Source organism: Pseudobutyrivibrio ruminis CF1b (genome assembly GCF_000424005.1).
GTDB lineage: Bacteria > Bacillota > Clostridia > Lachnospirales > Lachnospiraceae > Pseudobutyrivibrio > Pseudobutyrivibrio ruminis_C.
The window spans coordinates 1-92,055 of sequence record NZ_AUJB01000003.1; the positions used below are offsets into that span (position 1 = coordinate 1).

76 protein-coding genes, 2 tRNA genes, 1 rRNA gene and 1 riboswitch are annotated in these 92,055 nt (G+C 39.5%); of the genes, 6 read left to right on the forward strand and 73 right to left on the reverse strand.

Going from position 1 to position 92,055, the window contains the following annotated elements; genetic code table 11:
• Positions 1-462 precede the first annotated feature (462 nt).
• The 8 genes from G592_RS0101030 to G592_RS0101065 form a co-directional block, all read right to left on the reverse strand.
• Positions 463-2,730 carry a DGQHR domain-containing protein gene (locus G592_RS0101030; RefSeq protein ID WP_028246177.1) on the reverse strand — a complete coding sequence of 756 codons (2,268 nt, stop codon included), beginning with the start codon at positions 2,728-2,730 and terminating at the stop codon, positions 463-465.
• 80 nt (positions 2,731-2,810) lie between these two features.
• Complete coding sequence (locus tag G592_RS0101035; protein ID WP_028246178.1) at positions 2,811-3,683, reverse strand: type II restriction endonuclease; 873 nt, start codon at positions 3,681-3,683, stop codon at positions 2,811-2,813.
• Positions 3,676-4,452, reverse strand: coding sequence for a DNA-methyltransferase (locus tag G592_RS0101040; RefSeq protein WP_028246179.1), 777 nt, complete (start codon positions 4,450-4,452; stop codon positions 3,676-3,678). The genes G592_RS0101035 and G592_RS0101040 overlap by 8 nt, the downstream gene beginning before the upstream one ends.
• Positions 4,442-5,266, reverse strand: coding sequence for a DNA adenine methylase (locus G592_RS0101045; RefSeq protein ID WP_028246180.1), 825 nt, complete (start codon positions 5,264-5,266; stop codon positions 4,442-4,444). The genes G592_RS0101040 and G592_RS0101045 overlap by 11 nt, the downstream gene beginning before the upstream one ends.
• Before the next feature lie 190 nt (positions 5,267-5,456).
• Entirely contained in the window at positions 5,457-6,407 is a 951-nt protein-coding gene (locus G592_RS0101050; RefSeq protein ID WP_028246181.1) for a DpnII family type II restriction endonuclease, read from the reverse strand.
• Positions 6,408-6,450: 43 nt separating this feature from the next.
• On the reverse strand, positions 6,451-6,627 hold the full coding sequence (locus G592_RS17450; RefSeq protein WP_155942131.1) for a hypothetical protein: 177 nt from the start codon (positions 6,625-6,627) through the stop codon (positions 6,451-6,453).
• Between the two features lie 86 nt (positions 6,628-6,713).
• A complete protein-coding gene (locus G592_RS0101060) occupies positions 6,714-7,046 on the reverse strand; it encodes a hypothetical protein (protein ID WP_028246182.1) in 333 nt (110 codons plus the stop codon).
• A 94-nt stretch (positions 7,047-7,140) separates the two neighbouring features.
• The gene (locus G592_RS0101065) at positions 7,141-7,917 is read right to left on the reverse strand and encodes a helix-turn-helix domain-containing protein (protein ID WP_028246183.1); all 777 of its coding nucleotides are present in this window, start codon (positions 7,915-7,917) and stop codon (positions 7,141-7,143) included.
• 393 nt (positions 7,918-8,310) lie between these two features.
• Between G592_RS0101065 and G592_RS0101070 the strand changes: the two genes are divergently transcribed.
• Together G592_RS0101070 and G592_RS0101075 are read left to right on the forward strand one after the other, a co-directional pair.
• Positions 8,311-8,523 (forward strand): helix-turn-helix transcriptional regulator, encoded by a 213-nt coding sequence (locus G592_RS0101070; RefSeq protein ID WP_028246184.1) that lies wholly within the window; start codon positions 8,311-8,313, stop codon positions 8,521-8,523.
• A 42-nt stretch (positions 8,524-8,565) separates the two neighbouring features.
• Positions 8,566-8,838: a hypothetical protein gene (locus G592_RS0101075; RefSeq protein ID WP_028246185.1), complete on the forward strand. Its 273-nt coding sequence runs from the start codon at positions 8,566-8,568 to the stop codon at positions 8,836-8,838.
• Positions 8,839-8,978: 140 nt separating this feature from the next.
• On the opposite strand, the gene G592_RS0101080 is transcribed toward G592_RS0101075, so the two are convergent.
• The 8 genes from G592_RS0101080 to G592_RS0101115 all read right to left on the reverse strand — a co-directional run bounded on the left by G592_RS0101080 (position 8,979) and on the right by G592_RS0101115 (position 14,273).
• Positions 8,979-9,323 (reverse strand): hypothetical protein, encoded by a 345-nt coding sequence (locus tag G592_RS0101080; RefSeq protein WP_155942132.1) that lies wholly within the window; start codon positions 9,321-9,323, stop codon positions 8,979-8,981.
• A 125-nt stretch (positions 9,324-9,448) separates the two neighbouring features.
• Positions 9,449-10,612 carry an HNH endonuclease domain-containing protein gene (locus G592_RS17265; protein WP_028246187.1) on the reverse strand — a complete coding sequence of 388 codons (1,164 nt, stop codon included), beginning with the start codon at positions 10,610-10,612 and terminating at the stop codon, positions 9,449-9,451.
• A gap of 12 nt (positions 10,613-10,624) precedes the next feature.
• On the reverse strand, positions 10,625-10,927 hold the full coding sequence (locus G592_RS0101090) for a nucleoside triphosphate pyrophosphohydrolase (protein ID WP_028246188.1): 303 nt from the start codon (positions 10,925-10,927) through the stop codon (positions 10,625-10,627).
• A gap of 128 nt (positions 10,928-11,055) precedes the next feature.
• Positions 11,056-11,985 (reverse strand): NERD domain-containing protein, encoded by a 930-nt coding sequence (locus tag G592_RS15235; protein WP_051194692.1) that lies wholly within the window; start codon positions 11,983-11,985, stop codon positions 11,056-11,058.
• 176 nt (positions 11,986-12,161) lie between these two features.
• Entirely contained in the window at positions 12,162-12,941 is a 780-nt protein-coding gene (locus G592_RS16800; RefSeq protein WP_051194693.1) for a GIY-YIG nuclease family protein, read from the reverse strand.
• A 258-nt stretch (positions 12,942-13,199) separates the two neighbouring features.
• The gene (locus G592_RS0101105; RefSeq protein WP_028246189.1) at positions 13,200-13,436 is read right to left on the reverse strand and encodes a hypothetical protein; all 237 of its coding nucleotides are present in this window, start codon (positions 13,434-13,436) and stop codon (positions 13,200-13,202) included.
• Between the two features lie 214 nt (positions 13,437-13,650).
• Entirely contained in the window at positions 13,651-13,929 is a 279-nt protein-coding gene (locus G592_RS0101110; RefSeq protein ID WP_028246190.1) for a hypothetical protein, read from the reverse strand.
• An 11-nt stretch (positions 13,930-13,940) separates the two neighbouring features.
• Positions 13,941-14,273: a PepSY domain-containing protein gene (locus G592_RS0101115; protein ID WP_028246191.1), complete on the reverse strand. Its 333-nt coding sequence runs from the start codon at positions 14,271-14,273 to the stop codon at positions 13,941-13,943.
• Between the two features lie 128 nt (positions 14,274-14,401).
• Here G592_RS0101115 and G592_RS15245 point away from each other — a divergent pair, with 128 nt between their 5' ends.
• Both G592_RS15245 and G592_RS16805 read left to right on the forward strand, forming a co-directional pair.
• Positions 14,402-15,133, forward strand: a complete 732-nt coding sequence (locus tag G592_RS15245; RefSeq protein WP_036951431.1) for a hypothetical protein — start codon at positions 14,402-14,404, stop codon at positions 15,131-15,133.
• Between the two features lie 98 nt (positions 15,134-15,231).
• Positions 15,232-15,744: a SprT-like domain-containing protein gene (locus tag G592_RS16805; RefSeq protein WP_081660274.1), complete on the forward strand. Its 513-nt coding sequence runs from the start codon at positions 15,232-15,234 to the stop codon at positions 15,742-15,744.
• A gap of 5 nt (positions 15,745-15,749) precedes the next feature.
• On the opposite strand, the gene G592_RS0101130 is transcribed toward G592_RS16805, so the two are convergent.
• Both G592_RS0101130 and G592_RS0101135 read right to left on the reverse strand, forming a co-directional pair.
• Positions 15,750-16,424 (reverse strand): formate/nitrite transporter family protein, encoded by a 675-nt coding sequence (locus G592_RS0101130; RefSeq protein WP_330365366.1) that lies wholly within the window; start codon positions 16,422-16,424, stop codon positions 15,750-15,752.
• 159 nt (positions 16,425-16,583) lie between these two features.
• Positions 16,584-17,060 (reverse strand): nucleotidyltransferase domain-containing protein, encoded by a 477-nt coding sequence (locus G592_RS0101135; protein ID WP_028246194.1) that lies wholly within the window; start codon positions 17,058-17,060, stop codon positions 16,584-16,586.
• Positions 17,061-17,292: 232 nt separating this feature from the next.
• Between G592_RS0101135 and G592_RS0101140 the strand changes: the two genes are divergently transcribed.
• Complete coding sequence (locus tag G592_RS0101140) at positions 17,293-17,679, forward strand: PBECR2 nuclease fold domain-containing protein (protein ID WP_028246195.1); 387 nt, start codon at positions 17,293-17,295, stop codon at positions 17,677-17,679.
• 179 nt (positions 17,680-17,858) lie between these two features.
• On the opposite strand, the gene G592_RS0101145 is transcribed toward G592_RS0101140, so the two are convergent.
• The 19 genes from G592_RS0101145 to G592_RS0101235 all read right to left on the reverse strand — a co-directional run bounded on the left by G592_RS0101145 (position 17,859) and on the right by G592_RS0101235 (position 44,969).
• Complete coding sequence (locus G592_RS0101145) at positions 17,859-18,290, reverse strand: helix-turn-helix domain-containing protein (protein ID WP_028246196.1); 432 nt, start codon at positions 18,288-18,290, stop codon at positions 17,859-17,861.
• A 2-nt stretch (positions 18,291-18,292) separates the two neighbouring features.
• Positions 18,293-19,390 (reverse strand): acyltransferase family protein, encoded by a 1,098-nt coding sequence (locus tag G592_RS0101150; RefSeq protein ID WP_036951433.1) that lies wholly within the window; start codon positions 19,388-19,390, stop codon positions 18,293-18,295.
• 161 nt (positions 19,391-19,551) lie between these two features.
• Positions 19,552-20,622 carry an alpha/beta hydrolase gene (locus G592_RS0101155; RefSeq protein ID WP_242830131.1) on the reverse strand — a complete coding sequence of 357 codons (1,071 nt, stop codon included), beginning with the start codon at positions 20,620-20,622 and terminating at the stop codon, positions 19,552-19,554.
• Between the two features lie 71 nt (positions 20,623-20,693).
• Positions 20,694-23,135 carry a homocysteine S-methyltransferase family protein gene (locus tag G592_RS0101160; protein WP_028246199.1) on the reverse strand — a complete coding sequence of 814 codons (2,442 nt, stop codon included), beginning with the start codon at positions 23,133-23,135 and terminating at the stop codon, positions 20,694-20,696.
• Between the two features lie 5 nt (positions 23,136-23,140).
• A complete protein-coding gene (locus tag G592_RS0101165) occupies positions 23,141-24,043 on the reverse strand; it encodes a LysR family transcriptional regulator (protein WP_028246200.1) in 903 nt (300 codons plus the stop codon).
• 278 nt (positions 24,044-24,321) lie between these two features.
• Positions 24,322-29,361 (reverse strand): fibronectin type III domain-containing protein, encoded by a 5,040-nt coding sequence (locus G592_RS0101170; protein WP_028246201.1) that lies wholly within the window; start codon positions 29,359-29,361, stop codon positions 24,322-24,324.
• A gap of 277 nt (positions 29,362-29,638) precedes the next feature.
• Positions 29,639-30,562, reverse strand: coding sequence for a hypothetical protein (locus G592_RS0101175; protein ID WP_028246202.1), 924 nt, complete (start codon positions 30,560-30,562; stop codon positions 29,639-29,641).
• A 166-nt stretch (positions 30,563-30,728) separates the two neighbouring features.
• The gene (locus tag G592_RS16810) at positions 30,729-31,412 is read right to left on the reverse strand and encodes a response regulator (protein WP_051194694.1); all 684 of its coding nucleotides are present in this window, start codon (positions 31,410-31,412) and stop codon (positions 30,729-30,731) included.
• Positions 31,413-31,436: 24 nt separating this feature from the next.
• The gene (locus tag G592_RS0101185; protein WP_028246203.1) at positions 31,437-32,066 is read right to left on the reverse strand and encodes an Hpt domain-containing protein; all 630 of its coding nucleotides are present in this window, start codon (positions 32,064-32,066) and stop codon (positions 31,437-31,439) included.
• Positions 32,067-32,141: 75 nt separating this feature from the next.
• Positions 32,142-34,511, reverse strand: coding sequence for an HD-GYP domain-containing protein (locus G592_RS0101190; protein WP_028246204.1), 2,370 nt, complete (start codon positions 34,509-34,511; stop codon positions 32,142-32,144).
• A 15-nt stretch (positions 34,512-34,526) separates the two neighbouring features.
• Positions 34,527-36,497, reverse strand: a complete 1,971-nt coding sequence (locus tag G592_RS15260) for a response regulator (RefSeq protein ID WP_051194695.1) — start codon at positions 36,495-36,497, stop codon at positions 34,527-34,529.
• 36 nt (positions 36,498-36,533) lie between these two features.
• On the reverse strand, positions 36,534-38,705 hold the full coding sequence (locus G592_RS0101200) for an HD-GYP domain-containing protein (protein WP_028246205.1): 2,172 nt from the start codon (positions 38,703-38,705) through the stop codon (positions 36,534-36,536).
• Between the two features lie 61 nt (positions 38,706-38,766).
• Positions 38,767-40,347, reverse strand: a complete 1,581-nt coding sequence (locus G592_RS16815) for a SpoIIE family protein phosphatase (RefSeq protein WP_051194696.1) — start codon at positions 40,345-40,347, stop codon at positions 38,767-38,769.
• Positions 40,348-40,364: 17 nt separating this feature from the next.
• On the reverse strand, positions 40,365-40,802 hold the full coding sequence (locus tag G592_RS0101210) for an ATP-binding protein (protein WP_028246206.1): 438 nt from the start codon (positions 40,800-40,802) through the stop codon (positions 40,365-40,367).
• A gap of 174 nt (positions 40,803-40,976) precedes the next feature.
• Positions 40,977-41,798 (reverse strand): response regulator, encoded by an 822-nt coding sequence (locus G592_RS15270; protein WP_051194697.1) that lies wholly within the window; start codon positions 41,796-41,798, stop codon positions 40,977-40,979.
• Positions 41,799-41,811: 13 nt separating this feature from the next.
• Positions 41,812-42,303: a hypothetical protein gene (locus G592_RS0101220; protein WP_028246207.1), complete on the reverse strand. Its 492-nt coding sequence runs from the start codon at positions 42,301-42,303 to the stop codon at positions 41,812-41,814.
• Between the two features lie 59 nt (positions 42,304-42,362).
• Positions 42,363-42,662, reverse strand: a complete 300-nt coding sequence (locus G592_RS0101225; protein ID WP_028246208.1) for an STAS domain-containing protein — start codon at positions 42,660-42,662, stop codon at positions 42,363-42,365.
• Positions 42,663-42,820: 158 nt separating this feature from the next.
• Complete coding sequence (locus tag G592_RS0101230) at positions 42,821-43,492, reverse strand: hypothetical protein (RefSeq protein ID WP_028246209.1); 672 nt, start codon at positions 43,490-43,492, stop codon at positions 42,821-42,823.
• A gap of 124 nt (positions 43,493-43,616) precedes the next feature.
• On the reverse strand, positions 43,617-44,969 hold the full coding sequence (locus G592_RS0101235; protein ID WP_028246210.1) for an MATE family efflux transporter: 1,353 nt from the start codon (positions 44,967-44,969) through the stop codon (positions 43,617-43,619).
• A 147-nt stretch (positions 44,970-45,116) separates the two neighbouring features.
• Here G592_RS0101235 and G592_RS0101240 point away from each other — a divergent pair, with 147 nt between their 5' ends.
• The gene (locus tag G592_RS0101240; protein ID WP_028246211.1) at positions 45,117-46,241 is read left to right on the forward strand and encodes a DUF362 domain-containing protein; all 1,125 of its coding nucleotides are present in this window, start codon (positions 45,117-45,119) and stop codon (positions 46,239-46,241) included.
• Between the two features lie 172 nt (positions 46,242-46,413).
• Here the strand turns inward: G592_RS0101240 and G592_RS0101245 are convergent, their stop codons facing one another.
• From G592_RS0101245 to G592_RS0101420, 36 genes are all read right to left on the reverse strand, one after another.
• On the reverse strand, positions 46,414-46,986 hold the full coding sequence (locus G592_RS0101245) for a DUF3793 family protein (RefSeq protein ID WP_028246212.1): 573 nt from the start codon (positions 46,984-46,986) through the stop codon (positions 46,414-46,416).
• A 163-nt stretch (positions 46,987-47,149) separates the two neighbouring features.
• Positions 47,150-48,214 carry a tRNA 2-thiouridine(34) synthase MnmA gene (mnmA, locus tag G592_RS0101250; RefSeq protein WP_242830132.1) on the reverse strand — a complete coding sequence of 355 codons (1,065 nt, stop codon included), beginning with the start codon at positions 48,212-48,214 and terminating at the stop codon, positions 47,150-47,152.
• A gap of 44 nt (positions 48,215-48,258) precedes the next feature.
• Entirely contained in the window at positions 48,259-49,545 is a 1,287-nt protein-coding gene (locus G592_RS15275) for a bifunctional folylpolyglutamate synthase/dihydrofolate synthase (RefSeq protein WP_036951439.1), read from the reverse strand.
• 1 nt (position 49,546) lies between these two features.
• Positions 49,547-50,062, reverse strand: coding sequence for a folate family ECF transporter S component (locus tag G592_RS0101260; protein WP_028246214.1), 516 nt, complete (start codon positions 50,060-50,062; stop codon positions 49,547-49,549).
• A 68-nt stretch (positions 50,063-50,130) separates the two neighbouring features.
• A riboswitch (THF riboswitch) is annotated at positions 50,131-50,227 on the reverse strand.
• 45 nt (positions 50,228-50,272) lie between these two features.
• Positions 50,273-51,949, reverse strand: coding sequence for a bifunctional metallophosphatase/5'-nucleotidase (locus G592_RS0101265; RefSeq protein WP_028246215.1), 1,677 nt, complete (start codon positions 51,947-51,949; stop codon positions 50,273-50,275).
• A gap of 88 nt (positions 51,950-52,037) precedes the next feature.
• On the reverse strand, positions 52,038-52,565 hold the full coding sequence (locus tag G592_RS0101270) for a Crp/Fnr family transcriptional regulator (RefSeq protein ID WP_028246216.1): 528 nt from the start codon (positions 52,563-52,565) through the stop codon (positions 52,038-52,040).
• A 95-nt stretch (positions 52,566-52,660) separates the two neighbouring features.
• Positions 52,661-56,449, reverse strand: coding sequence for an endo-1,4-beta-xylanase (locus G592_RS15280; protein WP_196801813.1), 3,789 nt, complete (start codon positions 56,447-56,449; stop codon positions 52,661-52,663).
• Between the two features lie 240 nt (positions 56,450-56,689).
• On the reverse strand, positions 56,690-59,581 hold the full coding sequence (locus G592_RS0101280; protein WP_028246218.1) for a glycosyl hydrolase 115 family protein: 2,892 nt from the start codon (positions 59,579-59,581) through the stop codon (positions 56,690-56,692).
• A gap of 159 nt (positions 59,582-59,740) precedes the next feature.
• Positions 59,741-61,780, reverse strand: coding sequence for a methyl-accepting chemotaxis protein (locus G592_RS0101285; protein WP_028246219.1), 2,040 nt, complete (start codon positions 61,778-61,780; stop codon positions 59,741-59,743).
• A gap of 123 nt (positions 61,781-61,903) precedes the next feature.
• Positions 61,904-63,124: an OFA family MFS transporter gene (locus tag G592_RS0101290; RefSeq protein ID WP_028246220.1), complete on the reverse strand. Its 1,221-nt coding sequence runs from the start codon at positions 63,122-63,124 to the stop codon at positions 61,904-61,906.
• A 198-nt stretch (positions 63,125-63,322) separates the two neighbouring features.
• Positions 63,323-65,266 carry an FAD-dependent oxidoreductase gene (locus G592_RS0101295; RefSeq protein ID WP_028246221.1) on the reverse strand — a complete coding sequence of 648 codons (1,944 nt, stop codon included), beginning with the start codon at positions 65,264-65,266 and terminating at the stop codon, positions 63,323-63,325.
• A gap of 139 nt (positions 65,267-65,405) precedes the next feature.
• On the reverse strand, positions 65,406-66,272 hold the full coding sequence (locus tag G592_RS0101300) for a LysR family transcriptional regulator (protein WP_028246222.1): 867 nt from the start codon (positions 66,270-66,272) through the stop codon (positions 65,406-65,408).
• Positions 66,273-66,284: 12 nt separating this feature from the next.
• Complete coding sequence (locus tag G592_RS0101305; RefSeq protein ID WP_028246223.1) at positions 66,285-68,744, reverse strand: adenosine deaminase; 2,460 nt, start codon at positions 68,742-68,744, stop codon at positions 66,285-66,287.
• Positions 68,745-68,761: 17 nt separating this feature from the next.
• Positions 68,762-69,577, reverse strand: a complete 816-nt coding sequence (locus tag G592_RS0101310; protein ID WP_028246224.1) for a TrmH family RNA methyltransferase — start codon at positions 69,575-69,577, stop codon at positions 68,762-68,764.
• Between the two features lie 11 nt (positions 69,578-69,588).
• On the reverse strand, positions 69,589-70,344 hold the full coding sequence (locus tag G592_RS0101315) for a nucleoside/nucleotide kinase family protein (protein ID WP_036951443.1): 756 nt from the start codon (positions 70,342-70,344) through the stop codon (positions 69,589-69,591).
• Position 70,345: 1 nt separating this feature from the next.
• Positions 70,346-71,635 carry a glycoside hydrolase family 27 protein gene (locus G592_RS0101320; RefSeq protein ID WP_028246226.1) on the reverse strand — a complete coding sequence of 430 codons (1,290 nt, stop codon included), beginning with the start codon at positions 71,633-71,635 and terminating at the stop codon, positions 70,346-70,348.
• Positions 71,636-71,692: 57 nt separating this feature from the next.
• On the reverse strand, positions 71,693-71,920 hold the full coding sequence (locus tag G592_RS0101325) for a hypothetical protein (protein WP_028246227.1): 228 nt from the start codon (positions 71,918-71,920) through the stop codon (positions 71,693-71,695).
• 15 nt (positions 71,921-71,935) lie between these two features.
• Entirely contained in the window at positions 71,936-72,718 is a 783-nt protein-coding gene (locus G592_RS0101330) for a histidine phosphatase family protein (protein ID WP_028246228.1), read from the reverse strand.
• Positions 72,719-72,740: 22 nt separating this feature from the next.
• Positions 72,741-73,217, reverse strand: coding sequence for a GNAT family N-acetyltransferase (locus tag G592_RS0101335; RefSeq protein ID WP_028246229.1), 477 nt, complete (start codon positions 73,215-73,217; stop codon positions 72,741-72,743).
• A 27-nt stretch (positions 73,218-73,244) separates the two neighbouring features.
• On the reverse strand, positions 73,245-73,937 hold the full coding sequence (locus G592_RS0101340; RefSeq protein ID WP_028246230.1) for an LrgB family protein: 693 nt from the start codon (positions 73,935-73,937) through the stop codon (positions 73,245-73,247).
• Positions 73,937-74,296, reverse strand: a complete 360-nt coding sequence (locus tag G592_RS0101345; RefSeq protein WP_028246231.1) for a CidA/LrgA family protein — start codon at positions 74,294-74,296, stop codon at positions 73,937-73,939. Before G592_RS0101345 ends, G592_RS0101340 begins: the two co-directional genes overlap by 1 nt.
• Before the next feature lie 66 nt (positions 74,297-74,362).
• The gene (locus G592_RS15285) at positions 74,363-74,854 is read right to left on the reverse strand and encodes a hypothetical protein (protein ID WP_036951446.1); all 492 of its coding nucleotides are present in this window, start codon (positions 74,852-74,854) and stop codon (positions 74,363-74,365) included.
• A gap of 2 nt (positions 74,855-74,856) precedes the next feature.
• Positions 74,857-75,555 carry a precorrin-2 C(20)-methyltransferase gene (gene cobI / locus G592_RS0101355; RefSeq protein ID WP_028246232.1) on the reverse strand — a complete coding sequence of 233 codons (699 nt, stop codon included), beginning with the start codon at positions 75,553-75,555 and terminating at the stop codon, positions 74,857-74,859.
• Positions 75,556-75,580: 25 nt separating this feature from the next.
• Positions 75,581-75,892, reverse strand: coding sequence for a heavy metal-binding domain-containing protein (locus tag G592_RS0101360; protein WP_028246233.1), 312 nt, complete (start codon positions 75,890-75,892; stop codon positions 75,581-75,583).
• Entirely contained in the window at positions 75,873-76,517 is a 645-nt protein-coding gene (locus G592_RS0101365) for a MerR family transcriptional regulator (RefSeq protein ID WP_028246234.1), read from the reverse strand. The genes G592_RS0101360 and G592_RS0101365 overlap by 20 nt, the downstream gene beginning before the upstream one ends.
• Before the next feature lie 21 nt (positions 76,518-76,538).
• Complete coding sequence (locus G592_RS0101370; protein ID WP_051194698.1) at positions 76,539-77,336, reverse strand: YhfC family intramembrane metalloprotease; 798 nt, start codon at positions 77,334-77,336, stop codon at positions 76,539-76,541.
• Between the two features lie 316 nt (positions 77,337-77,652).
• Positions 77,653-78,468 (reverse strand): peptidoglycan editing factor PgeF, encoded by an 816-nt coding sequence (gene pgeF / locus G592_RS0101375; protein ID WP_036951449.1) that lies wholly within the window; start codon positions 78,466-78,468, stop codon positions 77,653-77,655.
• 64 nt (positions 78,469-78,532) lie between these two features.
• Positions 78,533-81,733, reverse strand: coding sequence for a carbamoyl-phosphate synthase large subunit (gene carB / locus G592_RS0101380; protein ID WP_028246237.1), 3,201 nt, complete (start codon positions 81,731-81,733; stop codon positions 78,533-78,535).
• Positions 81,734-82,804 carry a carbamoyl phosphate synthase small subunit gene (locus G592_RS0101385; RefSeq protein ID WP_028246238.1) on the reverse strand — a complete coding sequence of 357 codons (1,071 nt, stop codon included), beginning with the start codon at positions 82,802-82,804 and terminating at the stop codon, positions 81,734-81,736. It lies immediately after the preceding gene.
• 68 nt (positions 82,805-82,872) lie between these two features.
• A complete protein-coding gene (locus tag G592_RS0101390; protein ID WP_028246239.1) occupies positions 82,873-86,673 on the reverse strand; it encodes a phosphoribosylformylglycinamidine synthase in 3,801 nt (1,266 codons plus the stop codon).
• A 145-nt stretch (positions 86,674-86,818) separates the two neighbouring features.
• Positions 86,819-89,224 carry an ATP-dependent DNA helicase gene (locus G592_RS0101395; protein WP_028246240.1) on the reverse strand — a complete coding sequence of 802 codons (2,406 nt, stop codon included), beginning with the start codon at positions 89,222-89,224 and terminating at the stop codon, positions 86,819-86,821.
• 98 nt (positions 89,225-89,322) lie between these two features.
• Positions 89,323-89,547, reverse strand: a complete 225-nt coding sequence (locus G592_RS0101400; protein WP_028246241.1) for an HPr family phosphocarrier protein — start codon at positions 89,545-89,547, stop codon at positions 89,323-89,325.
• A gap of 373 nt (positions 89,548-89,920) precedes the next feature.
• Complete coding sequence (locus G592_RS0101405) at positions 89,921-91,144, reverse strand: EAL and HDOD domain-containing protein (protein WP_028246242.1); 1,224 nt, start codon at positions 91,142-91,144, stop codon at positions 89,921-89,923.
• Positions 91,145-91,313: 169 nt separating this feature from the next.
• Positions 91,314-91,384, reverse strand: a tRNA-Trp gene (locus tag G592_RS0101410).
• A 168-nt stretch (positions 91,385-91,552) separates the two neighbouring features.
• A tRNA-Ala gene (locus tag G592_RS0101415) sits at positions 91,553-91,625 on the reverse strand.
• 117 nt (positions 91,626-91,742) lie between these two features.
• Positions 91,743-92,055: ribosomal RNA gene (locus tag G592_RS0101420) — 23S ribosomal RNA — on the reverse strand; the annotation flags it as partial.

The window sequence follows — 92,055 nt, forward strand, 5'->3', positions numbered from 1 at the left end:
AATGATTTTTATTAACCGGCAAGTTAACAATCATTATTCTATGAGAGGCACTCATTTTTTACAAACCTGATATTTTTACCCTAACAGGAATGCTCTATTCGCCCTTAATTATGCATTCTAGGCATTCTAGGTAGCCATGAATAGAATTTTAAGTCAAGCCGGCGTCCATATATATGGACACCCATTCATGGGTGTCCACCTTCGATGATGACTTTTGACCCGATGACTTTTGACCGATGACTTTTGACTTGACTTTTGATATGAAAATGGGGTCTGGCAAAAGCCAGACCCTCATGTTATACAATCAAGTTTGCATCTAAAATCAGCGCCTCACGAAGCCCCCTCAACAAGTAACGGCTTAATACTAGTAGCCCCTTTGAAAGACCATCAACAACTTTGGCAAACCATCAGGAACTTAAATTATCCACTTTAACAAACCCACAAATAGTTTGATTATTCTTTTTAATTTGGTGCTTTGCATAATGCGCTATAGTATTTATCAATATACATATAATCCAATTTAGTTATTTTTCCTTTAGCCTCAGCCTTTCTTTTTAAATCACCAATATGCTTTAACCAATCGACCGTTTTTTTCTTATTAGTTTTATCATCCTCTACCTTAAATTCTTCCTGAAACATTGTGGACCAATTACTTCCATAAGATATTATTTCACTTACCTCTTTATAAGAAATAAAATCCCACTCAGACACACTTTTAACATCTACACCAAGAACACTATTATTGTTTTTTGCTATCGCTGTATTTGCTATGATTGCATTCTTTGTCGCTTCTGGCACATATAAATTTAACCAATTAGATTCATTTGAAAATTTCTGTTTTAATATTTCAATAATTCTTGATTCTAACTTTTGAGCTTCATATAAAACTTCTTCACTATAATCATCTAAATGGTTTTCAATATATTCTTCTAAGTCAGGTGTGGTATATTGGGGATATCTGTTGTGGAATTCTACTTGCAATTTTCTACGAGAAATATTTTCAGCAGCAGCACCTTTTGCTGTTTTAATCTCTTGGATTGCTTCATCGCTTAAATTGTTAAGAGTATCCCCTAAACAAATCAATAATGGCTCACATTCTTTATGGAAATTCTTATCATTAACTATTTCCATATTTTTTTCTGCTAATGTAATATTAACAATATCATCTATAATTCTAATAATAGCAGACATACAATTGTTAATCGCTATATATCCCTGATTACCTTTATCCCATTCCTCTAAACAGTTTTCTTCAATTGTCCTAAGCGATTTCATTAAAAACGGAAGTAATAAATTTATGGTTTTATTATTATCCAACTTATCAAATGTTCCATACTTCACCACATCGTTATTTGCTTTACTCTTATATTTATTAAAGAAACTTGTTTTTTCAAGTGCCAATCTTAAAGATTCAGATGTTATGCACCGCCTATTCGTACTACTGTTAGTTCCTGTTACTATTCTGTCATAAAGTGGAGAATTATGATTTTCACCCAATCTTTCACATACCGCAAGCATAACTGCCTTTGTTCTCTCTAAATATGATTCTGAATTCCAAAAAATACTTATGTTAAGGCTGTTCCTTAAAGTCTTATTCACAGCTTTTTGATTTTCATTAATATCCATAAACATTTTTAATTGCTCATGTTTATCCATGTCAACAAAAGCAACCACTGGTATAGCACTATTTTCACCATGTGTTGAATCCGAATATCCGTATAATCTATGTTGACCATCAATTATGAATGCAGAACAATATGTTTTTGGTAAATGTATGATTCCAGCACGCGAAAACTTATTTAGGTTCTCATCAGTCAAAGGATCGAATTTAAAATCATCTCCTTTATTATCTATTGAAATGATAATAGAATTGGGGAAATACCCTCCGTTATCAATAAATTGTTTAACTTTTGTCAATCTATCCTTTGTTATTAATCTTTGATACGTTGGCATTAAATTTTCATTCGCATTATCCCTATGTAAAATATATGCTAATTTGAGTAATCTTTCTGGTTCTATGGAAAATGAATAATATTTTAATCCTTCCCCCATTATTCCTTCAATAGCAGGAACCATATTTTCCATATTTTCTATAATCTTTCCAGCAAATATATTTCCTAATAACTGGTATTTAGCAGCAGGACCTATATAATTAACCAATTTATCATAATAATCAACAACATCCATTTCAAAATTAGATATATCAAATTCTTCCATTCGTATCCTATCAGCTTTTCCAATAGAATAATTTTTAGTTGCAAATATATATTTAAATTTTCTACCAGGATATTTAGAAGATATTTCTTTTATTATTCCATCCCTTATGGTTGGTATTTCTTTTAAATCTTTATCAAATATATGGTTCTTATCATATGTATCACTACACTTACATTCTATAAGCAAGCACACTTCATCATCTATTGCTACAATGTCAACTTGTTTACTCTGCCTCTTTGAGAATTGAACTTTAAATTCGTTTGTTGAATTAAGTGTTGTAAAACCCATTTTATAAAAAATAGTCCAGACTTCATCTTCAAACAAATCTCCTATAGGTTTGCTTTTTTCTATTAAAACGCCGCCCCTCTTATATTCTCTAGTTATATACCAGCCTTCTTGTAAATAATTATCAACTGAATCTCTATCAACCTTTTTTTTAACAGTTTTGTTTTTTCTTTCTTTTGCAGCTTTTTTAAGTTCATCTCCAGAAACCAAATTCTCCCAATTTGTCATAATAACCTCCATTTTATAGATATAATGCACTATTATAAGCAGAATAATTATATCTATTAATCATAATATAAATGTATTATTTAAAGATCGAACAAACCGCTTTTTCCATAAGCAAATAGTCTATTTAATGTTCCCTCTTCCATATCTTGTATATTAAATAAAGTATCAAGAACATCAAAAGTTTCTGACAGATTTTTTTTAGCAGATTTCCATCCTCCACCATCTGTTACCCAGATAAACTCCACCCCATTTACCTCTTTCATCTTAGATGCAATTAATTCGTAACTTCTTGATGTTTCATTTAGCTTTGAACCACCTCCACCATAAAAATTTGTTTCAATAACATATATATTATCTTGAGCCTTTACGACAAAATCCCATCGCTTTGTACTTTTCCCTTCTGCAGAAATCGGTGAAAGATCGACACCCCACTTTTCCTCGATTTCTGTTAAATACATCTCTTTATAGTATTCAACGCCGGCCTCCACAAGGTATTTTTCCACCAAATCTTCCATTTGATGTCCACCACGATTTTTTCTACCGTTACTATCAAGGCCTACTTCTATTCCTAAGCAATAGTCAACAAGGTTATTAATTAGATGGTTTGCTATAAGATCTAACAATCCTGTTTTCCCCATAAATACAATATACTGGTCAACACTATAATTCATTTCCTTAAAATTATAGTTAAAGGCACCTTCCGCGTCCTGTGCATATATCTCTGTCTGTCGAACCGCTAATAAAGTTGGTATGCACCTTATAACCTCTGGATAACGCTCTATAAGCTTCTTAATATCTTCTTCTATATTTTTAGAGCCAATTAGGCTATTCATAATATTGAGTTCAACTTTCATTGCCTCAACATTCTCGTATACTTTGTTAAAGTCAACATAATAATCATATTGATTTATACTTGGTCTCATGGTTTTTAACCATTCATCAAAATTACGCATTTTCAATTCTCCTTTTTGATAGATTTATATATTCTTCATTATTATCTATGCCAATATAGAAACGATTCAATTCTTTGGCAACAACACCTGTTGTTGAACTGCCACAAAATGGGTCTAATACTATATCACCCTCATTTGTCGATGCTAGTATGATTCGTTCCAATAAATACTTTGGCTTTTGTGTAGGATGCTTTCCATATTCTTTTTCTTTTTTAGAAGTTAATGCCCCAGTCCAAACATCCTTCATTTGCTTACCACCATTTAGTTCTTTCATTAATTGGTAGTTAAACAGCTGTCTTGCCTTATTTTCATCTTTTCTAGCCCATAGTATTGTTTCTGTACTATGGGTAAAACACTTACACGCAAGATTAGGAGGTGGATTGGTTTTTTGCCATATAATATTATTAAGAATCTTAAAACCTTCCTGCTCTAAAGCAGTACCTATAGAATAAATATTATGAAGCGTTCCGCTTATCCATATGGTTCCATTTGGTTTTAATACTCTTTTACAAGCACGTATCCATTTTCTGTTAAATTTGTGTTTATCCTCAAAGCTATACGCTTTATCCCATGCACCTTTATTCACTGAAACCATTTTGCCTGCTTGACAAGTTATACCATCATTAGATAAGAAATATGGCGGATCTGCAAAAATCATATCTATAGATTCTTTTTTGCATTTTGAAAGAAGCTCAAACGTATCTCCCAGATACAATTGAGTTTGGTCAGTTTCATAGTAAGGCTTTGTTCGTGTGATTTTAAAATTCATAATTTGTAATAATAACTTCTTTTCCCCGTCTTTTTTTAGCGTTACTATTAATATTACGTTTTACATCTGTTGATTCGATTCTAAAACCATCATACAACTCATAGACTAAGTCGACATCATGATTTGAGAGCATACATTTTACTCCCTTATCAGAGAGGCTCTTATATAACTTAGATAATCTAACATGGTCATCATATGTAAAGCCGTCTTTTGTATAATCGGTAAATGATGCGGTCTCGCTTACTGGAATATAAGGAGAATCAAAATATACAAAATCATTTTCCTTTATTTCTCTGCAAATCTCTTCAAAATCTTTACAGTGGATTTTTACATCAGCCTCTTGCAAATAATATCCAATATTCATTAGATTGGCTTCATCCATAGATTTTCCTAGCTGCTTATTATTATATGGAACATTGAATAATCCTTTATTGTTTACACGATAAAGACCATTAAAACAATGTTTATTAATCCATATCATGTAAGCTGCACATTCTGCATCAAGCTCTCGATTTTGAATCTTATTGTTGTATTCAACTCTTCTAGCCAAATAATATTCCTTATCACATGGTCCTTTATCTAATCTATTTACTGCACGTATTACAGCTCTAGGATCTTCTTTTAGCTGTCTATATACATTGATTAACTGTTCGTTTGTATCATTTATAACTGCCTTCTGTGGTTTTAAATGAAATAAAACGGCGCCTCCACCTATAAATGGTTCATAATATGTATCATACTTGTTGGGAGTTCTTTCCCATATTTTATCAATGAGCTGTCTTTTTCCTCCAGCCCACTTTACAAAAGGTTCCATCTATAATTTCTCCTGCTTATATTTTTCAAATTTCCATATTAAGTATATCATAGGCAGTTTAATTTTAAGAATCACATTTTTTAATAATAAAATATTTCTGCCACTAAAATTTTAGATTAAAATCAAAAAAGTTGCATGAGGAATTCCTCTTGCAACTTTCAGATATAATCTCTGCACTTTTTGGAAAATATTAGGCGATGTCTCTGCATGGAATTTCATCAAATTCCTTTGCTATCATCTCTTCTATCATTCCTTCTTTCGCAAGCTTAAAATTCATTAGATATTCCAAATGACTAAATCCTTTATTTAACTGATTTGTTGTTCCTTTCCAGCACTTGCCGTCTGTTATCAAACCAAATTTGATACCTACTTTATCAAGATCAGCTTGTCTATTAATGTACGAATCGATAATTTCTTCTGGCTTAGAGCCTTTATTATTGAAGAAATTCACTTCAATATTCATGCATTTTGTATATGTCCTATTAACAATGATAAAGTCAGCCTTTCTGTTAGCTATATCACTACTTATTGACATACCATATTTCGCTAAAACCTTAAATTGCTTTTGAGTTAAAAGTAATAAATCATATTTATCACATACTTCCCTAATTATAGATTCACAAATTATTTCGAATATCTTACCTCCACGATTTTTTCTTCCGTTAGAATCCAATCCAACTAAAACGCCTACAATATAGTCTCTTACACTTTTCTCAATAAGATTCTGGAATAAGTATTTTAGTCCCGTATTTACAAAAAATTCATAATAATTCTTAATTGATTCTTCGCTTAATTCATTTTTGAATTTTGAACCATTAAAATTATATCTTTTGTAACTACTATATGTTTCATCACAGGCTATCACCAGGTTCTTATCCTTTGTTATTTTCTTTCTGTCTTCTTTAGAAATAGCAATTAGTAAAGGAAATAATTCAACAACATCAGGTACTTTCTTTAGTAATCTAAAAAACTCATCTCTAAATTTAGACTCATCTTGACGAATAAGTACGTCCATTGCATGTATTTCAATATTGTATTCATCCAATCCTGTTATATTGTTCCAATCCACAAAAAAACTATATCCTCGATTGGTCTCCATTAAGCCTTCCTCAAACTCTGTTACTAATTCTTTTCTGTTCATCTTTGTAGTCTCCTAGTAATTTATAATTTATTTGAATTCTGTGTTACCACCTAATATGAACCATACCAGTCGTATCTTCTATCTCCAATATTCTTGGATAGCCATCTCTATCTAGAACAAATGCAATTTCTCCATCAATCTCCAAGGTACATCCTTGTTCATTAGCAAATTCTTTCTCAAAAAATTCCATAAACTTTCTATCTCTAGTAGTATTTTTCATAATTTTAATTTCCTTCCAAAATAAATATCAAGTGCATCAATACTCCTGCTGATTAAGTGCGCTCTGACTCTAGAATACCCAATAGGTTATTCTTTTACCAAACGGGCGGTACAGTTTATCAATTTAATATACTGACCTTCTGCTATAACTATCTCTCTATCACTATTAATATAATGGCAATCAACTATATTGTTTAATCCCCCTACATATGAAGAATATATTTCATAATCAGCAAACTTTCCTTCTTCAATAACAGTAACGGTGTACTTTCCAGGTCGCACACCATAATCTTCTTTTACTGGATAAAAATCCGCTTCGTGTTCCATTCTATAATTAAAGGGTTTTGGTACTGGAGCAAACCCCCACATAAGCGCTATAGTAAATATAAATATGAATCTAAATACATGTTTCTTCTTCACAATCAGTCTCCTCTAAGTTATTATTTAGCATTAATATAGACATCCATCTCATAATATGGATGTCTATTCTACTCTAAAAGCTACGTTAGTATGGTTATACTAGAGTTGGCATTTTTATAACCTCACCATTATCACTGTAGCTCGAACCTATTGTTTCATATGTAACCTCATTCTTCTTAAGGTCCATTAGTATTAATGAAACATTTGCCTTCAAAGCTAACCCTTGTTGCATAACACCGTCTAACGCTATGAATGCATCCGGATTATTGATAATAATTGATACTTTGTGCTTGCTATCAGGTGACATACACGCTATCAGGCCGAGTATGCACATAAATCTTGAAAAATAATCTTCTTCTAACGATTTGATATATAAATGTTTAAAATACCATCTATCTACATTATTCAGTTTGAAAACAAAGTCTGGTTTAAAACCACGTTCTTCGCTATCCCATTCACGTTCATTCACTTCTCTAGTGGCGATACCTTTGTTAAAAAAAGTATCGTCGATTATCTTCCACGCTTTAGAAACGAACTCTCTAGTCTCTATTTGTATTTTTTGCTTGCGTACAGCTAAATCCGAAATATATTTACCTTCATTTGGTGATATAATCCTGGCTGCAATCATAAAATCCTCTAAACTAATGCCGTTTTGTGGGTCTGATTCTGGCGCCGTTAGCTTCTTCATAATATCGATACCTGGAATGTGTTCCCCTCGTTTTAGTCTGGATAAGTAAGACTTATGAATTTCTGTTTTCTCGGCCACCTGACTCAATGTACGATTACCAATTACTAAGGAAGTAAGCCTTTTTATTTCCTGTTTTGCATCATACTCATCTTCACTAATTTCTTGCAGATTTCTGTTCTCCAATAATGTATCCTCCTTAATAAACACTTTATGTCGTACAACCTTAGCTGATGTAATGTATGTTACCACAAAAGTTGCACGTTTGCAACATTAAAGAAACCACGTTTGAAACTTTTTTATCTTGTCAATTTTAATGTTTATAAAAAAACATCACATATCCCTATAAACACGCACTTCTACGTGTTGCGTACCCATAATGTAGCCACCTTGCAATATGATATATTTTTATCTTTTTCTACTTGACCATTATATATTCATGTGATAATTTTTTATCACAAGTTAAAAATATATCACATAAACGGATGTGTATTATGATTGGTTGTTAATGTTCTTTGCCATACAAGAATTACTAGCTGGTCGTTATTTCAATATAATGGAAAGAACAGGTGACGAATAGTGCCAACGATAAAAACAAAAATCAAAGAATTACGAGTTGCGGCTAATATGCAGCAAATAGAGCTCGCAGAAAAAGTAGGTGTCCGTAGGGAAACAATAGGAAATCTTAAAAACGGTAGGTATAACCCATCTCTGAAACTAGCTATGGATATTGCAAAAGTTTTTGGCAAGACCGTGGAAGAAATATTTGAATTTCCTGATGATGACATGTAATAATTAATATTGAATTGAAATAAACTATGAGGGGGATTAATCATGAATTTATTTGACGAAGTATTCGATTCAGACGCTAATATCTACGGTGTCATCCTAAGTCATAAAGAATACAAAAACAACACTTTCTATGTTCTTTGGAAAAATGAACACATCGGCTTTATCGATTCTGACGAGGCTGCAATAAAACCTACTGGTAGAAATTTTGCTGATATTCCACTAAAGGATTTAGCTGATTCAATTTCTGAGAATAATCATCCCGTGATATCTAATGGAATTGATTGGGGTGAACCCAAGGGCAAGGAAATCTGGTAATATTACTTTGTTGCGGCACTATAGGACTCAAGCATTACAATATAATACTCTACTAGCACTGTCTCTTATAATGAAAAGCATGGAGGGGCATCAAGCTAACTTGATGTCCCCTCCATTTTGTAGGAAAACCTTTAAGGTTATTATAATTCTTGACTTCTTTTTTCTTCCTCAGCCAAAAGTTTCTCAAAATCTAAATCAAATCTTCTTTCCAATAATTCAAGTATCCGAAAAAGTCCTTCCCCAACAAATAATTGATTTGTTCCAAATTTATAATTCATTTCACTTACTCTATCTAAATCAATATCATAAAAATAATATTTAGCCTTATACTCACTACCATCTTTGCATATATAATGAACCGGGTATCTATAAGTCAACCCTTGTATTTGCGTCCAGCCGTTGTAAGAATTCTTATTATGACAACAGCTTCCTAACGTTCTTTCAAGCTCTGTAACTAACAGGGCAGTCTTTTCATTTCTTTCCAATATAACAAACTCCTCTACAAAAAAATCGCAATCAAAAAGATGCCTGCTCATTATAATACAGAGATCCCCTTTTGAATACTCCGAAATTTTATTTTTTCAATATAATCATAATGCTTTTCTTTCTATTACCACACCTGATAACCTTGCCTTCTGGCACTGTCATATACTGGTTGCATATTCTTCTGCAAAATATTGTAAAACTCTGTCTCCGTATTTCCTTTTCGATATAGCTCCTGATTAGCCCAAATGGAATGCAAATTATCCTTAAAACATTTCTCGTATTTCTGCCTAATTACTGGCTTGCTCACATCATGAATCATTCCGTATAGAATAAATTGGTTTCTTGCAAAAGCTGGGAAATAATTGTCCCACTTTGGAAGCCTATTGTTCTTTGATGAATTAAGAGATGAATCCATTGGCATAAGATTCCATAGTTCATCATTCATCACAAATGACCATGGAATGAAATGATCGATGTCATAATTTCCCTGTTCTATTGGCTCATTCTTAAACACATCAATAATCTGCTTTTCATGAAGTATGCATTCCCACAAATCTCTTACATACTTCAGCTTGCGCATCTTCTCATCCATAGGTGCAAGCTTATAAACAAGGCTTGGTACTTCAGGATTATTATTTTGTAGCCATTTAACCTTTTCAAACTGAATCCAGCCAAGTATAGAGACCATATTGTCGTTGATTAGTCTTATCCAGTTTTCATTGAATCGAACTTCTCGTTTTAATCCTGCGGAATGACCAAGACAATATGGCAATGGTCTGGTTTTATTTAGAACCTCGGAATAATCAATCAACACATTTATTCTATTCCAGTTGATTATCGCATTTGCGTTATCAAAAAAACCTGCCAGCGCTCTGTATGGAACATTTTTAGTCAGCTGATCTTTGTAAACTTTTAATTCATTATCGTATTTACGGATTTCATTTTTGATTTCCACCTTACTGGCATTAGCTGGTAAATCACTTAATTGGGACAGCAAAAGAACGGCTCTCTCCAAGCCATCTCTTACTTCACCCTCCATCATACCACTCAGATGAACATGAAATTCAAGCACGGTATACCATGCATTGCAAATCATCTCATCGATAATGTCATTAAATGTAGTTGATTTCACATCTTGGGATATAAGCTGGACTATAGCCTCCAGCCAATAGAATTTATAACAGTAAGAAGGGTCTTTCATCATCAATGAAAAACCCTCGATATCAAGATTATTATAATACTCCTTATTAATATTCAAGATTGACTGATTATCAAAATAATCACTCATGAAATCCCCCCATTAATTATTGCCTTCCCAGAAAATCTTGTTTTTAAATCCACCTCGTTTATCTTGTTTCGCTTGCTTTACTTCCATCAGTTCTTCGATGGAATGTCCCCTCGCTTTACATATAGCAAACAAAACCTCTAGTACATCAGCCATTTCCTCAATGGATTTATCTGCCTGATATTCAGCTACTTCTTCGTTTAGCTTTTTATCTAATTCTGCCAGATATTCATCATCAGTAAGTACCCTTGTAATAGGATTTTTACCATCAGCCTTGATAATATCTGGAATCTTATCTCTCACAAGTTTTCCTGACATATTCTCCCCCTACATACATATAGACAGTATATCACAAGATTCCATGAATAATCATAATATATATGCTTTAAAATAAGTTTTTCTTGAAAAAGTAGAGCTGGAAATAATTCCAACTCTACAAATCTTTCTCACTGAATATTCATAATAAATCTACACTTAGGAAAATTACTGCAACCATAGAACTGATTACCAGCATTATCACCTTTCTTGGCAGTTCTAAGAACAAGTTCTCCACCACATTTTGGACATATCAGTTTTTGCTCGGTCTGTGTTTTGTTCTCTTCACTTGTTGTAGGTTTCTGTGTTTTTGTTGCTTCTACTATATCTTCATATTTCTTTAAATAATCTGTTCGCTGTTCTACATTAAGAGTTAATATTGACTCTCCTAACTGGACCATTTCTTTTTTACTGTAGGAAAGAGTCCCTGTTAAATTTCTCAAATAATTAATTAGTTGATCGCAACGAATTACTTTTTCCTTTACTTCTTTTTTAGCCCATTTATCATTTACTACCGTTTTTTCATTTGCCAGAACAATTACTGTTCTATAGAAATTGTCGAAGGACTTCCCCACAAATAACTGAGCTATTTTACTAGTACATTCCTTCCAGCATTCCTTGTAAACTGCCAAATGTCTCTCATTTTGTGTAATAGGACTATAGATTCCTTCTTTGTATTTACGTCCTTTGTAATCGAAAGATCTAATGAAATCGCCCTTATTATTTATCTCAATATTACCAAACAAATTCTTGCACTCGATAATAACAGCCGCATGTTTTGATACTACAAAGTAATCAATCTGCGCACTTCTCCCATCATTAGTTTCTATATACAGATCTCTTAATACTACAAGATCCATATCGCTGTTTTTCAGTTCATAAAGGACATTTTCTTCCCCCTTTATACCAGCGTTTACAATAACTATTTCTTTGTCTATTTTCTCAGCAGCCTCGCTATCATCAGGTACTGTTTTTCGAAGTTCCTGTAACTTACTCAAGTATTCTTTTGAATCACAAGAATCTTTTAGAATAACAACTTCCGGTTTACTAAAAAGTCCCATATTTATCACCCCGTCACATACACTCTTAAAAACTTTTGTATACTGAATCTTATCATTTGAGTGTGATTATTCCGTTACTAAAAATAAATAATTATAGCAAAAGCACCAACCCTCCGGTTGGTGCCTCCATCGGCGAAGCCGATCTCCAATCCTTCCTTTATTAAGACGAATACTATCTAGTTTGCATTCAAGCCAAATTGTCTTGTCATAAATCTTTCTTTGTATCTAGACTCAGCCTCTATGATTTCTTTATCAGAAACTTTCATTGGAAAGATATGGAGAATAATATACTTAAACTGCTTAAAATATTCTTCACCATGTTTTTTATACAACTCCCTAAGCTTTTTATTACCACCATGATAAGTTTCAGAATATGTTCTCCAACGTGCCCATAAAGATTCATTATTTTCATAAGCACTACCTATGTATTGTTTTCCAGTATTACCGTCAATAATCATATACACTGCTTTAACACAGATAAAATGCTCATAATAATCTGAGTATTGGTTAGAAATAACCTCTTGAAGCTGGTCAAAAGTAAAGTCAACAGAATCATAATCTCTAAACTTCTCTATTGTTCTATTTCCTTCTGAAGGCCAAATTTCATCAACGACAAACTCTTTTCCCGTACTATTGTAGAATGAGAATTTATAGTTATGCTTAAAAACCAATCTTCCAGCATATAAATCTATGTTTAATGGTACCCTTTCCCATGTATAGAGATTTTCACCTACTTGTTCAACCAATTTAATTGCAAATCTATATCTGCATTTTGTTCCTGTGATTCCAGCAAGAACCAAGTAAATCCTACCTTTTAAGTTTACTCCCCTCTTCAAGTCAATGACATCTTTCGTAAGACCCTCATCATTCATATAGTCTTGGTATATATCTTTTCCATACCACCAAACATTATAATTATCTATACCTTCAAGCAGCATTAAATCATGAAGCGTCATCTTGAATTTCCTCCTAAGTATCATTAATTTCTTTCTCATTTTATTCTACATAATATATAGATATTGTAATGGTTTGGTTAGCTAAATTCAAAATGAAAGCACCAACCCTCCGGTTGGTGCCCCCATCGGCGAAGCCGATTTCCAATCCTTCCTTACTCGCGTAGCGAGTGGTCTGTGGAGTTCGGGCAGACCTGGGCCTGGAAGGCCCTGCTAGGGATGGTCCCCAAATAAAAAATCCGGTCTGCCAGAACCAAATAATTATTCATCCATTTTTCTTCCACACATAGGACAATACTTTATTGGAACATTTATGGTAGTATCTCCAATGCCATATGAGTTCACTACATTAAACTCTAATAATGATTTGTTTGGAAAAACTACCGCTCCAACAGTGCATCCTTTCAGTTTACCTTCTTCTTTAATAACTTCATCAAAAAGCCATTCTCCCAATGAAGTTATAGGTTCATTAGCTGTACAATATTTACATCCAGACATATGCAATACCTCCATTAAAAATTACAAAGTAAACATAAGTTAAACATTATCTTTTCACATACAGTTGTTAGTATTACTTAAATGGAATAAATAAGTAGACATTATGTCTATGACAAAGGCTCCAGCTCACCTCCTATTGTTCACTGGAGCCTTTTTCCTGCGTAAAAACAGCATCTGGCCTATCAAAACCAAATGCTGTATTCCATGACTATATTTAATATGATATATTTTCCAACAATTGGCGAAACTCTTCAAAGCTTTTCGATTTACTTTCGCTCATCATTTTTGCAGTGTCTTCAGCAATAGCTTCAGCCATTATCTCAGTCAGTTCCCCTGCCTTTTTAGAAAGTTTCTTTTCTTCATATGTCATGAAGTCTTCAAAATCTTCCCTTTCAAGCTGGCCCCTTAAAAGCATATTTCTAAGGCTTATATACTTATGAAAATATACAGTTGCAGCCTTTAAATCCTCTATAGTGCATTCGATATTTCCCATAGGCTTACCTCCTAATTCAGATCTACCTCTTCACCCATCAGGTTCTCTCCCAGCAATGTGTCAGGGTCGATGGTGTACCAGTCATAGGTGGCAGTATGATCTTCCAAATTCTCGTACAGATGAATCACAAGTTTTCCGTCATCTGTAGTGGAATCCACCTCTGCACATGGAGCGCCAGACAGTTTCTTTGCCCTCTCAAGGATTTCCTCCTGGGAAATCTTTGTGGAGTCATTTGTGCCAGGATTGCCACCTGTCTTTTCCTTGCCGCAGGCCACCAGCAGGCAGCAGGCCATAAGAATCATTATCAAGCCTCTGCTAAATCTAAACCATTTTTTATTCCCCATTTCTATTACCTCCTCACTTACCAATACAGAATACAACTAAATTGTGATTTTTTTCTTAAGATTTAGTAAACATCTCACCAGAACATCTATCGAACACTTATAGGGATATAATTAAAAAAGCTGTTATTATGAACAATGGTCAGTCATTTTATGTTATACTAGGCATAGAAAATCAAAACGACATTCATTATGCTATGCCTGTTAGAAATATGCTATATGATGCACTTGCTTATTCGCAGCAGGTGGATGAAATAGCTACCACTAACAGAAATAATTCAGAATCAACACCAGCGAATTATCTATCAGGTATTTCAAAGGATGATAAGCTAGACCCAGTTATCACTGCCACCCTATATTGGGGCTCGCAGCCTTGGGATGGCCCTGTTTCATTAAAACAGATGCTACGTGATGTGGATACCAGATTGGCACCATTTATTAATGATTACAACCTTAATCTATTCTCCATCATTGACCGAGAAGATTTTCCTGAATACAAGACCGAACTTGGTGCCCTGTTTTTATTATTAAACTGTCGCAATGATGAGGAGAAAATGCAGCATTTAGTCCAAACTAATGCTACTCTCAAACATATATCGAGACCAACAGCCGAGTTGATGCGAGACTATGCCTCATTGAAAAGGCTGCCTCGTAAGAGTAAGGAAGGTGATTATAATATGTGCAAAGCAATTGAAGATATGAAACGTAAAGGCATGGAAGAAGGCATTGCAAAAGGTGTAGAACTCCACACACTTGAATCCATCAAAACAATAATGAAAAAATTAAATTACACAGCCGAACAGGCAATGGATTTCTTTGATATTCCTAAAAAAGATTTCAAAAAATACATGTCCATGCTTTAAATAACCACACCCAAGAGATTTCTCTTGGGTGTTTTTTATCCCTTTAAAGCTATAATAAACATCAATACATCTTTCAAATCTTATGTTATTATACCCCTATGAAAAACTTTGAGAAACTTATAACTGAATCCATGAACGAGGTGACACGCATCGGGATCAAGCCTGGTGTCATCCGGTCATGGTCTATTAATAAAAGAGCGAAAACCAGATGGGGGCTTTGCAAGCAAAACCCAGATAAGACTTTTGAAATCCAGATTGCCGAGAAGCTCCTGACAGATGACAGGATTTCTGAGCAGGCCTGCAAGGAGACCATCATCCATGAAATTCTTCACACCTGCAAGGGGTGCATGAAGCACACCGGTCAGTGGAAATACTATGCTGAGGTCATGAACCAGGTCTATGGTTACCACATCAAGAGGGTCACCACAGGCACAGAAAAAGGAGTCGAGGACTACAAGGCCTCAGGCTCCCTGGCTGTCAAATATGTATTTACCTGCGGCAACTGCGGGGCCACCATTTATCGCAAGCGGGATAGTCGCTTCACAAAGCATTATAGGCATTATGGGTGTGCCAGATGCGGGGCTGTGGCTTGGCAGAAAGAGGTGGTTTAGGCCTTTTAGGCTGTTGTGGCTTTTTCTCTGTGGCTGAAGAAATTGGCCAGTATTCCGCCCGCTGCATTGCCCAGGGTGATGACTAATAATCTTAAGAATATGTCCACCGAATAGCTTCCGGCCATGTTGTAATAGAACATGTCTGCCACGCAGTGCTCTGAGCCTATCAGGATAAAGCCCATCACTGCAAGGATTATGGCCAGATACTTTCCACACACGTGCTCATTATTCCTGTACTCATCCACACCTATGAAAATGAAGATGTTGCAGAGGACGCCCAGGAAAAACAGGCTCACAAAGGTGTCAGCATTCTTTATTTCGCACAGTGCATTAGCTTTTTCTGTAAGGGCGGCCCACTGGCGGGTGTTTCTGATGATGAAGGCCAGTATAAATGAGCCTATGAAGTTTCCGATCCATATGATGAGAATGTTTAAAAGATTCTGGCTGACTTTGCCATTTAGCACATAGCAAATCTTACCGGTGAACAGACTGAAGCCCATGGTCAGCACCAGGAACAGTCCTATGCTAAAGAGCGCCGAGCCCACGATTTTATTATCTACTGAAAGATAGATCATGCCGCCCAGGCCGATGGAAAACCCGGCAAGAACAGAAGTTAAAAGAGTCTTTTTTGCATCCATAACATATCTCCCTTCACTAATCTCCCAACAAGATAGGTATATTCTATCTTATAGTTGTGTATTTTCTATAGTCTTGATTTAGATGCTTTAGCTAACTATCGTTAGCCTTTTCTAACTTCAAATAGTATATATATTGCCCTATGGTATTGTCAATAAAAAAACAGCTATTCATTATGAATAGCTGCTTTAACTAGCATTCCTTTAACCATATATTTTAATACCATCCTTTAATATTTCGCTTAGTAGTTCTGGATTGTTTAGTAGCTGATCAGCATCAAGTAAGTCAACATTTTTTCTAAGTGACTTTGAGACTTTTTCTACCAAACCATAGAATTTCAATCCCTTTACAGTAGATGAAATAAGTAAGTCTACATCACTATCATCTTTAGCTTTTCCTTTTGAATATGAGCCAAACAAATAACAAAAATCGATATTATACTCTTTAAATATCTCACTACATTTATTCTTTATTTGATCTATTGTTAAGACCCCATGTATCTCATCAATGACATTAAGTGACTCCAATTTATCTACCATATAGCTATACTTTACTGAGTTCACTTTACTTGGCTCATTCTCATAGGATTTATAAGACCTGATAGATACATTTAAAAATTCAGCAGCCTGACTCTGGGTCATCCCAATTTCTTTTCTAATCTCTTTTAAGGATTCTGTCATCTCTCATTCCTCCTTAATTAAATTATATATTCACTTTGCACTTTTGCAAATCAAAAAAGTGCAATATTTGCACTTTTTATCATTTTAAGGTGCAGATATATATAATACTAGTACTGTTTCTGATGTTCGAGAATCAGAACATTTCTCGAACACTTTTCGCTTGTGTGTTCGATTTTTGTATGCTATAGTATATGGGTAGCTTACCTATGAAGCTACTAGAAAGATCAGTTCTATGAATATTATAGCTAAGATACACAAGGATATATATAGATGTGTCACAGCGGATATTATAACAGATGACGTAATATTAACAAATGAGCGTTTACAACACATAAAACAACGCCACCCTAATGACTATGAGCTTTATCTAGAATACATTAAATCGACTGTTGAAGATCCAGACTATATAATTGAAGCAAACAAACCTAATAGTGCTGTTGCTTTAAAAGATATTATAATTGAAAATAATATCCACTTGAAAGTAATAGTTCGTCTTGTTACATCTAATGATAATCCTGAATATAAAAACTCTGTGATTACTTTCCAAACTATACGTGATAAAGAATGGAAAAGACTATTAAAAAACAAGACTATTCTTTACAATAAAAATGAGCCATGATATCATTATGTTAACAAATACAAGGATTTTGGAGGTAGAAGAATTCGTCCACGTCTACACGCCGATGGTTTGACAGGAGGAAACTCCGAGAGATGCGGGAGCTATTGGACGCCCGCCCAAAATCCTTGTTGAATGTTATAAAAAAATCACGCCCAAGAGATTTTCTCTTGGGCGTTTTTCTATCCATTATCCCTAGGCAGCTTGCTTACCATGTTTGCCATATTTAAAAAGTAATCTGATTTCATGAGTGCCATGCCCTGGTCCTCATCACCAAGTACCACAAGGCTGTCGCCCGGTGAGATATTGAAAATCTTACGAGCCTTGGCTGGGATTACAATCTGTCCCTTATCTCCCACAGTAACCATTCCAAAGAGATACTTTCCCTTTGGTGCCAGGCCTAACCCCAGATTATCTTCAGGCTCGTGATTGGCCAGCTCATCAAGAGATACTCCAAGCACCTCCGCAAGGAGCTTGCTCTTCTCAAGATCAGGAAGAGAATCTCCCGCCTCCCACTTGGCTATAGACTGTCTGGTGACACCCACCTTCTCAGCCAATTCCTCCTGAGTCATTGATAAAAACTTACGCATCTGGACAAGATTTTTACTAAACATACTTATGCCCTCTTATCTTTCTTGATTCCAAGTACCGCCCATCTGAAAAATGGTAGTCGTGAAATGATTTCATATAAAATATAGCTTCCTGCAAAAGCTGCTACAAAACTAAGTAAATATACAGGCAAAGCTGAAAGCAATCCTGGTCTTGCCACATAAACAGCCACCACTGAAATGCACAGATAGTGGAACACATACAGGCCCCAGCTATGCTTACTCATCCATGAAGTAAATCCATTTTTGAAATCGAAAAATCTGGCGCCACAACCGATAATGGCAAGACATGCAAACCATGCATATGCTGTAAAGCTGATAGTTCTGTTTACTGGTGCATCTGCATAACCAGCGCCAAAGTATCTCACACAGAAATTAATTCCCAAAGCTACTGCTATAACAGCTGTAAGGAACAACCACTTTTTCACTACCTCTATCACTTCCTCATGTGAAAATACAAAATATCCAAGTAGAAATCCCAGCAAATAAAGCCCGAATCTATATACACAGATAATTGGTGTGTTAAGTACCTGTGCGGCCAGATGAACTACCACGGTCATAAGCAGTAGCACTACTATATTCGTCTTTCTTCCTAAGTTCCAAATACGGTCCTTCTCTATCTTTCTTATAAGAACCAAAAGCATCGAAAACAGCCAAAGCATCTGGATGTACCATAACACTCCTATGCCTGAAGCCAGCATAATAAGATAGACTACAAACTTTGGAACATCACCCATGGTGTCAAATGCACCACCCAGGCTCATGTTCAAATATCCCTGCAAAAACTGGAAAACCACAAGACCTATTGTGCCAGGCACCAGCAGCTTTGTAGTCTTACTTTTGATAAATTCATTATCTGTGTGAGTATCAAGATATAATCTGGAACTGATTCCCGACACTATAAACAGCACCAGCATAAACCATGGATACACTGCATACTGAAACACATCGTAGTACTGCACTTCAAGATTAGTAATCTTCCCCTGTACCCCAAGGATTCCTTCCCCGTTATACATATATAACACGTGGTAGATTACAACCAAAACCACCGTGAACCATCTGATGTTATCAAGATAATGCTTTCTGGTATAATTCCGATTATTCATAAATCTTCCACCTTTCTTTAATATACCACTTTTGCAACTTTTGTTAACATCATTCTATTTCCCTTTTCTCCCCCAGTCCACCAACTAAAGCTTACATATTTGAGCTTTTTATGTAAATTTTAGTTGCAAAAAAAGCGAGGTCCTAAAACCTCGCTCTGATTTTACTGTATTGCAGCATCATAGAAATCTACAAACTTATCCATTAATTCTTTATCAAGACGGTCTGCCCACTTTGCTCTGTCCAATTTAGAATTAATGTATTCAGTCTTGTCTTTCTCAAATTTTATCTGATACTTTCCAGCATAATGATTATAAGGAAGATTATCTGCCCACTCATTTAACTCAGTGTTAAATTCTTCCTCATAGTGATTTTCTGGATCATAATATAATCCGTTATGTCCTCTGTGCTCAAATTTTACAAATTCGAAGCGTGAATCATCCTTATAGTTTTCATAGAATATATCATATCCATAATTTGGAGTGATTACATCATCATCTGCACTGTGAACCACCATAACATGAGCTTTTGAAGCCTCGAAAGCATCTAGAGCTGAGTTGGTAGCATATTCTCCATAGTGAACCAGTTCATGGAACTTTACAAATGGCATCAGTGCATCTACCACATCTCCATTATTGTGCTTTGCAAATGACTCAAACATATCAGATGATCTGTTGAATCCTGCACACTCCACCACTGCTTTCACTTCGGGATGATAAGTTAAAACATTACATGCACTGTAGGCACCCCAGCTGTGACCGAATAAAACTATTGGTAAATCAGGAATATTTTTATTTGATTCCACAAATGAAATCGCATAATTCAAATCCACTACTCCCTGAGGAGCTGCTCCTACGCCCTTACCCTCGCTGTCATCGCAGCCAGTAGCGTCATACGCAAATACGTAGTAGCCATTCTGAGCAAAATAATTAGCACAGTCCATGTAGGAATTCTGGCCACCACCATAACCGTGGGCGAGGACTACTATTCCACGCTGGTCTTCACCTGCACTATACAAATACCCAGCCAACTTCTGTCCCTTGTTAGATGGGAATGAATATTCTGTGCATTCGAGTCCCTCGAAATCAGACACTCTGAACATCTTTGGCTCATAACTCTGACAGCGGACATTAATATTGCTATCGTAGATATACACACTAAAAATCCACCATCCGATGAGCAAAATAATAGGAATTACTAAGGCAATAATCAGTAATACTCGTTTTTTTGTCATATGCATCCTCTCCCCGATAAAAATTTTACGAAATCTATTTTACCTTTTCTTTGGTGAAAATGCTACCTTCTCTATCCCACCAGCTCACGAACCAGCTTTACGCAGCCTGCGGCGTCCTCAGAATAGCCATCTGCACCAATTTCATCCTTAAAGGATTCTGTGATGCAGGCACCACCGATGATAATCTTAGATTCACAGCCTCTGTTCTTAGCCTCGATAACCACGTCGGCCATCTTCATCATAGTGGTAGTCATAAGCGCAGAAAGACCTATGATTTCTGCGTTTAGCTCCATTGCCTTATCTACAATGTCAGCAGCAGGAATGTCCTTGCCCATATCGATTACATTATAACCGTAGTTCTTAAGCATAAGAGCGCAGAGATTCTTTCCGATATCGTGAATATCACCCTCTACAGTAGCAATAACCACGGTAGCCTTAGGCTCGCCAGATGTGCTGGCAAGAAGTGGCTCTATAAGCTTCATGCCTGTCTCCATGGCGTTGGCTCCTGCAATAAGCTGTGGCAGGAAATATTTCTTCTTATCATAAAGCTCACCTACCACATTGATCCCCTTGATAAGGTGCTCCTCGATAATTACCTGAGGCTCCATGCCATCAGCAATGGCCTTGTTCACCTCTTCCACTATCTGCTCTTTCTTTCCCTTTACCACGCACTGGGCGATGACAGAAAGTCCCTCGCAGGCAGATGCCACAGTAAGTCCGCCACCGGCACCAGCAGCACTTACGCCACCAGCAGGAGCAGCCGCTGCAGCCTTTGCCTCCACTACAGGAAGTGCCGAATACTTCTCCAGAGCTCCCGGCTTATTCATAAGTGTATCTGCTGCCGCTGCACAGTACATCAGCATCTCCTGGTTCGGATTTGCGATAGCCATTGTAAGACCACGGCTCACAGCGATAGTAAGATAAGTCGTATTTACGAATTGACGATTAGGCATACCAAAGGAAATGTTCGAAAGACCACATACTGTTGGAAGTCCTAATTCGTATTTACAATAATCAATAGTCTCAAAACACTGAAGACCTGCTGTTCCTTCTGCACCTACAGTCTGCACAAGCACGTCCACCACAGCATCTTCCTTCTTAAGTCCCAGCTCCACAGCTTTATTAAGTACTGTGTTGATATGCTGTTTCTTCTCATCCATATCCTTAGGAAGACCAGCTCCAGAAAGAGGAAGTGTAATAAACATTGCACCATACTTCTTGGCAAGCTTCAGCATTGGCTCCATCTTCTCTTCCTCTGCAGAGATGGAATTGATAAGGGCACGGCCAGGATAAATACGAAGGGCTGCCTCCATAACATCCACATGGCTGGTATCAATACATAAAGGTAAATCCACTGATGATGTAACCTCGTAAATACTGTCTACCATCATCTGCTTCTCATCGATGCCGTTCATACCCATATTTACATCAAGGATATTTGCACCTCGCTCCTCCTGCTCTCTGGCAAAATCCACTACCATTGAAAGAGACCCGTTGCGAAGTGTCTCCTGAAATTTCTTCTTTCCAGTAGGATTGATTCTCTCGCCAATTACCATAAATGGGCCGTCTAAATCAATCCATGTATTCATACGCTCTGATGTGACCACGCGAAGTGGCTTGTCCTCTATCTTATGAGGCTTTTTATCCTTAAGGCGTGACACCAGCTCACGAATGTGATCAGGTGTAGAACCACAGCAGCCACCGAAAAGTGATGCTCCTGCCTCGTACAATTTCTCGCAGGCATCTGTAAATTCTGCTGGTCCCATCTTATAAACAGTCTTTCCATTTTCAAGCTCAGGAAGACCTGCATTTGGCTTACACATAATAGGCACTGTAGCCACCGGCGCGATCTGCTCCACCAGCTCAAGCATGGCGTCAGGGCCAGTACTACAGTTCATTCCGATACAGTCGATGCCCATTGACTGAAGCACGATTGTGGCTGTGTCAGGGCTTGTTCCATAAAGTGTCTTTCCATCAGGGTTATATGTAAGTGAAACGATAATAGGCAAATCGCATGTCTCTTTAATAGCAAGAACTGCGGCACGACACTCCTGTAGACTCATCATGGTCTCCACTACAAACAAATCCACGCCCTCTTCCAAGATAGCTCGCACCTGCTCCTTGTAGCAGTCCACCAGTTCTTCAAACATCAAATCTCCAAGTGGATACAGCTGCTTACCTGTCATGGATATATCAGCTGCCACATATTTTCCCTCTGGGCAAATCTCTCTGGTAAGTCTCACAAGAGTACGGTTGATGTTCACAAGATCATCTGCCAGGCCATACTCATCAAGCTTGATTCTTGTACCTGTAAATGTAGGTGCAAGTACGATATCTGACCCCGCCTCATAATATGCCTTCTGCACCTCCTGAATAGCCCATGAATTTTCAATAATCCATTTTTCAGGACATACACCTGCTGCCATTCCTCGCTTCTGAAGCTCAGTACCTGTGGCTCCATCAATAAACACTGTTCTAGTTTCAAGTAACTGTCTAAATTCGTTTCTGGTCATTAACATTACTCCTCAATTGCATGTCTTACATAATCCAAAAATTCCACGGCCACTGGGCCTGGTGTGTATTCCTTATTAATCAAATATCCAAACTCTATTTGCCCGCCCTCATTGAACAGCTCTATGCCTGGTATATACTCACTCTCATAATTGTTGAAGGATTCTGCACTAAGATTTGCCAGATGATTCTTCTCAAGCATGTTGTGCATGACATAATCACTATTCGTAATTACGGATATGTCCTTACTAATGTCGATGTAATCTCCATCTGCTGTCTGCCATTTGCCGTAGCGCAAATATGCGTCATTCTCAGACTGGATAAACTTCAGCCCGCTTAAAACCTTTACATGCTTCTTTTTAGAATAGGCTTTGTCCTCTGGCTCAAAATAAACCATGCCATTCATGGTCTTTAAGGTGACGAATCTCAGATTATACTTCTTTATCAGGTATTCCACCTGAGACTTTGAATCCGGAAATACGTAGATAAAACTCAGCTCATCATCGGAAAGACGTACACGCTCGATGAGTGATGGTGTGCTGTCTGCATGTACATAAAAGCACAAGTCATCCTTCTTATGCTGCTCATAAAACTCAGAAAAGCAGTTTGAAAGCCACGAACTGTGATTCATTCCAATGCGAACCACGTTCTTCTGGGCGTTGGTGCTTTCTGTCTCCAGTCTGTCAAAATCCATTACCAGATGGCTGGCCTTCTGATAAAATGCACGTCCTTTTTCAGTAAGAGCTATGCCCTTGCTGACGCGCTTGAACAAAGGATATTCCAGTTCCTTCTCCAAAGAAAGAATAACCTTGCTGACACTTGATTGCGTTGTAAACAATATCTTTGCTGCTTCGCTAAATGAGCCTACATCAGCGGATACCACAAAGTATTTCAGCTGTTTTATTTCCATTATTTATCCCCTCACATTATCAGTGTGTATTCTCTATTGGAATACCTATCACTTTACTATGCTAAAGAGTATACCATAAGAAAAGGAGCAGTCCAATAAGAACTGCTCCAAAACATTCAAATTTACTCTATTTAACTACAACTGGTAACTTTCCTCTAAAGAGTAAAAAAGCACCGCCCTCCATTTCTGGAGGGCGGCACTTATAGGGTATTAAAAAGTTGAAAGTGTATGGTTTTTATGAGCTTTTTCCTCAAGTAGCCCACAAGAAGTCATATTATTTACTCTTCATCCTTTCTTCTTCTCTTTGCAAATACAATGAGAACAATTGCTGTTGCTGATAAAACAAATCCCCAAACAACATTTCTTGCTACAACAAATGCTGCATTGTCTGTTGAAGTAAAGTTAGCTTGTGTTGCAACTACTGGAGTTTCTGGATCATCATACATCAAAGCGTATGTTGAGAACTGACCTGTTGAAATTGTAATTGTCTCAGTGTCATTATCCTTGTCATCAAGTAATGTGCTGACACCTTCATGTGCTCTCATAATGTAATATGTATCTGACAATCCTTTATAATTATCAGGAATATCAACAACGATATCAATTGGATCTGTATCTGTAATCTGGTTCCAATCTTCGTCATCAATTCTCATGAACATGCTGATATCGATGTAATCTGCCATTGCAAGAGCTGGCTTTTCTGCTGCTAGTGAAGCAACACCATCTGTTATTACCTGCTTATCAAGTTCTGGAATTGTATCTTCTTCAAGTGGAAGTACCTCTACCTTTATTTCAAGAATGCTTCCTGCTGCAACCATTGCGTACTGCTCTTCTGTAAGAATAGACTTTGCAACTGCCTTTGCATCTGCAAGGCCTGCAGTATTTCTTGAATTTTCAGGTACCTCAAGCTTAACAACCACTGCGCCTTCGCCCATAACAAGTGCTATTGGTGTCTCCTTTACAGGAATCTTATTTATTTCTTCGTTATCCTTGCTATTTCCAAGGGCATCTTCAGCCTTAATTTCAGCCATTGCTGTAGACATATCTAATGTAGGATCTGCGACTCTTACAATCTCGCCTCCTGTTTCGCTAAGCTTATCCAAAAGCTTTGACTTTGTATCTTCAGTCATATCGCCCCAGATATCGCCCTTGTCAATGATATTTCCTTTGCCAAGTGCATCATCAAGAACCTCTGCTGCAACATTGAGAAGCTTCTCAACAACTGGTGTTTTTTCTTCTACTACAGGCTCAGTCACTGGCTCTACTACTGGTGTTTCAGGAATTTCCTGAACTACTGGCTTTGGAGCTGCTGGAGCTGGCTCCGAAGATTCTTTTACTGGTGCAGGTGCTGGCTTGTTGATTTTTACAGTATAGGTACCATATGCTGGCTCATGACCTGGTTTCTCCAACTTATAGTAAACCACATACTCTCCATCATCCTTGAATTTTGGTACAGTATTTGTGTATACTCCATCAGGTGCATCGCTATATGTTATAACTGCATCTGGATCATTGTTAATAAGTGGGAATTCATTTTCCTGACCATTGTATGTGATTACTGGTGTTTCTACTGTAGGAGCAGGGTAAATTGTAACCGCATAACTTCCTGTTTTAGGACTTCTTCCCTCCCTTTCAATTGTATAATAAACTCTATGTGTACCTACCTCTGAAAATGTAGGAACAGTTGTTGAAAACTCGCCATAAGCTGATGTGCTATATTTAATAAGTGCGTTTTCATCATCTGTTGTAATTCCAGTAGAATGTGGTTGTCCATCATATACTACTGTTGCCTCTCCATTATTTGGAGTGTTTATTGTCAATGAACGAGCAATTTCTACAGGAATTGTAATTGTGTAATCCTCTGTATTTGTGCCGCTTACTGTAAGATATAAATATCCATCTGTTCCACCAAACCTATCATCAATTGCATAAGTTAAATTTCCACCTGAGATGGATACATTACCAAAGCTAGCAATATTATTTGGTGTCATCTGTCTATTTACAGATATTACAGCGCCAGGTTCTATATTCTTTAGGTATTCCTCAAGTGATACAGTTGTATAATAATTTGTATCTTCATCTGAACCAAGTGATAATGATTCTGTTGCTACAACTGGTTCTACTGTCTGCTTATTAATTGTTACATTATAACTTCCATATGTTGTACGATATCCATCTAATACAGCCTTGTAATAAATTGTATAAGTACCTGCATTTGTCAACTCAGGAAGTGGGCCATATTCCTGATTTACATCAAGACTATACGTAATAATTGCACCTGTATTTTCTGAAGTTGCTCCAAATGTCTTTGGTGTTCCATCATAAACTATAGTCTTGTTTTCTGGTAATGTTACTGATACTGTTCCCTTAGTTGTAACAGTCACACCATCACTTTCCACTGATGCTGGAGCTGAACTTGTAGCTTTTTTTCTAGCTTTAATAACATATGATGTGTTTTCCGACAAACCTGTAAATGTGTAAACTCCATTAGTTAATGCTGGTGTTACCCATTCACCAACTTCATTTGTAGAATAAAGAATATACTCTGTATTAGGATCATTTGATTTAATTGTTATTGAGTTTGATGAACTGACAATCTGTTCTCTACCAATATCTGCCGGCTTTGCAGCATTGCCATCATCATATGTACCTGCGCCATCTATAGATGGTTTAGCCTGTCTGTCAGCTACAGTGAGTGTCTTGCCCCTTGCCTCACCATTTTTCTCATTAATTGTAATTGTTTTTCCAATGAAATTATGCTGTGTTTCGCCTCCATCATCAGGACCTACCATCTTTATACAGCCATTAGAATCTGCAGTAACAGTATGATGAGCATCAGAACCTGATACTGTAATATCATAAGTTGTTCCTGGCACAAGACCTTCAATTTGTTCTAAGGTGTAATTAACATTTCCTGCAACAGCGCCTGTAGCTGAAACTGTACCAACACCAAATTTAAACTGTACAAGTTTTAAATCTGATCCGCTCCAAGAAACGCTCATAGCTGAATCTTCGCCATTAATTTTTGTAACTACGAGTTTGTCGCCACTTTCCTTTGTTTTTTCTGATGTAAGTGGATTATCATCATCATAACCATAAATCGTTTCTGTATTAAACTGAGAATGTTGCCAGTATTGTCTATAAGCTCCTATCCAGTACTTTAATCCAGTACGAGTAATTGGAGTAATTACAAAAGCTGGGTCGTCTGGGTCACTATTTACTGAACTTTCTGCCCCTATCATAGCAATCTGCTTGAGAGAGTTATCACTGTTTAATGTTGACTCTAATGCAGCGTTATCAGCATATGTAAAATCGTCTCCCTCTCCTAACATTGTGTCAGTCCCAAAAGAAAAATTATCACCACTTAAATATGCATTAATAAAAACTGCAGCTAAATCTGTTTTGTCAAACTTAAAACATAAATCACTAACAGAACCTGAGACATTCCATGCGCTAGAGTTGTAAGAGGTGTTTAGCATATATGTAGTACTATTTCTTGTATATTCCCCTCTAATATCAAATCCACTGCCATTTACACTATATGCCATCAGGCCATTAGAAACATACCAAGAATATCCGCCTGATTTTGGCCATGTTCTTCCATCACGTCCACATCCTATTATCTGAACTGCTTCACTATAATGTCCGTTTACAATACATGCAAACCATGTTCCACTTGAAAGATTTTCACCTGTAATGTTAAGTTCTCTAGATGTAGCATCATTTGTAATTGGAGTCCAATCTACTTTGTTATTACTCTTAACCCACTGGTAGCTAGCTGTTTTTCCATCGGCAATTTTCATTGCAAGTTTAACAGAACTATTTCCTTGGCTCTTGAGATATGGGTAACCATCATTTTCCATAACATCTTCTGCAGATGTCATGTTTACACCATAAATTGAAAAACTATCTGTCTCTGCTTTTACTGTATCACCTACAACATCTACATCCAGCTTTTCAGCCTCTGTAGCTCCATTTTCCGAATCTGGGATATGATAAACATTAACATTCAAATCATCATTTGCTATTTTTTCTGATTCAAATGAAACGTATACCTGTCCTTTTGTTGTATCAGGCTGAATCTCTTCGCCTGCTGCATTTAAAACCTTAATATCAAATACATATGAATCTACTACAGGAATTTCTTCTTCAATTTCCTCTACTGCTGTATCAAATACTTCTTTCTCTTCTGCTGTAGCTGTTCTAGCTGATAATGTTGCATCTGCTGGGAACACGCCTTCATCTGCCTTTACTGTGATAGTAACGCCATCCACTACCACACTCTTATTGAATGGAGCTTCCTCTTCTTCACCAATGATAACTGTAATTGTTGGAAGTGATGCATTTAACTGATATGAAGTAGATACACTTGCTACATATACAAATGTTGCACCTTCTACACTTGAATCAAATGCTTCTGCTGAACTTCTAGCTACGTCCAATGTCCAAGTTACTCCACCAAGAGTAACTGCTGAAGATGTTGTAACATACTCTACTGTACGTGTAATATTTCCAGCTGCTTCTGTCTGCTCCACTACTGGCTGCTCTACAGGTGTTTCTAAAACAGGCTCCTCTGCTGGCTCTGAAGACTCTTCTGGTTCTGACTGCTCTTCTGGAGCTGAACCTTCTTCCTCTGCTGCCTTTACAACCATAGCTGGGAACAATCTATCTACAATATATGCTACAGGAGATATTCCATTTAATGCTGTATCATCTGATGTAGGTATTGAATCAGATGCTGGCTCAGATGCTGGCTCAGATGCTGGTTCAGATACTGGCTCAGATGCTGGCTCAGATGCTGCTGGTTCTGAATCAGTTGAAGCTGTGGCTGGTGTATCAGCCTCGGATGTTGTTTCACCAATAACAACATCATCTGTAGACTCTGGCTGTTCATTACCCTCATTCTCCTCTTCTGTAACCTCAGGAATCTCTGTTGTAGACTCTGACGCTTCTGGCTCAGTTGGAGGTTCTATTTCTAAATTCTCTGGATTCTCACCTAGAGTCTCTGAAGGAATAACTCCACCTTCAAATACAGCTGCACCAGCTACAGCAGTATCACTTACCACTTCTCTTGTTGTTTCAACTGTAGCAGTAAATGAATCTGGGAAAACAATATCACTTTCCTGGGCACCAACTGGAAGATGCTGTACTGCGACATCCGTGTCAAGACCATCGATAGAAGTAATGATATCACTTCCCTCAATGACTTCAGCTCTTGATACTGGCACATTAAATCCCATGGTAAATGTCATTGCAAATGCCATGATAAATGCCAGTGCACGATTAAAAACTTTAAATCCTTTTTGTTCTTTCATCATGCTTCCACCTCCTATAAAACTCCTTAACACCCCTATATATAAAAAAGTTTATCTGAAATGATGTTCCGCAACGTTATATTTAACTATATATATTGCTTAACTGCCGTTTATTGTAATGTCAACTTGTGTCTAAATTATGTATTGTCAGAAAACTAATTGTGAATTACAAGTAACCTATGTAGTTTATTCCTCAACATGTCCAAAAAAAAGCTACCGACCTGTAACAAACGGTCGGTAGCCTTTAATAATTCGATAATATTTAAAACCTTATATTCTTTTAATACTGAACAAATTCAATTGAATCAATGATTGCTGCAAGTGCATCTGATACTGGGATATCGATTGCATCATCACCACTGTTGTGTACTGTAAACTCGAATGTCACTGATCCATCCATGATGTCTCTGCCAAGTGCTGACATGTGAAGTCCAGAACCTGTATCCTCAGTGACTGGCATCATTGCATTGTAGCAAGTTACATCCTCTGTTCCTGGGAAAGTGCTCTCTGAATACTCTGTATCGCTTCCCCATGAATCGCCAATTGCCTTAATAGCAGTCTTCGCATCATCAAGATTGTAAGTAGCTGTAATCATGCATGTTCCTGCACAGTCACCTGTGTATACGAATGTTGTAACAGGGCCTGACTGATTTACCTCGATTACATCTGGGTTATATCTAACTTTCCAGTTGTAAGGAGACTCATATACTAAATCTTCGCCATTCATAGCGTGTACGTAGTTCTCACCACTAAATCCGTTTGGATCAACACCATCCAACTTTTCGAATACTACATCAACGCCGTCCTCAAATGAACCTGTTACCTTGTTGTCATCGAAAGACTTAACTGTAAATACCTGGTCTACTGGATCCATGCTTCCTACATGGAATGTTAACTCATTCTCACCAACCTCACATGTAAAGAAATCAGCGCTTCCTGTGATGCCATCCTCGATGCTTCCTGAACCATCACCGAAGAATACATAGAAATATGTCTTCTCTGGGTTAACTGCATCTGCAGCATAGTTTGCGTAAACACCCTTTGTGAAATAAGTGATTGCTGACATAGCCACTGCTTCGTCTTCAATCTGTGCTGTCTCACTGTCAACTGATGCTGACTTTCCACAGCCAACCATGCCCATTACCATTGTAAGAGCAAGTCCAAGTGCAAATGCCTTTTTCATTACTGAATTAATCTTTGTCATTGTTTCTCTTCTCCTTTAAAAAATTATTTATTGTGTTTGTCTTGTCCTCTTGTTTACATGCAAATAATATCACCCTTAATATCACACAAGTGTCACACGAAAGATCACAAATAAAAAAAGAGAGAATACGCCCCTTGGCCGCATTCTCCCTTTATTATCAAATTTGTTATTCTGCTTCCTCCATAAAGAAAACTTTTATTTTATTTAAAAACTCATCCTTAGGCATGGTCTTTAAAAAATACCCCTGATGATTCAGATGCTCTACAGAACGAATACTTTCCTGGCTGTCATTTCCAGATAAGAAAATGACTGGTAATTCCTTCATCTCATCATCAGCCCGCAGTGTCTCTAAAACCTCAAGACCTGATGTGACTGGCATCTCATAGTCAAGTAAAACCAAATCCGCCTTGTTACTTCCAAGCCATTTGATTGCTCTGGCTCCTGATGTGACCATGGACACTTTATAATCATTCACCATCCATTCTCTCACCAGACTCATATAATTTGGATCATCATCCACTATAAGTATTTTTTTCTTATCTCCAGCTGAATCCTGACTATCATCAGAATTAATGCTCGCTATATAAGCCTTGTAATCTATTGGCTTCTGTAAGGGAATGATTCTTCTGTTCCCCAGATTATTTTCAACAAAAGCTTTTACCTCCCCAGGTAAATCTTTGCCATCTTCCTCACAAAACGTAATTACGGATATCTCATCCCAAAGTTCTTTTATTTTCCCCTCATCATAAGTAGAAAATACAGACTCAATACCTGAGTCCCCAAGCTTCTTAACAAGAATCTTTATGATAAAAGATTCCTTCTCCCCCAGAATTAAAACCTTATGTCCCAATATTAAATCGCCCCCATTACATTCCTATACTACCTGTATTCCAAGTAGCTCTTCTAGTCCGTCCCAATCACATTGACGAAGCATATTCTCCACCTTATCCACTATGGCCTGCTTATCCTGTGGCAGCTCATACAGACTCAGTTCTTCCAGAATCATTTCCACTCCGTCAGTATCCAGGGTAGGTACCACTTCTTTCAGTGCATCAAAAGCATCTTCCAGTTCATCGTCCGATATAGGCTTTTTATTCTCCAGGCGCTTTTGCTTTTCCTGCATATAAGGAAGAAGTCTCTCCTTGTAACTTCTGTAGAGCTCCAGCAAATGATCCAGATTCTCATCTATTACAGAAAGCTCATTCTTCTTTCCAGCCATCTCCAGCGAATAGGCCAGCTCGCACATTTCAGTAGCACCAATCATTCTTGAGGCAGTTTTCAAAGCATGTACCTTTACAGTAAAATACGAGATATCTCCTTCCTTAAAAGACTTTTCCAACTCAGCAATCTTTTCATCTATATCCAGATAGAAGGATTTAAGATATTTATCGAAATCTCTTACACTGCCGCAATAGCACAATCCATCTGAGATAGAAATTCCATCTACCCCTGACAATCCTATAAGTTCCTGTGGAACACTATTGTCTTTGATTGCATCCCCCATGCCTTCTCCTCAAAACTAATTATATGTACAATATACCATACTTGCGAAAATAATCATCCATTTCTGGAAATATTCTTATATTTTTTTACTGATTCGTATATCCGTTAGAGCCACCTGGTCTCCACTTATAGAAATGTAAATATCCTTTGTTCCATCCAGGATGGTTGTTCTATTCTCAATATCGATTCCAAGGTTTTCTGTTTTGATATCGATTGTATTTCCTTTTCTCACAAATGATACGGAGCATTCAAGTCCAGATTTGTGCTTCTGCTTCCAAACATCCCAGCCTGGGAATGTCTCCTTCTTCTTCATTGTGAAATGGTTCTCTGCTATTCCGTCGTCACCAGACACTTCACCATTTATCTTTATCAAAGCATACTCACGATAATTATTTCCAAATAGCTTTTGATCATCGGAATAATATAAAACTATGTAAGGACAGTGCCATACCAGACTTGAAGATGGCAGACTCATTGCATGGAAATCCAGCTTCAGTCTGTCCTCAAGTGGGATTGCTTCTGTGGCAGCAGAGCGATACTGATCTATCTGCACATTGGCCACATCTGATTCCATTCGATTGATAAATGTATCCTCTTCCACAATTTTAGGAATATCAGATTCCCTGATAATCTCGTTAGTAACATCCACAGTGATATCATACACTTTACAATTCTCACCTGTAATGGAAACGTATGCTGCCTTTGAACGGTCAGGCAATGCCAGGATTACATCGAATTTTCCCTTGGCACTGTTGATTTCCAGCTTTACATGATCCTCATATTTTGCAGCAATAATCTCAAAGCTCTCAGTCGAGATTTCCCCTTCCTGTTTCTGGATTGGCTGCACTTTCATATTTCTGGCAGAGGTAGAAATTACTCTTCCATCGAACCAGACTTCTCCATACTCCAGATAATGATACGCCTCGATACCTTTTGTAGTATCATGGAAAAATCCATCAAATGAATCATATAAAACTATGGCAGGCTCTGAGAACATGCCAGCTATATCTTCGATTAGCGATGTCTTAAAACTAATCTTTGTAATCTTCTCTACAATTGGGATTCCAACAGTAGCCGCATCCCTGTATGACTTACATGTTATTTCCTGCTCCACTTTAATTGGAGTTTTCTTAATGACTTCATTGTTCTCCTGATCTAAAAGACGCACCATTATAGCTGCAATATCAGGATCAAATCTAATACCAGATTGCTTGATAAGCTCCTCACGAATGGTCTGCAAAGGAAATGGACCACGATAACTTCTGCGGGATGTCATGGCATCATAAGCATCAGCAACACTTATGATTCTTGCAATTTCAGGAATTTCTTTTCCCTTTAATCCATTTGGGTATCCACTTCCATCGTAGCGCTCATGGCTGTAAAGGGCAGCTTCCCTAAGATATGGAAATTCCACTATACTTGAAAGAATCTCACTGCTGAGTTCTGGTACACTTTCAATTACTTTTCTTTCCTCATCAGTCAGTTGCTCTTTCTGGTCAAGAAGAGAATCTGGAATACCAACCAGGCCTACATTATGCATAAGGGCTGCATAATATATCTCATCGCATTCCTCCTCTGTTTTCCCCATTACCATGGCAATCTTTCTTGCCAGTCTGGCTACTCTTGAAGAATGACCTATTGAATATTCATCACGCTTTTCTACAGCATACATAAATGCAGTGGCAGTCTGATCAAAAAGGCGCTTAACGCTCTTCTTTTCTTCTTCCAGCATTCGCATCTCATGGTTGTGAACATCCAATACAGTATGATTGATATCAATATACGTAAATACGTATAAAGAAATTGAAACCACAACCATAGCCATGTTTGTAATAGATAATCCGTATGTGTAAATCTGAATTATTCCCATCGAAACTGGTAACACAATATAGATAATCAGTGATATGTATACCCATTTACTAAAGAAATGACGATACTGAACCAACACCGTCAATAATATAAACGGAGTAATAACTGGGATCACATAACTTATAAGAAATCCAGGTCCTCGGTGATAATTGTTTGATTCATCAAAATAATAAAACAATCCTGTAAACTGAGACAGTACAACCACACTCATATCTATGAAGCAGGCAATACTTACAATGGTCAGACGTTTTGGAATTTTCTTAAGTCTTCCCTCACGCATGATAATATTTTCAAGATACCAACCGAATCCTAAAACAGCACATGGTGTCAATAAGTAAACGAAGAAGTTGCTGACTCTCACCATCAGATATGCAGTAGGACCAGGCTGACCTGCATAAATATAGGCCATTCGATCAAAGATCATCAATAGTGTGGCAACGAACAGCATAAAAATCAGTATGTGCTTTCTGCGCCTCTCCAAAAACTTTGTAATGAAAAGAAGCAGGGTAAAGCATAGACTGATTATGCTAAGTACCAGCATTATATCTAATTGATTAGCTCTGATAATATTATACATGCGCTGTCCCCCACATCAGGCGTTTTTAATCCATTCTTCCATAGCATCCCAGTCAAAAATCTTAAGCATCTTTGACAAATCGTAAATCTTAATAGCATCCTCATCAGGAAGCTTGTATTCCATAAGTCCATCCACAACCATAGATACTGCATCGTAATCCATAAGTGGAATCATTTCTTTCAAAGTAGCGTATGCATCTGCCAGCTCTTCCTTAGAGATAGGCTCCTTGTCCTCATCATCAGTCACTACTACCTTGAGAGATTTGAGCTTTTCTTTATAAGCTCCGTACTCTGCCAAAAATCTGTCGTTATTGGCATCTATAAATTCCATGTCTTTTTTCTTTCCAGCTTCCTCCAGCTGTAAAGCAAGTTCTGCCAGGTCAAGTGCACCGATAATTCGACATGAGCTTTTCAGTGCGTGAACCTTGATAGTATAAAGTCGGATATTTCTTTCTTCATAGGCATCCCTGATTACCTTTGTATTTGAATCGATGGTATCAAGGAACAGCTCAAGTGCAATAATAAAGCTTCCAATACCACCGGAATTCTTAATACCTTCATCAACATTGATACCCTCTGTCTCATTAATCCAAAGCATATTTTCAGGAAGCTCTTTCAGCTCTTCCACCACTTCATCCCTGTCGATTACTTCCACCATTTCCTCTGGCAGATGTTTCAAAATGGTCTTTTCTAAAACTTCTGTATCAACAGGCTTTGACAGGTAACCATCGAATCCCTTTGAAAGATAGAAGTCTGCACCCGTGGTAGAGTTTGCAGTAAGAGCGTACACTGGAATCTTTGGTTCTATCTCTCGAATCTTTTCCAGAGTCTCTATTCCATCCATTCCTGGCATCATGTGATCCAGCAATACGAAATCAAAATGGTTATCCTTAATCTTATCTATAGCTTCCTCGCCACTTAAAGCTGTAGTGACAAACACTCTTGTAGCTTTAAGAAGTCCTTTGATTACACTAAGGTTTACTGGGTTGTCATCTACCACCAGAATATCTGCATCAGGAGCAATAAAGTGAGGCACGTAAGGACCCTTAGAAATAGCTTCATCATGCTCTAAGAAAATACCGATTGGATTGGCGTCGATAATCTTCTGTCCCAGTGTAAGGATAAACTCTGAGCCCTCACCATAAGTACTTTCGCACCACAGCTGACCACCCATCAATTCTGCAAATCTGTTTGAAATATCAAGTCCCAGACCTGTTCCCTGGATCTCGCTGTTTACCTCTTCATCCAGTCGCTCGTAGGCAGTGAAGAGACGTCCCATATCCTCTTCCTTTATACCAATACCTGTATCCTTTACTGCAAAGCGTAGTGTACAGATGTCATTTTCTCTGGCATCCATGGAAACATTGAGAATCAGTCCACCTCTCTGGGTGTACTTTACGGCATTGGTAAGAAGATTTAAAACAATCTGCTTAATCTTTCCCATGTCTCCGTAAAGACGTTTTGGCATAATCTCGTCTATAACCACATCAAAGGTAAGTTCCTTTTCTATGGTTCTCACACGAATCATAGAGACGATTGAGCGAAGCATATCCTGAGTGTCATACTCCTGCTCCACCAGGTGCATCTTTCCTGATTCAATTTTGGAAATATCCAGCAAGTCATTAATCAGACCAAGAAGTGATTCCGATGCATTTCTGATATCAAAAGCATAGTTCATCATGGACATGAAATATTCCTTTGGCACTCCTGATGCATCCTCACGCATTACCATCTCATTCATACCCATGATGGTATTGATAGGAGTTCTGATTTCATGAGACATGTTTGCAAGGAATCTGGACTTGGATGTGTAGGCTCTCTCTGCATCATCCTTAGCCTTTCGGATTTCCTCGTACTGTCTTTTGATGACTGTTGAACGCATGACCAGCCACACAATGGCACCACCCAATATAGCAATCAATATCAGGAACAATATATTTATTATTGATAAATTTTCGGTTAAAACAAAACCTACGGAATTTCCCATTTCTATAAAAAAGCTCCTTCTCATTATTGAATGCTATCAACCGTGCTCTTTGTTGTACTTTCTAAATATTACTTTTATTTCTGGCAGAGAATCTAAAAAGACCTCCACACATTTTGGATCGAACTCTGTGCCAGCTCTTTCCTTTATATAATTAATTGCTTCATCAAATGAATATTTTTTACCGCTGCTGCCCTTACCTGAAGTAAGTACATCAAACTGATCAGCCACCGCCATGATTCTGGCTGAAAGTGGGATTACCTCTCCATGGAGACCTTCCGGATATCCATTTCCATCCCATCTCTCGTGGTGATATGCCGCCATGTTTCTGGCTTCCTTCAGGTAGTTCTCTCCGGAAACAGTAGTGATGGCATTTTCCATTATCTTCTTACCTGCAGTGGTATGAGTCCTCTTTATTTCTTCCTCTTCACGGGTAAGCTTTCCGACTTTATTTAAAATACTGTCTGGAATATTAATCTTTCCAATATCGTGAAGTGGTGCCGAACGAACCACATCCGAGATAAATTTATCGTTAACCTTACCTGGATAATAGCCCTTCTTCTTCAGTCCCTCTGCAATAATCTTTACATAGGAAGCTGTCTTTTGAATGTGGGCACCACTGCTCTCGTCACGATTTTCCACCAAACCCGCCATGGTCACAATCAGACCATCCTGCATCTTTGTGGTGTTTTCTGTAAAGTGACGAATACTTCGAATCTGCTCTGCCTGGTTTAAAGCCATGTTGCAGATAGACTGATAAAGCATCTCCACTTCATCTCCAGTGTGAACATCTATCTTTCGTAAATCCCTAACAGCCTTGTCGATTTCCACCTGATTGTCACCGGCCTTGATAAATCTCTCCACGCCCAGTCCCATTCGGCTGATTGGATATACCAGATATCTTCCTGTGGTCCACATTCCGTTTGCCAGAATGGTAATGATAATTCCAATCATAACAAGTAGAACTCGCCACATGAATTCCATCAGATACTCAGCCACATACTCTACCGATGCATCAGCTCCGGCATAGCAGACACAGTTTCCCTTTGAATCATATACAGGATAAAATGAAGTCACTATCCAGCTGTAGGAATTATCCGATTCTGTAGGTGGAATGATTTTTCCCTCTTTGAAATCATCTACATAACATAAAAATTCTTCGTCTAGACGAACTCTGTGTCCAGGCGCATAACCCTCATCATCACCTTCATATCCAAAATTTTCATAATCACTTCTGGCATCCAAATCAAATATAAAGATCATATCCTCATCTTCAATTTTTACAATGTAAAGATATGCTACACCTACAGCGTTATCTCTAATCTTATACAGCATATCTTCCGTTTCCTTGTAGCCCGGCGCATTTTCTCCGTACTGCAAAAATCTTTCTATCTTATTAGGGTCAACTATAGAAGCCGCAAACTTTGCCGCAGATGTGGCAATCTCCTTTTTCTCATCAAGATCCTTGTGGAAATACATTCGCATTTCAATTACAGACATCATGATAATAACAAGTACCGAAACACCAAAAAGAAGTGCTGTCAGTCTGGTGCGCATGGAATGCTTTGCATCCTTGCTCCATGCTCTCATGGCCACCATCTCTTCATTGGAAAGGGGAGTCTGCTTCCATCCGGCATATATTAACTTTTGTTTATATTTCTCTGGAATAAAGTGAATGATATTTAAGGCAATACCAATAGATAATGCCTTATCCATAATATTGACGACTGTATTTACCACTGCGAAAGTGGCCGCATAGGAAATGCCAGTAGCCATTGTCAGTCTTTCTATAGAATCCTGAATCAGGACATTTTGAGGTGACATAAACAGGTGCCACTGAATATAAGCACCCACTCCACCACTTAAAATACCTGCTGCCAGACCAAAGTAGACCTTATATCTAAAACCACGATAAGCGAAACGCTCCATATATAAGGCAGACAGCATGGCAATTAAGATGTTAACAATAGCGAAATACATAGATACGCCATTGTAGATTGAACATAGAGCATTAGTTATAAGTCCTGTGAAGATACCTGGCAGAATTCCGCCTACACAGGATACTACAACAGTGCCTATGGTATCCAAAAACAGAGGAACGCCTGTCAAATTGGTTAAAAATGCGGGCAGCAAATTAATGGCTACCCCAAATAAAACCAGCAGCCATCTGAGCCACAAACTCTGATCCCCATACTCCAATCGTTTTTTCAAGCCTAATCCTCCCAATTAATACTTTCAGACTAATATTTTTCCTCTGTTTGTTCAAGGATTTCTAAAAGTATTTAAAACTAAGCATTGTGATATCATCAAACCGAGGTGAATCCTCAACAAATTCATCGATATCTTTCTCTACGTTCTCCAGAAGTTCTTTCACATCCCCATCTGAATTATAGTTGAGAGCCTTCAACATTCTTTCTGGTCCGTAAAGTTCATTTTTTGCATTAGTAGCCTCAGGCACACCATCCGTATATACGAATAAACAGTCGCCATGATTCAGATGGAATTCCTGCTCCCTAAACTTCATTCCTTCCATTGCAGCTACTGCAGGTGAATGCTTGTAAATATCAAGCTCAAATTTACCCCCTGCTCTTTTTATAACTGGATGTTCATGACCTGCATTTGCAGACACAACCTTACCAGTAGAAATCTCAATAATTCCCAGCCATACAGTAACGAAGAGGTCCGCATCATTTCCCTCGCAAAGCTGGTTGTTTACATCGTAAAGAATATCTGCTGGAGAGAATTTCTTATCCATCAGAGCTCTGTACTTAATAAGTGTTCTGGCATTTACCATGAAAAGGGCAGCTGGCACTCCCTTCCCTGATACATCAGCCATTACAAGACCCAAATGGTCTTCATCAATTAAAAAGAAATCATAAAAATCCCCACCAACCTCTTTAGCCGGTGTCATTGTCGCGTAGATGTCGAATTCCTTTCTCTCAGGAAATGGAGGAAAGTTTCTTGGAAGCATATCTGCCTGAATCTTTGCCGCTACGTTTAATTCAGCTGTGATACGCTCTTTTTCTGCAGTGATGGTCTGGATATTATCGATGTAATCCACTATATCCTGCTCCATGCTTTGAACAGATTTGGCCAGCTCCTCCAGCTCATCACCAGTTTTTATATCATTGAGTGAATCGTCGGTAGTAGTATTTTCCGCGAACCACTTAATGTTCCTTCTAAGTATCATCAACGGATGGATGATATACGAATTCATATAATGCCAGTTCAACAGGCAGAATCCTCCCAGAAGAACCAGGGCAATAATCACCATATTTATAATAAATCTTCTAAGTGTGGAATGGATTACTTCCATATTCGTATCTACGAATAAAAGTGCTACCACCTCACCTTTTCTATCCTTTACAGGAAGACAGCTGGATGTTAGAAATCCATACTGTGAATGTCTTACCAGATAACTTTTTGGTCTCACGCCCTCAGTGTAAGCTTTCCAGATTTCGTCAAATGGCGCAGCAATTGGATCTCGAAAACCCATATTGCTTCCGGAATCATAAATATATTTTATTGTTTTGTCTTCATATGGGACGCCAATGTATATATATGCGGCACCTGAAAATTCCTGAATATAATTTAGGTACATTGACATGTCCTCATAGTACTTGTCCTCGTACCAGGTTCTGGAATATTCAGCAATTTTCTCGTGGTCAATCTGGTTTAAAATAATGTTGGCCACCACGTAGCCGCGCTCGTTATAGATTCTCTGAACCGCCCGGTCAAATATCAAAGAACCGCTAATACACATAGCAATATTGACCAGCAACGTAAATACGATAATACCCGCAAGCGCCTTCGCATGAATACCAAATTTTTTCTTCTTTAATAATCTTGCCATTATCCCCTTCTTCCCTTTTAAATATGCTTCATCATTGTGAGTATATTTTTTCCATCTTTATAGTCATAAGAAATCTCGTCCATACTTTTCTTCACCATAAAGATTCCAAGACCTCCGATTTCCCGCTCTTCCGCCGATAGAGTAGTATCCGGATCTTCTTTTTCCAGAGGATTGTAAGGAAAGCCCTTATCTTTAAATGTCAGATAGACCTGTCCCTTGTCTGCCTCAAGGTCCAGCTCCATCGGCCCCGTCCCTGTATCGGGAATAGGTTTACCACCCTCATCCAGTTTGCCGTAAGCATAGTGAGCAATATTGACATATATCTCCTCGACAGCAAGGGTAATCTGCATGAGCCTGGCCATATCACACTGCTGTGATTCCAAAGCCTCCTCTACAAAACCCATTACTTTTTCCAGGTTTTCAATTGTTGCCTCACACTCAAACTTCTTTTTCATAAGTATTCTACCTGTAAAACCCCTTCAATAAAAACCACAACCCCCTTTGATAAATCAAATTATAATACTAATAATATCACACAACTGTCACACATTGTTTATTTATCATCAGAATATGTATAAAACAAAAGGGACGGCATACTAATCCGTCCCTAAAAGTCTGTCCTGTTAAGTTTATACTGCGTCCTCGTCCTCATACAGCGCGTAGCTTATCTCATCAAGCTCTGCATGGAAGAACTCTGGCCAGCTGTACTGGTTCATGTAATCTCCCAGGTACTGATACTTGGAATCCTTCTTTTTATCCAGCCAGTCGAAAAGATCACACTCGATTTTATCCTTGGCAATTGCCATACTACCTCGCTGCTTGATAATGATGCCATCTAGCTTTAGCTTTTTAAATGTATTCTGCAAATCCTGTCTCAGATTACACAGATATGAAAGCTTCTTCTCTGGGTCGCCGTCATCCTCCCACAATGAAGCAATCAGCTCACCATTAGTGGTCTGTGCTCCACGGTTGTTAATCAGGATAGCCACGATTTCTTTTGTTCTGTTATATTTGAATGTCACAGGCTCTCCATCCACGAAAAGCTCGAAGTTGCCAAAAGTCTGAGCGAACACTCTCTTATACTTCTTTCGAAGTTCTGGATATCTGAGAGAATCTAGCTCCTTTGCCACCCTCTTGTCTGCCTCCGGTTTGTATATGTAGCCGCTGGCATGAAGTTGCATTGCCTCGTAGGCAAACTCCTTATGCTCGCTTACGTATATTATGTTTGTGTATGGATTAAGCTCCACCAAATATTTTCCTAACTCGATTCCTGACAGTTCGGGCATATTTACATCAAGAAATGCCACATCGATTTCTTCCTCTCTGGCTTTAGCCAATGCTGAAAGTGAACTGTCGAAAGTAAATAGATTAGCGTCACTGTTTGCCTTTTTCACAAGCTTTGTAAGCTTATCAAGAGAAGTGCGCTCATCATCTACTGCTAATATATTCATTCTGCACCCTCCCCTATATTATTGATACTGACTTAATCTTCTGGTTCTTTCGCTGCTCTGCTGTCATGTGAAGAGGATCAGCCTCTCCTACCACCAAAGTATCGCCGTCGTTCATTGCCGCATCATGAAGTGGTCCCATATTCATGTCAGCAATAACAAGTGCTGCAAACCTGTCGAAATTGTCATCGTCTATTACAGGGAAATGATGCTTCATTCTGTACCAATGATCACTGTCGTATCCTACGCTTCCGATGTAGAGTCGGTCTGCTGTGTTTACCACATCATCCACATCTGCGTACGGGGCATTTGCCATGGCAGTGTCCTCGCAAAACAAAGTTGCGTATATACGAAGTATCTTATCTCTTACGGTCTCCTCGTGACCATCCTTTGCCACCTTGCCTGTACCGGATTCCATATGACTATAGAAATAATCCTGTGCCTCGTCGCTGTCGTCAAAATTCAGTATTGCATCGTAAAATTTCTTATCAATAAAACTCTTTCCCATGGTACACTTCGCCCTTCCTCAAAAAATAAGGGGTAGAATAACCACCCCTCAGATAATTCTTATTGAATTGTAAATATATCTGAAAAACCAGTAACTTCGAAAATCTCCTGAACCTCTTCAGTAGGATTGTTCACTACCATTCGGCCCTGCTTGTTCATGATTTTCTGTGCTGATAAAAGAACTCTAAGACCTGCACTTGAAATGTATTCCAAATTCTTTAAATCAAAAGTAAGCTTTGATACTCCTTCAATAACAGCATTGATTTTTTCTTCCAGCTGAGGAGAGGTGGTTGTGTCCAGTCTTCCTTCAAGCTCCACAATCAAATCTTCACCTTTTTTCTCATCCTTGATATTTAACATAAATTATAACTCCTCCTCGTTCTCCTTTAATAAAGCCCCAATTTTAGGCATTTATTTGAAATAATTATACTCTATCACTTTTTTATTCACAACTAAATGATGTTTGTTCACATATTTTTCATAAATCCTGTGTTTTCAAGGGTTTTCAGACCTTTGCATTAGGTGGCCATGATGAATGCCATCTCAATATGATCCTTCTCCACACCTACTACAACATCCTTAGCAATGCTTCCTACTATTGACTTCTCAAGCTCCTCCCAGCAGGCTGTTACCTCTGGCTGGCCATGGCCCTTCTTAAGCGACTCCTTATAGTCATCCATTGTCCACATAAATCCTGTGAATGCACTTGGGTTTGAAGCAACTGCTGTATCAAGATATGAACCAGATATTCCCATGCCATATCCACTGTACTTCTGCTGAAGCTTCATCACACCATCGTAGCTTAAAAGACCTGTCTCTACAAAGTCTCTTACCTTTCCCATAAATCCAACTGCAAGAGCATTTGATCCTGTAGATGAAACTGACATCAAATCTGTTTTCTTATCGATGTCCATGTTTGTCTTTCCCACAAGTCTCAGCCAGCTTTCACCATCATATTTCTCAGCCCATACCATAGCTGTGAAATCACCAGTGATTGCCTTTACCATTCCGATAGACTCTTCGAAGAGAAGCTTCATATGTAATGAATCCTTCTTATTAAGATGAAGCTCTTCGATACTCTTGTCTACCTGCTCATAAACTTCGTTGTATCTTTTCTCATCACTGTTAACGAAGATCTGCTCTGTTGAAAAACTTGGTACCTGTTTCTTATTCTTGATTATAGTCTCCATGTCTCTAACCTCCCCAAACAAAACTAATGTTGTTTTCTATGGTCATAATTTAACATGGCTTATATCACAAAAGTATCACAGCTTTTTTCACTAATTAAAAAGGACTGCCATGACAGTCCTAATTTTATCTGGTCAAATCCTTTACCCATTTATATTTTTTATAGTGGTAGAAAACCCAAGGAAGCTTTCCTACCTCATCCACACATGTACATGCATAAACTGCAAGCACAGGCCAGTGGAAAACAAATGCTCCAAGAAGGGCAAGTGGTACAGCAATGCACCACATACAAACAGCCAGGCTGTAGATATCAAAAAGTGTGTCACCACCGGCACCGAAAACGCCGTTGATTACAACAGTATTGATGCAGCGTCCTATCATGTAGAATGCCATGATAACCATCATTCCGATAAGATACTGTTTTGCTACTGGAGTAAGAATAATGAAATTCACTACAGCAGGTGTCACAGCTAAAATAATGGCTGTTGAAATAAATCCTATAAAGACAGACATCTTTGAAACTCTCTGTCCATATAGTTTTCCTCTTTCAAGATTTCCAGCACCAAGTTCGTTTCCAATAATAATTCCACCGGCAGCGCTGACACCATCACAGACGCAGCACATAAGGTCACGAACAACTGCAGCTACAGAATTGGCCGCAGCTGAATCAGCACCAAGATGTCCCATGATGGCTGTGTATGATGTGAAGCCTACGCCCCAAAACATGGCTGCTCCTGCAAGAGGAAGTCCACAGCGAACATAATCCTTGAAAAGAAGAACATCTCTTACAACCAAATCCTTTAATGCTGGGTGGATGAAATCCTTTTGGAAAGATGACACCACAGCCCAAATCAATTCGATGATTCTTGAGATAAGTGTAGCGATGGCTGCACCTTCTGCTCCAAGAGCAGGCATTCCCATAAGTCCAAAAATAAGAATACCGTTAAGAATAATATTTATAACAACTGCACCTGAGCTGATGATCGCGCATCTGTCAGCGTGCTCGGTAACTCTCATAATACCAAGATAACACTGAGAAAATCCTGTAAGCAGATATGACCATCCGGCGATTCTAAGGTAGCTTGCACCAATAGAAATAAGAGCTTCGTCACTGGCAAAAATCATCATAATCTGTCCAGAAAAACCAACGCAGGCAACACAGAAAAGCAATGAGATAACAAATGCTATTCTGATACTCATTCCAAAAATCTTATGAAGAGTCTTTTTATCACCCTTGCCCCAGTACTGGGCACCAAGAATAGAGATGGAACCTGTAACGGCACAGAGCATCATGTTCTGGATGAACTGTACCTGGGTAGCAAGTGAAACTGCAGCCATTGAGTTCTGCTCGATTCGACCAAGCATCACGGCATCACAGGCAGCTACAAGAGCAAGCATCAAAGCCTGAAATGAGATAGGTAATGTTAAGTTAAAGAGTCGGCGCAGAAAATCTTTGTCTGCAAATAATTTGTCTTTCATCAAGTAACCTCCAAATAGTGTCTAGGCTTATTATATGGGTTACAGACCACAAAAGCAAAGAGAATATCTGGTTGGATTATGCAAAATTTTATTGTATCATTTAGCTATAATCATTTTTATAAATGGTTCATTGAAAGGAGTCTTTATATGGAGAAATCAAAGGTATATTTTACTGATTTTAGAACGGTTCTGGGGGTTAGCCTTCCTGCTAAGTTACAGAAGCTTATTAAAAAAGCTGGCATCGAAACAATCGATATGGAAGGAAAATTCGTAGCAATCAAAATGCATTTTGGTGAGTTGGGTAATCTGGCATACCTGAGACCAAATTATGCAAAGGCAGTTGCTGACGTTGTAAAAGAGTGCGGTGGTCTTCCATTTTTAACAGACTGCAACACATTATATCCTGGTAGCAGAAAGCATGCTCTCGAGCATTTGGACTGCGCCAATATAAATGGATTTAACACTATCACTACTGGCTGTCAGATACTTATCGCTGATGGTCTTAGAGGTACAGATGACATTGTGGTTCCTGTTCCTAATGGTGAGTATTGTAAGGAAGCTTACATTGGACGAGCTGTTATGGATGCTGATATTTTCATTTCTCTCAGTCACTTTAAGGGACATGAGCAGGCAGGTTTTGGCGGTGCCATTAAGAATATCGGAATGGGCTGCGGAAGCCGCGCTGGAAAAATGCAACAGCACAACAGTGGTCAGCCTCATGTAATTGAAAATAAATGTAGAAACTGTAAGCGATGTGCAAAGGAATGTGGTTCTGATGCTATCAGCTATGAGAATGGCAAAGCATGGATTGATCCAGATAAATGTAAGGGCTGCGGACGCTGTATCGGTGCCTGCGCATTTGATGCTATCGAAAATAATAATGGTGATGCGCCTATGATGCTTGGTAGAAAGATGGCCGAGTACACAGCAGCTGTAGTCACTGGAAGACCTACTTTCCACATCAGCCTTATCACAGATGTTTCTCCAAACTGCGACTGCCACGGAGAAAACGATGCTCCTATCTTACCAAACATTGGAATGCTTGCTTCATTTGATCCAGTTGCACTTGATCAGGCCTGTGTAGACCTTTGTCAGAATGCTGAGCCTATCAGAAACAGTCAGCTTGGTGACAACATGGCAAAGGAACACTTCCATGACCATGGCGACGTATGGCACAACAGCAATCCTAATGTATCATGGGCAGAGACTCTTGAACATGCTGAAAAGATTGGTGTTGGATCTCGCCAGTACGAACTTATTACAATGAAATAATTCTGTTTAAAAGCTAAAGCCTGACATCACGTCAGGCTTTTTTTGACAAAAAAATTCCTCCAGGCACTGGCATACCTGGAGGCTGTAAAAGGAGTCTAATAACCTTCCCAAGAAACCCGGTTAGAAACTTGGGAATTAGGATTTAGCATAATTAGAAATTTCTGAGCAATGCTTAAGCTATTACTCTCTGATTCGAATAGATTTTTCGAACCATTTCATCTTTGATGTCATCGAACTTTTCAAATAGCTTTTTTGTCGCGTCTGGGTTCTCATAGACTTTCCAATATCCTGAGATCTTGTAATCCTCGCCACCATTATCGATGAACCCCTTTACATCGCATAATGGGTATCCAAGGAACACTCCTATCTCGTGTGGAAAATCCTTTCGATTATGAACATATGCATCATAGCGCTCCTGGAAATTGCGAAGGCTATATCCAAATGCATCTGTTCTGTAACCGTAGCCCTTAAGGAATTCTCTGACATCCTGTCTAGATAAGTAATCAATAAGCTTATCCCTGTTAAATACCAGGAAAATCACTCTGTTTCGGTCGTAGACTAATCTGTAGCCCATGAGACCTGAGTGTCTGAGAAGTAATCTCACTTTGTCTTCCTGATCTTTTGGAACAATTAGAAGGTTAGAAGTCTTAAGCCCCGCGATAGTAGGTGCACACTGCAAAACAATCTGTAATTCTACTTTTCGCCTGTCCATGGTGCATAACATTTCAAATACTTCTGTGCTCATCGTTACTCTCTCTTTGTTTTTCTTGGTTAGCATTTACTAACTGTGGTTATAGTATACTAATGTAGGTTAGATGTCAACACTTTTTTCACATTTTTTTCTTATTGAAAAAGCCTATCAATAACTCAAGGGGAAGGCAAAAAAAAGAAGAGGTCGCCCTCTTCTTCTAACACTTTATTATTCCGCCACCCAGCACAACATCCTCATCATAGAATACTGCTGACTGACCTGGTGTGATGGCTCTCTGTGGCTCATCAAAGACAATCTTTGCTGAAGTCTCACCAACACGAGTAACCTCGCAGGCCTGCTCCGCCATTCTGTAGCGAACCTTTGCCTTACATCTGAATGTCTCTGGAAGCTCCTCTGGCCCAATCCAGTTGATGTTCTCTACAAATACATCCTTTGAGAACAAATCCTCATTCTTGCCAAGTACTACCTGATTCTTTTCAATATCAAGCTTTACTACATACAAAGGATGAGCTGCCGCAATACCAAGGCCCTTTCTCTGGCCGATGGTGTAGCTTACGATTCCTTTGTGTCTGCCAAGGACATTTCCTTCCATATCCACGAAATCACCTGGCTCATATTCCTTACCTGAAAATCTCTTAATAGCTGCCACGTAATCACCATCAGGAACGAAGCAGATATCCTGACTGTCAGGCTTATTAGCATTTATAAAATCATGCTCCTCTGCTATTTCACGAACTCTGTCCTTGCTAAGCTCTCCCAGTGGGAAATCTGTGTGTTCAAGCTCCTCCTGGGTCATGGCATATAAAACGTAAGACTGATCCTTAGAAGCATCAAGTCCTTTCATAAGGTGATAACCATTATCGCATTTACGAATCCTAGCGTAATGACCTGTAACCACCTTATCACAACCAAGCTCCAAAGCTCTGCGATAAAGCTCGTTAAACTTCATGTGTTTATTACACTCGATACAAGGATTAGGTGTCATGGCTCTCTCATAGCATGAGATAAAATTATCTATTACCTTTTCCTTAAATCTATCCTGAAAATTGAAGGTGTAGTGTGGCATGCCAAGTCGTCTCGCCACTGATTTCGCATCCTCAACATCATCAAGAGAACAGCAGGTATTAGTAGCACAAACGCCTAAGTCCTCATTGGCATAAAGCTTCATGGTGCAGCCTACGCAATCATATCCTTCTTCTTTCATTAAAAGAGCCGCCACGCTACTGTCAACGCCGCCGCTCATTGCAATCAATGCCTTCATATAGCCTCCATTCATATGATAAGAATATACAGCCATTTCAAGCATCAGTCAACTGTAAGACTACTCAGTAGATACAGCGAACCTGCCATACAAATCACATCTGCATCCTCTTCCACAGCAGAAATATCTTCACCGGAAAATGGCTGTGCCTTCACACCTCTTGATGTAATCCTCTCAGCCAGCTCATCTGCAGACATTGTCCGTGGATTTGGCACTTCCATGGTGTACACCTCTTTTGCCAGAGGTAACAACTCATCAAGCATCACATCCACTTCCTTATCCTTCAAGATACCAAGAACAAATGTAATCTTATTCTCAGGGAAATATGTGCGCAGTGAATCAGCAAGCACAGCTGCTCCCTGTCTGTTATGTCCTCCATCAATAATCACAGGAGGATTATTCTTAATCATTGTAAATCTTCCAAACCAGTCAGTCTTTCTAAGACCGGTTCTAAGGGCTCCATCAGAAACTCTGAAACCGCTTCTTTTAATCTGCTCGATTACTCTCATGGCAAGGGCAGCATTCTTCACCTGATAAGTACCAAGAAGCTGTGTGCTAAGGGTACTTCCAAATTCTGCCACCATGAAATCCTGTCCCTTAAGATTTCTGGAAACCACAGCTGGCTCTGACGCAAAATGAAGCTCCACCTTTTTCTCCTGGCAAACCTTTGCAAGGACTTCCACCACCTCAGGCTCCTGCTTTGCTGAAACCACAACAGTGCCAGGCTTTATTATACCTGCCTTTTCTGTGGCAATCTCAGCAAGAGTGTTTCCAAGAATAGTCATATGGTCGTAGCTAATAGGTGTGATAACGCTTACCACTGGAGATGGAATCACATTTGTAGTGTCCACTCTTCCACCCATGCTCACTTCCATAACAACCATGTCACAGCCCATATCTTTGAAATATACAAATGACATTACTGTCAGGATTTCATACTCACTTGGGTATATTTCCTCATGAGCAAGCTCATCGTAATACGGTTTTACGATATTAAATATTCTGGCGAAATCCTCATCAGAAATATCCTGGCCATTCACCTTATACATCTCATTATAAGTAAACAAAAAAGGTGAGGTAAAACACCCCACCTTGTAATTTGCTTCCTGTAGAATAGTCGCGATAAAGGCTGAAGTGGATCCTTTTCCATTTGTGCCTGCCACATGGACATATTTTAAATCCATATGTGGATTACCAAGCTTTTCCAGCAATGCATTTTCCGCATCAAGGGAAAACATGTCCGCAGGTTTTCCACCGCTTTCAACCGGTGGAACAAAATGGGGGAGATTCTTAAAAAACTCTATCGCTTCTTCATAGGAATATTCTCTCATATTATGCCATAACTCCTACTTTTACTTTGTCAAAAGCCTTAAGCACACTGTAGAACAAAACAGTGTAAACAGGAATCATAATAAGTTCCTTTGGAAGTCTTGTTACTATAGCTGCAACATAGCCGCCCTGTAAGTAAAGAAGACTTAACCAGTAGCTGTTCATGATTACTCCGACAATTACCGTATATACGATTTGAGTAACGAATACTCTAGCAAATGTAAGCTTCTTGCCATGAAGCATCAATCCGTAGATGATACCGCCTACAATGCCGCTGAGAGTAAAGCCAGGGAAGAATGGGCCAGTTGGCTTTACAAGATATCCTCCGATATCTACAAGTGCGCCTACCACACCTGCTACGCCTGGGCCAAACAACATTCCTGCCATGGAGATTGGCAATGCGCCAAATCTGATCTCAATCAGCTGTGTAATTGGAAGCTTGAAAAATCCAAGTACGATTCCAATAGCTGTAAGCATGGCTGCAACAGTAAGTGTCTTTGTGTCCATAAGTTTTTTCATAAAAAATGCACCTCCTTTGCAGTTCCTTTTGTCTACACTTGGAGGTGCACTATGCACGTCTCATATGTAGCAGCGGGATGCGACCATAAAACCGCGGATAAAACCTTCGTCCAAATGACAACTCCCTGTTCATCTGGCACTTAACGCTTTACAGTCTACTCTGCATTTGTTTTTTTTGATTATAAGTGTCTTATGAGATAAATGCAATAATTATTTTATTGTAATGTTACCCTTTGTTGTACCGTAATCCTTAGCAGTGATTGTTCCACCAAGCTTTGTCTGTACGTATTCCATTACAGCTTCGTCCATTACGATACCTGTATCAAACTGGTTCTTTGAATTCGCAAATGCGTAATATGTGTCACCACCTGCAGCTACGAAATTGTTTGTAACAACAGCGTATGTATCTGTAGCAGAGAACTTCTTACCATTGATGCTGTCAATTGTAACTCTGCCGATAGCAGCTGGCTTGTAGTATGTAGAATCTGGATAAGCCTCACCCTGTGCAAATGGAACTGCAGTGTTTACAGTGAACTTGATTCCTGAAACCTGTGGGAATCCACCGATTGCATCTGGTGTGCAGTATGTGCTGGCCTCAAGAGCCTCAAGAAGCTCAGAACCCTTTACATAAACTACAGCTACAGTATTTCCAAATGGAAGAACTGTGTTAAGATCCTTCTTTGTTACGCTACCTGCGCTAATAGAAGCACGGATACCACCACCATTTGTTACAGCAACAATGTGATCCTCAGGTACTGTGATAGCACCCTTCTCCTTTGTTACCTTCCAAATAAGTGCATCTGTAATTAAGTCGCCAAGGTTTGTCTCCTGTGTACGTACACCAGGAGCCTTCTTTCCGTTAAGGTCTACCTCAGACTTAGCAAACTCAACACCGTACTCAGCGTCAACTGCATCTTCGATTGTCTTATCAACTGCAGAGATGAATGTATCCTTGATGATACCGTCATCTAACTTAACGAGGTACATATCCTCGATTTTCTTTGAAGCATTGTCGATTACAACAACACCTGCTGTCTCAAGCTTTGTACCTGTAGACTGGATTGGCTCATCACCTGGCTCGTTAGGATCTGCATCCTTGAGAGACATAAGTGTGTGTGAATGACCATCGATTACTAAATCAATACCTGTTGTGTTAGCAAGCATATCAACACTTCTGTGTCCATCAGGCGCTGACTCCTCATCAACACCAAGGTGGCTAAGGCAAACAACAAGGTCAACTCCCTGAGCCTTAAGAGCCTCTACCTGTGACTGAGCGCATGTGTAAATATCGCTCTTTGAAAGGAACTTAACACCCTTGATTGTTGCAGGATTAACCTTTGTCTGTGTCTCTGGTGTCTCAAGACCAAAGAAACCAATCTTTAATCCAGAAGGTGTTGTGAAAACAGTATTTGCATCAAAAAGATTCTTTCCCTTAGCATCTACTACGTCTGCGCAAACTACCTTGAACTTAGCATTTGAAAGGTTGTACTTAAGCTGAGCATAACCATAATCAAATTCGTGATTTCCAAGTGTTACAACATCGTATCCCATGGCATTCATCATGTTGATGGCATACATACCCTTTGTTGAACTAACGTAAGGTGTTCCCTGGCTGAAATCACCTGCATCTGTAAGAATAACATCAGCGCCTCTTGCCTTGAGCTCATTTCTAAGAGCTGCAAGCTGTGAGTACTTATCAATTGCACCGTGAACATCGTTTGAGTGAATGATAAGTGTCTTGCCAGACAAATCCTTTGAGATCTGTGGCATAATCTTGTACTCAGCCTCATAAGCATAAGCCTTGGCTGGAGTAAATCCCATGGTAACTACCATGGCAGCTGCGAGGACAAATGTACCAATCCTCTTTAAACCATTTAACTTTTTCATTATTACCCTCCTTATAAAAAATCTCTCTAATCACAATTATATCCATTTTTAATAAAAAGGGTAGATTCTATTTATACGTATTTACGAATTATTCTTTGTCTCTTCCCAGAAATCTCATTTTACTCTTGCTGGTAAAATGTGGGTTCTTTGGATTGTAAATCTTATGGGTTCCGCTGTTATCTTTAAGGATAATAGATTCAGGCTCATCGTCATCCTTACTTTCAGCCTTTCTTCTTTTGGCCAGATCCTTATTGACCTCTTCCAGCTCACCTTTTATTCTGACCATTTCCTTTGCCATGGCCTTCATGACGCTCAATACAGTACTGGCATTTTCCTTGCTTATGAAATCTGCCATATCAGATTCCTCCAGGCGAATCAGCTTCATATCGGTCTGGGCAACCACAGTATAATTGTCCGGTCTCTTTGTGAGCATGCCATATGCACCAAAACAATTTCCCACTCCAAACTTGTCGATTAAGGTTTCCTCTTTCGTGCCGTAGCCTGTGTACATATATGCTCTACCAGACAAAATTACATACAAATATTTATCCGGCTGTCGCTCCACTACTATCTTCATCCCCTGAGGTGCCACTAAAAGTTTATCTGTATTTGCCATGTAACCTCCCCCATTTTCCTTCCAGCATTTTCTTTATTATACAACAAAAGGGCCCTATGTCTCCATAGAGCCCAAGAGTATCTGGGAAAACTTTATTATTTTGTAAATACGATAACAAGTCTTGTGCCAAAGAATGGATCTTTACCACGAACCTGACAGATACCTGTTCCAAGGAATCTGCAGTATACACACATGTATGCTTCGTAATCCTTACCATCCTTAAGTGTTACAGTTGTACCCTTCTTTACGCCGAAGTAAGAAGCCTCATCGTTTGCGTTAACCTTAAACTTCATGCCTAATGTTACGCGGTTTGTCTTCTTATTCCACTTTACGTTTCTGTCGTTAACAGCTACGCGAAGGACATGTACCTGTGCGTCAGCGATCACATCAAGTGCAACCACCTTCTCACCTGTAAAGTTAGTACCAGTAGCTCTAACAACTGCGTAGTACTGTCCATCACCATTTGATGCAAATGCTGGAAGCTTATTCATCTCCTTGCCATTTTCACCAAGCTTGTATGTAACAGTGTAATCGTTCTTAGAAACTTTCTTACCGTTGAACTTAACAGTTACGTTAGGTGTTGTAGCCTTCTTCTTCTCCTTTAAGTTCTTTGGTGCTTCGAACTCAAATGCCTCACCAGCGAAATCAGCTGCTGAAATTGTGAAGTTAGCCTTAAGCTCACCTTCGTACTCGCCCTTAAGCTTAACGATTACTGTTGGAAGTGACTCATCGAAGTCCTCTCCCATTCCTGAGCTAACCTTTGTTGCTGCGTTCTTGTTATTCTTGTATGAAACCTTGTAATCGATGCCCTTAACTAATGTCTTGTCACCAACTACTACAACTACTTCTGGCTTAAGAGCCTTTCCTGTGTAAACTACATCATCAACAAGTGAGATTGCAGGAACTTCCTCAACTGGCTCCTCTGGCTCTACCTCAGCATCAGCAAGTGTAACCTCACCGTATACTCTAGGTGCGCTCCAGCCGTTACCAGTCTCATCATACCATGTTCTTGTACCGATACGTCCACCGTTAGCACCATCGTTGATCTGAAGATCAAGACCGATTGCTGTGCCAACTTCTGGTGTAATATCTGTCCAAGCAAATGCTGCCTCTACCATGTAGCCATCATCTGTTAATGTAACAGCGTGCTCACAGTTCTCCTCAAGGCACTTTGTACCATTGAAGCTTGTCTCATTTAAGTAGTTAATTCTGTACTGCTTGTCGTCATCCTCGAATGCATCTGACTTATTGTTGTTCTCATCGATAAATACTTCTACAGAATCCTTCTCGTGAACTGCCTCTGCAGTAGCATCAAGAACATCATCCTTTACGTTCATAAGAACATAAAGCTTGTTCTCATCCCAGAGAACCTTAGCTGAAGCTGTTGCGTTTGGATGTGTTCCGCCAGTGATTGTAAGTGGTACCTCCTTAGCGTTATCCCAAACCTTATCAACTTCACCATCAACAGAAGGTGTACCCTTTACAACTGACATATATGGCTTGCAAAGAGCCTTTGCAAAGTACTTGCTTCCCTCATCCTGTGTAAGTCTTACGTTGTTGTATGCGTGCTGACCTTCAGTATCTGTTACAACTACATCCATTGCGAACTTAGCTGAAGGAGCAAACTCTGCAGGTCCTTCGATTGAAAGTACGCACTCACCGTTCTCATCAAATGCAGCCTCAGCTGTCTGAACCTCAGCGCCATCAGCCATAGCCTGAGCAAAATCAACATAAAGCTTTGCAGATGTAGCACCAGCTGCCTTAACCTTTACAGAAACCTTCTTACCATCCCATACTGGAACAAAGCTGTACTCTGTACCATCGATAGAGATGTTCTTACCATGAGCGAATGGATCGCTACCAACAGCCTGAACTACTGTAAGGCTATTGATTGCTGGCTCGAGCTTTGTAGGATCTACAAGTGCCCAGTAAGCTGGCTTAGCCTTGTACTCTCCGTCGAAGAGAAGTGGCACCTGCTTCTGACGTCCGTTTGCGCCACCACCAACGCTACTGCTTGTCTGAAGCCATGAGTTAGGATCGATTACACCCCAAACTGTAAAGCCGTTTACATCGATACCAGGCTGTGCATCAATTTCCTTGTATGCATCATAAACATCCTTGTATCTGTAAGCTTCCTTTGTGTACTCAGCAGAAAGCTCTGCGTCTGTACCTCCAAAGTCTGAGCTGCACTTGAAGTCAAGCTCTGTTACCTGAATCTTTCCAACAATCTTTCCGTATCTGATACCGCAGTCAACAATCTTCTGCTTTGTAGGACCCTGCATATTGTGGTGTCCCTGCATACCATATCCAGAAATTCTTGTAGGAAGAACAGAATCCTTCTCATGCTTCTTTACGCTCTCAAGTAACTGAGCGATTGCATCTGGCTTGTTGCCTGAGCACTCATTGTAATCATTGTAATAAAGCTCAAGCTTATCCTGTCCCATCTCATGTGCATAGTAGTTTGCAAATCTAAACGCATTAAGGATGTAATCTGGAGCATCCTCCTTGCTTCCTGTGCCATAAATTCTAGCCCAGTTAGATCTCTCACTTGGATCTGCACTTCTGTATGTTCCTGTGCTATCTGAACATGCCTCATTTACAACATCCCATCCGTAGAACATATCCTTGTACTCAGATGCGAATACATGCTCAAATACACTCTTAATGAACCACTCATGACGAAGTGTCATCTCCTCTGGAGATACCCATGCACCATTAGGATCATAGTTTTCTTTAAAGAACCACTCAGGTGTCTGTGAATGCCATGTAAGTACATGACCTCTTACTTTAATCTGGTCATCTGGATGCTCATCATTCCAATCCTTTAATAACTCAAGCATCTTTTCTGGACGAGAGAAGTCCATCTTTGGAACCTTCATGTTCTCGTGCTTAACACCCTTAGCATCTGTCCATGTTTCCTCAACAATCTGACCATCATATGGCTTGTCATTGTTGTAGCCAAAGAGTGAATCTGGCTTGAACTCATTGCCAAATGTAACTGCGTTGAAATGCTTCTCTACAAGGTCCATAAGAGCCTTATCAGAGATTTCTGAAAGCATGATAGCTGCACCTGTGTAAGAATCCTTACCAAGACCCTTGTCAGATGAAACATAGTCCTTTAGGTCTGGAATATCCCACTCGATTTCAGTCTTCTCTTCTTCCTCTGTCACCTCAGATGGTGTTGGGAAATCATCCTTTGAGCCTTTTAAAGTAAGTGTAATGCTTGTGATAGTATAATTTGCGCCGCCATCAGCTGTAGTCATCAAACCAATACCATCAAAATCCTGATTATCACTATTTTCAATAACATTTGTACCATAAGCTGGCTTAATCTCTTCGCCTTCGTTGCGAAGCTTGACAGAAAAGTAATTAACATCACCTTTCTTGATATTTACCTTTACTGACTTAACCTGCTTACCTGTAATACCTTCTGGTAAACCTAAAACCTTTTCAGCATACTGTCCACTATAGGAAATCTTAAAAGCGCCACCACTGACAGTAATGTCAGTTCCCCATGAGCCGCCTTTGTTATAGTCCCTATCAAAATCAATCATAGGATATGTGATTTCACATTCCTCATTTGACTCTTCCTCAGCTTCTTCATCCTCAGCAGGATTTGCTGCTTCTTCAGACTCTTCCTTAACCCCATCAGAGTCCTCATCTTTAGCTTTGTCTGCCTTGTCAGATTCTACTGTTTCTTCTGTTTCTTTTTCAACGTCATCAGAATCCGCTGTTTCTTCTGCCTTTGATTCTGTGTCCCCTTCTACAGCTACGGTAGCATCATCCACTTCTGTCGCGTGAACAGATGGTGGAACTACAGATGTAGCCATCATTGCAGAGATTGCAACGAGGGACAAGAATCTGTAAAGTTTTCTTTTTACCATTCCCATATATTCTCCTTTTTTTTGATAATTGAAGAACTGCCATTTAAAATTGCCTTCGGCAATGGGCAGTTCTTGATATCAAGGCATCTCCCCTAAAGGGTCCCCCCTTGATATATGCACCGGCCGGTAATTTTATAATACATGGGAGAAACATAAAAAAAGAGGGGATAATCTATAGGATTATCCCCCACAAAATATATGTCGTCTTTTATTCTACTTGATGTATAGTGTTTTCTTGTTTTATAATATGTAATTCTTGCTTTCTTTAGGCCCCAAATATGATTTACGAATCTCTGTGTTAGGATTCCAAAGTACAATCTTTTCTATTACTACTGCTGGGTCTATTGCTGAAAGTGAAATTTCATTCAATCCCTTCTTAAGGGCAAGCTTACACTCTCCAACATGAATATTATCAAGTACCCCCACTCTCCAACTAGCTGACTTCCATGGATCAAAGCCCTTATCTGGAATAGTATTTACAGCAATTCTGTCTGCTCCATTTGCAGCCACACCTATAGAAAGCTTTCCATGGTACACTACCGGATTTGATGCCGCAGCATAAATCTGGCAGGTATACTCACCATCCTCGGCAGCAAAAACCTTATAAGAAAGTACTGGTGCATCCTCAGTATTATCAAATCTAATATTTTGAGGATAAGCCTTCATACCACTAAGAGTACGACCAAAGCCTTTTATCTCTTTATATTCTGCAAGCTTAGAACTCTTATTTGAAGCACAATGAGCGGCTTCTATAGATATAACACCATTTCCCTCTAAGAAGCAGTTTTCCTTTACTTCAGATAAATCCAGTGTTGATACTTCTACCTGAATCTCCACTACTGGTACGCTTGTACAATTCTCAGACTCGTCTGCTACCACTTCACCATTATCTACGTATATACGAATCATAGCATTTGGCTTGTGATCCCACTTATCCTTTAATATCTTGACCTTATAATTATTTGAAACATCTGTGTGTCCAGCCTCATTCTTTGAAAGAGTTTCTCCAGTAGATAAATCTGTTATCTCTATCCAATCACCCTCCCAGTCAATATGGTATTCAAGTGCGCGTAATCCACCGTTTGCCACTTCAAATTCACCAAGCTTATTTGATTCAAAGCATAGTGGCATTTTTAGTACATGTCTTGTCCAACGATGAGCACAAGTGTAGTCAGTCTGATTAACAACACTAACAATCAATCTTGGATCCCTTACTGGATTAACATAGTGGCTTATTGGGAGTTGACACTGCTCATCATTCCAATGGATAAATCCAATATGATAAACAGACTGCATATGATTCCATTTGCCATTATTTCTTGTGTGGAATTCATCAGTAAGGCCGCGCTCTCTTTCAATACATTCTGTAATCAGTTTTGCATATTCATTAGCCTTAGTTTTATGCTGTTTAGCATATAGCTCATTTAAGCCACTGTAAATCTGCATTTTATTGATTTCAGCAACTGCATTAACTGGGTAATAAACCTCCTGGAAGAAGCATTCCTCCAAATCAGTTCCTTTTACCTTTTGATACAAATCTTCTGATTTTTCAGTTGCTTCGTATATACGATTTAATATATGGCGAGCTTCATTTTCATGACATGGATGATAGTGGTCATGATGAAGGGCCTCTGGTCTTCTTCTACCGTTCCACTTAGTATACTCTGTAGCAAGTTCTGCAGCCTGTACACCCACATCATCCTTAAAGCCAAGTTTATTGAAAAACTGTAATGTATACTCATCTGTTTTATTGATTGCTTTTGTGCCCCACTTATCGAAATCATAAGCTAAATCTATGAAATAGCTAAGTGGAAGCTCCTGGTTTTTAATATCTCCTACATTAACAATCCATGCTGAGCGGATGCCATAATCATAGGCCATAGTCATCTGCTCCCACACCTTTGTAAGTGGAGATGAATTTATCCAAAGATAAGAAACAGGCTCACCAAAATAATCGAAGTGATAATACATTCCAAATCCGCCCGGCTTCTTTCTAAGCTCCTCATCAGGAAGTGTTCTAACATTTGCGAAATTGTCATCGCAAAGCATCATAATATCATTATCAAGGACATCCCAATCTTTAAGTCCCTTTGTATTTTCATCACCGAAGTAGTAATCCTCTACCTCCTTGTAAATTGCAAGAAGCTGTGGATGCTCAGATGGAGCATACTTGGCGATGAGCTCCTTCTGCTTTGTGATTGCCTTTTTCAAAACATTTATATTGTCCTCAAGAGTGGCATCCTCAGGCATAAGGTAAGAATCGTTCTCTCCTCGCATACCAATGGTGATTAGATTTTCAAAGTCCTTATTTCTAATAAGACCATCCTTCCAAAATTCTGTTATACCCTCGGCATTTGAAAGGAAGCTCCAATCAGTACCGTACTGAGGATTATCTCTTCTTAATGTTTGAAACTCCTGTCCTGAACGACAGCATGGCTCATGGTGAGATGCCCCCATTATTACACCCATCTCATTTGCAAGCTGAGCGTTTTCGATGTGATCTAATGTAAAATCAGAGCGCCACATTGCAGGCCATAGGTAATTGCCCTTTAATCTAAGAAGAAGCTCAAAAATCTTCTCATACAATTCTGGACATGGTCTGATGCTTCCGAACTTTTCTCTTGCCCAATTGCCAAAGCATGGCTGCTCATCATTTATGAAAAAGCCTCTATATTTTACTGATGGCTCCTTAGACACCCTGCAGATGCTCTCATCAAGAACCACCTGACTTAGTCTTTTTACCTTTGCATCAGCCCAATAATACCATGGTGATACTCCCATTTTTTCTGAAATGCTAAACATTCCATAGATGGCGCCTCTCTTGTCACTGCCTACGATGGCAAGAATCTTCTGGCCAGCATTTTCACATAAGAAAATACCGTAGACTTCTCTTTTTCCTTTTATCTCACTGACATCAATACCAAGCTTTCCCACATATGGGCTTTCACAATGTCCCACGTAAATTACATATTCATCACCTGGAAGCGCCTTTACTATTTCTGGAGTCACCCCGGAAACTCTGTTTATATCCTTGGCAAATATTCCAGTCATCTTTTCCAGACCGAATATGCCATTATCCTCTAAAAATATAGGTGCCGCTTTTTTCTCTTTAAGTAATACAAAATCTGCCATGTCATTCTCCCATTTTTAAAACTTGTATACTAGTATAGCACAAAGGGTTTTATAAGAAAACTACTTTATACTATTTGATAATTATAAATAAAAAAGAGGTGATGGAAGGTCAAATCCATCACCTCTTAATAGGCTTTTTTTATTCTATTTACAATCGAGTTACTCTGTTAAATCTGCCTCAATTTTAAACTTGGCAAGTTCATCATTAATTGCAAGTGCAGAATCTGAAACAGAATTAGCAACATTCTCTACACCCTGGCTTTCTGATGCAATCTGATTTGCACTTTCAGCTAAGGCAGTAATTGTAGCTGAAATTTCTTCTGAACTAGCTGACTGCTCTTCTGAAATAGCTGCAACAGATGAAGCTATATCATTTACCTCACCCATCATATTAATCATTCGCGCCATAGTTTCAGCTGCCTGATTCAAATCATCATAAATCTTATTAAAACTTGTTCCTGCCTTTTCTACAGCTTCGCCACTTTCATTAATTGAATCTGTATTTCGCTGAGATTTATCAGCAAGATCTGATATAAGTCCTGTAATCTGCTTAATAATATCTCCAATTTCCTTAGCGGCATCCTGCGAATTCTGAGCAAGCTTTCCAATTTCATCAGCAACAACTGCAAAGCCCTTACCAGCCTCACCGGCACGAGCAGCTTCAATTGAAGCATTAAGTGAAAGAAGATTTGTCTGTTCAGCGATAGAATCAATCATCTGTACAATATCTGTAATCTGCTTTGCAGACTCACCAACAGTTGTAACAACCTCATTCATCTCACCCATGGATTCAGTAATACGTCCCATGTTTTTCTGAACGGCTGACATATCTTCCTGTCCAATCTTTGCCTGTTCAACTAAATCAAGCATTACTGTATTGGTTGAATTACCATTATCAGTCAAATCAGAAACTGCCTGAGCAAGACTTGTTGCGTTTTCAGCAAGTTCACCAACTGCATTTGTTATGTCATCCATGGTCTCCTGAATCTGCCCCATAGATGTAGACTGATCCGATGCCTCTGAACTCATCTTTCCAGATGCACTCTTAGAGGTTTCCGAATCCTCCTGAAGCTGCTCAGCCTTACCTTGAATTGAACTAATGGCTCCGTTCATTATTTGAACGAAACGAGTCATCTCATTACTGATAAGACCAATTTCATCGCCTCTATCCCTTGGCATTTTTGCAGTAAAATCACCATCTGAAATCTTTAAAATACTATCTGAAAGGCTATTTACAGGCTTAGTAATTATTCGGCTAACTGTAAGTTGAATTACGATTACTATAAGGAGTATAAGCAATACCATTACAAACAACGAAATTTTCATAAAGCTATTTGCTTCCTTCATTACATCATCCACTGAAACAGAAGAAATTAGTGTCCATGGTGTACCAGGAATTGCTGCAGCACTTACATAATAATCAATTCCTGTTGTTGGCTGATTAATCTTAATAACCTCTGTAGAACCACTATCTATATAATTCTTACAATCTATTAAGAACTGGCTTCCAGACTCTTCTATTTTCATACCATTCTTATCTGTTTCGAAATAAGAAACAATATATTCTTTATCAAGAACAACTGAGCCACCAGTTTTCATAGGAGTAAGCTGAGCGACTTCATCTTGAAGCTGTGTTAAGAAAACATCAACTCCAGCAACACCAAATTCACCATTATAGAAATCAACTGCTCTAACATATGTAACGCACATTTCACCTGAACCTGAATCAATATAAGGCTCTGTGGCTACGAATGTCTGATTATCTTTTCCCAAAGCATACCAACCGCGTTCAGTTGGCTTCCATGAAGCATCCTGTATAGTTCCATTTGCAAAGAAATATGAGTTATCCGAGAATCCAACATAAATACCAGAGTTTGGAACAGGCTGATAGTTAACTGATGGTTCACAGTACTTTAAATATGTATTATGGTCTTCCATAGGAAGCTGTTCCATAGTGTCACAATACTCACCAAATTTTGCAGTCAGCATCTTAAAGCCACTGCCAAGTGTCTGTGCATTATCATTACCCTCTGCCTGCAAATCCATCATTGCAATTTCGGTAATAATACTTCGTGCATTAAAAGAAATAAACAGAATGATACCTACAGTACCTATCAAAATAATAGGTACTAAACGAATCATTAATGAAGCACCGATACTCTTCTTAACTCGTTTCGTCTTTTTTGCCTTCTTACCCATATTTATCTACCCCCCAATAGTAATTAGTGGACACATTACGTCATTAAGTATTCTACAACTAATTGAGGTTCGATTTATTTTTTTCACACTTTTTTCGATATATTCACAGAATATTCTGATAGTTTATTTCTTGCTAAGTGCTCTGTAAAGGAATGTGAATACTACACCTACTACAGAGATACATGCTGCAATAAGGAATGCCTGCTGGTATGTACCAGTAGAAGCTACTGTCTTAGCCATAATCTGTGGTCCGAAGTATCCTGCAAGGGCAAAACCGATGAACATAATACCGTAGTTAACTGAGTTGTTCTTTGGTCCGAACTGGTCAGCTGTGAATCCTGGGTAAACGCCCATGAATGAACCAAAGCTGATACCTACTACTGAAAGACCTACGAAGAACTGAGCTGTTGCGCCCTCACCTGTAAGGTAGAGGCAACCAAGACCTAAAGCACCAAGTACGCATGCAAGTGCAAGTGTATTGATACGACCAATCTTATCTGAAAGTGTACCTGCTACGATTCTACCGAAAGCGTTGAAAAGAGCAAGAACTGAAACTGCAAGTGCTGCTGAAGCCTCACCAATCATAAGTGTAGCTACTGGCTTAGCCTGTGAGATAACCATCATTCCTGAGAATGCACCACATGTAAGAAGAAGGAGCATTACGTAGAATACTGGTGTTGAAAGCATACCCTTCCAATCAAGGTTCTTTGGATCTGCTCCGCCAATCTGTGCTGCTGGCTCCCAGCCTGCTGGTTTGTAACCTTCAGGACACTGTTCAAGGAAAAGACATGATACTGCAATAAGTACAAGGAATACTACACCTACTGCCTTAAAAGCAAATGTTACATCTGAGTTTTTCATAACAACTGTAACAATTGGAGGGAGGATAACTGAGCTTAATCCATATACTGCAGTTGTGATTCCACCAATAAGTCCTCTCTTATCTGGGAAGAACTTAACACAGGTAGAAATTGTGCTACCGTATGCCATACCAAGTCCAAGACCACCGATAATACCATAGGCAAAAATAAGGAATCCAATGCTTGTTGCGAAGCCTGAAAGAAACATTCCAAGACCCCACATAATACCACCTACAAGGATAACCTTCTTTGGACCAAACTTATCGTTAAACCAACCACCTGAAATCATAGTGATAGGTCCTACAGAATTTGCAATAGTATATACTATTGCAAGATCTCCAGGTGTAAGCTGCTTTCCTGTAATTCCACTAAGATAAGCTGCCATCTCAGGTGAAAATACGCTCCAAGCATAAATTGAACCTAAGCAAATGTTAATAAAACATGCTGCGATTAAAATAATCCATCTTTTCTTATCTAAATTCATATTTTTCTCCTTAGTTTTAAAAGTAGTTATGTGTATTATTTTATGGATAATACGTCATACGACTTTCATTTTGTTGCTTGATTCTTATACTTTATTGCATCTTGTAAGTATCAAGCTCTTGGTGTTACTCAAGCGAAGCTTTCTTCAGCTGAGCGGAGTAATATCCAAGGCTTGAGACTGTAACAAGATGTACACAGCCTAGATGTCAAGTGCTGAGTGGTATCCCCAGTAAACTGCGTTTGTAATTGTAGATACCTTTGCAGCATCTCCAATGACACGTACAAATGGAGCTGCATCAAGAAGCTCATTTACAACATCTGTGCGTGAACGCTGTCCAAGTGCGCAGATTACGCTAGCGCCCTCAACAAGAACTTCCTTGCCATCCTTATCCTCACATACAACACCTTCTGCTGTAACCTTTACAGCCTTAAGTCCAGTATGAACATCTACGTACTTATCAATTTCCTTAAGAAGAAGTGGACGATGACGTACATTAGCATCTGGTGCAAGAGCATCTCTCATCTCGATGATAGATACCTTCTTGCCTTCCTGTCCAAGGTGAACTGCACACTCGCAACCAGCAAGTCCGCCACCCATAACTACTACGTTGTCGCCAACCTTTTCCTTCTCTTTGTAGTAATTGTTTACGATTACTACGTTGTCTCCATCAAGACCTGGAATTGGTGGAACAAGTGGAGTAGAACCTACTGCGATGATAATTGCGTCAGCATTTTCCTTCTCAGCATATTCCTTAGTAACCTCTGTGTTAAGACGAATCTCAACGCCAGCCTTTCTTGCAAGCTTCTCATATGTTCCTGTAAGCTGGTACATCTCATACTTAAATGGAAGTGCCTGCTCACTCTTAAGGATACCGCCAAGCTCAGCTTCCTTCTCGCAAAGGATAACTTCGTGACCGCGGCGAGCTGCTGTGTAAGCTGCATAAAGTCCGCCAGGACCACCACCTGCTACAAGAACCTTCTTCTTTACTGGAGCTGGCTGCACCTCATCACCTTCAATTTCACGTCCAATGAGAGGATTAACTGTACAACGACGTGTAGATGTAGCTGCACGCTCTGCCATACATGTAAAGCATCTTAAGCAACGAACGATTTCGTCATCACGATTCTCTGTAATCTTCTGTGGAAGATATGGATCTGCAAGAAGTGCACGTCCCATATATACAATATCAGCCTTACCTGAAGCGATAATCTCTTCCATCTGAGCTGGGTCATTAAGACCACCAAGTGTAGCTACTGGAACCTTTACATGCTTTTTAATCTCTGCTGCAAGGAATACGTTACGTCCATGCTCTTCAAACATAGAAGGATGTGTAATTCCAAATGTCTTCTGATATGTACCAGCAGATACATGAAGAATATCAACATAATCCTCAAGCTGCTTTGCAATTTCAATACCATCTTCAAGTCCATAACCACCCTCACAGAACTCAGAACCACTCATTCTAAATTCGATTGGGAAACGAGGACCTACAGCCTCACGAATAGATGTAAGAATTTCCTTTGCAAGTCTGCAACGGTTCTCAAGGCTTCCACCATACTCATCAGTTCTCTGATTGAAAAGTGGTGACAGGAACTGGTTAATAAGCCATCCATGTCCACCATGAACCATAATCATCTCAAAGCCAGCTCTCTTTGCCATAGCAGCAACATCGCCATATGCTTTAACGATTTCATCAATCATTTCCTTTGTCATTCCCTGTACTTCTACGCCATCAGGTCTGACTGTGTCCATTGGTCCCCACTGCTTGAGGCTCTTCTGCTTTGTTTTATCTGTCATATATGTACCTGCGAACATACCTGAGTGAGAAAGCTCAAGTGAAGGCATTCCACCGTGACGTCTAATTGCGTCAGCTGTGTATGTTGCACAAGCAAGTGAATTTAAGATTGCTGGATTAAGTCGGTAAGCGTGGCTTCCGTCTGATTCGTGAACCATGCACTCTGATACTGTAACAGCACCAGCGCCACCCTTAGAACGGAGCTCATAGAATGCAGTAGACTTAGGTCCGATACAACCATCATTTGTAATGTCTGTTCCTCCCATAGGTGCTGAGAACATTCTGTTTCTGAATGTTACACCTGCAACTGTGATTGGACTGGTAAGATGTGGATACTTTCTAACCATCGTGTAATTTCCTCCTTTTACAAGACCGCTTGTTAAATTTATAACGTTCTCATTTGTTAATATGTTAACATTCCTTCCAGTGGCCTTCTATCAACAAAAAAACAGGAGGTATAAACCACTGGTTTACACCTCCTACATATTAATCTATAAATGTGTTTAGAAATTTCCTTACCATAGAGCTTTGCTGGTTCTCCTTTGAGTAGGCTACATATACCGCCCATGGTATACTGTCTGTAATAGGAATCAGCTTAACATTCTTAGATAAACTGTTCTTGCTGTGGATATCCACATCTATTCCAATTCCAAGTCCCTCTTCCACAAACTCATAAATCATGGCAGCCTCCATGGTCTTGGCCCTGATTGTAGGGAAGAATCCCTCGTGCTCGCATGAGTTGATAAGATTTGTGTAGGACTGATACTTTTCATTTAAACTGATAAGCTGCTCATCCTTGAGATCTTTTATTTTAATTGTTTTTCTACTGTATAGCTTGTGACCTTTAGGAACTACAGCACACATTATTTTGCTGGAAACCTCTTCTTCAATAAAGCCAACTGCTGCAACTCGTCCAATAACAAGAGCCACATCCAGCTGTCCCTTAATCAGCTTGTTCTTCACATCCTGATTAGAAGCCTCTTCCCAAACTATGTCTGTGCCCTTGGCTGCATCCTGGAACTGGTCCATCTTCTTCATAGGAAGCATACGTATCAACCCACAGGAATAGCCCACATGAAAGGCTCTCTTCTTGTTGCGAATAAGTTCCAGCCCCTGCTCAAGCTCCTGAGTATCCTCTATAAGTTTCTGGCTCTTCTCATAGAAAAACACACCTGCCTCAGTAGGAATCAGTCCCTGCTTGGTTCTTTCGAAAAGCTGGATTCTAAACTCCTGCTCCAGCCTGTCCAAAAGCTTTCCCAATCCCTGGGGACTTATAAACAAAGACTTGGCAGCTTTATTAATGCTTCTGGTCTCGTAGCATTCCATAAATGCTCGAATATCTTTAACATCCATAATTTATCACCATTATTTTGCTTCGAATGTGCTCTGCAATTCTTTGATTATGTTTGTAAGGGTATTCTCACTGTCAAACTGATAGACATAACCATGTAATGACTTGGCCTTCTGCATAAGATTCTTTGAGCCTGACCACACGAAGATGGCTGATTTACCCTTACCATTCTTGGCTTCCTGAATAAGGTTTGTGGCTGCACTGTTTCCATCAAAGGCTACAACTATAGATGGACGGCGCTCAAAAATCTCATAGTTAAAGCTCTTGTATATTCCCATACCCTGAGACTCAGTAGACACTCTTACCTTCACACCTGATTTCTTAATCTTGTCTGCCTCACGCTTTGTGATGGCAGCAGGTACAAAGCTATAGATTCTGAATCCCTTTTCATTATGGTCTAGCAGATATTTCTCGTAGCCTGAAAGTTTGTGACCAATAACGAAACATACTTCCTCAGGGTTTAATAATTCCATAAGCTCGTCAATCTGCTTTGTAGCATTTGCGCTGAGCTTTGTGGAACGGCTTTCTGTATTAAAGCTTCCTCCCAAAAGTACCACTGGGAATCTGTCCCAGGTAATCTCGGAAATCTGCTCTTTTAATTCTGTATTGGCATCAAGAAGTGCCTCGCCCTTTGCCCTCTTTCCAGGAATCTTTACAGTCTGCATCTTTTCAAGAAGCACATCCTCCAAATCTCTGTCTCCTATAAGCTTGGCAAATTTGGCCTTCTTATCTGAGTATGCCTTCTGGCCTTCTTCGATAATGGCAGCCTCTGCCTCTCGCATAAGCTTAAGCTCTGCATCGGAAAGACCAAGCATCTTCTCTAGTGAAAGCTCCTCTTCGATAGCATCTGTTCCATAGAGAGCAGCACCATCAGTTCCCTGTACACAGCGGATGCCCTGCTTCAGGTATTGCTTCAATGGGTGCTTATCAAGGGAGTTTAGATTGTTAAGTCGTACGTTACTTGTAATCTGGAATTCCAGGACAACATTGTTCTCCTTCAGCTCCTTTAAAGCCTCTTTACCCTTTTTACTATTGAGGCTGTATGTATAAAGACCATGGCCCAGTCTCATCTTTGGCATAGGCTGTCCCTTTGCAAGGGATTCCTTTACGCATGCAATAGAGTGGGCAATGTTATCCTTCTGGCTGTCGTTCTCACCTGCGTGAACACGAATGACAAAGCTTGGATCATTTGCCGCTATCTTTACAATCTCCTTGAAAGCTGGCTTAAGTTCGATGATGTCGTTAATCTCTTCACCTACAAAATCGCATCCTGCCACATATGGGTCAAGGGCTGTAGCCTTAAGTACCTCAAGATTCTGCTCCAAGTAGTTTTCTGGAGTGACTGCATCCTTGATGATAGTAAGTGGAATACGTCTCATGGCTGCAAGGAAACGAATCATTACTCCTGTCTCCTGATAAATGCTTGGCATTACCTCATGAACCTGACGAAGCATCTCAAGAGATTCATATTTCTTTACCAGAGTGGTATCACTTATCTCTGCATAATAAGTGCCCTGCTTCTTATAGCCTCTGGCAATCCACAAAAGCTTATCCTGGAAAATAGTGTTGTTGCTGTATACTGGATTTTCCTTATCGCGAAGCATCTGCTGAAGTGTGAGCTTTACATCCTCATCAGGAATCATCTCAACCTTTGTAAGGTCAATAAGGTTCTCGCTTTCCACACCCTTACAGAATACATAACGGTAAAGGTACACTTTTTCCAGATTCGTAAATACGGCCTGACCGTCTTTGATTACTGCAAGGGAACCACGAATCTTTACGATATTGTCCTCTGCATTATCAAGGTTATTTAAAATCAGGTCTGCAAAATTTATAAATGTATTATCATCGATTCTTCTATCAAGGTATTTCCCCTGAAGGCCTGATGATACAAACTGTCTGGCAACCTTCTCACGCTGCTCTAATGCCTTTGCCCACTGCACATCAGTAAGCTTTAAATCCAGCTTCTTTACATAGTAAAGTGGGTATCTGATCTGGTGAGAAATTCCAAGAGCAATCAAAACATCACCTGTAAGATTTCCGTTCATGTGAGTATGTAAATCTGCTCTGAATTTGTATTCCCTTCTGATAAAGGTTTTGAAAATAGTCTTTCCAACTGGTAAATCAAAATCCTTTGTCTGGCTCATAAGAGTCTTTGCAATGGCAGGAATGGTAGCCTTCACATCTACTGTTCCATCAGGACTGATGCTGGCAATCTCCATATCATTCAGACTAAAGATATAGCTTTCCTTATTATTACCGTCGATGAAACATGGAATCTCACCTTTGATGATGAGCATCTCATTCTCATCCTTGGTAAGCTCCAGATGACAAGTCTTTGCAATATTTCTAATCAGATTTCCCGTTCCATGATTAGGGGTCTTAAGGATATAAAGCATCCTATCTAAATCCTTATAAAGATTTACAATAATATCCTTTTCCTTATCAAGGAAAAAACAGGTGAAATATGTCATGTTAAATACCTCTATTTTTATTTGCTACAAAGCTCCCAGAAAGTCACTGCGCTGGCTGCTGCCACATTCAGCGAATCCACTTCGTTGTACATTGGGATTATTGTAACATAATCTGATTTCGCAATTGTGTCGTCTTTTATTCCTGTACTTTCCGTACCAAATACGATGGCTAGCTTCTCCTGCTCCTTCAATTCTGGTGCCGAAAGTGGAATGGCGTTTTCTTTTAATGCCATAGAGACTACCTTAAATCCAGCCTGATGTAAAGTCTCAATGTAATCTGAATCCTTTACAAAGTAGGTCCAAGGTACCTGAAAAACTGTTCCCATTGAAACTCTGGCTGCTCTTCTGTAGAATGGGTCCGCACTTGGATGTGTGAGAAATACTGCCTCCACTCCAAGGGCTGCAGCTGATCTGAATATGGCTCCCACATTTGTAGGATTCATAACATCCTCCAGAATGGCTACTCGTTTACTCTGGGCTAAAAGGTCTGCTGGCTCTGGAAGCAATGGTCTTCTACAGGCTGCCAGTACACCCCTTGTAAGGTTGAAGCCAGTGATATTGTTGATTACATTCAAAGGCGCTATGAATACTTTCACGCTTTCGTCAATATTTTCAAAGAGTTGACGGACAACTTCCGTTTCAAAGGCTTTTTCTTCCACAAGAAAGGCTAAAGGTTCTGCCCCTCTGTTCAATGCTCTCTTTATTACCTCAGGAGTCTCCGCGATAAACACCCCACCATTTGGTTCAAAATAATGATAGAGCTGCGCCTCATTATATTTGGTAAACAGCTCTACACGTTCATCATTTATATCATTGATAGTAATAACTTCCATTAAATTTTCCTTTATTTAACAACCACGTAATCACATCTGTCATCAGATGTACCCAAGACCTGCAGGATTAAATCTGCTTTTGCTGATTTGGTCAGGCAGGTCTTTACATTTACCATATCACTGTAATCCACAAAAGCTGTGGCATCTTCGATGGAATTTCCACTGAGAGCCTTTCTTGCGATAAGACGGTCTCTTAGCATATTTTCATCTGCTGTCACAGAGATAGTATAATCTGCAAAAGATTTAAGCTCATCCCAGCCTGGCTCATTTAAGAGAAGATAATTTCCCTCCAGGATAACAATATCTTTTGTTATCGTAATTACGTTATCCACTGGATTGTGAAGTGTTCTGTCGTACACAGGCCATCCACATTTCTTTTCACTAAGGCACTTTTTAATGCGTTCCTTAAATAAATCCAGGTCAAAGGTCTCTGGTGCTCCCTTTATCTTTACCATAGGGATAGTCTCCCCATCTCTTACCGTGGTATGGCTGGTGAGATATTCCTGTCTGCGGTGGAATCCATCCATTCCAATAGTCTGGATTTCAGCTACACCCTCAGTCTCTTTTGATAGTTTTTCAAGGAAGCTTACCAGTGTGCTCTTGCCAGCCCCCGGAGGAGCTGCAAGCATCACAAGAATCCTTCTGCCCTTCTCCTGCTGCAATCCAGTCAGCTTTTTGAGAAGGGGAGTGAAAATATTATTTACAGCCTCTTCGCTGTAGTTTGCTTTTACATCAAGTCCATTTATAGTTACGTTGTAATCAATCATATTATTTAAATACCTTTACACCATGTGGTGGGATTGTAACCTTTAAGGTCTCCCCTGACTCTACATAAGACTTTGTCCAGATTTCCTTAAAGTGATAGGTCTCTTTGCCCTCGTCGAAAATAGTATTCAAATCAATCTCGAATTCTTTGTACTCGTCTGAAAGATTAAATATCGCAAATACGGTTTTCTCAAGAGATTTATTATGAGACTTCCAGATAGCATATCTGTCATCGCGATAGACCTGAGCTGCCTTCCAGCCTTCCTTCATAAGCTCCAGTAAATCTTCATTGATAAGCACTGACAAATCTCCATCTGTCATCTTGGTAAGTTCTCCACCAATCATAAGAGGTGAACGGAACATGCACCAGAGAGTCATCATTGTCATAAGCTCATCGTAGTTAAAGTTAGATAATCTTTCCTCACCAAAGCCTGCACCTACTGTGCCTACTGGAAGCATATCGCAATCTGGGAAGCATCCAGCCTTCACATGATCCTGCCACATCTCACAGCGCCAGAACATGTTCTTAAGAAGCTCCCACTTATCCCAGAAATCGTCAGTGATGCGCCACATATTAGCATTGTCACAGTAGTGGAATGCCTTATCAATATGAGCTGGTCCTGGCGAAAGGCTCAATACAATTTTTCTGCCAGTCTTCATGATGGCCTCATGAAGCATTCTTGTCTCATGCCATCCGCTGAAGTGCTCATCCCTATACATCCAGGAATCGCAGATATCGTCGCACTTAATGAAATCCACTCCCCAGTCTGCATACATCTGAATCAGCGAATCATAATATGCCTGGCCTTCGATAACATTTCTCACGCCATACATATCTGGATTCCATCCGCAGATACTGCCTGGGTCTGCAATGTCAGCTGCTGTCACATTGGTTCCAAATACAGGAAGGTGACGCTCTGCTGCAGCCCTTGGAATACCACGCATAATATGAATACCAAATTTCAGACCTAAACTATGGCAGTAATCAGCTAGTGGTTTAAAGCCAGCACCATTTTTAGATGATGGGAAACGGCTAGGGCTTGGAATAAATCTTCCGTACTCATCCATCTCATCATCTCCAAATGGAATGTACTGATGCTCGCTTCTTCGTGTTCCAGCATCATTTGAATACCACTCAATATCCACCACAATATACTCATAGCCAAACTTCTTTAAATGCTTTGCCATGTAGTCGGCATTGGCCTTAATCTGCTCTTCATTAACAGTGGTGTCATAGTAGTCGTAGCTGTTCCAGCCCATTGGTGGTGTAATCGCAAAATCATTTTTGTTCATAGCATCCTTCTCCTTCAAGTGTCAAAAACTAGTTAACTGTAAAACCCTTATATTTATTTACATCACGCAACTGCCGCCACGTGTCTCCATATCCATGTCCTTTACATATCTGGCATTAAACTCCATGTTAATCTCACGAAGCTCCTTCTTACCTTCAATGTATTCCTGATACATCTCTGCAAGCCCTGCCATGCAACCATCGCAGTTTGCCTCTATATTTCCAAGAGATTCCTTAACAATCTGTTCTCTCTCTTCTCTTGTAGTGTCTTTAATTAAATATGACATAATATATCCTTTCTATTAATGTCTCTCATCCTCATTTTCATATTTCTCACAAAATCTTGCTGAGAAAGATGGCTCTTCATCACCAATGATAAGATGGCTGATATCGCCAGCTCTTAATGTTCTGAAAATGCCGATACCCTTTTGTCTCTCTTCGCTGGCAACCACTGTCACAGATGTTGGTGCAAGAGCTGTAACCTGAAGTGGAACAAATGGTGATACATTCCAAAGTCTTGATAAAAGTACTGATGTAATTCCGTAGTGACAGAAGAAAGCTATTGTCTTGTCGTTTCCATTTTCTACCTTGTAGGTAAGACCATCCCTCACATATCCATTATCTGCAAGGAATTTATCAAAGCATTCTATTACATGCTCGTATACCTCTAAAGCATTACCTCCATCAAATAAAGGCGATTTCTTCCACTCATTTACATCAAATAATTCTGGATGTGAGCCATAATATGATGGCAACATATCCCACATAATTCTGTTTTTATATTCTCCTGTTTCAGGATTAATTTCCAACTCTGTAGCAAACGCCTTTCTTACATCCTCAGAAACATTTGCATTAACCTGACCTGGAAATTCCTGTAACCAGTCTAAAGTAGTGACAGGCAATCCCAACTTCTCTACACAATAAGCTGCAGTATCCTTTGCTCTGCCAAGTGGAGACTGATAAATCTCATCTATTCCATATTTATCTATGATATTAGCTAGAAGCTGAGCCTCCCTTCTACCCTTTTCTGTAAGAGTATCATTAACATAATCTGGATCACCATGTCTTATAAATATTAATTTCATTACCTAAAATATCTCCTAATAACTATTCAAGCACTAATTCCATGCCTATCTTCTGTGGCTTTAATCCCATAGCTTCATAAAATTTTATAGCACCTGGATTGCATGACCAAACATTTAGAGTCACATTGTAGAACCCTTCTGCTTTTGCATAATCAACCACATGATTATAAAGTGCCTTACCAGCACCTGTACCTCTTATATTTTCATCAACACAAATATCATCTATATAAAGAGTTCGTATATCCGTTAATACTGAATCTCCTATTACCTGCTTGTGAATGCAAAAGGCATGTCCTAAAATCATACCATTTTCATCTACACATACAAATACTGGAGTACTGTCATCAGATATAATTTCTTCCAATTCTTTTGCATTGTACTTTGTAGCAGGCCCTTTAAATATATCAGGTCTGCCATTGTGATGAACCATGTCAACCTGAACTAGAAGCTCAAGTATTCTTGGAATGTCATTCTTGTTAGCTCGTCTTACCATACTCATATTACTCTCCTATTTCGAATGCTTACATTATAACAGTCCTGCAAAGAATGTAGCAAACAATACTGTAAGAATACCTGCCACCGCAATTGAAAGTGAGCTCATTGCTCCTTCCACATCTCCAATCTCCATAGCCTTTGCTGTACCGATGGCATGGGCTGCTGTTCCAAAGGCAAGTCCCTTTGAAATAGGCTCGTGGATTCTGAAAATCTTGCAGATAAACTCACCCATAATATTTCCAAGAACACCTGTAATAACAATTACCGCTACTGTGATGGTCACATATCCACCAAGCTCCTCAGATACACCCATTCCGATGGCTGTAGTGATGGACTTTGGAAGAAGGGTAACATAATTTTCATGATCAAGTCCCATAAGCTTTGAAAGAACAAGTACTGTAACAAGGCTTGTGATAACACCTGATGTAACCCCAAGGATTACTGCCTTTGCGTTGTTCTTAAGAAGCTCCCACTCCTCGTAAAGTGGAATGGCAAGACATACTGTAGCTGGAGTAAGGAACCAGCTGAGGTACTTTGCACCCTGATTATATGTCTCGTAGTCTACATGGCCTCCTACAAGGAAAAGGATTGTAACTACTATTGAAATAAGAAGTGGGTTAAATAATGCAAATCCAAACTTCTTTTTTAATGCTGCGCCCAAACCGTAGGCCACAAGGCTGATTGTCACGCCTGCATAGGCGCTTGTCTGCATAAATTCACTCATTACTTTGTCTCCCCCTTACTCTTTTTGATGATAACCTGGGAAACAAGTCCTGTAGCCCCCATAACTGTAAATATCGTAATTACGGTAATAACCGAAACTGGCAAAAGTACCGGCTGAAGTACGTTCCATGAAGACATAAGTCCTACTCCGGCTGGAATAAACATAACAGGCATGATTTCGATTAAGAATTTTCCTGCATCCCTAACCTGGTCAAGCTTAATAACACCTGTAAGTAGCAACACAAACATAAGCACCATTCCATAGATACTTGCTGGTATCGGAAATGGCAAAACGCTTTTAAGAATTTCACCGATGAGTGAAATCGCTAAAATTATCAGAAACTGTTTTAAAATCTTCATAGCTGTACCTCTTAAAAAAAAATTAGGGCTAAAGAAAACCTCCCTAGCCCCAATTAATTATACTACTTATTTATGATTTGATTGTCCTTTTTCAAGTACTATCCTCTTCATTCGCTCATCGAGCTCGTGAAACACCGGCGTTAGCGGCCATGGCATAAGAGTGACATACTCTCTGTCCCCAGGCTCCAGCCTTTCAAGAAAAGCTTTGAATTCATCTGTATTCTTATAAAGCTCCTTGCCAAATTCACACTGGACGTACTCTTTATCAGAATTATCCACCGTTTCCGTGACTCTTCTAAAACTTATTCGCCCAAACTCGTCCTGTTCCTTTACAAATGACGCCTTTTCATGGACAGGCTGTGGCTCCTCAAGGGAAATCTTTCCTATGTTCAGAAAGTGCTCCCACATGTACTGGGCAATTCTCTCCTTAGAAATGGGATAATTGATTTCCTCGGCAATCCTGCTTATGGAATATCCCAAATCTGCCAAATGACGCACTGCTCCACCGGCTGCTGCATCATTTATGAAATTCCCCAAAGCCTTATTGAATTCCTTCAAATCTACACCTTATCCTTAATAATGATTGTCATCATATATTTAGAATCATCAGGTATCATTATGGCGCCATTGAAAATCTGCTCTGTCTCCATGCCACAGTCTACCACCGCATACACGGATACTTCATCGGCCTGCTCCATCTCAAGGAGACGTTCCTTTATCTTTGCAACATTTCTGCCGCTTTTCATAATTATCTTTGTGCCGGGAAGCTTCAGGTCATCCTCCAGATTTCCCTGGCCAGAAATAATATGGATATTCTCGTCTCTCTCGCTGAGAAGTATGCCTGCAGCTGCTGCAGAACCACAGAATGAGGTGATACCATTAATGATCTCCACCTCTATTCCATCCTTCTTTGCAAGCTTCATTATATAACCAAATGTTGAATAAACTGTGGGGTCTCCTATTGTAAGGAAAGCAAGGCTGTAACCTTCCATTATCAGCTGTCTGTACTTTTCATAAAACTCAGTATGCATCCTGGCAAGAGCATCCTCATCTCTTGTCATTTCAAAATCAAAGCTTACAGTCTTTTTGTATTTGAGTTCCGGGACCACTGGAAGAGCAATCTGGAAAGCACGACACTCGTACTTATCAGCCTTTGGCAGACAGATTACATCTGCCTCCTTGATTGCACGCACTGCCCTCAGTGTCAGCATCTCAGGATCTCCTGGTCCCACTCCAATTCCATACAATATTCCTGCCATAAAATCTCCTTAGGTTTGGGTTAATTTAAATAAATTTTACAGCAGTACCATAAGCCATAACCTCTGCTGCACCCTGCATTATAGCTGAGCTTGAATATCTCACGCCTACGATGGCATCAGCACCAAGCTGCTCAGCCTCATCTACCATTCTCTTTGTGGCAATCTGTCTTGCCTCAGTCAACATCTCTGTATAACCTACAATCTCGCCACCTACAAGAGTCTTCATGCCTGCCATAAAATCTCTTCCAAAGTTCTTAGACTGTACGATTGTCCCCTTTACAACACCTATAACCTCAAAGTTCTGTCCAGGAATTGTTTCAATACTTACTAGCTTCATCTAATTCTCCTCCATCTATTTCTTTTAATCTCTGTTTTAATGCTACAACTGTACCAACAATAACAGCCACGAAAATTGCCATTAATATTGCTATAAATAAAAATGGTGTGTCTTCATCTGTAATGCTCATCCAGCCAATAAGAACCATCATTGCCAACATAAAACCAATACACACTGAAGCTGCAATAATCGGTCCTCTTTTGACTTTTCTTACGTCAGTCTTTCTTACATCCATAAATGATGCTCCTCCCTCCTCCAAACGACGCATGTCGTCTAAGTAAGCCTCAGCATCAAGATTATCCAGGTTCGTCTGGGCATCAATCATCTTTTTGCACATTTCCTTCATAATATCCAGCTGTGCCTGTTTGTATGTAAAGTGAGAAATGTGTCTGTCCAAACAGTCAGTTAATGTAATCTCTCCTGTCTGGATTTTTCTAATCTCATCTATAGGAACTTCCAGCCTTCTAAGCAGTTTTATCTGATTCAGCTTTTTCACATCATCTAGATTGTATTCTCTGTAGCCATTGTTCCTGTCTCGGTCTGGACAAATCAGTCCCTGTTCCTCATAGAAGCGGATATTCTTTTTTGTAATTCCAACCAGCTCTTCAACCTGATTAATCTTCATACTGCCTCCAAATTTACCTGATTAATCTGCCTGTACTACAACAACTGGCTCCTTCTGATAAGCCCGATAAATGAAACAAGCTAAGATAAATGCAACTACTATTAATACCATTTCCAATCCATAAAGAGGTATTACCTTTGCCAGGGCAACTGTCATCCCGTCAACACAGGCATGGATCAAAATAGCCAGGCCATAATATCCGTACTTTCTGTTTTTCACAGCAAGGTATACCAAATAAGAAAGGCAAATGTGTAATGTAATGGCAAAAATACGCTCCACTCCTGCCATATAAAAATCAATAGTCGGTGTGGTTGCAAGGACTGACAGGGTTTCCATGGTCTGGGCCTTCATGCTTTCATCCAGCCCCACAAGCATGGCCTCCATTGTACCTGCATTAATCATAAGAGAAGTAACCAAATTAGAAAGGTAAGTCAATCCTACTATAATGATTGCTTCCACTCCACCATGACCAGCACCGTACATAAGAGCATTCTCTTTTGTAAGATACTTCTTCATCACAGTTTTCATTGCAACCAGTCTGCCAGTCTCCTCAAAGACTCCAGCGGCAATTCCACCATAAATTGCCATAAAGGCTGTGTTTGTTAAAAGAGTATCACCAAATATGCTTATCATTATTCGATGTAAGATACCTTCAAGTATAAGTGCAAAGATAATAAAAGTGACTGCTCCAATAACAAAACAAATCTTATTTGCTCTTTTCTTTATTGAAAAAATAAAAAGAAGAGCTACTGGCACTCCAACTGATATTATGAAAGTAACCAGCATTGCTACCTGTGATGCAACTGAAATTTTTTCCATAATCACGGCCTCCATAATTGTTACATTTGATATTTCATTAAGATATGGCCTTATCTTTGCTTAAAAACTACACCTTCCACAAGGTGGAAGGTCAATAGAAACTTTAAAATTTCTTCAAAATTTATATTTATTTGCTTATTTTACCATTCTAATAGCTACTCCGCCACAGATAATAATACTTGTTGTTATTGTATGACTAATAAAACTAGTTAAGCAGATAAGTGAATCTTTCTAATGACTTTTATCTGCCTGCAACAAAAAGTACCCAATGAAGTAAGAAACTCCATCAGGCACCTATTTTTAATCTGTATTAATTCTAAAGAGATATAAAGCCACACTGACCGCCTCTATCTGGTCCCATAATTCTGTGGGAGAAGAAAAGCTCCGGATGACACTTGGTGCAGTAATCAGTCACCTCGATGTGCTCTTCAAGAATTCCTGCTTCAAGCAAGCCCATTTTGCAGGCTGTCCATAAGTCCAGCATGTATTTATTTTCATCATCTGGATTAAAGATGGATGGTCTAAGGAGTTTATCCTTTGATTCTTCGCCGAATGCTTTAATGAATTCCCCGGCAACATCGCCACTTACCTCATAGCAATCCCTGCAGATACTTGGTCCGATTCCGCAGATAATATCTTTAGGATCTGAGCCAAATTCATCATGCATCTTTTCTACTGTTATTTTTCCAATCTTTCCAACAGTGCCTCTCCAGCCGGAGTGTGATAATCCCACTACCTGTTTTACTGGATCATAAAAGAAAAGTGGAACACAGTCTGCATAAGCTGTCACAAGCGGCAGGTCCTTTACATTTGTAATAAGACCATCCACATCATCATAAGGTCTTTCCTTTGTGATTCCATTTCCAGCATCCTCCTCTTTTACCACAATTACATTTGTAGTATGAGTCTGCTTTGAAAGGCACATTCTCTCGTAATTTATATCCAAAGCTGCTGCAATTCGCTTGTAATTTTCCCGTACATTTTCATCAGAGTCACCTCTGTTGAAATTCAGATTCAAGGAATCATATACTCCCGTGCTGACGCCTCCAAGTCTTGTAGAATAGCAATGCTTCACTCCCTTAAAAGAATCAAAGGTCATGAAGGTTACGCCATTTTTTGTTACTTTATTCATATGTAATATCCTCTCAATTTAAATACCCCACCAGATAATCTGATGGGGCTTTAATATTACTATATTAGATTTTTGCTACATCCACAAGTGTGTACTCTGTGGTTGCCGATTCAAGTGATGTTGCAAGTGCAACTGCGGTATCCATAGCTGTGATACAGTTGATACCAGTCTCGATGGCATTTCTTCTGATGAGGAATCCATCTCTTGTCTTGTCCCCGTGCCCCTGTGTAGGTGTATCGATAACAAGATCAATCTTATGTCCAAGGATAAGGTCCATTACGTTTGGAGATTCCTGAGTAATCTTGTTTACCCAACGAGCCTCAACGCCACCCTCCTGAAGGTACTTTGCTGTAGAACGTGTAGCGTAGATTGTGTAGCCAAGCTTCTCAAATCTCTTTGCTACCTCAAGTGCCTCTGGCTTATCAGCATCCTTTACAGTAATAATCATCTGCTTGTGCTTTGGAAGAACGACTCCCGCACCAAGGAATGCCTTGTAAAGAGCTTCCTCGAAAGTCTTTGCGATACCCAAGCACTCACCAGTAGACTTCATTTCTGGTCCCAAGCTAATCTCAGCACCGCGAAGCTTCTCGAATGAGAATACTGGCATCTTGATTGCGATATAATCTGCCTCAGGCTGAAGGCCTGGCTCATATCCCATATCCTTAATCTTGTGACCAAGGATTGCCTTTGCAGCAAGGTCTACGATTGGAATACCTGTTACCTTACTGATGTAAGGTACTGTACGAGAGCTTCGAGGATTAACCTCGATTACGTATACCTCTCCGTCCATGGCGATGAACTGGATGTTAATCATACCAAGTACATGAAGGGCTTTCGCAAGGCGCTCTGTATAATCTACAATCTTATCTTTAATATCCTGGCTGATTGTGTGAGCAGGATATACTGAGATACTGTCACCTGAGTGGATACCAGTACGCTCGATATGCTCCATGATACCAGGAATCAGAATGTTCTCACCGTCGCAGATGGCATCTACCTCAATCTCCTTACCCTGTAAATACTTATCTACAAGGATTGGGTGATCCTGAGCTATCTGGTTGATGATGTCCATAAACTTCTCGATTTCTTCATCGTTGAAGGCAATCTGCATACCCTGACCACCAAGTACGTATGAAGGACGTACAAGCACTGGGTATCCAAGTCTGTTTGCAACTTCCTTTGCTTCCTCAGCTGTGAAGACTGTTCCACCTGCTGCACGAGGAATCTGTGTCTTTTCAAGAATCTCATCGAAGAGCTCTCTATCCTCTGCTGCATCAACATCCTCTGCTTTTGTACCGAGGATTGGCACACCGATTTTCATAAGGTGCTCTGTAAGCTTGATAGCTGTCTGTCCACCGAACTGTACGATAGCACCGTCTGGCTTCTCAAGATTTACGATTGATTCAACATCCTCGTTTGTAAGAGGCTCAAAGTAAAGCTTGTCAGCAATATCAAAGTCTGTTGAAACTGTCTCTGGGTTGTTGTTTACGATAACTGTCTCCCAGCCTTCCTTTGCAAATGCCCAGGTAGCATGAACTGAACAGTAGTCGAACTCGACACCCTGACCGATACGGATAGGACCTGAACCAAGTACAAGTACCTTCTTGCGACCTGTAGTCTGGACTGCCTCGTTCTCGCTTCCATATACGCTGTAGTAGTAAGGAGTCATGGCATCAAACTCTGCTGCACAGGTATCAACCATCTTGTAAGCTGCAACGATGCCGTTGTCGTAACGCATCTTGCGTACCTGCTCCTCTGTGAGCTTTCCATTGAGTTCCGCAATTACGTTATCTGGGAACTCGATTCTCTTTGCTTCCTTAAGAAGCTCTACTGTAAGCTCCTCGTTTGCAAGACGCTGCTCCATCTCAACTAAGATTTTAATCTTATCGATGAACCAGATATCTATCTTTGTAATCTCATGAATCTTCTCATAGCTTACACCGCGACGAAGTGCCTCTGCGATGCAGTAGATTCTTCTATCGTCTACAACTGTAAGTGCTTCATCAAGTTCCTCATCAGTCATGTCGCAGAAGTCGTAGCTCATAAGTGAATCTACGTGCTGCTCCAGTGAGCGGATGGCCTTCATAAGGGCACCCTCGAAGTTGTTGCAGATAGACATTACCTCACCAGTAGCCTTCATCTGAGTGGTAAGCTTTCTGGTAGCTGTAATGAATTTATCAAATGGAAGACGTGGAATCTTTACTACGCAGTAATCAAGCATTGGCTCGAATGATGCGAATGTCTTCTTTGTGATAGCGTTTGGAATCTCATCAAGTGTGTATCCAAGGGCAATCTTTGCTGCTACCTTTGCGATTGGATAACCTGTTGCCTTCGAAGCAAGGGCTGATGAACGGGATACTCGAGGGTTTACCTCGATTACGCAGTACTCAAAGCTCTCTGGATGAAGAGCGTACTGTACGTTACATCCACCTGTGATGCCCAGCTCATCAATAATACGAAGTGCAGATGTACGAAGCATCTGATACTCCTTGTCACCAAGTGTCTGTGAAGGAGCAACTACGATTGAGTCACCTGTATGTACACCAACTGGGTCGATGTTTTCCATGTTACAAACTGTGATGCAGTTACCTGCTGCATCTCGCATTACCTCATACTCGATTTCCTTCCAGCCTGCAATACATCTTTCTACAAGTACTTCGTGTACACGTGAAAGACGAAGACCATTTGTAAGAATCTCAACGAGCTCTGCCTGGTTGTGAGCGATACCACCGCCTGAACCACCAAGTGTGTAAGCAGGACGAAGTACTACCGGATATCCGATAGTGTTTGTAAACTTGATACCGTCTTCTACTGTGTTTACTACAAGTGAAGCTGCTACTGGCTCACCAAGCTTTTCCATTGTATCCTTGAAAGCCTGTCTATCCTCAGCTCTAAAGATTGTCTCAGCTGTTGTACCGATGAGCTTTACTCCCTGCTCAGCAAGGAAACCTGACTCTGCAAGCTCCATACCAAGGTTAAGACCAGCCTGACCACCAAGTGTTGGAAGAAGTGAGTCTGGCTTTTCCTTAATAATAATCTGCTTTAAAACATCAACAGTAAGAGGCTCGATATAAACCTGATCTGCAATTTCCTTATCTGTCATGATGGTAGCTGGGTTTGAATTTACCAGGCATACCTCCATGCCCTCTTCCTTAAGTGAACGGCAAGCCTGAGTTCCCGCATAGTCGAACTCCGCTGCCTGTCCGATGACGATAGGACCAGAGCCAATCACCATTACTTTCTTAATGTCACTTCTCTTTGGCATTTACTGCTCTCCTCCCATCATATTTATAAATCTGTCAAACAAGTATCCGCTGTCCTGTGGTCCTGGGCATGCCTCAGGATGGAACTGAACAGTGAAGATGTTCTTTCCTGTGTATTTAAGTCCTTCGTTGGTGCCGTCGTTTACATTTACAAATGCAGGTGTGGCAACCTTTGAATCAAGCTTGTCCACATCTACTACGTAGCCGTGATTCTGTGATGAAATGTACACTCTTCCAGTCTCAAGATCCTTTACAGGATGATTTCCACCTCTGTGTCCGTACTTCATCTTGTGTGTATCTGCACCTGTTGCAAGAGCCATAAGCTGATGTCCAAGGCAGATGGCGAAGATTGGAACATCCGAATCATACAGCTTTTTAATCTCATCTATAATAGGTCCGCAATCCTTTGGATCTCCAGGTCCGTTTGAAAGCATAATTCCGTCTGGATTAGATGAAAGGATTTTTTCTGCCTTTGTGTGGGCAGGGTAAATTGTAACCTCGCAGCCTCTGTCGTTAAGAGACTTTGCAATATTCTTCTTTGCGCCAAAATCTAAAAGTGCAACTCTCTTGCCGCTGCCCTTAAGAACTGAGCTTGTGTCGCAAGTAACCTTTGTTACCACATCGCCTGTAGCATAAGCTTCAAGCTTTGGCTTGATTTCCTCAAAGTTGTAATTCTCATTTGTGGTAATCATTCCGTTCATTGTGCCCTTCTCACGAAGAATCTTTGTAAGGGCTCTTGTATCGATACCAGCAATACCTGGGATATCATGCTTTACTAAGAAATCCTGAATAGTACCTTCGCAACGGAAGTTTGAAGGGATACGGCTTAGCTCTCTTACAATAAATCCATCTGGCCATGGTCTGCTGCTTTCCATATCTGGTGTGATTCCATAGTTACCAATCAATGGATAAGTCATACAAACTGCCTGCCCCGCATAAGAAGGATCTGTAAGAACCTCAAGGTAACCTGTCATTGAAGTGTTAAAAACGATTTCGCTGACAACCTCTCTTGTGGAACCGATGCTTGTTCCCTCAAAAACTGTACCATCTTCCAAAATTAAAAATGCTTTCATCTTACTCCTTTTCTACCCTTTTATTTTTTACAAAAATCCAAGGTAAGTTTTTACCTTGGATTTTATGATTATCTGAAGTAATCTACGCCTGCCTCAAAGAGCTTCATGTCCTGGTTTCCGTAGATGTTGAGAGCTACGCCGTCGCCTCTACGTTCTGCATGACACATCTTACCGTATACACGTCCATCAGGGCTGGTAATACCCTCAATAGCGCAGTAGCTTCCATTGATGTTCCACTCTTCATCCATTGTAGGATTTCCGTTTTCATCAACGTACTGTGTAGCAACCTGTCCGTTCTCAAAGAGCTTCTTAATCCACTCTTCTGAAGCAACGAAACGTCCCTCACCATGAGAGGCTGGAGAGCAATATGTCTCACCAAGCTGTGCACCTGCAAGCCATGGTGACTTGTTGCTGACTACCTTCGTATATGCGATTTTTGAAATATGACGTCCGATTGTGTTGTATGTAAGTGTTGGAGCATCCTCTTTCTGTGTATGAATCTCGCCGTAAGGAACAAGACCAAGCTTGATAAGTGCCTGGAAACCATTACAGATACCAAGCATAAGACCGTCTCTGTTATTGAGAAGTCCGTGGATAGCTTCCTTCATCTTTTCGTTTCTAAATGCGGTAGCAAAGAACTTTGCAGAACCCTCTGGCTCATCACCGGCAGAGAAACCACCTGGGAACATAACAATCTGTGACTGAGCAATTGCTCTTGAGAATTCGTCAACTGACTCTCTGATATCCTCTGCTGTCTGGTTCTTAAATACCTTTACGTTTGTGATAGCACCAGCATTTTCAAATGCTCTTGCTGAATCGTACTCACAGTTTGTACCTGGGAATACTGGAATAAATACTCTAGGCTTTGCAATCTTATTCTTGCAAACATAGAAGTTCTTTGACTCATAGAGTCCTGTATCTACAAGAGATGTATCCTCGTGACTGCGTGTCTTGAATACCTTCTCAAGTGTGCCAGTCCATGCAGCGATTGCCTCGTCTACAGAAATCTTTACATCCTTATATGTGAATGTAGCATCGTCTGTAACCTCACCAACCTCAAAGCCACAGTCTGAAAGGCCGCGCTTCTCAAGCTCGTTGATGATTGCAAGTGCTCCATCCTCTGAAACTTCTACTACGATATCTCCGATTACACAGCCGAAAAGTAATACTGACTGGCAGGCATCGTGAAGCTTAACACCAAGCTTGTTACCGAATGCCATCTTTGAAACAGCAGGTACAAGTCCGTATGCATCAAGTGCATAAGCAGCCTTGATATTTCCAAGCTCAACCATTTGTCTTACAACCTCGAAGATTGCCTTTGCCTGCTGGTAGTTTGGCTGATCGTAATTGTCACGAAGAATTCTGAGTAAAAAGAGCTTGTCGCCAGCTTCCTTTAACTCAGGTGTAACAATATCCTGCTCCTTAGCAACATCTACTGCGAAAGAAACAAGTGTTGGAGGAACATCGATTTCATTGAATGTTCCTGACATAGAATCCTTACCACCGATTGAAGGAAGTCCGAATTCCATCTGTGCCTTATATGCACCAAGAAGTGCTGCAAATGGCTGGCTCCATCTCTTTGGATCCTCGCTCATTCTGCGGAAGTACTCCTGGAATGTAAATCTAATCTTCTTGTAATCACCACCAGTTGCAACGATACGAGCTACTGACTCTAATACCGCAAGCTGTGAACCGTGATATGGTGACCATGAGCTGACATATGGATTGAAGCCGTATGCCATCATTGTAACTGCATCTGTCTTACCGTCAGCTACTGGTACCTTAGCTACCATAGCCTGTGTCTCTGTAAGCTGATACTTTCCACCGAAAGGCATAAGTGTTGAACCTGCACCGATTGAACCATCGAACATTTCAACAAGACCCTTCTGTGAACACTCGTTAAGATCTGCAAGTGAATCAAGCCAAGCTGCCTTAAAGTCGCCCTTTGCAACATCCTCTGCAACCTTCTCGATACCAATCTTATCAATGTACTTATCTTTGCTGTCTGGAAGCTCTACATAAACATCTGTCTCCTGGTGAGCACCGTTTGTATCAAGGAATGCTCTAGAAAGGTTAACGATTTCCTTACCTCTCCAGTTGAGAACAAGACGTGGCTCCTTAGTAACAACAGCAACCTCGATTGCCTCTAAGTTTTCCTCAGCTGCATACTGAAGGAACTTATTTACATCTGCTGGAGCAACAACTACTGCCATACGCTCCTGAGACTCTGAAATAGCAAGCTCAGTTCCATCGAGACCTGCGTACTTCTTTGGAACCTTATCTAAATCAACTGTAAGACCTGGAGCAAGCTCACCGATGGCAACTGAAACACCGCCGGCACCAAAGTCATTACACTTCTTAATTATATAAGAAACTTCTTCTCTTCTGAAAAGACGCTGAATCTTTCTCTCTGTAGGTGGGTTACCCTTCTGAACCTCAGCACCACAAACTGCTGTAGACTCTGTATTGTGTGCCTTTGAAGAACCAGTAGCACCACCGATACCATCACGACCTGTACGTCCACCAAGGAGGATGATCTTATCTCCTGGATCAGAGTTTAATCTCTGAACAGCACGTCTTGGTGCAGCACCCATAACAGCACCAATCTCCATACGCTTAGCTACATAGTCTGGATGATAAATCTCTTTTACGTATCCTGTAGCAAGACCAATCTGGTTACCATATGAGCTGTAACCGTGAGCAGCCTCACGAACAAGCTTCTTCTGTGGAAGCTTTCCTTCGATTGTTTCCTTTACAGAAACTGTAGGGTCAGCTGCACCTGTAACACGCATAGCCTGATATACATAAGTACGTCCTGAAAGTGGATCACGGATTGCTCCACCAAGACAAGTAGCAGCGCCACCAAATGGCTCGATTTCTGTAGGATGGTTGTGTGTCTCATTCTTGAAGTTGATGAGCCACTCTTCTTCTGTTCCATCTACGTTGATTGGAACAACGATTGAGCAAGCGTTAATCTCATCAGACTCTTCCTGATCATCAAGCTTGCCGTCAGCCTTAAGACGCTTCATTGCAAGAAGTGCAAGGTCCATAAGGCATACAAATTTATCATCTCTATCCTTGTAGAGAATCTTGAAATTATCAAGGTAGTCATTGAAAGTATCCTGGATAGGAGCCTTGTAGTAGCCGTCCTCGATAGTAACGTTCTTAAGTTCTGTAGAGAAAGTAGTATGTCTACAGTGATCAGACCAATAAGTATCTAATACTCTGATTTCTGTAACAGTTGGATCTCTATGTTCGTCATTGGAAAAATAGTTCTGAATGTGAAGAAAATCCTTAAATGTCATAGCAAGATTTAAGGAATCATATAAAGTGCGTAAATCTTTCTCAGCCATAGAAATGAAACCGTCAAATGTATTGACGTCGGCTGGCTCATCGAAATTATTAGAAAGAGACTCTGGCTTATCAAGAGAAGTCTCTCTAGAATCAACAGGATTAATACAATGCTTTTTGATAGCATCGAATTCGTCATCAGTAATGCTACCCTCAATAACATAGGTAGTCGCTGTGTGGATAGTAGGCTCTTCATTTTCATTTAAGAGCTTAAGACACTGCTCAGCAGAATCGGCACGCTGGTCGAACTGGCCTGGCAAAAACTCAACAGAAAAGACACGACCATTGTAATCAAATGTCTCTTCGTAAACATCATCAACAGGAGGCTCAGAAAACACTGTCTTAACTGCTTTCTTGAAAACGTCGTCAGAAACATCCTGAACGTCATAACGAATCAGAACTCTAACTCCTGTAACATCCTTGATGCCTAAGTAACTTCCTATTTCGGAAAACAGTGACTTGGCAGATACTGCAAATTGTGGCTTTTTCTCAACGTAAACTCTTCTTACTTTGCCCACATTACACCTCCGTATTATTAACTTGAAATCTGTGAGACAAGACTCCTGCTATGAAATTTGGGCCACTAAAAACTAGTAAAAATAGCAGGTAGCCTCACAGTTAAAAAGAGTATAACACAAAAAATTCACAACTCCTAATAATATTTTAGTCCTTTTTCTTCCAGAAATTTGTTAATTTTAACGAAACCTCATCAACCGTGGTAAATTCTGCATCATTCCATTCTCGTGGAAATGTTTTTCTATAGCTTCCAAAACGGAATCTCTCATCAAGTAGTGCAATAACACCAACGTCATCTTTAGTACGAATCAGTCGGCCTGCTGCCTGGATTACTTTATTCATTCCAGGATATAAATACGCATATTCGAATCCGTTCTTTCCCTCATCATCGAAGAAGTCGGACATAAGCTTTCTCTCATTTCCCACCTGTGGCAAGCCCGCCCCCAGGATAATGGAACCAATAAGCTTTCCACCAACCAGATCAATTCCCTCTGAGAAGATTCCACCAAGTGTACAAAATGCCACCATGGACTTCTCTCTCTTCTTCTCGAATTCTAGTAGGAAATCTTCTCTCTCCTGCTCAGTCATATTCTGCTGCTGAATAATTATCTCAACATCATCGCCAAAAGCCTGATACTTTTCATGGATGTCCTCCAGGAATTTATATGAAGGACCAAAGACCATATAATTTCCCTGCTTCGCATTTACGATAGTCTGAATGTATCTGGCAAACTTCACATATTCATCTTCACCACGTCTGGTGTACTTGCTGGTAACATCTGTGCCAAGAAGAAGTAATCTATTCTGCTGGTCAAAAACTGAATCAACATATATAGCATATACGTCTGTAATATTGCACAGCAAATCCTTGTAATAATCTATTGGCAAAAGTGTGGCACTAAAATATACAGTGGCTCTTGCCATGGCAAGTCTCTGCTGAAGCTGAGCCGAAGGATCAATGCAATATAAATGAAGATTGAAATTCTTATCATCATCAAAATCACAATAGATTCTGTAGTGGTCTGGATCCTGCTGGTAAGCAAGTGCTGTAAAGTTTCTAAGTCTGAAATAGAAATCCAAAACCTCATCCTGATAGATTCCAAATTTCACTTCTTTCTTAAAGAGCTGCTCGAAAATCATCTGAAGATTATCGCATGCATTTAACAACATGTCGATATCACTAAGCACAGTGATATCCCTGTCGCATTCTCGTTTATACTCAAGCATGATTCTGTTACACTTCTCTAAAGCGTTCACCAGCTTTTTGCTGACAGGCTTGGCATATCTTTTAATAGAAAGAATCTCTTCTTTTATAAGAGTCTCCGAGTACATCTCTCTGGCACGATCTACCATATTGTGAGCCTCATCGATAAGGAAGATGTGCTCACCATTTCTTCCCTCGGCAAAGAAACGCTTCAGGTAAACATTTGGATCAAAGACATAATTGTAATCGCAGATGATTCCTTCACACCATGTGCTCACATCAAGTGCCAGTTCAAATGGACATACAACATATTCCTCTGCGTATCCTAAAACCACATCTCTTGTGATAACTGTTTCCTTTGTGATGATTTCATATATAACATCATTTACCCTGTCGAAATGCCCTCTTGCATATGGACAGTTATCAGGATTGCAGTCGGCTTCATCGCAAAGGCACATCTTTTCCTTTGCAGTAAGCATAATAGTCCTGCCCTCATATCCATTTTGTGAAAGAAGGCTATATGCATCACGCGCAGCCAGTGCCGTAGCAGTCTTTGCTGTAAGATAAAACACTCGCTCAGCAAGATTCTGTCCAAGTGCCATTACAGCAGGGAAAACATTGGCGATAGTCTTTCCTGTGCCTGTAGGGGCCTGCATAAATAAAATTTTCCTTCTATATATACTGCGATAAACATCGGATACAAGTTTCTTCTGTCCATCACGATATTCGTATGGGAACTCTAATCCCTGAACAGACTCCAATACCTCCTGCTTGTGATAGTACTGAAAATCTGCCCACTTTTTAAATATATTTATTATGGTAAGAAACCATTCTTCTATTTCATCAAATGAATATGTCTGATTGAATCGCTTTATTTCTTCCGTCTCCAGACTGACATAAGTCATCTGCACATCTATCTCAGGAAGATTGTACTCGTTGGCAATCATATAGGCGTAACACTTTGCCTGTGCCTCATGAACAAGCACTGGCTTTTCAAAGGTCATTACATCCATGTACATGCCTTTTATCTCATCCACAGTAGCTGACCAGACAGTGCCATCCTCATCCATATCTAAAACCACACCATCAGCTCGTCCCTCGAGACCAATAATGTAATCATCATATTCAACCTGATATTTCAGAGGAACTTCTGCACGATAAAAAGGACCCATAGAGTTTTGTATCTTTCTATGAATCCTGCTACCTTCCTGCATTGCCTCAAATGGATCAACAGAACCTTTACGGTCATCTATATCTCCCTCTCTAAGCAAAAACTCAACAAGGTTCCTGACGGATATATTAATTTGTGCTTTTTCTCCTTCCGGAGTAACTAATCGCGCAACTTTCATACAATAATTATTCTCTCATATAATCAGAAACTCACCAGAACTTTTCCAAAGAAAAAGCCTGTGAGTAACTCACAGGCTTAATTATACATTATTCGATTTTATGCAACAACGAACTTTTGTACAGCATTCTTAAATGAATAATCTTCTGGATTGTTAAGGTGAACACTTAACTCTCTCTTGATGCCCATTGCAATGACACCCAAAAGTGACTTTCCATCAATGTAAACTACTCCGCTATGTAAATCTACATCGCCGCCACACTGAGCAGCTGCCTTTACAAATTCCTCTGCATCTGCTGTATTTTCTAATCTAATCTTAAACATTTTAAATAAAACTCCTATTACTAAAACAAACAGTATACCAAAACAGTTTAGTAATATATAACATCATTTTTCTGTACTGTCAATGCCAGAAATACTCATAAAAAATCACTATTTGTATATTAAATAACAACTATTAGAAATTGCCTATAATTCGATTGTAGTTATTAATACTGCGTTTCCTGCTAAGCCTTTATTTTCAAGCTTTGTACAATTCGCGCATTTTTTCAGTTTCCCAATGTAAAGGTTTTTGAAAATTCAAAATAAAGCAAGTATTAACAATCATTTTTTGTATTATATCAAATACAAAGCCTCGGATATTACTATCCGAGGCTTAATAGACATTTAGTATTTGAATGATTTTGATTATATTTGATTACTCTATAAACATATCTCCATACCACTTAAGTGCTTCTACATATGCATCGTAAACAACATGCATTTCAATATCCTGAAGCACCATAAGACGAGATACTTCCTGCCAATCTCCAGCTTCGTAGCTGAGAAGGAACTCAAGCTGTGGTGAGAAGATACCATCATCATTAATAAGTGCCTTCTTGATTTCAGCACTAACACCAACCTGATTTAATGCATCTTCCATTGGCATATCAAGGATAAGATTTAGCAGTGAGAATAATCCCATAAGGAATAACTCATCTTTGCGCATAGCATAATCAAATGCTGGTGCAAGGTTCTCAGCAAATCTAGCTCTAATAAGTGATAATCTTGTAATCTCATTTGGCTTACCAGCTGCCAACTCATTAAATAATGTAGTATTAAGCCAGCGGCGAATCTCCTTCTGACCCAAAAGAGCTGTAGCCTGATTAATTGATCTAATATTCGAATTAATAGTAAGCTTATTTGCAATCTTAAGAAGCTCAATAGATAAAGCTGGATCCTGTGCAACTACGTTTGCAACATCCTCTAAATCGAAGTCTGACTGATTAATCACAGTCATAAGCTTCATATAATTAATTTTGATAGGAGTAACCTCTGTATCCTGTGTATTAATAGGAACTCTAAAGAAAGTACCCTCGAATATCTTGAATAAACCAGAATCCTTTGCCTTATCAAACTCTTCTTTCGAATGAAGATTTTCGGCACAGAAAGTCATTTTTGGCAATACCTTTTTGAACGCCTGTACTTGCTCAACAATGTCTCCAGAATCGGCATTAACAAGGAAAATATCAAAATCATCAAGCATAGATTTATATTCTTCTATGCTAGTAATAGGAAGATCTTTTATTCCTAATTTAAAGCCTTTACTCTTCAAGTCATGTAAACGCTTTTTATAAGAATCTTCTGGCTTTATAGTATGGTCCATAAGAAGAACTATTCGACCATCAAAACCAGTTAACTGCTGTTCAATGTTTGCAAATAATGAGATGTTATTAATAGGAATAATAATATCGCAATTTGCAACTAAATCGTCCTCTGAGATGCTCTCAAATACCTCAATTCCGACGATTGACCCTGCTCCATCGTACTTTCCTGCAGCAAGTAAATGTGGATTCTCGAACATGTTCTCTTTCTGTGCATACAAGCAGTACGCAGCCACTGACATGTCTTCGTAAAATAGTGGTACTAATGTAGCTAGCATAACCCTTCTCCTTTTTTAAGCCCCGTATTTTTAATAAAAACCCCATAAAGTATTCTGACAGAATTGTCTGAATATTTATAATTAATTATAGCACTCCACATTTTCATATTCAATTAATTGCACAAAAAAAGAGCTGTAAATCTTAGATGATTTACAGCTCTAGGTCAAACAGGGGACGAGAGAATCGAACTCCCACCAAAGGTTTTGGAGACCCCTATCATACCATTTGACCAGTCCCCTAAATCGTAAGCGAAAAACCCAAAATTGATTTGAGTCCCTCACCCACGCGACTTAATGATAATAACACAATATCTAGTCGCTTTCAATAGAAAAATCACAAAAACTTCACATTTTTTTCGGGTTTTTGTCATAAAAAAATTCTTGCTTTTTAAAGCAAGAATTTCTTAGTGGAGACGGAGAGATTCGAACTCTTGACCCCCTGCTTGCAAGGCAGGTGCTCTCCCAACTGAGCTACGCCCCCATATAATTTCGTTGCTCTATATTCAAAATAGCAAGCTTAATGCTTGCTACTACATCTTGTAGCAACCTCAAAACTTCACACAGTAGGACTTAGTATCCTATACGCTAAACATCTTTATAGAATAAACCTTCGATCTATTAGTATTCATCAGCTGAATGCGTTACCGCACTTACACCTTGAACCTATCTACCTTATCGTCTTTAAGGGATCTTATCTCCTTGAAGGAGGGGATATCTCATCTTGAGGGGGGCTTCACGCTTAGATGCCTTCAGCGTTTATCCCGTCCAGACTTGGCTACTCAGCTATGCCGTTGGTCGACAGCTGATACACCAGTGGTCCGTCCACCCCGGTCCTCTCGTACTAGGGGCAGCTCCTCTCAAATATCCTCCGCCCGCGCCGGATAGGGACCGAACTGTCTCACGACGTTCTG

What these genes read in the sequence shown, in the direction of transcription:
- G592_RS15280 (WP_196801813.1), bottom strand. Translation starts at nt 56,449, where the DNA reads ATGGTAAAAAGAAAACTTTACAGATTCTTGTCCCTCGTTGCAATCTCT.
- G592_RS0101310 (WP_028246224.1), bottom strand. Translation starts at nt 69,577, where the DNA reads ATGGAAGTTATTACTATCAATGATATAAATGATGAACGTGTAGAGCTG.
- G592_RS15235 (WP_051194692.1), bottom strand. Translation starts at nt 11,985, where the DNA reads ATGGGACTTTTTAGTAAACCGGAAGTTGTTATTCTAAAAGATTCTTGT.
- G592_RS0101245 (WP_028246212.1), bottom strand. Translation starts at nt 46,986, where the DNA reads ATGAGCACAGAAGTATTTGAAATGTTATGCACCATGGACAGGCGAAAA.
- G592_RS0101385 (WP_028246238.1), bottom strand. Translation starts at nt 82,804, where the DNA reads ATGAAAGCATTTTTAATTTTGGAAGATGGTACAGTTTTTGAGGGAACA.
- G592_RS0101285 (WP_028246219.1), bottom strand. Translation starts at nt 61,780, where the DNA reads ATGGGTAAGAAGGCAAAAAAGACGAAACGAGTTAAGAAGAGTATCGGT.
- G592_RS0101050 (WP_028246181.1), bottom strand. Translation starts at nt 6,407, where the DNA reads ATGAACAGAAAAGAATTAGTAACAGAGTTTGAGGAAGGCTTAATGGAG.
- G592_RS0101175 (WP_028246202.1), bottom strand. Translation starts at nt 30,562, where the DNA reads ATGACAAAGATTAATTCAGTAATGAAAAAGGCATTTGCACTTGGACTT.
- G592_RS0101405 (WP_028246242.1), bottom strand. Translation starts at nt 91,144, where the DNA reads ATGCTAGCTACATTAGTACCACTATTTTACGAAGACATGTCAGTGGCT.
- G592_RS0101295 (WP_028246221.1), bottom strand. Translation starts at nt 65,266, where the DNA reads ATGGTTAGAAAGTATCCACATCTTACCAGTCCAATCACAGTTGCAGGT.
- G592_RS0101150 (WP_036951433.1), bottom strand. Translation starts at nt 19,390, where the DNA reads ATGAATAATCGGAATTATACCAGAAAGCATTATCTTGATAACATCAGA.
- G592_RS0101045 (WP_028246180.1), bottom strand. Translation starts at nt 5,266, where the DNA reads ATGGAACCTTTTGTAAAGTGGGCTGGAGGAAAAAGACAGCTCATTGAT.
- G592_RS15270 (WP_051194697.1), bottom strand. Translation starts at nt 41,798, where the DNA reads ATGAATATATTAGCAGTAGATGATGAGCGCACTTCTCTTGATAAGCTT.
- G592_RS0101145 (WP_028246196.1), bottom strand. Translation starts at nt 18,290, where the DNA reads ATGTTTAGTAAAAATCTTGTCCAGATGCGTAAGTTTTTATCAATGACT.
- G592_RS0101035 (WP_028246178.1), bottom strand. Translation starts at nt 3,683, where the DNA reads ATGCGTAATTTTGATGAATGGTTAAAAACCATGAGACCAAGTATAAAT.
- G592_RS0101265 (WP_028246215.1), bottom strand. Translation starts at nt 51,949, where the DNA reads ATGAAAAAGTTAAATGGTTTAAAGAGGATTGGTACATTTGTCCTCGCA.
- G592_RS0101370 (WP_051194698.1), bottom strand. Translation starts at nt 77,336, where the DNA reads ATGGAAAAAATTTCAGTTGCATCACAGGTAGCAATGCTGGTTACTTTC.
- G592_RS17450 (WP_155942131.1), bottom strand. Translation starts at nt 6,627, where the DNA reads ATGAAAAATACTACTAGAGATAGAAAGTTTATGGAATTTTTTGAGAAA.
- G592_RS15245 (WP_036951431.1), top strand. Translation starts at nt 14,402, where the DNA reads ATGAACAATGGTCAGTCATTTTATGTTATACTAGGCATAGAAAATCAA.
- G592_RS16800 (WP_051194693.1), bottom strand. Translation starts at nt 12,941, where the DNA reads ATGACGCTTCATGATTTAATGCTGCTTGAAGGTATAGATAATTATAAT.
- G592_RS0101360 (WP_028246233.1), bottom strand. Translation starts at nt 75,892, where the DNA reads ATGAAGCTAGTAAGTATTGAAACAATTCCTGGACAGAACTTTGAGGTT.
- G592_RS0101160 (WP_028246199.1), bottom strand. Translation starts at nt 23,135, where the DNA reads ATGACCAGAAACGAATTTAGACAGTTACTTGAAACTAGAACAGTGTTT.
- G592_RS0101235 (WP_028246210.1), bottom strand. Translation starts at nt 44,969, where the DNA reads ATGAAAGACAAATTATTTGCAGACAAAGATTTTCTGCGCCGACTCTTT.
- cobI (WP_028246232.1), bottom strand. Translation starts at nt 75,555, where the DNA reads ATGGCAGGAATATTGTATGGAATTGGAGTGGGACCAGGAGATCCTGAG.
- G592_RS0101230 (WP_028246209.1), bottom strand. Translation starts at nt 43,492, where the DNA reads ATGGAGACTATAATCAAGAATAAGAAACAGGTACCAAGTTTTTCAACA.
- G592_RS0101030 (WP_028246177.1), bottom strand. Translation starts at nt 2,730, where the DNA reads ATGACAAATTGGGAGAATTTGGTTTCTGGAGATGAACTTAAAAAAGCT.
- G592_RS0101280 (WP_028246218.1), bottom strand. Translation starts at nt 59,581, where the DNA reads ATGGCAGATTTTGTATTACTTAAAGAGAAAAAAGCGGCACCTATATTT.
- carB (WP_028246237.1), bottom strand. Translation starts at nt 81,733, where the DNA reads ATGCCAAAGAGAAGTGACATTAAGAAAGTAATGGTGATTGGCTCTGGT.
- G592_RS0101075 (WP_028246185.1), top strand. Translation starts at nt 8,566, where the DNA reads ATGAATTTATTTGACGAAGTATTCGATTCAGACGCTAATATCTACGGT.
- G592_RS0101110 (WP_028246190.1), bottom strand. Translation starts at nt 13,929, where the DNA reads ATGGGAAATATCGAATGCACTATAGAGGATTTAAAGGCTGCAACTGTA.
- G592_RS0101210 (WP_028246206.1), bottom strand. Translation starts at nt 40,802, where the DNA reads ATGAAAAAGAAGTTTGAGTGTGAGGCAACAATTGAAAACCTGGAAAAA.
- G592_RS0101315 (WP_036951443.1), bottom strand. Translation starts at nt 70,344, where the DNA reads ATGATTGATTACAACGTAACTATAAATGGACTTGATGTAAAAGCAAAC.
- G592_RS0101365 (WP_028246234.1), bottom strand. Translation starts at nt 76,517, where the DNA reads ATGAAGATTAATCAGGTTGAAGAGCTGGTTGGAATTACAAAAAAGAAT.
- G592_RS15275 (WP_036951439.1), bottom strand. Translation starts at nt 49,545, where the DNA reads ATGAGAGAATATTCCTATGAAGAAGCGATAGAGTTTTTTAAGAATCTC.
- G592_RS0101290 (WP_028246220.1), bottom strand. Translation starts at nt 63,124, where the DNA reads ATGAATTTAGATAAGAAAAGATGGATTATTTTAATCGCAGCATGTTTT.
- G592_RS16815 (WP_051194696.1), bottom strand. Translation starts at nt 40,347, where the DNA reads ATGGCAAGATTATTAAAGAAGAAAAAATTTGGTATTCATGCGAAGGCG.
- G592_RS17265 (WP_028246187.1), bottom strand. Translation starts at nt 10,612, where the DNA reads ATGAGTGATTATTTTGATAATCAGTCAATCTTGAATATTAATAAGGAG.
- G592_RS0101155 (WP_242830131.1), bottom strand. Translation starts at nt 20,622, where the DNA reads ATGACAAAAAAACGAGTATTACTGATTATTGCCTTAGTAATTCCTATT.
- G592_RS0101170 (WP_028246201.1), bottom strand. Translation starts at nt 29,361, where the DNA reads ATGATGAAAGAACAAAAAGGATTTAAAGTTTTTAATCGTGCACTGGCA.
- G592_RS0101140 (WP_028246195.1), top strand. Translation starts at nt 17,293, where the DNA reads ATGAATATTATAGCTAAGATACACAAGGATATATATAGATGTGTCACA.
- G592_RS0101115 (WP_028246191.1), bottom strand. Translation starts at nt 14,273, where the DNA reads ATGGGGAATAAAAAATGGTTTAGATTTAGCAGAGGCTTGATAATGATT.
- G592_RS0101300 (WP_028246222.1), bottom strand. Translation starts at nt 66,272, where the DNA reads ATGGATGTTAAAGATATTCGAGCATTTATGGAATGCTACGAGACCAGA.
- G592_RS0101040 (WP_028246179.1), bottom strand. Translation starts at nt 4,452, where the DNA reads ATGAATTTTAAAATCACACGAACAAAGCCTTACTATGAAACTGACCAA.
- mnmA (WP_242830132.1), bottom strand. Translation starts at nt 48,214, where the DNA reads ATGAAGGCATTGATTGCAATGAGCGGCGGCGTTGACAGTAGCGTGGCG.
- pgeF (WP_036951449.1), bottom strand. Translation starts at nt 78,468, where the DNA reads ATGAATAAAGTAACAAAAAATGGCGTAACCTTCATGACCTTTGATTCT.
- G592_RS0101260 (WP_028246214.1), bottom strand. Translation starts at nt 50,062, where the DNA reads ATGAAAAAACTTATGGACACAAAGACACTTACTGTTGCAGCCATGCTT.
- G592_RS0101165 (WP_028246200.1), bottom strand. Translation starts at nt 24,043, where the DNA reads ATGGAAATAAAACAGCTGAAATACTTTGTGGTATCCGCTGATGTAGGC.
- G592_RS0101135 (WP_028246194.1), bottom strand. Translation starts at nt 17,060, where the DNA reads ATGACAGAATCCTTAAAAGAGATTAGAAAAGAAATTGGGATGACCCAG.
- G592_RS0101325 (WP_028246227.1), bottom strand. Translation starts at nt 71,920, where the DNA reads ATGTCATATTTAATTAAAGACACTACAAGAGAAGAGAGAGAACAGATT.
- G592_RS0101105 (WP_028246189.1), bottom strand. Translation starts at nt 13,436, where the DNA reads ATGTCTGGATGTAAATATTGTACAGCTAATGAACCTATAACTTCATTG.
- G592_RS0101225 (WP_028246208.1), bottom strand. Translation starts at nt 42,662, where the DNA reads ATGTTAAATATCAAGGATGAGAAAAAAGGTGAAGATTTGATTGTGGAG.
- G592_RS0101090 (WP_028246188.1), bottom strand. Translation starts at nt 10,927, where the DNA reads ATGTCAGGAAAACTTGTGAGAGATAAGATTCCAGATATTATCAAGGCT.
- G592_RS0101335 (WP_028246229.1), bottom strand. Translation starts at nt 73,217, where the DNA reads ATGAGTATGGTAAGACGAGCTAACAAGAATGACATTCCAAGAATACTT.
- G592_RS0101345 (WP_028246231.1), bottom strand. Translation starts at nt 74,296, where the DNA reads ATGAAGATTTTAAAACAGTTTCTGATAATTTTAGCGATTTCACTCATC.
- G592_RS0101330 (WP_028246228.1), bottom strand. Translation starts at nt 72,718, where the DNA reads ATGAAATTAATATTTATAAGACATGGTGATCCAGATTATGTTAATGAT.
- G592_RS0101340 (WP_028246230.1), bottom strand. Translation starts at nt 73,937, where the DNA reads ATGAGTGAATTTATGCAGACAAGCGCCTATGCAGGCGTGACAATCAGC.
- G592_RS0101395 (WP_028246240.1), bottom strand. Translation starts at nt 89,224, where the DNA reads ATGAAAGTTGCGCGATTAGTTACTCCGGAAGGAGAAAAAGCACAAATT.
- G592_RS0101185 (WP_028246203.1), bottom strand. Translation starts at nt 32,066, where the DNA reads ATGGGGGATGCAATCAAAGACAATAGTGTTCCACAGGAACTTATAGGA.
- G592_RS0101240 (WP_028246211.1), top strand. Translation starts at nt 45,117, where the DNA reads ATGGAGAAATCAAAGGTATATTTTACTGATTTTAGAACGGTTCTGGGG.
- G592_RS15260 (WP_051194695.1), bottom strand. Translation starts at nt 36,497, where the DNA reads ATGGGAAATTCCGTAGGTTTTGTTTTAACCGAAAATTTATCAATAATA.
- G592_RS0101220 (WP_028246207.1), bottom strand. Translation starts at nt 42,303, where the DNA reads ATGGGAAAGAGTTTTATTGATAAGAAATTTTACGATGCAATACTGAAT.
- G592_RS0101400 (WP_028246241.1), bottom strand. Translation starts at nt 89,547, where the DNA reads ATGTTTAAGATTAGATTAGAAAATACAGCAGATGCAGAGGAATTTGTA.
- G592_RS16805 (WP_081660274.1), top strand. Translation starts at nt 15,232, where the DNA reads ATGAAAAACTTTGAGAAACTTATAACTGAATCCATGAACGAGGTGACA.
- G592_RS0101305 (WP_028246223.1), bottom strand. Translation starts at nt 68,744, where the DNA reads ATGACATATTTCACCTGTTTTTTCCTTGATAAGGAAAAGGATATTATT.
- G592_RS0101320 (WP_028246226.1), bottom strand. Translation starts at nt 71,635, where the DNA reads ATGAACAAAAATGATTTTGCGATTACACCACCAATGGGCTGGAACAGC.
- G592_RS0101270 (WP_028246216.1), bottom strand. Translation starts at nt 52,565, where the DNA reads ATGGCAAATACAGATAAACTTTTAGTGGCACCTCAGGGGATGAAGATA.
- G592_RS0101190 (WP_028246204.1), bottom strand. Translation starts at nt 34,511, where the DNA reads ATGTATAATATTATCAGAGCTAATCAATTAGATATAATGCTGGTACTT.